The sequence below is a fragment of the Coriobacteriia bacterium genome (assembly GCA_013334745.1).
Lineage (GTDB): Bacteria > Actinomycetota > Coriobacteriia > Anaerosomatales > JAAXUF01 > JAAXWY01.
Window position 1 is genome coordinate 1 of the sequence record JAAXWY010000003.1, and the last position, 108186, is coordinate 108186.

The window sequence follows — 108186 nt, forward strand, 5'->3', positions numbered from 1 at the left end:
CCGCAGCCCGCATACCAGACGCCGCCTGCGCCTGCCCGGCCCCCCGCGCCACCGGTACCACCGCTCGCGCCACCCGCCCCGCCGTACGCGAGCGAGCAGGCCGAGCCGTTCGGCGAGCAGCCGCTCCCGGTGTGCGACTACACCACCGAGAGCGACGAGCCGTGTGAGGAACCGGCGCAGGAAAAGCGCTGGGCGGGTGCGTCCGTCGTCATCGCGGCAGCGCTTGGCGCGATCGTGGGCGGCGTGTTCGTCGCGGGCACGCTCGTGTGGGTCGTCGGCATGCTGCCGGGGATGCGTTCCCCGCTGGCAGCGCGTACGACCTCCGCTTCGACGGTGCAGTCGGTCACGATCTCGCCCTCGGCAATCGGCACAGGCACCGCCGAGGTGGTTGCAACCAAGGTCGTGCCATCGGTCGTCAACATCAAGCTGCGCCAGCAGGTCACGAACCCGTACACAGGCGCCGTCTCCACCCGCAGTGCCGGCAACGGGTCGGGCGTGATCATCCGTTCCGACGGTTACGTGCTCACCAACAACCACGTCATCGAGGGCGCGGATGATGTGCTCGTAACGGTTGGTCTCGAAGACAAGCCGGCGAAGGTCATCGGCATCGATCCTTCGACCGACCTCGCCGTGCTCAAGATCGAGGGCACCGACTACCCCGCGATTGAGATGGGCTCATCGAAAGACCTGCGCGTGGGGCAGTTCGTGATGGCGGTCGGCAGCCCCTTCGGGCTGGAAAAGACCGTGACCAGCGGCATCATCTCGGCACTTCAGCGTTCCGAGCAGGTCCAGGCCGGCTACAACGACCTGACCACCTACACCAATCTCATCCAGACCGACGCCGCGATCAACCCCGGCAACTCCGGCGGCGCGCTCGTCGACGAGCTCGGCCGGCTGGTGGGCGTCAACACGCTTATCCAGTCGCCATCGGGTGGTGTCGGCGCGGCGCAGTCCGCCGGTATCGGCTTCGCGATCCCGGCCGATTTCGCCGCAAGCATCGCCGAGCAGCTCATCTCGACCGGCAAGGCGAGTCATCCCTACATGGGCGTGACGACGCAGACCATCGACGAGCGGATCGCCGAGCAGTACCAGCTCCCGGTGAAGAACGGAGCGATCGTTGCGTTCGTGCAGCCCGATGGCCCCGCCGATAAGGCCGGCGTCGCGGCGGGGGATATCATCACGAGCATCGGCGACACACAGATTGGCAGCGTCGCCGACACCTTCGCGGCGATCCGTGCGCATAAGATCGGGGACACGGTCACCGTCGAAGCGATGCGAGACGAGACCGCACGCACGTTCCAGGTGACGCTTGGCTCCGACGCGGCCCCGCAGTGAAGATCACACTCGTCGCCGTCGGGCGTCTCAAGGAGCGGTTCTGGAAGGATGCCGCCGATGAGTATCTCAAGCGGCTGACACCCTATGCGTCGGTCAACGTCGTCGAGATCGCGGACCGCGACTCCGGCCGTGACGCTTCGCGCGCGCTGTCCGAGGAGGGCGCCGATATCCTGCGTGCGATTCCCGAGAGCGCCCACGTGATCGCGCTGGATGTGAGCGGAGCGTCGATTTCGAGCGAGGGGTTCTCGGCGAAGCTCGACAAGCTCGCACTCGATGGCCGCAGTAGCGTGGCGTTCGTGATCGGAGGTTCTGTGGGACTCGATGCGCCCGTGATCGCTCGCGCTGATGAGCGGCTCTCGCTTGGCGCGATGACGCTGCCACACAACCTCGCGCGCATCGTGCTCCTCGAGCAGATCTACCGCGCATTCCGCATCAGCCGAAACGAGCCGTACCACAAGTAGCGGGGGTCGCGAGCTCTACTCGCGCCACATCTCCGGATGCATCATCGCATCGGCGCACACGACGTTTCCCCGTACCGTTCCGAGCAGACCCGGACGAGTCTCGAGCACCATCCATGCGGCTTCGACCGCAGGGTCGATGGGGTAGGGGGCTCTCAGGCCGAGCTTGAGCGCCGGCGCGAAGCCGAATCGTGGGTAGTAGTCGATGTGCCCGAGCACGAACACGAGCTCGATTCCGCGCTCGGTAGCCGCAGCGATGCCCGCCCGGGCCAACGCACCTCCCACACCGGTGCCTTGCGCCGCCGGGGCGACGGCAAGCGGTGCGAGCACCGTCGCTTCGACGCCCGCACCCGAGCCGTCGATCCGCGCTCGCGTGAACATCACGTGTCCGACGATTTCCCCGTTGTTTTCGGCGACGAGGTTGATGATCGGTGCCGCGCTCGGGTCGCCAAGCAGATCGACGACGAGCTTCGCCTCGGAGTCGCCAGCGAAGGCAGCGCGCTCGACTGCGAGCAGGCCTTCGATGTCGGCGTCTGTCGCATGTCTGATGAGCACGGTTCCTCCGCTCGCTACGCCGGGTGTCATAGGGAGTCTACCCACCTCAGGCGATGCGCGTCGTGTCGCCCTGTGCCGCGGCGTGGTGGCGCTTTGCCCGCGTGCTCGCGCTTCGGGTATCCTTGCTGGTCAAACCGCACCACAGCCGAGAAGGACCTTGCCGCCGTGAAAGCCGCCATCTCCACGCTCGTCGCTTCTGCAGTCCAAGCCGCTATCGCTGCCGGCGAACTTCCGCTCGCCGAGGCACCCGAGCCCGCACTCGAGCGCCCGCGCGACGTCGCCAACGGCGACTGGGCGACCACGGTCGCGATGCGCTGCGCCAAGCAGGCCGGGATGAACCCACGCCAGATCGCCGAGATCGTCGTCGGCCACATGGCAGGCCACCCGGACATCGATGCGCTCGAGATCGCGGGACCCGGCTTCATCAACATCCGACTCTCGCCTCACGCCCTGCAGCGCGTGCTCGTCGAAGCGCGCACGCAGGCGACCGACTTCGGGCGTAGCGACGCCGGCGCGGGCCGCAAGGTCCAGGTCGAGTTCGTCTCGGCGAACCCTGTAGGCCCGATGCACGTGGGTCACGGTCGATGGGCGGCGCTCGGCGACAGCATGGCGCGCGTACTGGAGCATGCGGGATGGAAGGCCGAGCGCGAGTTCTACATCAACGACGCTGGCGTGCAGATGGACATCTTCGCCAAGTCGGTGTCGGCACGCTACCTCGAACTGTGCGGCGATACTGTCGTCTTCGAAGACGACTGGTATCAGGGCGCCTACATCATGGAGATCGCTCGCGAGATCTTCGAGGCCGAGGGCCCGAAGTGGCGCGAGTCCGCCCCCGAGCAGCGCGAGGCGCACTTCAAGGAGCAGGCCTACGTCGCCGTCCTCGAGCACCTCAAACACGTGCTGCACGGCATGGGCGTCGACTTCGACGTGTGGTTCTCGGAGCGCACGCTGCACGAGACGGGCGCCGGCGGAGATACCGCGATCGTTCGCGCGATCGGCGCGCTGCGTACCGCCGGCTACATCTATGACCACGAGGGTGCCGTGTGGTTCCGTTCCACGGACTTCGGTGACGACAAGGACCGCGTGCTCGTGAAGGCGGATGGCGACTACACGTACTTCGCCGCAGACATCGCGTATCACAAGAACAAGTTCGACCGCGGCTTCGACCGTGTCATCAACATCTGGGGTGCGGATCACCACGGCTACGTCGTTCGGATGAAGGCGGCGTGCTCGGCGCTGGGACACGACGGCCAGCTCGACGTGGTCATCGGCCAGCTCGTGAACTTGTACCGCAACGGCGAGGCCGTCCGCATGAGCAAGCGCACCGGCGAGATGGTGACGTTTGAGGAGCTGCTCGAGGAGGTCGGGGCCGACGCTGCGCGCTACTGGTTCCTGCGCCGTTCCACCGACCAGCAGGTCGACTTCGATATCGAGCTTGCGCGCACCCAGTCCGCCGATAACCCGGTCTTCTACGTGCAGTACGCGCACGCGCGCATCTGCTCGATCCTGCGCAAGGCCGCCGGCGACGAGATCGCCGAGCGCCACGCGACCATCGCCGCGCTCGCGGCTGAGTTCGTGCGCGGAGACGCGGATCTGTCGCTGCTCACCGAGGAAGCGGAGCTCTCACTCATGCGCAAGCTCTCGGAGTTCGCAGAGATCGTCGAGGGCGCAGCGCGCGACCTGGCGCCGCATCGCCTCACGCACTATGCCGAGGACCTCGCAGCGGCGTTCCACCAGTTCTACACGCTGTGCCGCGTCATGACCGACGACGCCGAGCTCACAGCCGCGCGTCTGTACGCGATCGATGCACTGCGCAACACGCTTGAGACCGTGCTCGGGTTGCTCGGCGTGAGCGCCCCCGAGCGGATGTAGGGTACGGCTACGCTCAGCGACGCTGTTAGGCGTCCGGCTTGAAGTCGACGATCTGCACGAGCCGGTCGGCTGCAGCGTGCGCGAGGGCGCGGTCTGCGGTCACCAGTCCGGCGTCGAGCCGATGGGCGAGTGCCAGATACGCTGCGTCGTAGACGGTGAGCGAATGGCTACTTGCGAGAGCCACGGCCTCGAATGACAGGGCCTCGTCAATGTCGTGCCACTCCACCGCGAACGCTTCCAGGTCGTGCGCCGCAGTGAGAATCTCAGGCGTTGGCGCTCTACGGGAGACCAGGGCGTTCATGATCTCGAGGCGCATGTGCGAGGGAGCGTGCAGCATGATCTGTCCGGCCCCGTTCAACTCGAGCAGCCGGAGCGCATGTTCGACGTTGTGCTCGTGCTCGGCGAGGAACCACTTCACGCCGATGGATGCGTCGACGACGATGCACTGCGCCGCGCCGATCACGTGAAGTCCTCCGGCCGTTGAAGGCGACCGCGATCCGTATCTCGATCGCGGCGGATGATCTCCTCAACAGGCGGCCCGGGGGGCACCTTCTTCGCGATCTCTCGGGCGGAGGCCATCGCTGTGCGAACGCGTGTCTCTCGCTCACGTGCAGCGCGCTGGGCGTGCGCTTCGGCCACGTAGCGCTCGGTCGCCTCGGCGACGATGCCACTTCGTGAGCGGTTGAATTCGTGCGCCAGAGCATCGACGGCTGCGAGGAGCCCGTCGGGGAGTGAGACGTTCACCTTGCCCATGCGTTTCTCCCTCGGTGGTAGTGCCGCTCGGTAGTGCCTCTCGGGAGCATAGCACGCCAACGACACTATCGGTACCATGCGAGGACACATCACGAGCTTGGGAGAACACGATGGGAAAGCCATCCGCACCGCGCCCGCCTGCGGTAGCCGATATGAAGACCGCCGCCGACCTCGCATCGGTTCTGCCGATCACCGCCGAGGTCAAGGACGGCCACCTGTGGATCGGCGGCGTCGACACCGTCGAGCTCGCCCGTGAGGTCGGGACCGCCGTCTACGTCATGGATGAGGCGACGATCCGCCAGCAGCTGCGCGACTACGTGCAGTGGACGCGTTTCCACTGGAAAGATGTCGACGTCGTCTACGCCGGCAAGGCGTTCATGTCGCTTGCGATGGTCAAGCTCGTCGCCGAGGAGGACTGCTGCCTCGACGTCTCGAGCGGGGGAGAGCTCGCCTTCGCGCGTCGCGCGGGCTTCCCGATGGAGCGCATCTACGTGCACGGCAACAACAAGACCCCGCTCGAGCTCGCCGAGTGTCTCGACGCCGGCGTAGGACGCATCGTCGTCGACAGCTTCGAGGAGATGGATCGCCTCAGCGCGCTCGCAGCCGAGCGCGGCGTCTCGCAGAAGATCCTGCTGCGGGTCACCCCGGGCGTCGAGGCGGACACGCACGACTTCATCATGACCGGCGCCGAGGACTCGAAGTTCGGCTTCGGTCGCAATCAGGGCCTCGCCATGAAGGCGGTCAAGCGCGCCATCGAGCTGCCCGGCATCGACTTCGACGGTCTGCACATGCACATCGGCAGCCAGATCTTCGCGCTGCATAGCTTCTCCAAAGCCATCGAGGTCATCGTCGAGTTCATCGCCGAGATCAAGGCCGAGACGGGCTTCGAGGTCCGTATGCTCGATACGGGCGGTGGACTCGGTATCGCCTACGGTCTTCCCGATGAGCCCTCCACCATCAAGGACTACGGCAAGGTCGTCGTCGATGGCATCAAGGAGGAGTGCGAGAAGCACGGCCTCACGGTGCCGGCGATGGCGGTCGAGCCGGGCCGCAGCATCGTGGCCAACGCCGGCGTGACGCTCTACACCGTGGGCTCCATCAAAGAGATCCCGAACATCCGCACCTACGTCGCGGTCGACGGCGGCATGTCCGACAACATCCGCACGTCGCTGTATGACGCGCACTACGAGGCGTTCATCGCCAACAAGGCCGATGAGCCCCGTGAGATGGTTGCGACGGTGGCCGGCAAGCACTGCGAGAGCGGCGACATCGTCGTCAACGACGCGCCGCTGCAGTGCCCCGAGGTCGGCGATACGCTCGTGGTGTGCGCGACCGGCGCCTACTGCCAGTCGATGAGCAGCAACTACAACAAGCAGGTCCGCCCCGGGCGTCGTCTTCGTGAAGGACGGCGGGTGGCGCTGGGTGGTGAGGCGCGAGAGCTACGACGACCTCATGAAGTGCGAAGTCGGGTAGCGCTCGGCACCGTCACCGCGGGCCACCACGGAAACCGCGAAGCCCCGCCACCGAATCGACGGTGACGGGGCTTCTTCGTTCGAGCAACGATGTGGTGCTACTTGGGGGTGAAGTTCTTCAGCTTCGCCCCGCTACTCGCCCGCACCGCCCATATCTTGTACGCGGTGCCCTTCGTGAGCGTGAACGAGCCGGTCGAGGCGGTGCGGCGCTTCACATTTGCAGCGCCCTTGAAGACCGCCCAGCCCGCCTGACCCTTGCCGCCGGTCACCTTGATCTTGTACGTGACCGTGGTGGTGGTCGACGCGGATCGGGTGAGCGTGATCTTCACTGTCTTGCTCGTGCCATGACAACTGCTACACGCCTTCTTCTTGGCAGGGAACGCGGACGCCGTTGCAGCGAAGCCGACGACTCCCATCACCAAGACAGCAATCAGGCCAATCGTTGTGATCATTCTCTTCACGCGTCACTCCATTCACCGTGGGTCGGTCCGGGCTAGTCGCGCCCGTCGGTCTCGTGGTCGTCGTCGTGGGCCTCGATCACAACCGTGCGCGCGATCGTGCCGTTAAGCACCGTGTACATGCCAAGCGTCTTGCTCCTGTGCCCGCGTGTCTTGGCCGTGAGCTTGTAGTCGCCGTTTGCGACGTTAGCGAAGGTCACAGTCGCGCGACCGTCGCGCACTCGTCCCACCTTGCCGATAACCTTCACGCCGGTGGTCGTGCTCGTGAGCGTCACGAGCGACTTGCGCGCATTCGTCAGCTTTATGCGCATGGTCACCGTGCTGGTCGCAGTGATGGTGCCGGTCGGATTGACGCTCGGCGGGGTGACCGTCGGGTCGACGCTTGGCGGCGGCGTGACGATGGGTGCCGTCGGGCTGATGCTGATCGACTTGGCGCCCGCCATGCTCGCGGCCGTCTTGCTCACGCCCCATACCGTGTAGGTCGAGCCTACGGGCACCTGGAACGTGCCCGTCGCCGACGAGCCGTTGGCGACCATCGTGGAGCCATTCAGGACCGTCCAACCGTTCAGGGTGCCTGAGCCGCCCACGGTCACCGAGTAGGTCGCGGTCGTTCCGTTGTTCGCGGTCTGGACCGCGGTCACGGTCGTGCTCGTGGTCGATGCGTGACAGCCGGTGCACGCCGAGGTCTTGCTCGGGTAGGCCTGTGCTGTGCCGGCAAGTGCCGCAACGAGCGCGACAGCTGCCACGATCACGATTCCGATTCGTCTCTTCACCGGGTACCTCCGTCGTGTGCGGGTCGGGAACGCGGGCCACGTGGCACGGTTCCCCTCGCCCAGAAGCATCGGGCACCGCCGTGAGGCAGGCGTGAGGGTGCGCTGAGGCTTCTCTCATGCGAGCGTCAGAACCTCGGCTACAATGGGGGACGCTGCACGCCGGTGTGCGGCAACACCATTTCGGAGGGACATCACATGCGCACCATTCGCGTCGGCCTCATCGGCCTTGGCACCGTCGGCTCGGGCGTCATCGAGATCCTCAAGCGTCACCGTGCGGACTTCACCCGCCGAGCAGGCGTCGATATCGAGCTCGCCCGTTTCGCTGATCGCGAGACGTCACGCTTCGCCGAGCTGGGTCTCGACCCGGCCGCCTGCACCACCGATGCGTTCGCGCTCATCGACGACCCGTCGCTCGACGTCGTCATCGAGCTGATCGGCGGTACCGGGGTCGCGCGCGACGTGGTTCTGACCGCGCTTGGCTCGGGCAAGAGCGTCGTGACCGCCAATAAGGCGCTCATGGCCAGCTCGGGCGAGGAGGTCATGGAGGCCGCCGAGAAGAACGGCGTCGACATCGCCTTCGAAGCGAGCGTTGGCGGCGGCATCCCCATCATCGGCCCGCTCAAGCACTCGCTCACCGGCAACGAGATCACCGCCGTCATGGGTATCGTGAACGGCACCACCAACTACATGCTCACCCGCATGGCCGAGAACGACCTCGACTACGCCACGGCGCTTGCCGAGGCGCAGGCCAAGGGCTTCGCCGAGGCCGATCCCACGGCCGACGTCGACGGTCACGACGCCGCGGCAAAGATCGCTATCCTCGCGTCCATCGCGTTCAACAGCCGGGTCGTCATCGGGCAGGTCCCCGTCGAGGGCATCCGGTCTCTTGCGCCCGAGGACATCGCGTACGCGCGGGAGATGGGCTACGCGATCAAGCTCCTCGCCGTCGCGCGCCGTATGGACGATGGCATCGACGTCCGTGTGCACCCCACCATGATCCGTGACTCCCATCCGCTCGCGAGCGTCAACGGCGTGTACAACGCCATCTACGTCGTGGGCGACGCGGTGGGGGAGACGATGTTCTTCGGCGAAGGCGCCGGCTCGCTACCTGCCGCGAGTGCCGTCGTCGGCGATCTCGTCGAGGTCGCACGCCGCATCCAGGCCGGATGCGCGCCCATCGTCGGCTGCACCTGCACCGAGGAGCTCCCCGTGCGCGACATGGCGCACCTGTCGACCGAGTACTACGTGCGTCTCAACGTTGCCGATAAGTCCGGCGTGCTCGCAGCCGTTGCGACCGTCTTCGGCCAGCACGACGTGTCGATCGGCTCAGTCATCCAGAAGCGTGCCGAGGGTGGCGTCGCGCAGATCGTCTACGTCACACACCTCGCGCGTGAGGCCGACGTTCGCGCGGCGCTCGCCGAGATCGAGGCGCTCGACGTCGTCGACTCAATCGCGTCGGTCATCCGCGTCGAGGACCTGTAGCGTGGGCGCTGCTGTACTGGTTCCCGCGACCAGCGCCAACCTCGGTCCGGGCTTCGACAGCTTCGGACTCGCGCTCGATCTGCACAACCGCTTCGAGGCTGAGCTGGCCGACGAGTGGAGCGTGCAGGTCGAAGGCGAGGGGGCGGGCCACCTGCGCACCGACGCGGGCAACCGCGTCGCGAGCGCGATGGCGCGTGCGTTCGAGGCGCTCGGGCGGCCGGGCCTTCGCGCGCACATCGGATGCGTGAACAATATCCCTCTCGGCAACGGGCTCGGTTCGTCGTCCTCGGCGATCGTCGGCGGCATTCTGCTCGCCGAGCAACTGCTGGGCGAAGACCTCGGCGAGACGGCGCGGCTCGAACTCGCGGCATCGATCGAGGGCCATCCCGATAATGTCGCCGCTGCGCTACGGGGCGGATTCACCGTGTGCTGGAACGACGCAGCGGGCTCGGTCCGCACAGCGCGCTTCCAGCCGGCGCGCGGGTTGGCGACGGTGGTCGTGGTCGCGAACGGTGAGCTGTCCACCAAGACCGCGCGCGCGATGCTGCCCGAGGCTGTGCCGCACGCCGATGCGGCGTTCAATGTCGCGCACGCTGGCCTGCTCGCGGCTTCGATCGCGACCGGTCGGCCCGAGCTCCTCGGCGCTGCGCTAGCGGATCGCCTCCACGAGCCGTACCGCGCGTCGGCGGTTGCCGATCTGAAGCAGGTGCATGACATCCTGCGTGAAGCGGGCGCCGCCGGCGTCGCGCTCTCCGGGGCCGGCCCCACGATGATCGGCCTCGTGGCGGGCGACACCGACGAGGCGGCGCATGCGCTTGCCGTGGAAGTCGCTGAGCGCGCTGCCGATGGCGTTCGCGCACTCGGTTCGCGTCGCGCGCCCGCTGCACTGAGAATCGACCGGGCGGGAGCCCGACTGCTCTGACCCGCGCCACTCCTACGGAGGACCAGATGTCCGACCCCACCGCACCGCAGCAGCCCGAATACCAGCAGCCCCCTGCACGGCCCGCATACGAGCAGGCCGCACCGCAGTACGCGCCCGCGTACGCGGCGCCGTACATGCCGCAGCCGCAGCCGGAGCGCAAGCGCCACGGCTGGATATGGGCGCTTGTCGTGCTGGCCATCGTGGCGATGATTCTCGGTAGCTGCGTATGGTCGATCGTGTATTTCGGGGGCACCTCGGACACAAAGCTCACCACGGGCGAAACCGTAGCCGTCATTCCGATCGACAGCGTGATCGCAGGTGGCGGGGCCGCAGGCTACATCACGCCGGAGTACTTCCTCGAGCAGATCGAGAAGGCCGAGGACGATGACAACGTCAAAGCGATCGTGCTGCGCGTCGATTCGCCCGGTGGCACCGTCGCCGCAAGCGAGGAGATCGCAACGTACGTGAAGGAATGTCCCAAGCCCGTCGTGGTCTCGATCGGAGACGTGGGAGCGTCGGGTGCCTACATGATCTCCTCGCAGGCCAAGCGAATCTTCGCGCTGCCGGGCTCGGCGGTAGGGAGCATCGGCGTCATCACGGAGATCCCCAACGTCTCGGGTCTGCTCGACAAGGTAGGCGTCGACTTCACGGTCGTTACCGCAGGCAAGAACAAGGACACCGGCAGCCCCTATCGGCCGCTGACGAAAGAAGAGAAGGCGCTCATCCAAGGTTCGGTCAACCAGGTCTACGAGCAGTTCATCGACATCGTCGCCGAGGGGCGCGGCCTGGAGCGCTCGAAGGTCGAAGTTCTCGCCACGGGATGGGCGTGGAACGGGGACGAGGCGCTCAAGCTCGGGCTGGTCGACGAGATCGGGACCTATCGCGACGCGCTCGATGCGGCAGCGAAGCTCGGTGGCATCGAAGGCGACTACGATACGGTCACGTACGGCGCGAGCGAGATCGAGGACCTGCTCAACACGCTAACCGGCATCTCCGAGCAGCTAGGCCCCATCGGTGCGCTCGGATCGGCCGCGACCCAACGCCAGAGTCCCGCACTTGCCAAGTAGGGTCGACCGCTTGCACCCGAGCGTGGTGACTCTGGTATAGTGTCCACATCTGGCGTTTCTCGCCACACTCCTTTCACTTCCGTCACAGCCCTACCGCAGGACTCTGTGGGCGGAGTGTGCCCTTACTCACGAGGAGAGATGAACCTTGAAGTTCTTTCTGGACACGGCGGACATCGCCGAGATCGAAGAGGCTGCTAGCTGGGGCGTGCTGGCAGGCGTTACCACCAACCCCACGCTCTACGCTCGTACCGGCGGCAAGCTCGCCGACTTCCACGCGCACCTCAAGCGCATCTGTGACATCTGCGATGGTCCGGTCAGCGGCGAGAGCGTCGGCCTGACCCGCGATGAGATCGTCCGAGAGGGCGAGGAGCTCGCTGCGATCGCTCCCAACCTCATCGTCAAGGTCCCCACGATGCCCGAGGGCCTCGCTGCGACCAAGACCCTTTCGGATCGCGGCATCAAGGTGAACATGACGCTGTGCTTCACCGTCCCGCAGGCGATTCTCGCCGCCCGCTCGGGCGCCAGCTACGTCTCGCCGTTCGTCGGCCGCTTCGATGACATCTCCGAGGATGGCATCGCCCAGCTCAACGACGTGGTCGTTGCGCTGAACAACTACGACTTCGGTCACGACGTCGAGGTCATCGCAGCCTCGATCCGCTCGGCAAACCACGTTACACAGGCGGCACTCATGGGCGCGGACATCGCGACTGTGCCGTTCTCGGTACTCAAGAACCTGGTGAAGCATCCGCTCACCGACCGCGGCCTGGAATCGTTCCTCGCCGACTGGGAGAAAGTGAAGAACGCATGAGTGCTCGTCCCCGTAAGCGCGGCCGCAGAGGCGGCGGACAGCCCGGTGGTGGCCAGGAGGCCCCCAAGCCGTCGATCAAGCGCGAAGACCTTGAGGCGCTGAAGGTAGCCGACCTCAAGACGATGGCCACTGAACTGGGCATCGACATCAAGGATCTCAAGAAGAAGGACCAGCTCATCGATGCGGTCCTTGAAGCGAAGGTCAAGTCCGAGGGCTTCATCGAGATCAGCGGCATCCTCGACGTGTTGCCCGAAGGGTATGGTTTCGTCCGCACCAGTGGCTACCTGCCCGGCGATCACGACGTCTATGTTTCGATGTCGGCCGTTCGTCGCAACGAGCTTCGCCGAGGCGACCTCATCAAGGGTCAGGTGCGCCCGCCCAAGGACAACGAGAAGTATCCGGCGCTGCAGCGCCTTGATGCGGTCAACGACCTTGACCCGCTCACTGCGAAGGGCCGCAAGAAGTTCGCCGACCTCACGCCGGTGTACCCGGATGAGCGACTCCGTATGGAGCACGGCAAGGAGTTCATGACGGCGCGAACCATCGACATGGTCGCTCCCATCGGCAAAGGTCAGCGCGGGCTCATCGTCTCGCCGCCGAAGGCCGGCAAGACGACCGTCCTGAAGGATATCGCCGCAGCAATCAGCGCCAACAATCCTGAAGTCCACCTCATGTGCCTGCTCGTCGACGAGCGGCCTGAGGAAGTAACGGACATGGAGCGTTCGATCCACGGCGAAGTCGTGAGCTCGACGTTCGACATGCCCTCCGAGCAGCACATCGCCGTCGCCGAGCTCGTGATGGAGCGCGCGAAGCGCCTCGTCGAGAGCGGCAACGACGTCGTCATTCTGCTCGACTCGATCACGCGTCTCGCGCGTGCGTACAACCTCGCCACCCCGGCGAGCGGCCGAATCCTGTCCGGTGGTGTCGACTCGCAGGCGCTCTACCCGCCCAAGAAGTTCTTCGGCGCGGCGCGCAACATCGAGTTCGGTGGCTCACTCACCATCCTCGCGACCGCGCTCGTCGATACCGGATCCAAGATGGACGAGGTCATCTTCGAGGAGTTCAAGGGCACCGGCAACATGGAGCTCCGCCTCGATCGCGGTCTTGCAGACCGCCGCATCTTCCCGGCCATCGACGTCATCACGTCGGGCACCCGCAAGGAAGAGCTGCTGCTCGATCCTGCCGAGGCGCCGTTCGTGTGGGGCGTCCGTCGCATCCTTCACGGCATCGACAGCGCCGAGCGGGCGATGGACATGCTCATCAAGGGCCTCAAGCAGACCACGAGCAATCAGGAGTTTCTGGTGCGGATGGCCAAGCAGGCACAGGGCAAGAACGGCATCGAGGTCTAACGCGCACGATCACCCAAGATTCTCGTTGCCCACGGCTCCGGGCGGTGCTACACTACGCGGGCTGTCCTCAGGCTTGGTCGGAAACCAAGCCGCTATCGGAGGTGTCTTGTAATGAAGCAGGGAATCCATCCGGAGTACGTGGAGTGCAAGGTCCACTGCTCGTGCGGTAACACGTTCATGACTCACTCGACCAAGCCGGAGCTGCACGTCGAACTGTGCTCCGAGTGCCACCCGTTCTACACGGGCAAGCAGAAGTTCGTCGACACCGGTGGACGCGTGCAGCGCTTCGCCGACAAGTTCGGTAACGCCGCCGCCGCCGCTCTCGAGCGCGAGGCCGCCGACAAGGCCGCTCGTCAGAAGGCCGCCGAAGAGGCCGCCTACGCCGCGAAGGCCGAGCGCGAGGCCAAGGAGGCCGTCAAGGCTGAGAAGGCTGCTCGCTTCGAGACCCGCGCCGACAAGTTCGAGGCTGAGGCTGCCGCAGAGGCCGCCGCCGCTGAGGCTGCTGTCGCCGAGGTCGTCGTCGAGGCTGTAGCCGAGACGGTCGAGGAGCCGGCTGCTGTCGAGCCTGCCGCCGAAGAGGCCGCCGAGTAGGTTCGCACACGCACACGAACGTCACGAGAGGCGGCTCCGCTGAGGGGCCGCCTCTCTGCATGCAGACCGCTTCGGGAATCGCGCTAGAATACGCAGTGGCCGATTCCGGGCCGAGTATCCACTGAAAGGACGAGCGCCTCGTGGACGTCCGCCTGCTCTCCCATACGCCAGACCCCGAGCGCTCCGTCGCGGCCGCCGCGCGGCTGTGCTATGCGCCCGTCGGCGCTGCTCAGCTGCTCGAGACGATGACCGATGAAGCTGTCCGCAAGGTGCTCAAGATCATCATCACGAGTGGCCACACCTCGGCGCTCGAGCATGCGAGCTACTCGTTCGCGGTCGATGGCGTGTCCCGAGCGCTGACGCATCAGCTGGTGCGGCACCGCCTTGCGAGCTACAACCAGCAGTCGCAGCGCTACGTCTCCTACACCGAGGAGCCGCACTTCGTCTGCCCGCCGGCGATCGCGGCCGAGCCCGAAGCCCACAAGCGGTTCAAGGCGGCCAACGCGGCCGCGTTCGAGGCGTATCGAGCGCTCATCGAATCCGGCGTGGCCCCTGAGGATGCTCGCTATCTGCTTCCCAACGCCATGGAGACCAAGATCGTCATCACCATGAACATCCGAGAACTCCTCCACTTCTTCGACGTGCGCTGCTGCAAGCGTGCGCAGTGGGAGATCCGGGACCTTGCTCTTGCCATGCTCGAACTTATCGAGCCGACCGCGCCCTACATCTTCATGGACGCGGGAGCCTCGTGCCGTCGTGGCCCATGCCGCGAAGGAACGATGACGTGTGGCGACCCCTACCCGAAAGCACCCAAACGTGACTGATTCCGCAAGCACGCCGCAGCTCGACGGCCCGATACGCCACACGCACATCGGTGGGCAGGCCGTCATCGAGGGCATCATGATGCGCGGCCGATACAACTGGGCCGTCGCCGTGCGCACACCCGCTGGCGAGATTCACTCCGAAGAGCACGACCTGGCCTCCGGCAAGGACAAAGCCGACTGGATGCGTTGGCCGATCGTTCGTGGCGTGGTGGCGATGGTCGAGACGCTCGCGCTCGCGCTCAAGGCATTCGAGGTCTCGGCGGGTCTCATGGGCGAGACCGAGGAAGAGAAGCTCACGGCCAAAGAGATCAGCATCACCATGCTCATCGGTGTGGGAATGGCCATCCTGTTCTTCATCGTGCTCCCGGCGGTCGTCACCAACTTCATGGTCGACCAGTCGACCAAGCCGTTCCTGTGGAACATCGTCGACGGGGTGCTGCGCGTCGTCGCGTTCTTCGCCTACATCTGGGGCATCGGACGCATGTCAGACATCCAGCGGGTGTTCGCGTATCACGGAGCCGAGCACAAAACGATCCACGCCTACGAGCACGACCTGCCCCTCGAGACCGACCTCATTCAGCGTTACGGCACGTTGCACGTGCGCTGCGGAACGTCGTTCCTGCTCATGGTCATGGTCATCGCCATCATCGTGTTCTCCATCGTGCCGGTGAAGGCGATCGCGCTCGGCCTGGGCTTCGACAGCCGCATGGGTCAGCTCGTGATCGCCATCCTCGCCCGGCTGCTGCTCATGCCGCTCGTTGCCGGAATCGCCTACGAAGTCACCGTGAAGTGGGCGGGCAGTCACTCCGAGAACCCGTTCGTGAAGGTGCTTCTGTGGCCCGGCATGCAGATGCAGCGCATGACCACCCGTGAGCCGGATGACGGCATGATCGAGGTCGCCGTCGCCGCGATGGCGCCGATCATCGCGCGTGAAGAGCTCGAGCGGCGTCGCGCCGCCGGCGAGCCGATCGACGACGAGCGGGGTGAAGAGGAAGCACTTGAGACCTCGAGCGAGGTCGGCGAGGAGCTGTCCGAAGAGGCCGCGGAGGCGATGATCGAAGTGCTGCCGGAGATCCTCTAGCGCGTCTCGGCGAGTCCGATTGAACGTACGTCGCGTGCTACGATTGCGCCGCGATTCGACCCAGACCGAAGGAAGTCCGTTTCATGCGCGAGAAGCTCCAGAAGATACTCACAGCGTTCGACGATCTGACCGCCAAGCTCGGCGACCCTGCCGTTCTCGGCGACCAGAAGGAGTACGCACGCCTGGCGAAGGCGCAGAGTGCGCAGTCTCAGCTCGCCGAGAAGGCTCGGGAGTACCTGTCTGCCGCCAATCAGCTCGACGAAGCCAGGGAAGTCCTTCGCACCGAGTCCGATCACGAGATGAAGGAGTTCGCCGCCGAGGAGATCAAGGACCTCGAGACGAAGCTTCCTGTTCTCGAGGATGAGCTCAAGGTGATGCTGCTCCCGAGCGACCCCAACGACGACAAAGACATCATCGTCGAGATCCGCGCAGGCGCCGGTGGTGACGAGGCCGCCATTTTCGCTGGCGATCTGTATCGCATGTACACCCGCTACGCCGACCTTCAGAAGTGGAAGGTCGAGGAGATCGACTCCAACGAGTCGGAGTCCGGCGGCTTCAAGGAAGTGTCATTCCGGGTCAAGGGCGACAAGGTCTACTCGAAGATGAAGTTCGAGTCCGGCGTTCACCGCGTGCAGCGCGTGCCCGCCACCGAATCGCAGGGCCGTATCCACACGTCGACCGCGACGGTGGCCGTGCTTCCCGAGGTCGAGGACGTCGAGGTAGAGGTCAAGATGTCCGATCTGCGCATCGACGTGTACCGCGCATCCGGTCCCGGCGGGCAGTCCGTCAACACCACCGACTCGGCGGTTCGTATCACGCACCTGCCCACAGGCACGGTCGTGCAATCGCAGAATCAGAAGTCGCAGCTCCAGAACAAGGAGGCGGCTATGCGAGTACTTCGCGCCCGTATCTACGAAGCTGAGATCGAGCGTCAGCAGGCCGAGCTGGGAGCCGAGCGTCGCAGTCAGATCGGCTCGGGCGACCGCTCCGAGAAGATCCGCACCTACAACTACCCACAGGATCGCGTCACCGATCACCGCATCGGCCTGACCGTGCACAACATCCCGGGCTTGATGTCGGGCGAGATCGACGCGCTCGTCGAGGGGCTGGTCGCCGCCGACCGCGCCGAGCGCCTCGCGGCCGCGGTCTAGCCGCAGCGAGACGACGCGAATGTCGCCCGCCGAGCAGGTCTGGACCGTCAAGGCGGCGCTCGACTGGACGAGTGCCTACCTCACCGAGAAGGCCGATGAACACCCGCGCCGCAGTGCCGAGTGGCTGCTCTCCGCTGCGACGGGCCTCTCGCGCGTCGAGATCTACGCGCATCACGACCGCCCGCTGACCGAGCCTGAGCGCTCGCTTCTGCGCGAGGGCGTACGTCGGCGCGCCGCTGGCGAGCCGCTGCAGTATGTGACCGGCGAGGTCGCGTTTCGCCACATCGTCGTCAAGGTGCGTCCGGGTGTACTGATACCGCGGCCCGAGACCGAGGTACTCGTCGACGAGGTTCTGCCTGCTGTGGATGTTGCACTCGCTGCGCGAGGCGAGGCCCTCATCGCAGACGTGTGCACCGGTTCGGGCTGCATCGCGCTCGCCATCGCACAGGAGCGCCCTGGTGCGCGAGTCATCGCCACCGACATCTCGCCGATAGCCGTCGAGGTCGCAACCGCCAACGCCGAGCGCCTCTCGCTGGCCGACCGCATCGACGTGGTCGAGTGCGATCTGCTCGGCGGATTGGCGTCTGAGCTGCGGGGCCGTCTCGATGTCATCGTGAGCAACCCGCCCTACATCCCCACGGCCGACGTGCCCGAACTGCCGACCGAAGTCGCAGGTTTCGAGCCGCATCTTGCGCTCGACGGAGGCGCCGACGGCCTGGTCGTCTACCGTCGATTGCTCGTCGACGCGCGGCAGTGGCTGCGCCCCGGCGGGATTCTCAGTGTGGAATTAGACGAAAGAATGGCTCGGAGTGCTGCGGTCGAGGCCGAAGAGTGGTATCAACAAGTCAGGGTTGTTTCGGATCTCGCGGGGCGCGACAGAATCGTTGTCGCGACAGCACCCGAAACCACCTGAGTCCTTCCAGGGCAGGGTGAATTAGGAGGCGGTTCAGATGTCCAAGACCTACCACATCGATTCGGAGAACCCCAACGCAGAAGTGATAAATCTCGCCGCCACGGTACTCCGTGACGGCGGGCTCGTCGTCTTCCCCACGGAGACGGTGTACGGCATCGGCGCGCTTGCCGATTCCAAGTTCGGTGCGCAGGAGATCTTCGAGGTCAAGGTCCGTCCGCTCGACATGCCTCTGCCCTGGCTCGTCGAGAACGAGGACGCGCTCGACACGTACGGCATCGACATCCCCGAGTACGCGCACAAGCTCGCCCACGCCTACTGGCCCGGCCCGCTGTCCCTCGTGGTCACCGCCTCAGACCGCGTCGGCAAGGACTTCCGCGCTCCGGATGGTACGGTCGCACTCCGCTCACCCAATCACGAGGTCATCATCGAGCTCATCCAGGCCGCCGGTGGCCCGATCATCGCGACGAGCGCCAACACGCACGGGAACACGCCTCCCGGCTCGTTCGCCGAGGTCGAGAACCGCATCGTGCAGGCCGCCGACCTTTCGCTCGACTGTGGCGAGACAGAGCATCAGCAGGCATCCACCGTCGTGATGTGCACGGGCGCCGAGCCGGTCGTACTGCGAGAGGGTGCCATCGCCACCGACGAGATCATGGCGACGGCGTCTGCGTAGACTGCTCCACGCGAGATGCTTCCACCGAACGCCCGGTCACCGAATGGCCGGGCGTTCGAGCGCCCGAGGTGGCGCTTCAATTCAACGCTTACGCTCCGGCGGTTGCGGTACAATCACCTCCCCGACACCCGTCCCGACAGAGAGGCTCTCAATGCGCGTCGTCATCGGCAGTGATCACGCCGGATTCGACCAGAAGGAGCGCATCAAGGCGCATCTCGAGGGTGAGGGGCACGACGTCGTCGACGTCGGAACCGCTAACGCCGACGATTCGGTCGACTATCCCGACTTCGCTATCGCCGCATCTCGGATTGTCGCGTCCGGTGACGCAGAGTTCGGGGTGCTTGTGTGCGGCACCGGCATCGGAATGTCGATCGCGGCGAACAAGGTGCGTGGTGTGCGCGCGGCCAACGTCACGGACCCTGAGTTCGCGAAACTGGCGCGTGAGCACAACAACGCGAACGTGGTGACGGTCTCGGCGCGATTCGTGCCGCTTCAGATCAACGAGGAGATCGTCGACGCGTTCTTGGCCACGCCGTTTGCGGCGGGGCGCCACGCGGACAGAGTAGGCAAGATCACGGCCGTAGAACGCACGGAGCGCGGCTGACGACATCGGAATCACGCGCCGCGAGGTGCATCGCTTTGGACATGGTCGTCTCGCGCTCGCCGGCGTGAGGCGCAGATAGGGAAGGAACCCGGCGCATGGCTCTAACGTACATCCCCGCCCAAGACCCCGAGGTGGCCGCCGCCATCGATGCGGAACTCGCGCGTCAGCGCAGCACCATCGAGCTCATCGCCTCCGAGAACTTCGTGTCGCCTGCCGTGCTCGAGGCCGCCGGCACAGTGCTGACGAACAAGTACGCCGAGGGCTTGCCCGGCAAGCGCTACTACGGTGGTTGCGAGCAGGTCGACGTCGTCGAGAACATCGCCCGCGACCGTGCGAAGGCGCTGTTCGGCGCCGACCACGTCAACGTCCAGCCACACGCCGGCGCACAGGCGAACATGGCCGTCTACTACGCGGTCTGCAACCCCGGTGACACGGTCATGGGCATGAACCTCGCCATGGGCGGGCACCTCACCCATGGCTCGACCGTCAACTTCTCGGGTAAGTGGTTCAACGTGGTCCCGTACGGCCTCGACATGGAGACCGAGACGATCGACTACGACGAGATGGAGCGCCTCGCGCACGAGCACAAGCCGCGCATGATCATCGCCGGTGCCAGTGCGTACCCGCGCGTCATCGACTTCGCCCGCTTCTCGGCGGTCGCCAAGGCGGTCGGCGCCGTCTTCGTCGTCGACATGGCGCACATCGCAGGACTGGTCGCGACCGGTGCGCACCCGTCACCGGTGCCGCACGCCGACTTCGTGACCTCGACATCGCACAAGACGCTGCGCGGTCCGCGTTCCGGCTTCGTTCTGTGTACCGAGGAGTGGGCGTCTGCGCTGGACAAGGCGGTCTTCCCGGGCCTGCAGGGCGGCCCGCTCGAGCACGCGATCGCGGGCAAGGCGGTTGCGTTCGGCGAGGCCATGCGACCGGAGTTCACCACCTACATCGACAACGTCGTCGCCAACGCCCGCGTGATGGGGGAGGCGATGGTCGCCCGTGGCCTGCGCTTGGTCTCCGGCGGAACCGACAACCATCTGGTGCTCGTGGACCTGCGGCCGGCCGGCATCACCGGCAAGGACGCTCAGATACTGCTCGAAGAGGTCGGGATCACCACCAACAAGAACGCCATCCCCAACGACCCCGAGAGCCCGTTCGTCACGAGCGGCATCCGCGTCGGTTCGCCCGCGATGACGACGCGCGGATTCACCCAGGACGAGGCTGCCGAGGTCGGTCGCCTCGTGGCCGAGACGGTCTTCAGCCGTGACGACGCTGCGGCGCTGGACCGGATCCGGGCCGAGGTTTCCGAACTGCTCGCCAAGCATCCGCTCTATCCCGAACTCTAGAGTCCGTCCGCAACGGTACGAGGAGCCCACATGCCCGCCGCAAGCGCCTATCCCAATGTCCACGTGGTCGACCATCCGCTCGTGCAGCACAAGCTCACGATCCTGCGGTCGACCTCGACGGGTTCAAAGCAGTTCCGTGAGCTCGTCAAGGAGCTTGCGATGCTCGAGGCGTACGAGGCGACTCGACGCTTCCAGCTCGCCGAGACCACCGTCACGACACCGATCACCGAGACGGTCTCCTACGTCTTGGCCGGCAAGAAGGTCGCGGTCATCCCGATCCTGCGAGCCGGGCTGGGAATGGTCGACGGCATCCTCGAGCTCATCCCCGCTGCCCGAGTCGGGCACGTCGGCCTCTATCGCGACCCCGAGACGCTCAAGCCGGTCGAGTACTACTGCAAACTGCCGGATGACATCGCCGAGCGCGACGTCCTCATCGTCGATCCGATGCTCGCAACGGGTGGCTCGGCGGCGGCGGCCATCGAACTGCTCCGTGAGAAGGGCGCCAAGCACATCGATCTGCTCGTGCTGATCGCCGCGCCCGAGGGCATCGAAGAGGTGGTCAAGCACTGTGACGACGTGACGATCTACACCTGCGCCATCGACTCGCACTTGAACGACCACGGCTACATCGTCCCGGGCCTCGGCGACGCTGGCGACCGGATCTTCGGCACCAAGTAGCGCTTACGCGCAGGGGGAGGGTCACATGCCGCGTCCGTCCTGGGACGAGTACTTCATGGCAATCGCCGAGCAGGTCTCCGGTCGGTCGACGTGCCTGCGTCGCGCGACGGGGGCCGTTCTCGTCAAGGACAAGCGCATCCTCGCCACCGGCTACAACGGAGTCCCGCAGGGGCTTGCCCACTGTGAAGCGGTCGGCTGCCTGCGCGAGCGGCGCAACATACCCTCGGGCAGCCATCACGAGTTGTGCCGGGGAATCCACGCCGAGCAGAATGCGGTGATCCAGGCTGCGAAGCACGGGATAGCCATGGACGGCGCGACCGCGTACTGCACCCACCAACCGTGCGTGCTCTGCGCCAAGATACTGCTCAACTCCGGCGTCGTGGACATCGTGTTCCGCGACCCGTACCCGGATCCGCTGTCGGAGGAGTTGCTGGCCGAGGCCGGTCTCGTTCCGCGCAGGTTCGTCCCCGCACCCGAGGCGGATGGCGGCGCTTCTTCGTGAGCGTCGAGCACTACCTCGTCATCGCACTCGTCGGGGCTGTCGTGACCTTCCTTGTGACCCCGATCGTGCGTCGATTCGCGCTCGCGGCCGACTACGTTCACCACCCCGGACACCGCGACGTGCATACGAGGCCTGTCGTTCGCCTGGGAGGCATCGCCATATTCGCGGGCGTGATGGCTGCCATCGCCACGGAGGCCGCGGGCGAGCGCTTCTTCGGCTGGAGTGCGACGTTACTCGACGCCGGGACGTCGAGGACACGCGCGCTCGGCGTGATAATCGGCCTCATCCTGATCTTCCTCACGGGGCTGCTCGACGACTTCCGACCCCTCTCACCGGGGTGGAAGCTTGCGGGCGAACTGCTCGCCGCCGGGGTTGTGGTGGCCTCAGGGCTTCGCATCGAGTACATCGGTAATCCGATGGGAGGCGGTCTCGTTCAGCTCGGCTTGCTCTCGATTCCCATCACGCTGGTCTACATCGTGGCGTTCACCAACGTCATCAACCTCATTGACGGCTTGGATGGATTAGCGGCGGGAGTCTCGGCGATCGCGGCGGTGACGCTGCTCGTGCTCGCCGCGCAGGGCAATCGATTCGATGCGGCAGTGCTCGCCGCCGCTCTCATCGGGGCGTGCGTTGCGTTCCTGCGCTACAACTTCCACCCGGCGTCGATCATCATGGGCGATTCGGGTGCGCTGTTCTTGGGCTTCGCCCTATCGACGATCTCGCTCATGGGCGTCATGAAGTCGACCGCTGCGATCGCCCTGGCCGTCCCGCTGTTCATCGTCGGCGTGCCCATCTTTGACACGGCATCTGCGATTATTCGGCGCGCGCTGCAGGGCAAGCCGATCCAGGAGGCCGACCGCGGCCACATCCATCATCGGCTGCTCGGGCGTGGTTTCACTCAGACGCAGACGGTGCTGATCATCTACGCGTGGTGTATCGCGCTCGCGTTCGGCGGCTACACGGTGAGATGGTCGCAGGGGCCTGTGAAGTGGATTGCGTTCGTGTCGCTGTTCGCCGTCACAGGGGTCATGGCGTACTGGCTCGGCTTGTTCGAGGCTGTGCATCACGTCGAGGAGGAAGACGTTTTGCCTGCCCAGAGGCCTCGCAGCAAGCGTCAGCGAAATCGAACCTGAACGAAGGTTGTTCCGGCAGGGGGGTTCGGGTACTATGTGCCTGCTCTGTGAGCCGGCACGCACGGAGTCGCCCCGCTCGCGAGGCGCAAGGGGTACTGAGGGTAAGGACAGGTCACCAGGACTTTGACGGCCCTACGGGAACTGCTTTCGACACCGGGACTCGCTGTCCTGCTAGGACTCATCCTCGGCGTCGGTCTCGTGGCACCGCTGTTCTGGGTTTCCCGACTACTCACTGCTCAGAACGCTGACATGGGCACGCTCGTGATCATGGTCGTGGTGTTCGGTGGCCTGGTCGTGAGTCTGGGCCTGATGATGGGATACCGGCTCGTTACGTCAGAGGGGTTCATGTGGTTCGGACCCTCTGTGGTTGTGGGATTCGTGGTCACGCTCGGCGTGTTCGCCACGATTACGGCTCTGAAGCTGTTGAAGCCCGGCGAAACGATTGCCGGACCGACGTCGAACGACGAGACGAGGAGATAGCGTGGAGGGCACAGCAGAGGCGGCAGGACATGCAGCAGGCGCCGCGGTCGATGCCACGGGGCACGCGGTAGCAGGGGCCGCCGAAGCGGCAGGGCACGCGGTCGAGGGTGGCGGCGGTCCGCTCAGCCACCTCCCGGCGGCTGTCGAGGAGCTTCTCCACTTCCTCGGGACCCAGAACGTCAACGGTCACCCCTACGGGGCTACCGAGTTCGTGATGACGAACTACATCTTCTTCCTGCTCATTTCGATAGTGATGCTCTCGGTGGTGCTCTTCATCGCCGTCAAGAAGCTCGCTCTCGTTCCCAAGAACAAGCTCTCCAACGCAGTCGAGGCGCTCGCGCAGTTCGTGCGCGACGACATCGCGGTCGCGATGATCGGTCACGACGGGACGAAGTACTTCCCGTTCCTGGCGACGATCTTCTTCTTCATCCTCATGAACAACATCCTCGGCCTCATCCCGGGCGCTAAGCCGGGTACCGGCACGATGGGCGTCACCGTCGCGCTGTCGACCACCGTCTTCATCTTCTTCAACGCGGTCGGCTTCAAGAACCAGGGCGCATGGGGCTACATCAAGAGCTTCTCACCGAAGGGCGTGCCGTTCCCGATCAACCTCATCGTGTGGTTCATCGAGGTCTTCTCGGCGTTCCTTCGCATCTTCACGCTGGCCGTTCGTCTCTTTGCGAACATGTACGCCGGCCACATCATCCTTGGGATCTTCGCCATCCTGACCGCGCTCTTCACCGAGCCGCTCATCGAGGCGATCCAGACGGGGCACAACATCGGCGGAGCCGCACTTGGCGCACTTCCGGCGATCGGGTGGCTCATGCTCATGACGGCGTTGTACGCGCTGGAGGTCCTCGTGGCCTTCGTTCAGGCGTACGTCTTCACCATCTTGAGCGCGGTCTACATCGGCGCTGCGGCGCACGAGCACTAGGTTCGGAACGACCGTCGGCACCGATGCCGGCGTCGGGATAGTTGGCTACTGGAGTTCGGACCAAGAAGGGTCCGGGCCCGACAACAAGGAGGAATCGTGAACTTCATCGGTTTCGGTCTGCTTTACGGTCTTGCCGTCACTGCGCCGGCTCTGACCATCGGTATGGTCGGTGGCAAGGCTGCCGAGTCGACCGCGCGTCAGCCTGAGATGGCCGGCCGCATCTTCACCGTCTTCATCCTGTCCGCGGCCTTCGTCGAGGCGCTTGCGCTGCTCGGCTTCGTCCTCGGCATCATGGTTCAGGGCAAGCTCTAATCCGGCACGCTCCCTTCGTGCACTGGAGGTAGTGCCGTGAAAGCGATCATCCCGAACCTAGCGGAGCTCATCCCCGCGCTTATATCGTTCGCGATCGTGTTCTTCGTGCTGGCCAAGTTCGCCTGGCCGGCGATCTCGCAGATGCTCGATCAGCGCGCGGATAACATCCGCGAGTCGCTGGAGCGCGCCGAGAACGCCAAGGTCGAGGCGGAGCGGTTGCTCGAGGAGTACAAGCAGACGATGGCCGAGGCTCGCAAGGAGGCCGGCACGATTCTGCAGCAGGCCAAGCAGGCTGCCGAGTCGACTCGTTCCGAGGCGTACGCCAAGGCTCAGAGCGAGTACGACGAGATGCTCGCGAAGGCCCGTGAGGCCATCGAGGGCGAGAAGCGTGCCGCCATCGCCGAGCTTCAGCGCTCGGTCGCGGATCTCTCCGTGGCCGTGGCCGGCAAGCTCATCGGTGCCGAGCTCTCAAAGGAAGACCACATCAAGGTCATCGAGAAGTACGTAGGCGAGGCGGGCAGCCTTAATGCGAACTAGCAGGGCACTCGCGAAGCAGATCGTTGTCACCTACGCCAGCGTGCTCTTCGACGCTGCGGTAGCCGACAACGCCGTCGACGAGGTGTTCTCTCAGATGGAAGCGGTGCAGCGGGTGGTTCGCAGCAGCGCTCCGCTGCGTGACTCCTTGCGCGACGATGCGGCCTCCACCGGCGCCTCGCGCGCCAAGGCCGCGACCGAGGTGTTCGCTGGTCTCAACCCGGCGCTCGTGAGCACGCTTGCTGTGCTCGCCGAGCGCGGCAACTTCGACCTGCTCTCGGGCGTGGTCGAGGAGTACGGCCGCGTTGCCGAGGAGAGGCGTGGCGTCATCGCCGTCAATGTCACGACGGCCGTTGAACTCACCGAGTCACTCCGTGAGTCCATCACAAAGAAGCTTGCCGCCGATATGGGCAAGGATGTCGTCCTTCGCGAGAAGGTCGATCCGTCCATCATCGGGGGCATCGTCTTCAGCACACACGGGCAGCGTATCGACGCGAGCATCGCGTCACAGCTCGAGAATGCCCGTGGGGTGCTCTCGACCGCACACTCTGGAGGTGAAGCATAAATGGCGGAGATCACCGCCAGTAACATCGATGCGGTCCTGCGGTCACAGCTGGACGCAATCAGCACGAGCGTCGAATCTCGTGAGGTCGGCACCGTTGCGCAGGTTGGCGACGGTATCGCTCGCGTCGAGGGACTTCGTGGCGCGATGGCCGGCGAACTGCTCGAGTTCGAGTGCTCAGACGGTGCCATCATCATGGGCATGGCTCTGAACCTCGACGAGCGCGAAGTCGGCGCCGTTCTTCTCGGCGACTACATCAAGGTCAAGGAGAACGACTCGGTCAAGACGACCGGCAAGATCGTGCAGATCCCTGCGGGCGAGGCTTTCCTCGGCCGTATCGTGGGTCCGCTCGGCAATCCGCTCGATGGTAAGGGTCCGATCAAGGCCGACGGTTTCCGCAACGTCGAGCACAAGGCTGTCGGTGTCGTCGAGCGTCAGCACGTTCACGAGCCGATGCAGACGGGCATCATGGCCGTCGACTCGATGGTTCCCATCGGTCGTGGTCAGCGTGAGCTGATCATCGGCGACCGCCAGACGGGCAAGACCGCCGTCGCCATCGACGCGATCATCAACCAGAAGGGCAAGGGCGTCATCTGCGTGTACGTGGCTATCGGCCAGAAGGCCTCCACGGTCGCAGGCGTCGTCGAGATGCTGCAGGCCCACGGCGCCATGGAGTACACGATCATCGTGTCCGCCACCGCCTCGGACTCCGCACCTCTTCAGTACCTCGCTCCGATGTCCGGTGCCGCTATCGCCGAGTACTTCATGTACACGGGTGCCGATGGCAAGCCGGCCAACAAGGACAACCCGGGTCGCGCGACCCTGTGCGTCTACGACGACCTCTCCAAGCAGGCCGTCGCCTACCGCCAGATGTCGCTGACGCTTCGTCGTCCTCCCGGACGTGAGGCTTACCCGGGTGACGTCTTCTACCTGCACAGCCGCCTGCTCGAGCGCGCTGTCAAGATGAACGACGAGCTCGGCGCCGGGTCCATGACCGCTCTGCCGGTCATCGAGACGCAGGCCGGTGACGTGTCGGCCTACATCCCGACCAACGTCATCTCCATCACCGACGGCCAGATCTTCTTGCAGAGCGACCTGTTCTTCAAGGGCGTTCGCCCCGCCATCAACGTCGGCATCTCGGTGTCGCGAGTCGGCGGAGACGCGCAGATCAAGGCCATGAAGCAGGTCGCCGGTACCCTCCGTCTCGACCTCGCGTCCTTCCGCTCGCTGGAAGCGTTCGCGCAGTTCGGCTCGGATCTGGACAAAGCCACGCAGGCGCAGCTCAACCGTGGTGCTCGCATGGTCGAGCTCCTCAAGCAGGGCCGCCTCGTTCCGATGCCCGTCCAGAACCAGGTGCTCGCGGTCTTCGCGGGAACCAAGGGCTTCCTCGACGACATCGAAGTCGCCGACGTCCAGCCGTTCCGTGACGGATTCATCGAGTACGCCAACGGCTCCTACGCCGCGGTCGTCAACTCCATCGTCGATGAAGGCAAGATCACCGACGAGACCGAGGCCAAGCTCAAGGAGATGCTCGCCGAGTACAAGGGCATCTTCATGGCTGACCGCGAAGACACCTCCGCGGTTGTCTCGAAGTCTTCGGACTCGGGCGAGTAGGGGTAGCTGATGGCGACTCTGCGCGACATCAAGAACCGCATCGGCAGCGTCCAATCGACGCGGCAGATCACGCGCACCATGGAAATGGTCGCTACTGCCAAGCTGAAGAAGGCGCAGAACCGCATCGAGAACGCGCGGCCGTACGCTCTGGCGATGGCCGAGGTGCTCGGCAACGTCGTCCGCTACGTCGGCGACATCAAGCACCCGCTGCTCGAGGTCCGCGATGAGCGTCGCCGCGTCTGCATCATCTCGATCGTCTCCGACAGGGGTTTCGCCGGAGCGTTCAACAGCAACATCATCCGCATGACCGAGACTACGCTGGCCGACTTTGCCGAGCAGGGCATCGAGGTCGAGTTCATCACCGCAGGCAAGAAGCTCCTGAGCTACTTCCGCTATCGCGGTGTCGAGCCCGCCGTTTCGCTGGTTGGCAGTTCCGACAAGCCCACCTATGCGGACGCGCGCTCGGTCGCGGCGCACGTCATGCGCGAGTACGAAGCCGGCGCCATCGATGCCGTCTACGTGCTCTTCAACCGCTTCAAGAACGTCGCCGACCAGGTTCCCGAGACGCACCAGCTTCTCCCCATCGAGCGCACGATGCTCGAGCAGGCCGAGGCCGATGTCGAGGCGAGTGGTCGCAACCTCGAGTACCTCTTCGAGCCTTCGAGCTCCGAGGTGCTCTCCAACCTGCTTCCGACCTACGTCGAGGCGCTGATCTACCGCTCCATGCTCGAGTCGGCCGCGGCCGAGCAGGGTGCGCGCCGTACGGCAATGAAGTCCGCGACTGACAACGCCTCCGACATGATCACGACCCTGACCCGCAGCTACAACCGTGCGCGTCAGGACGCGATTTCCACCGAGATCGCTGAGATCGTCGGTGGCGCAGCAGCGCAGGAGGACCAGGGTTAGATGGCAGCTACAGAGAAGGATTCCGCTATGAACGTTGGACGCATCATCCGCGTCGTGGGCCCGGTCATCGACGTCGAGTTTCCGGCGGACAGCATGCCCGCGATCTACAACGCGCTGACGATCGACGGCACGACGGAGATGGGCGAGATCCATCTCCTGCTCGAGGCCGAGCAGCACCTCGAAGGCGGCGTGGTCCGCGCGGTCGCCATGGACTCCACCGACGGCGTCACGCGTGGCATGGAGGTCGTCGACACCGGCGCTCCCATGCAGATGCCCGTCGGCCCTGAGACCCTGGGCCACATCTGGTCGGTGACCGGCAAGTGCATCGACGGCGAGACTGTCGAGGTCAAGCAGACCTATCCGATCCACCGCAAGGCGCCGGCCTACGAGGAGCTCGAGTCCAAGACCGAGATCTTCGAGACCGGCATCAAGGTCGTCGACCTGCTCGAGCCCTACATCAAGGGTGGTAAGACCGGCCTCTTCGGCGGCGCAGGCGTCGGCAAGACCGTCATCATCATGGAGCTCATCAACAACCTCGCTATGGCGCACGGTGGTACCTCCGTGTTCACCGGCGTGGGGGAGCGCACCCGTGAGGGCACCGACCTCTGGAACGAGATGAAGGAGTCGGGCGTCATCGAGAAGACCGTTCTCGTCTACGGTCAGATGAACGAGCCTCCCGGAGCGCGTCTGCGCGTCGGTCTCGCCGGCCTGACCGCCTGCGAGTACTTCCGCGACCAGGGTCAGGACGTTCTGCTCTTCGTCGACAACATCTTCCGCTTCACCCAGGCGGGCTCTGAGGTCTCCGCACTTCTCGGCCGTATGCCGTCGGCGGCGGGCTACCAGCCCACGCTGGCCACCGAGATGGGCGACCTGCAGGAGCGCATCACGTCGACCAAGACCGGTTCGATCACGTCGGTCCAGGCCATCTACGTCCCGGCCGACGACATCACCGACCCGGCGCCTGCAACGGCGTTCACCCACCTCGACGCCACCACGGTTCTCTCGCGTGGCATCTCCGAGATGGGTATCTACCCCGCTGTCGACCCGCTCGAGTCCACCTCCCGCGCACTCGACCCGGCCGTCGTCGGTGAGGAGCACTACCGTGTGGCCCGTGAAGTCCAGCGCGTTCTACAGCGCAACAAGGACCTCCAGGACATCATCGCCATCCTCGGCATGGACGAGCTCTCCGAGGAGGACAAGCTGACCGTCTCGCGTGCCCGCAAGATGCAGCAGTTCCTCTCGCAGCCGTTCTTCGTCGCCGAGCAGTTCACCGGCATGGCCGGCAAGTACGTGAAGCTCGAGGACACCATCCGCGGCTTCGACATGATCGCTTCGGGCGAGCTCGACCACCTGCCCGAGCAGGCGTTCCGATATGTCGGCGGTATCGAGGAAGCGCTCGAGAAGGCCACCGCCCTGGCGGAGGCGTAAGGAGCAACCATGGCACGCACGCTCCTTTGCGAGATAGTCACACCCGAGAGCATCCTCTACACCAACGAGGTGCAGATGGTGGTTGCCTCCACGCCCGCGGGCGAGGTCGGTATCCTGCCGCTGCACACCCCGATCGTGACCACGCTCGCCCCCGGCGAGGTGCGGCTGCGGTTCGGTGACAGCGCTGCTGACTGGGAGTTCTTCTCGATCTCCGGCGGCTACCTGCAGGTTCACGAGGACAAGGTCATCATCCTCGCGGACGCCGCAGTCTCCGTGTCGCAGATCGACTCCTCACGGTCCAAGGAGTCCAAGGAGCTCATCGAGGCACGCCTCGCCGAGCTGCCCGAGGACGCCGCGGACGAGCGCGCCGAGATGATCCGCGACCTGAGCTGGCATGAGATTCAGCTCAAGGCCGTCGAGAAGCGAGGCGGTAAGCGCTAGTCGCACTACGAGTGCACTTCCGGGGGCGGGCTCGCGACAACGCGGGTCCGCCCCCGACGTTTGCGGTGGCCGGTTCGTCATGGTTCAGGAACGTCGGTCGAGGCAAGGGGGGTCGGTACGGTATGCTTCCACGCATGGAATCCATCATCGTCCGTGGCGGACGGCCCCTTTCCGGTGAAGTCCGGGTCGAAGGCGCTAAGAACTCCGCCCTCAAACTCATGGCCGCGTCGCTACTTGCCCCAGGCGTGTCGCGTATCACCAACGTGCCCGATATCGCAGACGTCGAGGTGATGTCGCAGGTGCTCGCCGGGTTGGGGGCGGTGGTCGAGCGCTCGGACCACTCGCTGACCGTGGACGCCACCGAGCTGACCAGCTTCGAGGCGCCGTACGAGATGGTCGCCCGCATGAGGGCATCCATCGCGGTTCTCGGCCCGCTTGTCGCGCGGCATGGTGCAGCGCGCGTCGCGATGCCCGGCGGCTGCAACATCGGCTCCCGCAAGATCGACATGCACATCAGCGGCCTTGCCGAGCTCGGCGTCGAGATCCGTATGGGACACGGCTACATCGACGCGATCGCCCCGGATGATGGCCTGCACGCGGCCAACGTCACGCTCGACTTCCCGAGTGTGGGCGCGACCGAGAATCTGCTCATGGCGGCGGTCGTCGCCAGCGGTACGACAACGATCGAGAACGCGGCCCGAGAACCCGAGATCGTCGACCTTGTGAACTTCCTCAATGGGATGGGCGCGCGCATCTCGGGCGGTGGGTCGTCCTCGCTGTCGGTCGAGGGTGTCGCGTCGCTGCACCCCGTCGAGCATCGAGTCGTGGGCGATCGCATCGAGGCCGGCACCTTCGTCGTCGCCGGGGCGCTGGTCGGCGGACCCATCACCGTGCGCGGATTCGATCCCGCGCATCTCGACCTGGTGCTCGTCAAGCTACAGGCGGCGGGGTGCGTCGTGCATCTCCACTCCGACGGCGTCACGATCGAGCGGCACCAGCCGGCCCGGGCCATCGACATCCAGACGCTGCCGTATCCGGGCTTCCCGACCGACATGCAGGCACAGTTCATGGCGCTCATGGCAATCGCCGACGGCAATAGCATCATCACCGAGAACGTCTTCGAGAACCGCTTCATGTTCGCCGATGAGATAGGCCGGATGGGTGCGGACATCCGCATCGAGAGCCATCACGCACTCGTGCGCGGCATACCGCAGCTCTCAGGCGCCCCCGTGCGCTGTACCGACCTGCGTGGAGGTGCCGCGCTCGCGATAGCGGCGCTCGTTGCGGATGGCGAGACCCGAATCGACGACGTCTACCACATCGAGCGTGGCTACGAGCGCTTCGTAGAGAAGCTTGCTGCGCTCGGCGCCGACATAGAGCGGGTGCCGTCGGAAGCCGCATGCAGCTGAACCAGCGTACGAGAGGGGACTCACATGCTCGACCGAGCCGCCATTGAGGCAATCATCCCGCACCGCCATCCATTCCTGCTCGTCGACCGCGTGCTCGAGCACGTGCCTGGTGTCAGCGCGATCGGCGAGCTCGATGTCACCGAGGACGCGTTCTGGGTGCCGGGTCACTTCCCGGAGTACGCCGTGATGCCCGGGGTGCTCATCGTCGAAGCACTCGCGCAGGTGGGTGCCGTCGCTTTGCTCGCGTTGCCCGAGAACCAGGGCAAGCTCGCGTTCTTCGCCGGCATCGACAAGGTGCGCTTCAAGCGCCAGGTCGTTCCCGGGGACACGCTTACGCTGTCGTGTGCGATCACCAAGACCCGTGGACCGATCGGTTTCGGTGAGGCGAAGGCGACGGTCGATGGGGAGGTCGTCTGCTCAGGCGAGCTCATGTTCGCGATAAAATAGCGCAAATTCGTCGGCGGCTGTGCCGATGCCTGGTAGCGGTTCACTCGTGGCACTGACTCGTCAATCAGTTCGTCTCAATCCGATTGGATTCACACATGGGACTCGTTGAACGTCTTGGAGACGGTAGCGCCGTGTTCGGTGTCGTCGGCCTTGGCTACGTCGGTCTACCCCTGGCCGTCGAGATGGCCCGGTCGGGCCACCGAGTCATCGGCTTTGAAGTCTCATCGGAGAAGTCCGCCGAGATCAACTCCGGTCGCAGCTACATCCCCGACGTCCCTGCCGAGGACGTGACACGGCTCGTCGGCGAGCACCTGCTGGAGGCGACGTGTGACTTCTCGCGTGCCGCCGAATGCGATGCCGTGGTCATCTGCGTCCCTACGCCGCTTGACGATATGAAGGAGCCGGACACCTCCCATATCGAGGCGGCCTCTGCCGCGATCGCGCCGTACCTGCGTGAGGGCATGCTGGTGACGCTTGAGTCCACGACCTACCCGGGCACGACAGAGGAGATCGTTCAGCCGATCCTCGAGACGAGTGGCCTGAAGGTCGGCAAGGGGCTGTCGCTCGCGTTCTCGCCGGAGCGCGTCGACCCCGGCAACCCCACGTATCAAACGCGCAACACGCCCAAGATTGTGGGAGGCGTGACGCCGCGCTGCACAGAGCACGCCGTGGCGTTCTACTCGCGCTTCATCGACACAGTGGTGCCGGTCTCCTCCACTCGCGCGGCCGAGATGACCAAGTTGCTGGAGAACATCTTCCGCTGCGTCAACATCGCGCTGATGAACGAGCTTCTCCAGGTCTCCGAGCGCATGGGGATCAACATCTGGGAGGTCGTCGATGCGGCAAAGACAAAGCCGTTCGGCTTCATGCCGTTCCAGCCAGGCCCCGGACTCGGCGGGCATTGCATCCCCATCGATCCGTTCTATCTCTCCTGGAAGGCCCGCGAGTTCGACATGCACACCGAGTTCATCGAGCTTGCGGGCAAGACCAACGAGGCGATGCCGTACTACGTGGTGCAGCGGCTCATGAACGCTCTCAACGATCATCACAAGTCGCTTGCCGGATCGCGAGTCCTCGTACTCGGAGTCGCGTACAAGGCAAACATCGACGACATGCGCGAGTCACCCGCGATCAAGATCGCATCCTTGCTCCGTGCGCGACAGGCCAACGTCGTCTACCACGATCCGTTCGTGGAGCGATTCGACGTCGACGGCACCTCGGTGCCGTCGGTCAGACTCTCCGCACAGGAAGTCGCTCACGCCGATGCGGTGCTCATCGTCACCGACCACACCGGAGTGGACTACGACCTCGTTGTAGAGGCCGCTCCGCTCGTTCTGGACACACGCAACGCCTTGAAGGCGTTTGCGAGCGACAAGGTGGTGCGTCTCTGATGGCGGCATACGTTCATCCCACGGCGGTCGTCGGCGAGAACTACAAGCCTGCGCCCTTCACGATCATCGATGCCGAGGTAGTGATCGGTGCACACGTGATCACGGGTTCGTTCCTGCACGTCCGCTATGCAGCCGGCATTGGGGACAACGTGCTGATCGGCGATCACGTCACGGTGCACGACGGGGCAGCCATCGGCGCCGGGTCCGTCATCGGCGATGGTGCGATCGTGGGCCGTCGGCCGGTCACCGGCTTGCGTGACTCGGCGGGTGCGTCGACGGTTGCCCCCGCGGTGCTCGGCGAGCGCTGTATCCTCGGAGCGAACGTGGTCGTGGCGTCGTCAGCTCGGCTCGGCAACGGCGTCCGCCTCGGCGACGGCTCGGTTGTCGGCGAGGACTGCGTCATCGGCGAGGGGGCCTCGGTAGGCCGCAATGTGACGATCGAGCGAAACTCGACACTCGCGGCGGGCGTGACGATCGGCTCGGGGGCGTTCATCGGGGCGGGGCTGGGTATCGACGGAGACGTCCCCGAGGCTGCCGTCGCTCTGCCGGACGCCGAGTAACCGTCGCATTGCGCTGCGGCTCGGTGTGTAACGGGTCGGTCACGGACGGTGTGCCAACAGGGTCTGGCGGGCGACAATGGGCGCCGCCTTCAAGGCGGTTGGACGGCTGATCTGAGCGTCGGATCGTTCACGGAGTTCACGAAACACGCGCGGCTGGGGTATTCTGCTCCATCGGGCACAACCCCGGATTCGTTGGAAATCGCGGCACGCACGCAGGAAGGCACGGCAGGACGGTATGGGCAAGCACTCTCAGAGAAGGACTCTTGGCAGCGGCGGGGAGCGTCCCCGGCGCGAGCGTCCCGACGCGCGGCGCGTTCCTGCCGAGCGCAGGCGCACGCCGGGCGAGTCGTCGACCGCCGACGGAATGCACGCTGACGCCGAGACATACCGCCTGTCGGACCCGAAGTCGCGTCGTCGCGGGTCGCTCGAGTCTGCACCGGCCCGTCTGCGCGTTGAGCGTGACAGGCGCCGTTCAAGAGCGAAGAAGATTGCGGTCGGCGTGTTCGCCGGCGCACTGGTGTTGCTCCTACTCGGCGCGGTCGGCGTGTTCGCCTATGCGAAGCACCTCGAACGCACGATGCAGACGACCGTCGTCAACAAGCAGCAGCTCGACACGGTACTCACCGAGGCTAAGCCCATGGAGCCGTTCAACCTGCTGATCCTGGGTGCCGACTACCGCAAGGGCGACACGGCCTATCGCACCGACTCCATGATCGTCGCGCACGTCGATCCCAAGGAGCAGAAGGTCTGGCTGCTCTCGATTCCGCGTGACACACGCGTCGAGATCCCCGGTTACGGTGGTCAGAAGATCAATGCCGCGCACGCTTACGGCGGACCCGAGGGCGCCATCAAGGCGACTGAGCGGCTCACCGGACTCAAGATCAATCACTACCTTGAGGCCAACTTCCAGGGCTTCACCAAGGCGGTCGATGCGCTTGGCGGCGTGTGGGTCAACGTCCCGGTCGCCATCAACGACACCGAAGCCGACGCCACGAAGGGCGACAAGGCATCTCATATCGACAAGGGCTACCAGCTGCTCGACGGTCCCCACGCGCTGACGTTCGTGCGTGCGCGGCACCAGTTCGCCGATCAGGACTTCGCCCGCATGCGCAACCAGCAGTTGTTCTTCAAGGCCCTCGCCGATCAGGTCGCCAAGATCGACAACATCGCCAAGCTGCCGAGCGTCGTGTCCGCCGTGGCGCCGTACATCTCCACCGACATGACGCTCGTCGACATGATCCGGCTTGCGCAGGCGCTCAAGGGCGCCGGCAGCAAGAATCTGTACGCCACTACGGTGAAGGGCACGTGGCGTTCGCCGTTCGTGTGGACCGATGAGGCGTATCTGAAGAAGGCCATCACCGCCATCAAGAATGGTGAGCCGTTCGTCAAGCCGAAGGTCAAGAAGGCCGCGACTGTCGCCAAGAAACCAGCCGACGTGACCGTGACCGTTCGCAACGGATCGGGCATCTCAGGGGTCGCGAATCAGGCGGCGAGCATCCTGAAGGCCAAGGACTTCAAGATCAAGGACGTGGGCAACGCCGGTCAGAACGTCTACAAGAAGACGCTCATCATCTACAAGACCGACAAGGCCGCCGCGACGCTCGTCTCGCAGTATCTGCCACCCGGCACGACAATCGTGCAGAGCCGAGGCATGTACTCCTACACGGGGCAGATACTCGTCGTCGTTGGCAAGGACTGGGACGTCAGCAAAGTACCTGCTGCGACAGTGATCACTCAGTAGCGTAGCGTCACTGACGAAATCGCAGGTCATTGCCTATACTAGGGCGAAGTACCTCGCTGCCGTCCGTAAGGAGCCGCCTGTGAGCCGGCGCGATTCTCGCCTCGTCTTCTTGATCGTGCTTGGTTTCGCGCTCGCGCTCTCATCGGCTCCCGCCGCGCTGGGCGCTTGGCCGGGCGGCGTGCAGCAGGTGGCAGTCCCAACCGAGCGAATCGTGGGTGCGGACGTGTTCGACTCGGCTGTGCTCGTCGGGGCGCGGCAGTATCCCGGTTGGGCCGGCGTCGAGCACGTCGTCGTCGCATCCGGCGAACCCGCCGCGCTCGCCGACGCTGCGATTGCGCAGAGCCTGTGTTGGGCCTACGACGCGCCGCTACTGCTCGTGAAGTCCACGAGTGTGCCGGCGGCCACGCGCGTGGCGCTGCAGCAGATCGCCTCGGTCAACCCCGGCCTCACCGTTCACGTCGTCGGTTCCTCCTCGACGATTCGCGCCGCCAGCCTCGCGCAGGTTCAGTCCGCGGCAAGCACGGCGACTGTCGAGCAGCCATGGAAGACAGTCACGAGATCCTCGCTCGCCGCGGCCGTAGCCGGTCGCACGCGCGAAGTGGCGGCTGCGACTTCTCGTAGCATCCCTGCGGTCGCGCTGGTCGCGAACACGGGGGACAATCCCGAGCTGGTGTGGGATGCGATAGTCGCCTCTGCGATCTCACGGCACACCGGCATACCGCTTCTCGTGACCGGTTCGCGCACAGTCCCGCTTGCGACCTCAAGCGCTCTCTCGGCCGCCGGCTTCCCGAGAGTGGTGGTCATCGGCGGGACCCGATCGATCAGCTCGGGGGCGTACGGCCAGCTTCACGCGAGCGAGCGATGGGGTGGGGCCAACCTGAGTTCGACGGCGGCCATCGTGGGCTCCAAGTCCACGTCCCTCGGTTACAGCAGCATCGCGACGGTCGGCGTGGCCGCGGTTCAGGGTCATGCGGCCGTGGGGGCCGGACTCGTCGGTTCGCAGGGTGGCGTGATGCTGTTCAGTGGTAAGGCGCGTGTCGCGCGGCCAACGTGGTCGCTGCTTGCTGCGAACTCGGGGGCGCTTTCGCAGGCTTACGTATTCGGTGGTGGTTCGATCGACGAAGCCCAGGTCCGTGAGCTGCGGGGAGACGCCGCGCGCCCGTGGCTTGCGAGCGATGCGCCGGGCCGCTACGTCGCCAAGCGCTTCAGGGTCACCGGCTGGGTGGGCGGAAATACCACGAGCATCTCGATCAAGGTCGACGGCAAGCGGGTCGCGGGCGCGACACTCGCACCGTGGCAGCGGTTCAACTTCACTGCGATCCCGATGTCGGGTTCATCGGCCAGAGTCGAGGTCGTCGCCGAGAATCCCGACGGGCGAGACACGGCATCGGGACGCACGGTCAAGCGTCTCCGATACCCAGCGGCTACGTGCATCGTGATCGATAAGTCGGACTTCAAGTTGTACTGGGTCAAGGACAACCGGCTCGTGAAGGCGTATCCGATCGCCATCGGGCGGGCTGGCATGGAGACCCCTGCCCCGGCCACCTGGAAGATCCTCGCGAAGTACCACACGAGCCCGGGAAGCGTGTACGGGCCGCGCAAGATGCGGCTGTTTCGTCAGCGCGGCGGGCACTACTCGTTCACCGCTTACGGAATCCACGGAACGAACCAAGAGTGGGTGATCGGAACCAAGGCGAGCCACGGCTGCATTCGCATGTACAACCGCGACGTGCTCAAGCTGTTCCCGCAGGTGCCGATGGGCACGCTCGTCTTCACGAGGCAGTAGGCGTCGCGCACGCCCCGCTGGGGCATAATCCAACTCAATCGCACACCCATTCGGGAGGAGTTCCCATGACTGACGATTTCGTCGTGCCCGTACCCGCGGCACTGGCCGAGATAGAGCCCGTCGACGTCGCAATGATCCTCGGCTCGGGTCTGGCGGGCCTGGCCGACGTCGTTGAGGATCCGCACGTCGTGCCGTACGCCGATATCGATGGGTTCCCCACGCCCGAGCATCACGTCGTGGGGCACGCCGGGCAGCTTGTGCTCGGCACATTGGCAGGGGTGCGCGCTGCGGTGTTCCAGGGGCGCGTACACCGCTATCAGGGCTTCTCGGCGCGCGATGTCGCCTACCCGGTCCGGCTTGCGCATGCCATCGGCGCGAAGACGCTCATCGTCACCAACGCCGCCGGCGGGATCTCGCCGTCACTTCGGGTGGGCGACGTGGTGCTCATCAGCGATCACATCAACCTCACCGGCGACAGCCCGCTAGTCGGCTGGCCCGGGCCGCAGGGCGGCACACCGTTCGTGCCGATGCGAGACGCATACGACCCCGAGCTGCGCGAGATCGCGCTCATCGCCGCAGCCGAGTCCGGCATGCCGCTCGTGCCTCAAGGCCGCTACGCCGGTCTGCTCGGCCCCGCGTACGAGACACCGGCGGAAGTAGCCTATCTGCGCGCGATCGGCGCCGACATCGTGGGTATGTCGACGGTGCCGGAGGTCATCGCGGCACGCGCCCTTGGGATGCGGGTTCTCGGCATGTCGCTGGTCACGAACGTGGCGGCCGGGGTGGGCCTCGATCACCAGGAGGTCCTCGAGGCCGGCAAGGCCGCCGCGCTTCGTATGCAGTCGCTTGCACTTGCTATACTTGCGCGGTTGCCGTAACGCAGGCGAGCGCATCCCGCGCCCCTGCTTGAACGACTCGTAAGGAGCCTCCACCATGGATCATCACGTCAAGGACCTGGCCCTCGCAGCTGCCGGTAAGGCGCGCATCGAATGGGCCGACGCCGACATGCCGGTGCTCGCCACCATTCGCGAGCGTTTCGAGGCCGAGAAGCCGCTCGACGGCATCCGCATCAGCGCGTGTCTGCACGTCACCACCGAGACCGCGAACCTGATGCGCACGCTCAAGGCCGGCGGCGCCGACATCGTGCTGTGCGCGAGCAATCCGCTCTCGACGCAAGACGATGTGGCCGCTGCGCTCGTCGCCGAGTACGGCATCCGCACCTACGCCATCAAGGGCGAGGACACCGAGACCTACTACTCGCACATCGACTCCGCCATCGCGCACAAGCCGCAGATGACGATGGATGACGGCGCCGACGTCGTGGGACGCATTCATGCCGAGCAGCCCGAGATGCTCGAGTACATCATCGGCGGCACGGAAGAGACCACCACCGGTGTCATCCGACTTGCGGCGATGGCCGCTGACGGCATGCTCAAGTACCCGATCATGGCGGTCAACGAGGCCAAGACCAAGCACCTCTTCGACAACCGCTACGGCACGGGCCAGTCCACTCTGGACGGCATCATCCGCGCCACGAACCGCCTGCTCGCCGGCCGCACTCTGGTCGTGTCGGGCTACGGCTGGTGCGGTCGCGGAATCGCCATGCGTGCTGCGGGTATGGGCTCCAACGTCATCGTGCTGGAGATCGATCCGCTCAAGGCGCTCGAGGCTGTCATGGACGGCTATCGTGTCATGCCGGCAGTCGAGGCCGCCAAGGTCGCTGATGTCTGGGTGACCGTCACCGGTGACCTCAACGTCATCGACGGCGACTCGTTCGCTGCGATGAAGGACGGCGCAATCATCTGCAACTCGGGCCACTTCAACGCCGAGATCAACATCCCCACGCTGCGCGAGATGTCAGTCTCCGAGCGCGAGGTTCGCCCGCTGGTCGAGGAGTTCACGATGGCCGACGGCCGTCACATCTACCTGCTCGCCGACGGTCGCCTCGTGAACCTGTCGTGCGCCGAAGGCCATCCGGCCAACGTCATGGACATGAGCTTCGCCAACCAGGCGCTGGCCGCTGAGTACATGGTCGAGAACTGCAAGGACCTCAAGCCGGGCGTCTACGACGTTCCGGAGGATATCGACGCCGGCATCGCCAAGCTCAAGCTCGAAACGATGGGCGTCAAGATCGACACGCTCACCCCCGAGCAGGCCAAGTACCTCGCGAGCTGGCAGGAAGGCACGGTCTAGCACGATGAGCGACGAGACCAAGCCCACTTCAGGTATCGACAACATCCCGCGCACCATCTGGTGGGGCGAGGACGAGACCACCGGACGCCCTGTCGTCTACATGGTCGACCAGACCCGTCTCCCGCTGCAGGGTGACATCCTTGCGTGCAACATCGCCGACGGCGTCTGCCTTGCGATCAAGACGCTCGCGGTTCGCGGCGCGCCCGCTCTCGGCGTTGCCGGAGCATTGGCGCTCGCGCTGTGGACCGAGAACGAGTCCGAGGAGTTCGAGACTGTCGGCGAGTACCTCGAGGCGCTCGATGCGGTTTCTGAGACCGTCTCCACCGCCCGGCCCACAGCCATCAATCTCATGTGGGGCGTCCAGCGCATCCGGCTGCTCGCGCATGAGAACGCGGACATGCCGCTCGGCGAGCTGAAGGAGCTCGTCGTCCAAGAGGCGCTCAACATGCAGGCCGAGGACGAGGAGCGCAATCGCACGCTCGGGCGCTTCGGTGCCGACCTGCTTCCCGACAAGGCCAAGGTGCTGACTCACTGCAACGCCGGCTCGCTCGCGACCGCGTATTTCGGCACAGCACTCGGCGTGATCTTCACCGCCCATGAGGACGGGAAGATCGAACACGTGTGGGTCGATGAGACGCGTCCGGTGAATCAGGGTGGACGGCTTACCGCGTGGGAGCTGCGTCTGGCCGGCGTTCCCTCTGCGCTCATCGCCGACAACATGGCCGCCAGCGTCATGAAGAGCGGGTGGGTTGATGCCGTCATCGTCGGCGCCGACCGCATCTGCGCAAACGGCGACACCGCGAACAAGATCGGCACCTACGGGTTGGCGATTCTCGCGGCCGAGCACGACATCCCGTTCTACGTCGCCGCCCCGAGTTCGACGATCGATTTGACGCTGTCTTCGGGCGATCAGATTCCCATCGAGGAGCGCGATCCGCGCGAACTGACCGGCTTCACCGTCGCCGGCACATTCGAGCCCGACAGCCCCGAGGCCTCTCGCGCATTCGATGCGCTGACCAAGGACGGCGCGTACGAGATGCCCATGGCTCGAGGGCATCAGATGACACTGCACCGCAAGGGCGGCGGCTACAGCTTCGACGCCTGGTTCAAGGTCACGCCGCCGGGCATCGAGGTCTACAACCCGGCTTTCGACGTTACCCCGTCCAACTACATCACCGCCATCATCACCGAGCGTGGCGTGATTCGCCCCGAGCCGGACTTTGAGACCGCGATCTCGCTCGCCACGATGGGCAGCGGCGCTATCCACGAGATCGGTATGCGCCGCGAAGTGCGCGAGCTTCTCGAGGACGACCCGATCTTCGGGGCTGACGTCGACCTCCTGTAGAGAGCTGCCATGACCTCTTCCGCCCTCACGACGACGATCCTCACGTTCACGGTGATCGTCGCTGTGGGGGCGGTTCTGCGTTGGGCGAAGGTACTCAGGCGCGAAGACGCCAAGCCGATCAATGCCGTCATCATCTACGCCGGGCTGCCCGCGTTCATTTTCCGTGCAGTTCACGGCGCACAGATCGGAGCCGGGCTCTGGCGCGTAGTGCTCGTCGCATGGACCGTGTTCGCGGTCATGGCGGTCGTCTCGTGGGCGATCACGCGGGCTTTCAGAATGCCGCCGCGCACCGCCGGAGCCTTCATTATCGCGACCGCTCTGGGTAACACCGGCTACATCGGCTATCCGGTGACGCAAGCGTTGTTGGGTGCCGAGGCACTGCCCGTCGCGATCTTCTACGACGTGTTCGGTACTGTGGTCGCGCTGGTGTTCGTGGGGCTTGCAGTGGCGCAGCACTTCGGCGAGCACGATGAGTCTCGGGTCAACCCACTTCGCGAGTTGCTGACGTTTCCCGCAGTCGCGGCGTTGCTGCTGGCTCTCGCGCTTCGGCCGTTCCCGATTCCGGAAGCGGTCAACTCCGGGTTAGGACTGCTTGCGAGCATGGTCGCGCCGCTCATCATGCTGTCAGTCGGGCTGTCGTTGCGGGTCGGCGAGATCGGAAGGTCAGCCGTTCCTTTGGCTGTACTCAGCGGGCTTCGATTGGTTGTCGCGCCTGCCCTCGCATTCGGCCTCGGGATGCTGCTGCTCGGGCCCGGTGTGCCGCTGAGGGTCACCGTCCTTGAGGCAGGTATGCCAACGATGATGCTCACGCTGATGGTGGGGGAACGTTTCGGGCTCGACACGGACTTCATCGCGTCGGCGATCTTCGTCACGACGGCTCTCTCGGCGGTCGCCCTGCCGCTGGTGCAGCTGGCCGCGTTCTCGTAGCGAGGCAGCCGACGCGCGCGGAGGTGCGCGTGGGACTGTTCGACGACATCGCGGAACTGCTCTTCCCGACGCGTTGCGCCGGCTGCGAGCTGCCGGGTGCACTGCTGTGTGACCGCTGCATCGCTGCGTTGCCTCGCGTGGAGCTTTCGGGCGCCTGTCCACGGTGTGGCGCGCCGTACGGGCTGTTCGTGTGCACCGAATGCTGGGACCGAGAGTGGGCGTTCTCGGCTGGCGTCGCGTTCGGTGAGTTCGAGCCTCCGCTGGCGCGGGCGGTTGTGCTGCACAAGGATGCGGGGGAACGAAGGCTCGCCCAGGTACTCGGGAGCATGCTCGCCACGCAGATCGCGGCCGCGTGGCCGGACTGGCCGAACGGCGTCGCCTTCGTGCCCGCGACCCGAGCCGCGCTTCGCCGCCGAGGCTTCGACCACGGCCGGGCAATCGCTGATGCCGTCGCCCACGAGCTCGGAGTGCCGATGCTCGAGTGCCTGACGCGGTCTCGCGCCCGTGACCAGCGCACGCTTGGTCGCGAGGCGCGTGCGGCGAACGTCGCAGGAACTGTAACAGCGACTGCGGACGTCTCGGGTCGCATCCTGCTTACCGACGATGTCTTCACGACCGGTGCCACGCTCGATGCGGCTGCCGCAGTGCTGTTGGCTGCCGGCGCACAGGAGGTACGGGTCGCCGCGGTGGCCAGGACGTGGTGAGCGGCGGCTCCGGCCGAGGGTCGCGTGCTAGAATCGTCCACGTTCCCGCCCGGGTCTGTGGTTGCGGGCGCGCGAGTGCCTTAGTCCATGGTAGATGCGGCCGAAAGGATCCACGTAAGCCGGCGGTTTTCCGTCGCGCGAGCATGGCGCATCTTAGGGGTAAGTCGTACCGCCCGATGAAAGCCGCATACCGCGGCTTCGGGCGAGAGGGCCGGTAGTGAGATCACATCAAGCGGAAGCTCCAGTATGCGAGTGTGGGGCCAAAGACCAGGTCAGCCGGGCGGGAGCATTGATTTCACATTTGGAAGGGGCGTCATGGCGCAAGTGAGACGTGCAGGGGTCGTATCGGCGGCGGTGGTGGCACTTGCCGCCTTGCTCGTCGTGGCCGGATGCAGCAAGCCCAAGGAAGTCGAGCTGCAGCCTAAGGTTGCTCCGCCTGTGGTCAAGGAAGCCGGCGTTCTTCGCGCAGGCGTGGACATCGACTACCCGCCGTTCGGCGGCACCGATCAGGGCCAGCAGGCCGGCCTGGACATCGACGTCGCCGCAGCGCTCGCAGAGCGGCTCGGCCTGAAGCTCGTGGTCGTTCCCGTGGTTGCCTCAGAGGCCGCCACTGCACTCGCCGCCGGTACCGTGGACATCGTGATGTCGGTTCCGTTCACAGCCGAGTCACTGTCAAACGTCACGCTCGCGGGCTCCTACCTCTCAAACGCCCCCGGGTTCTTCGTGGCCACCGAATCGACGGCGCCGGTCGAGCCTACGCTTACCATGGCCACGCTCCCGCCCGCGCCCGAGAAGGTCGGCGCTCAGCGTTCCTCGGACGCGTACTGGAAGTTGCTGCGCGAGCTGGGAGAAGAGGGCGTGTCGGCATACCCGACTCTGCGAGAGGCTTTCGACGCACTATCTCGCGGCGAGGTCACGGTCATCGCGGGCGACACCCTGGTCGGCGCGTACATCGGACGAGACTATCCGCTCGTGCACTTCGCGGGCCAACTTGAGTCGGCCACTCTTCTCGGCGTGGGGGTCGTGCCCGAGAACGAGGAGCTCACGACGGCCACACGAGAGGCGCTCGATGGACTGGCCGCCGATGGCGTGCTGGCTACCCTGCGCACCAAGTGGGTCGGGGATCTGGCGAAGCTCGAGGTTGCCGAGACCGCGGGGTCCGGCGCGACCACCGCGACAGCGGCACCGTAGGCGGCGTCAACTGCACTGCTCGTGTATCGCCCCGGTACGCACCTGTGCGTGTATCGAACGGCTGCTGCATACAATCGACCCTTGCATGGATACGCACGAGCGCGCGTTTGCGCTCGCAGAAACGGTGTAGGATTATGCAGCGTAAGTCAGGAGGGGGCGTTCGCCATCAAGCATGGCGTTCGTCACCTTGTCAGGTTCGACAAGGAGGAAAGATGCAGAAGGCTCGCAAGATTACTGGGCTCCTGCTCGTACTCGTGATGGTGGCCGCACTTGTGGCACTCGCGGGATGCGGCTCGAGCGCGCCCAGCACCCCCGCCACGACGCCGGAAGCGACGAGCACCGAGCCCGCCGCTCCCACGTACAAGCTTGTGGCCCCGGGTAAGCTGACCATCGGTTCGGACCTCGACTACCCGCCGTTCGAGCAGCTCAACGGTGATCAGCCGGAGGGCTTTGATGTCGACCTCATGACCGCCATCGCTCGTGAGATGGGTCTTGAGATCAGCTACCTGCCGCCGCAGGACTTCGACGCGCTGCTTGCCCTGGTCAACGCCGGCAAGTTTGACGTCATCGCCTCCTCGCTCACCATCAACGATGAGCGCAAGAAGGAGATCGTCTTCACCGACCCGTACTTCGAGTCGAACCAGTCGATCGCAATGAAGGAGGGCTCGACCTACTCCGCTCCTGAGGATCTCAAGGGCAAGAAGGTCGGCGTCCAGTCCGGCACCACCGGTGAGCAGTGGGCCACCGAGAACCTCAAGCCCGCCGGCGTCACCATCGTGCCGTTCAAGAAGACCAGCCAGGCGTTCGCCGCACTTCAGGCCAACACCGTCGCAGCTGTCGTCAACGATCTCCCCGTCACCAACGAGATCGTGAAGGACCCGGCCAAGAAGCTTGCCATCGTCAAGCAGATTCCGACCGGTGAGATGTACGGCTTCGGTGTCGCCATGGAGAACCCCGATCTTGCTGTCGCCATCAATGAGGCGCTCGCCAAGATCAAGGAGTCGGGCGAGTACAAGACGATCTACGAGAAGTGGATCGGCCCGTACGAGCAGTAGTCACTGCTCGGTGGTTCCTGCTTTGATTCGAATCGGGGAGGGCCTCCGGCTTCGCGCCGGGGGCCCTCGCTTCGAAGGGTTGGCTGCGTGATGAACAGAGTCCTATCAGCTAGACGAACCTCGTGGATGAGGCTACTCGCTGTTGTGCTGCTTGCCGTGCTCGCGTTCAGCGCGGTCGGCGTGGCCTTTGCCGATGACGTCCTCAAGGGCACGAACCTCACGCTGAGCCAGACGAGCGGCGGCAAGTCCACTCGCTTCACCTTCACCACGCTGCCCAAGCAGCCGATCGAGATGCTTTCCCTCACATACCCCGAGGGATTCGATGTGAGTGCGGTAAAGGTCGACGCTGTGACGCTCGACGGTCTCAAGCGAATCCCGGTCGAGGTCAAGACCGACGTCGCGGGACAGAAGATCAATCTGGCGTTCACTCCGCCCGTCTCGGCCGGATTCGACATGCGCGTGCAGATCTTCGATGTGGTCCTGCCGAAGTCCGGTGGGCAGTTCAACGTCGTCGTCGACTACACGTCGAACGGGGTGACGGGGCAGACCTCGACGCCACCGTTCAAGACTGAGACCTTCACCACCGTTCAGGCGGTGACGCAATGGCTTGATGAGAAGCCGTTCGTGCAGAAGTGGAACTCGCTTCAGTTCCTGAACATCTTCTTCAAGCCGCAGATGATCGTCTCATCGGTGCCGCTCCTGTTCACCGGATGGCTCATGTCGATCGCGCTTGTCGTGGTCGCCTTCCCCTTCGCAATCGCCGGCGGACTGCTCCTTGCGTTCATGAAGATGTCGAAGGTGTGGCCGGTTCGCTTCTTCTCGAACATCTACATCAACGTGATTCGAGGTACGCCGCTCTTCCTGCAGATATTCATCGCATTCGTCGGTCTTCCGATCGCCGGGTTCCAGGCGCCGCTGTTCCCGACCGGCGTCTTCGTGCTGGCCCTCAACAGCTCGGCCTACCTTGCCGAGATCTTCCGTGCCGGCATCCAGTCGATCAATCGCGGACAGTTCGAGGCCGCCAGTTCTCTCGGCATGAGCTACCCGCAGGCGATGGCGTTCGTCATCATTCCGCAGACAGTCAAGCGCGTTCTGCCGACCATGACATCCGAGTTCATCCTGCTCTTCAAGGACACAGCGCTCCTGTCCGCAGTCGGCGTGTTCGAGCTGATGCTCTACAGCAACAGTCTCGCTACCCGGAGCGGTAGCCTCACGCCCTTCGTGGTCGCTGCCGTCTACTACCTGCTGGTCACGATTCCGCTCATCAACTGGGTCGCCAACCTCGAGCATCGCCTCGCGATCGCGGAGGGCGGAGCGGCCGCCTCGTCTAACGACACGACCGGCCGTCGTCGTCGGTGGGGATGGCGCCCCGCGAGTGCGGGTCCAGAAGCTGAGCTGCAAGCGTCCGTCGCAGAGCACGAGTCGAGGTAAGTGATGAGCCAGCCGATCGTACGCATACAGAATCTCGTCAAGTCCTTCGGAACGCTCGATGTCCTCAAGGGCGTCGATCTCGAAGTGGACAAGGGCGAAGTGGTCGTCGTTCTTGGGCCTTCCGGCTCCGGCAAGTCGACGATGCTTCGCTGCATCAATCGGCTCGAGGAGCCGACCGGAGGCAAGATCTACTTCGAGGACACCGAGATCACAGCGCCCGACACCAATGTGAACAAGATGCGCGAGCATATCGGGATGGTGTTCCAGAGCTTCAACCTGTTCCCGCACCTCACTGCCAAGGGCAACGTCATGCTGGCCCAACAGCGCGTTCTCAAGCGCTCGAAGGCAGAGGCGGAGAAGTCGGCGGTGTCGCAACTCGAGCGAGTTGGCCTGGGCGACAAGGTCGACTACTACCCGGCGCAGCTCTCCGGCGGTCAGCAGCAGCGCGTCGCCATCGCCCGTGCGCTCGCGATGGATCCGCACGTGATGCTCTTCGATGAGGCGACGTCGGCGCTCGACCCCGAGTTGGTTCGTGGCGTTCTCGACGTCATGAAGGAGCTCGCGAAGGGCGGCATGACCATGATTGTCGTCACGCATGAGATGGGCTTCGCGCGCGACGTCGCAGATCGCGTCGTGTTCATGGACGAGGGAATCGTGCACGAACAGGGCACGCCGGAAGAGGTATTTGACCATCCCAAGAGCGATCGCACCAAGGATTTCCTCGGGCATATCGCCTAGCAGGCGCAATAAGTTCGTTTCGATACCCCATGCAGCGTCAGCGCGACGCTGCGAGGGGTATCTTCCTTCTAGAGACCTGAACGCAAGGGAGGCCATCGATGCAAGTCAAAGTGGTTGGGCGGCACATGACCGTCACGGATCCCACCCGCGCGTATGCAGAGGAGAAGTTCGGCAGGCTTGCCAAGATCTACGACGCCGAGCCGGTCGTCGCGGAGGTAGTGCTCGACGTGCGCAAGAACCGTTCGCACCCCGATCGGTTCACCGCCGAGGTCACGGTTCGGCTGAAGGGTCACGTGGTTCGAGCCGAGGAGACCTCGACTGACATGCATGCGGCAATCGACCTTGCAGCTGCCAAGGCCGAGAAGCAGATGCGTAAGTACAAGACGAAGGTCATCGATCGACGCAACCACGGCGTGGCCGTGACGAAGACGGCTGCCGGTGACACTGAGATTGCTGATGACACTGAAGCCTCGGCTGAGGTCGTGCGCATCAAGACCATCGAGACCAAGCCCATGACCGAGGAAGAAGCGGTGCTTCAGCTCGAACTTCTGGGCCACGACTTCTTTGTGTTCCGTCACGCCGATACGGAGCGAGTCAATGTTCTGTATCGCCGAAACGACGGCGACTACGGGCTGATTCAGCCGAACGCGTAGAACTCGGCCAAGTCGTTCGCAACCGCGCAGTGAGAAGGGCGCCTCCGGGCGCTCTTCTTGTCGTTGTTGACATGCGTTCGCGGCTGTCCGTACAGTAAGCCGTGATTCGCGCACGCGCGAACGCACTTGGTTGACTCAGTCGTAGCAGTAATCGTCGTAGCAGGGAGCTCCCCAAGTGGATCAGAGCGCATCCCGCATCAAGGTCGAGGATATCGAAGCCGCGCTCGCGGAGGTCGGAGAGATTAAGGCTGCCCGCATCGTGCCGGACGCCGACGGATCCATCGCCGAGATACACATCCTCGCACTTCCCACCAAGGCCCCAAAGCAGCTCGTGCGCGACATTGAGTCGACGCTGATGGCTCGTTTCGGTATACCCGTTGACCACAAGAAGATCTCGATCGCGCTTCTCGGACGCGACGCGCTCAAGGACGAGGCGCCTGTTGATGCACGTTCGACCGTTGCTCGGCCGCGTATCTGTTCGATCAATGCCACAGTGAGTGGTGTGCAGGCATCCGCTTCGGTGGTACTGGAGATCGGTGATGCTGAGTACGTAGGCAACGCCAGCGGCCCTGCCAGCAAGACGGGGCGCGCGCGGCTCGTCGCACTGGCGGCGCTTGACGCTGTCAGCCAGTACACTGACGCCACCATTTCCTTCGCTCTCGAGGACGTAGCCATCGTGCAGCTTGGCCGCGAGAAGGTCGCGGTTTCCTGCATCGCCCTCGTTAGCGGATTTGGAGAGCAACACCTGTCCGGCTCCGCGCTCGTACGGCAGAACGACAACGATTCCATCGTGCGTGCCACGCTCGATGCGATCAACCGCCGTATGGGCTTCCTGACAACCGTATAACCCACAAGTTTGGACCGGCGCCGTGAACCAACGCACGAACACTGTCAGCACTGAAATGAGCGGAGCGGACAGAGTTCTTCCATCGCTAGCGGGATGGGAGAAGACCACACCAGTTCCACGAAGGGGGTCTTCTCACCATGAAGCGTATGATGCTGGTTCTCGCGTCTCTCGCCGCCGTTGTTCTTTCCGGTGGCGCTTACTGGAAGATGTAGTATCCGGGCGGAGTCGGTCCACTTTGAGTTGGGGGCGGGTGGGGCATAGTGACTGAATCACAGCGCCCCAACCGCCCCTTCCTCACTTATGTCGGCTTAGTAGTATTGAGCGCCGTCCTGATAGTGATCACAGCATGGCGCCTATTCCCGCCGATGGCTTCGTTCCAGCTGATTCTGCTCCTGGTTGCGGTCATTCTTTCCGAGAACTTCCGGTTCTCTATTGAGCCCTATAGTGTCTCATTGGCGTTTCCGTTGGGTGTTGCCAGCGCGATTCTGTGTGGCCCGGCAGCATCTTGTGTGGTGGCCGCGGTCTCCTCGATCAACATTGATGAGCTTAGGCAGCGCAAGCCTGCGCCAATCGTGCTCTTTAATCTGGGCCAGATGGTTCTGAGCACCGGGCTCTCTGCTTGCCTATACATGTGGCTTGGCGGGCGGGTGTTGCAGGTCGGGGTTTCCTCATTCCGGCCGCTCGGGGTTGGTGACTTTCCGCAGATCCTAGTCCCCGCGCTGGCGATGTCTGTCACCTGTGTTCTTGGCAACATGTTGCTGACCGCTGTGGGTATGGCACTGTTTACCCGCCAGCCACTCTCCTCGACCGCATCCACGATGATCACCTTTGTCCCGACCCAATTCACCCTGGCGGGGCTAGGATTCCTGGTGGCGCAAGTGCTTGCCATTTCTGCGCTTGCCCTACCGCTGGTTCTCGCACCGCTTGCGGTTGCGCGACAATTGTTCCTTCGTTACGCCGGGCTCAAGGTGGCCTATGTCGACACAATACGTTCGCTGGTAGGTGCGCTTGAGGCCAAGGACCCGTACACCCGAGGCCATTCTGAGCGCGTGTCAACATATGCCGTCGCGCTCGGCCGCTCTTGTGGCATGGACTCAAGGGACCTGGAGCGTCTCGAGTATGCTGCCTTGCTTCACGATATCGGCAAGCTGGCTGTGCCAAGCATGGTCCTTACCAAGCCCGGGAGACTCGAGCCTGAGGAGATGCTACAGATACGGGAGCATCCTGCGCGCGGGGCAGACATGATTCGCAGGATTCCTCCGCTTCGGGACTTGGCGCAAGCGGTCTTTCAGCATCATGAGTGGTTCGATGGAACCGGTTATCCGCTGCGGCAGGGCAGCGACGAATTGTCGCTTTCGGCAAGAGTCCTGAGCATTGCTGACAGTTACGACGCCATGACTACCACCAGAGCATATCGCCCTGCCTTGAGCAGGGAAGACGCTATCGCCGAGTTGATTCGTGGCGCTGGAAGCCAGTTCGATGCGGAGATCGTTCGACTCTTCGTAGAGTGCAGGTTCGACGCGGAGGACGGCGCGCAAAGTGTGCTCGTTGAGCAAGCGATATCCACGCGGACAGAACCCGTTCGGAGTTCCTAGACATGCCTACTTCCATCATCCCGTTCTTTGGCCAAGCACCCCCATATGCGCTCGAACCAACCTTATGGGCGTCCATTTGGTTCTTGGCGGGACTAGTTGTTCTAGACCTGTTCGATATCTCGCTCCCAAGGGGCGACAGCGTAGGTGTTGCGGGTGCGCTTGCGGCTGCGTCCTTGGTTGTTCTGGGACCCGCCCAGGGCGCGGTGTTGGTCGGAATCTCAGCTGTAGGAGTCCACCTACTTCGGCGGGGGCTAAGCCAGCCTCTGCGGCTCGTTGGCGTACTAATCTCCAGAATCGCTGGAATAGTGGCGGCTGCATCTGTTCTCGCAGTTGGCGCGAGTGTTCTACCCCCCTTGGCACTCTATGGAATTGTGCCGGCGGCTTTCCTGATGGTTGAAATCATCACGGCCCAAGCGGTGACCGGGGTCGTTTCTTCCAGATCATTCTTGAGGCTTGTTCGTGGCAACATCCGCTCTCAGGCTCCATTGTTGGCGGCACAGTGGTCAGCATCGGTGCTTCTGTTGCTGACCTATAACGGCATGGGTGGCTGGAGTCTCATTCCCGTTGTCGCGCTGCTCCTCTTGATGCGGCAGTCGTATGCGCTCTTCTTGGATATTCGAGAGACGTATCGGACTACTGTGGAGGTTCTAGTGGAGGCCGCCGAGAACCAAGACGCCCGGCGTGTCGGGCACGCGGACCGAACCGCCATGATGGCGCGCGCAATCGCGGGTAGGCTCGGGCTGGGCGCCGCCATGGTGGAGCGCATTTCTTACGCGGCCCTGTTGCATGATCTGGGCACCCTCTCGGATCGTCCGCAGGACGGCCCTGACCCTGTCTCGCGATCGATGAGCTCGGCAGATGTGGTGCACGGTGTGGAGTTCTTTCGAGATGTCGAGCCTATCCTGCGTGCCTGCGATGGGCCTGAGGGGGCGGCGAACGCGGTCGAGTCGGACTTGACGGCGGCGATGATCGTCGCTCTTGCTAGCGATATTGACATGGCGTTTCACCCGGAGGTTGCGGCTGCTCACAAGACGACAGTGCTCGACGACTTGGCTCCGATGGTCTCGCCAACCGTGAAGGCGCGAGTGGTTGGTGCGGCTCTTGAGCTGGGCTACCGGACGCCTGCGGTCAGATAGTGCTCGCGCTTCTCTCGATCGGCGTCGGTTTGGCTGTGGCCTGGGCGAGTGGCGGTTCACTGCGACGCTTGGCGGAGCTGAGCATCCCGTGGTCACCCTGGATCTTGGTCGCCTTCCTCGTTCAGGGAGTCGCTAGAGGGCGGCTGTTCGGCTTCGCTACGTCGGAGTTCGGGTTTGCCCTCTGGTGCATATCAAGCACCTTCTTGGTCGTACTGCTGATCACTTCATGGCGACTACCCGGGCTCTGGATTGCTGCTGTGGGGCTGGGGCTGAATCTTGTAGTGGTGCTCGCTAACGGTGGCATGCCGGTATCTGTCCCTGAAACGGCAGTGTTGTCTCAGGCGGAACAGGTTGCCCAATCCATGGGGCTATACCAGTTTGTCGGAGTGGGCACTATATGGGGGTTTCTGGGCGATGCGATCACCTTCCGTGTGATGTCTGGCACGTTTCTGCTCAGCGCGGGGGATGTTCTCTTGATTGTTGGCGTGGCTGTTCAGATCGTGTCGGCCACTGCAGGCGCCGTGACCAGTCCGGAGCACCTGTCTGACACGAGCTGACGCAGCCCTTCTGGAGTTGGCACGGTAGATCGCAGATGGTCTTGTCTAGAGCTTGGAAGTGGTCTATACAATTCTCAACTGAAACGGCGGCACCCCTCGTCGCACGAACGCTGGAGGCAAGCATGAGATCCTCGCTTGGTTCTTGGGGTGCGCCCGATTTCGGCGTTGTGACTGAACGCGAACGGCTGCTCCGTCTGCTCGAGAGTGCAGGGACTCGGCCAGTCGTACTTGCTGGAGCGTCTGGCTGCGGCAAGTCAACCGTTGCGTCTCAGTATTCGCGACGGTCTGGGCAAGAGGTGGTATGGCTAGACGCAGGCGGCGACTTTGTATCTGCGGCTCGTCTCGCAACACTTCTTGGTTCGATCACTCGCTCACAGGTGGCCGGTCAGGCATCTGACTCCGACTCCGATGGATCCCGCCTGGCGGACCTTACCGAAGCAGCTATTGAATCTGTTGAGGTCTACTCCGGGGGCAAAGGGCTTGTGGTTGTCTTGGATGACCTCGGTAGCCCCCACGGGCCAGTATCTGCGCAAGAACTCACGCGTCTCGCCAGGGCGCTGAGAAGGAGTTCGTCCCGACTTGTTGTTACTACGCGAGCATTGAACGAGTGGCCACTTGAGACCCTGTATGAATGGGAGGTCATCGAACAGGCCGGACTCGCGGTCACCCTCAGTGAGGCCGAGCGGTACTTCGCCTATCTGGGCATCGAGGTGTCTCCTGCGGATGCCGATGCGATTCACGAGGCCAGCGGTGGTCACGCGGCCCTGCTTGCGATTCTTGCAACGCAGGTGGCCACCTACGGTGTCGGGCAGTTGGGCGTTCGGACCACGTCTCTAGAGGCCTGGCTAGAGCGGCACTTGGCGTCTTGCGAGCAGGAGGGTGACATCGCGGTCTTGGCGCTCGTTGCCCTTCTTGGCAAGGGGACGACTGCGGAAATCAAGGCGCTCGGTGAGACGGCCGCAGGTGCGGCTCTCGACCGGTTAACTGCAGTCATGCCGCTTCTTTCAGTCTCAAGCAATGGTTTTGGTAGCACGACATTCAGAGTGCATGACCTTCTATCGAGTTTCGTGCTGGAGCGTTTCGGATTCGACCTGCCCTCGGGTTCACGTACAACCATGACAAGGGTCATTGACCATCTTTCGGCCCGGGGTGACGCCATTAGGGCCGCTGACCTGATGGTCAGAGGAGGCAGGACTGATGGGCTGACAGCGTGGCTTGAAGAACATGGCTCCGCACTCCTGTCATCTGGTGCGTACGAGCAACTCAGAACCATGGTTGAGTTGGCGCCAGTACATGAACTGATGGCAAACCCGCGGGTCTTGCTCTTGTGGGCGGAGTTGTGTGCAGAGCTGGGCGAGTCAGATGAGTCGCTTGCCCGATGCAACGCCGTGCGATCACTCTCGGATCATGAGGGAGACGCAGTGACTTCTGCGAAGGCCGTTTCGCTGAGCCTGCAGTGCTATTGCAGGTTGCAGCGTTTCGAAGATGCGGAGCGGGTTGCGAACGAGGTTCTCTCTAGCAGATCCGCCGGCATTCCCGCGGAGCTTCGGGGCGAGGCGCTGATTGCGACGGCCCGCGCAAGACTCACGCGTGGTGGGACCCCAGAGGAGGTCCGGGCTGTGCTTGAGGAGGCGTGTGTGCTTACCGCGCAAGTGCCGGAGGGCGCTCACATCAGATACACAGCCGCAACGTTGCTTGCCCTGGTGCCGATACTCTCGGATGGTGACTGGATGGCAGGGACGCGTGTTCTGTCGCCACTAGTCGGCACACCACAGCAGCTCATCAGTTCACGAGTCATCGTGATGGGCAATTTGGGGCTCATGCTGCTGGAGGCGGGGAGACTCCACAGGTCCCTCTCCTTGCTGCGGGCGGCGCTGGACGAGGCTCGGCGATTTGGCCTGTATACGTATACGGGCGCGTACGCTCCTCCGCTCGGCTGCGCAGAGGTTGCCGCCGGTCACGTGGAGGAGGGAATCAGGCGCGTCTACGAGGGCATTGATACGGCGGAAGCGAACGGTGAATCCAATGACTCTGCCATCGACAGGGTCTACCTTGCAGTCATACTTCGCGCATCCGGGCAACTCGAAGAAGCGCTCGAGCAGGCCGAGGTCGCGTTCGAGCAACTCTCTGTCGCCGACAATCTCCTCTTTCGCCGACTCGCGGCCCTCGAAGTCGCCGCATCGTTACTGGCGCTCGGCGATGAGTCCGCAGCGAGGGCATGGACCGAGTCTGTGGCGGCCGAGGGCGCCAGGCCGAACAGCTACCATCGCCTGCGGTCCGACATGATCCTGGCCGAGGTGGACCGTCGCGAAGGGGACTTCGAGGGTGCCCTGGCTCGCCTACGCCGCAACGAGGAGTACATCCTGTCCGAGAATCCCAACTGGCAGGTCGCGATGTACTGCCGCGCGTTCCCCGAGCTGCTCGGACTGTTCACGGCTGCGCTCGGTCCCGATCGGCTGCCGGTACACATGCTGCGAATGATCCTGCCCGAGCAGGCGGAGGTCATTCTCGGCAGAGTGAAGCCCCTGCTCGATACCCCGACGTGGCGAGCACTCGGCGCGCGGCTGCTCGGCGACGATGAATTCGCGAAGTATCTCGAGCGTGGCGGGTTGCCGCTGTGCCACGTCCGGATGTTCGGCGGACTCGAGGTCAGTATCGGTGGGCGCTCGGTGCGTGAGCGCGACTGGCGCAAGCGCAAGGCCCGCGTGCTGTTCGCCATGCTCATGCTTCGGCGCGGCCAGGACGTTGCGCGGGAGCAGATATTCGAGCACCTGTGGCCCGAAATGGACGAGGAGCGCGCGAAGAGCAACCTCTACGTGGTGTGGAGCACGATGAAGTCAGTGCTCATGGGACCCGATGCCGAGAAGGGCGCGAAGTGCCCGTACGTCGAGAGCGTTGGGGGTGTCTGCCGGTCCATTCGTTCGACGGTTCGCACGGACGTCGACGCATTCGAGTCCGCCTGCGCAACTGCACATGCCGCCGAGGCGGACGGAGATCGCAAGACGGCACTGGCGTCGTATCGGCAGATCGCGGACCTGTATCGGGGCGACCTGCTGCCCGGAGACTGCTACGAGGATTGGTTCGGCAATCTTAGGGATCACTATCGTCACGAGTTCATGGACGCGATGCTGCGTGCGACCGACATCCACCTCGAAGACGGCGACCCTCACACGGCCCTCATCTTCGCGCGTAAGGCGCTCCAGCATGATCAGTTCCGAGAGGATCTGTACCAGGCCGCAGTGCGGTGCCAGATTGCAGCCGGACAGCGGTCGTCGGCCATCGACACGTATCTGCTCTGCCGAGACCGACTGTGCGAGGAGCTCGGTTTGGATCCATCGCCCGAGATGCGCGCCCTCTACGACCAGATTCTGGCCATGGAGGACCGTCCGACCGGTGTGGACTTCGACCCCCTGGCGGACTGACTCGCGGGACCTTACCGCGAAGTGGTAACTGACTGGTAAGGAATCGGTAAGGTCCGTCCGATACGCTCCTTCCCGTCGGCCCGCCGAAGTGGCCCGCCGACACGGACGAGGCTCGTCGGGCTCCCTGACAGACAGGGCGTTGCACGCGGCGGGGCAGGCTCACGACTGGTGAGGAGCGGGTCTCCTGAGGGGCATCGGAAACGAGCCGGTGCACCGTCGGCTGGGCCCGATGGGTTTCGTCCCAACGAGCGGAGCGAGCGCGCAGAGCAGCTCCCCATTGGAGGGCGCGGGCGGCCGGTCTGGTGGCTGGCCGCCCGCAGCCCGACCGCACCCCTGTGATAGAATCGGGGCTGCTTTTCACCCACAAATCCCACCATTCGAAGGTGTCGTTACACATGGCTAACTTCCTCCAGAAGCTCCTCACGCTCGGTGAGGGCAAGCAGGTTCGCGTCTACGAAGGGCGCGTTGCGCGCATCAATGAGATCGAACCCCAGATCCAAGCGCTCTCGGACGTGGATCTCGCCGCGAAGACCATCGAGTTTCGTGAGCGGCTTGAGCGGGGAGAGTCGCTTGACGACATCCAGATCGAGGCGTTCGCGGTCACGCGAGAGGCGAGCGTGCGTGCCCTCGGGATGCGTCACTTTGACGTTCAGCTCATCGGCGGCATGGTGCTCAACGATGGCCAAATCGCTGAGATGAAGACCGGCGAAGGCAAGACCCTGGTCTCGACACTCGCGGGCTACATGAACGCGCTGCCCGGCAAGGGAGTTCACGTCGTCACGGTTAACGACTATCTCGCAAAGCGCGACTCCGAGTGGATGGGCCGCATCTATCGTTTCCTCGGCATGGATGTGGGTTGGATTCAGTCACAGATGGACCCCGCCGAGCGTATCCCGGCATATCAGGCCGACGTGACCTACGGCACCAACTCCGAGTTCGGTTTCGATTACCTGCGCGACAACATGGTCACGCGTGCCGAAGACCGCGTTCAGCGCGGACACGCCTACGCGATCGTCGACGAAGTCGACTCCATCCTCATCGACGAGGCCCGTACCCCGCTGATCATCTCGGGCGCCGGCACCAAGTCGGCGGACACCTACAAGCAGTTCGCTCGCGCAGTTCCCCGTCTGCAGCCCGAGGTCGACTTCGAGCTCGATGAGGCCAAGCGCACGATCTTCGCCACGGAAGACGGGCTGCGCAGAATCGAGCAGGCTGTCGGAATCGAGAACATCTACGGCGACCCCTCCGGTCAGTTGGTCAACCACCTCCAGCAGTCGCTGCGCGCGGAGTTCCTCTTCAAGCGCGACGTCGACTACGTGGTCAAAGACGGTGAGGTTCTCATCGTCGACGAGTTCACGGGTCGCCTCATGGAGGGCCGTCGCTACTCGGAGGGCCTACACCAGGCGCTTGAAGCCAAGGAGCGCGTGCACGTTCGCGAGGAGAACCAGACGCTTGCGACCATCACCCTCCAGAACTACTTCCGCCTCTACGAGAAGCTCTCCGGCATGACCGGAACGGCCATCACCGAGGACGCTGAGTTCCGCGACATCTACAAGCTGCCGGTCACCGTGGTTCCCACGAACCGACCGATGGTCCGAAACGACGAGAACGACCTCATCTACCGCACGGTCGACGCGAAGTTCAATGCCGTCGCCGATGAGATCGTCGAGCGCAACACCGATGGCCAGCCCTGCCTCGTCGGCACCATCTCCATCGAGAACTCCGAGAAGCTCGCGCGCCTACTCAACAAGCGCGGTATCAAGCACGAGGTCCTCAACGCGAAGTTCCACGAGAAGGAAGCACACATCGTTGCGCAGGCGGGTCGCGCCGGTGCTGTGACGATTGCGACAAACATGGCCGGTCGAGGAACCGACATCATATTGGGTGGCAACGCCGAGTTCATGTGGGAGGACATCCTGCGTCAGCGCGGTATCGATCCGGACGCGGCCGATGACGAGCAGAAGGCCTCGGCACTCGAAGAAGCCAAGCGCGTCTGCGGCGAGGAGCACGTGCGGGTCGTTGACGCCGGTGGCCTCGTGATTCTCGGCACCGAGCGCCACGAGTCTCGGCGTATCGACAACCAGCTGCGTGGTCGCGCCGGACGCCAGGGCGACCCGGGAGCATCGCAGTTCTACCTCTCGCTCGAGGACGACCTGATGCGCCTGTTCGGAGGCGACCGGATGGATCGCATCAGCGACATGATGCAAAAGACCCAGGTCCCCGACGACATGCCCATTCAGGCCGGGCTTGTCAGCAAGGCGATCGAAGGCGCCCAGCGCCAGGTCGAGTCGATGAACTTCGCAGCCAGAAAGCACGTTCTCGAATACGACGACGTGATGAACAAGCAGCGCGAGGTCATCTACGGTGAGCGCAACAACATCCTTGATGGTAAGAACATCCACGATCGCGTCGAGACGATGCTTGCAGACACGCTCCTCTCGGCGGTGCTCGAGTTCTGCCCGGAGAAGACCTACTCGGAGGAGTGGGACTGGGACGGCGTCTCGAAGTACTACCGCGACCTCACTGGCATCGAGGGCTTCGTCGAGTCGCAGCGCGGTGAGGTGGAGAACCCGCACGAACTCGCGGACCTGCTGGTGACCCACGCTGGCGAAGTCTACTCGCGCAAGGCAGAGGACCTCACTGAAGATGGGCTGCTCGAGCTCGAGCGCATGGTGATGCTCCGCATCATCGATACGCGTTGGATGGACCACCTTCAGGAGATGGACTACCTCAAGGATGGTATCGGCCTTCGTTCGGTCGGTCAGCGTGACCCGCTCGTCGAGTACAAGACCGAGGCGTACGACATGTTCGGCGGGCTCGTGGGCGGCATCAACGAGGACTTCCTGCGCACCATGATGCATATCGAGGTCGTCATCGAGCCGCAGGCCGAGGCGGTCTCGCTTTCCGGAGCGAGCTACTCGGCGCCTACGGAGTCGTCGATCTTCGGTGGCGCGGCCGCCGCAGCCGATGCATTCGGAGTCGGCGGCCCGAGCCCTGACCAGATCGCCGCGGCGTCAGCTGCAGCGGGCGGCGGGAAGGCCGCCCAGGTCATCCACGACAAGGACGACCCCTGGGACAATATCGGCCGCAACGACCCGTGCCCGTGCGGTAGCGGCAAGAAGTTCAAGAAGTGCGACTGCGCCGAGGCCACCAAGAGACGGCAGGCGTAGAGAGCAGATGGTCGAGAACCGCATTCAGGAGATCACTGCGCTGCGCGAACGCGTGACGCAGATGTCGGAGTACCTGCACATCGATTCGCGCAAAGCCGAACTCGCGAAACTCGAGGCCAAGGCCGCTGAGCCGGGCTTCTGGGACGACCAGTCAATCGCGCAGTCGGTCATGGCGCAGTCCTCCGGCATCCGTGAGGAGATCGGCGCGTATGACGACATCGTCTCGGCGCTCGACGACGCTGACGTGGCCAACGAATTCGCCGTCTCGGGCGACGACGAAGAGCTGGCGGTCGAAGTCGAGAACGCGCTGAAGCAGGCGAACTCGCTCATCAACGCGCTCGAGGTGAACTCGTGGTTCACTGGCGAGTTCGATCACGGCGACGCGATCGTCACCATCACACCGGGTCAAGGCGGACTGGAGGCTCAGGACTGGGCTGACATGCTCCTCAAGATGCTCATGAAGTACTGCGAGTCCAAGAAGTGGAAGACCGACCTCAACGACTACACTCCTGGGGTCGAGATCGGCATTGACCGAGCGGTGTTCACCGTGCACGGTCGCAACGCCTACGGCATGCTCCAGTCCGAGATGGGCGTTCACCGATTGGTCCGTATAAGCCCCACCGACGAGAAGAAGCGCCGACAGACCACCTTCGCTGGCGTCGAGATACTCCCGTTGTTGCCCGATGAGGTCGAGGTCGAGATCCGCGACGAGGATCTGCGCATCGACGTGTACCGATCAAGCGGGCCCGGTGGCCAGAGCGTCAACACGACCGACTCGGCGGTTCGGATCACGCACATGCCTTCGGGACTGGTGGTCACATGCCAGAACGAGAAGTCGCAGCACAAGAACAAGGATGCGGCGATGAAGATCCTTCGCGCGCGCCTCTACGAGATCGAGAAGGCGAAGCGAAACGCTGAGATCGACGAACTGCGCGGCCCCAAGCGAGAGATCACGTTCGGCAGCCAGATCCGCAGCTATGTCCTGTACCCGTATCAGATGGTCAAAGACCTGCGAAGCGGCGAGGAGACGGGCAACGTGAACGCGGTTCTCGGCGGCGAGATCGATCAGTTCGTGATCGGATTCCACCGGTGGCGTGTGAAGGGCGAGGGCGCCGCGGTCGCCGCAGCGGCCCTCGAAGAAGAGGAGTAGCCAATGCGCCTACTCGCCGACCTCCACACCCATACGGTCGCATCCGGTCACGCATTCTCGACACTCACCGAGAACGCTCAGGTCGCCCGTGCGCGCGGACTTGAGCTCATCGCCATCACGGACCACGCCCCGAGCGTCCCGCAAGGTGCGCACCCGTGGTACTTCTGGAACCTCAAGATCATTCCGAGCGTGCTCGACGGCGTTCGACTGCTCAAAGGCTGTGAGGCGAATCTCTCGCCTGACTCGGAGAACGGGCTCGACCTGCCCGACATGATTCTGGGATGGCTCGACTTCGTGGCGGTGGGGTTCCACCCGCACACGGGCTGGGACAAACCGGACCGCGTCCGAAATACCGAGGCCCTGCTGCGGGTCATGGAGCATCCGCTCGTCGACCAGATCACGCACCCTGGTAACGAAGAGGAGTTTCCTCTCGATCTCGATGCGATCGTCGAAGCGGCCGTGCGTCACAGCGTCATCCTCGAGCTCAACGACCACAGCTTCGACCCCACCAGCTCGCGAGCCGGGTCGGGTGCACGCGAGCGGCAGTTCGCGGAGGCCGCGCTCGCGGCGGGTGCGCCCGTATCGATCGGCTCGGACGCGCACTACGCGCTCTACGTTGGGCGCTTCGATTCAGCTCTCGCTATCGCCGAGGAGATCGGCCTGACCGAGGAGCGTATCGTGAACCGCAACGCCGAGTCGGTGCTCGCGCACCTGCTGGCTAAACGAGAGCGGCCTCGCCTCGATATCGGTGGCGAGTGGGAGTGGCCGACGGCACCACACGGCGCAGCGCCGCATGACCTGCGCGATGAAGCGGCGGGGGAGCGTCAGTGGTAGTCGAGCGCGTCCTCAAGAGTCGTCGCGTGCGAGACTACGGCCTCATGACCCTCGGCATCGTGATGACCGCATGGGCCCTTGATGCGTTCCTCATCCCGAATCAGATTGCTGCCGGCGGCGTATCGGGTCTGGCGACGGTCATCTACTACTGGGCGCAGGCCAACTTCGGGGTGGCCATTCCTGTCGGTATCCAGATGCTTGCGTTCAATGCGATTCTGCTCGTGATCGCTTGGCAAAGGCGGGGTCTCAGCTATCTGGCGAAGACCGTCTACGGAGCCGTTACGCTTTCCGTGCTCGTCGACGTCATTGCCCCGTTCACGCCGCACCTCGCATCAGATGACCTCCTGCTTGCCGCCTTGTACGGTGGTGCCATTACCGGAATCGGGCTCGGCTTCGTGTTCAAGGCCGGCGGCAACACAGGCGGTACCGACATCGTCGCCCAGTTGCTTTCAAGACGATTCCCGTTCGGCGTCGGGCAGATCATGCTCGTGGTCGATGCCGCGGTCACGGTGCTCGCCGCCATACAGTTCGGGCCTCGGCTGGCCATGTATGGTGTCGTGGCGATATTCGTTGCGACGGCCGCCATCGACCTCGTGCTGGAGGGTGTGAGCGTCGAGAAGGCTGTGTGGATCATCAGTGACCACGCAGACCGTATCGGACAGGCGATCAATGTTGAGCTCGGTCGGGGCGCCACGCGCATCGAAGCGAGCGGGGTCTTCACGGGGGAGAAGCGCGGCACGCTTATGGTGGTGCTCTCCCGAAACGAACTCGACGAGCTCAAGGCCATCGTGGCTGCGATCGACGAGCGAGCGCTCGTCATCATCAGCAACGTGCATGAGGCGATCGGCGAAGGCTTCAAGGAGATGGCTCCCTAGAAGGCGCGGCTGTCGTACGCCCAGTTCATGAGGGCTTGACGCTGCTTGCGCCTGCACGTGATGTCGCCCGGAGAGCAGTGCTTTCGCACTTGCGCGATGTGCCGCGTCATCGCGCGCCAACGGCGAATCTGCCGCTCATCTTCGGCTGGGATTCGTCGTCCCATCCAATAGCGGCAGTACCACTGGAACCAGCCGCGCGGGTCATCGGGATGGATCCAGCCGCGTTCGCGCCACTCGTGGAGCGGCAGCGATGCGTTGACCTCGAAGAAGTTGAGATCGGGGTCGTGATGGCTCGGACACAAACGCGCGTTTGCGAACCACTCATCGGGGAACTCGTCGGCGCAATCGGTGAGGTACTTTCCGCCGAACACGCCTAGACTCAGCATCTGGGCAGGTGACAGCTGTGGCGCGAACTCCTCGGGGAACTGCTCACCTGCCTGAGCGGTGAGCACATACCCGTAGTCGCGCTGCATGATATCGCGCACCTGAATCGGCTTGGGGCGCACACCATCGTCGTGCATAGGCATAGCCACTCTCCGCAATCGCGACAACCCTTCGCGAGGGTTGTACCCATCATCGGGCTCCGCACGATTCCTGCTATTCTACGAGGGCTGTGCGCCGAGTGGGTCCGGCGTGCCGAATTCCGAACGAACTACTCGTCTGATTGGGGCACCGCCATGTGGGACCGAGCGACTGTCGAGGCCAAGGCTTCGCGGATGAGAGGCGACATCGTCGAGATGATCGGCGCTGCGGGGAGCGGGCACCCCGGCGGCTCACTCTCCGCTGCAGACATCGTGGCAACGCTCTATTTCGGAGGCGTTCTGCGCCACGATCCCACGCGACCCGAGTGGCCGGAGCGCGACCGCTTCATCCTCTCGAAAGGTCATGCCGGGCCGGTGCTGTACGCTGCGCTGGCAGAGGCCGGCTACTTCGGCCGAGATCACCTCAGCACGCTCCGCAAGCTCGGCTCGATGCTCCAGGGACACCCCGACTCGCGCAAGACGCCCGGCGTTGAAGTCTCTACCGGTTCGCTCGGCCAGGGGCTTTCGATCGCCTCCGGGCTCGCCGCAGGGCTTCGCGGGGGCGAGCATCCCCAGAATGTCACGGACGACAGAACCGTGTTTTGCCTGCTAGGGGACGGTGAGATTCAGGAAGGTCAGGTCTGGGAGGCTGCCATGTTCGCGGCCCACGAGCGGCTCGGCAACCTGGTCGCGATCATCGACCACAACGGGCTTCAGATCGACGGTGCGTGCAGCGAGGTCATGTGCCTTGGAACGGTCGCGAACAAGTTCGCTGCATTCGACTGGGCCGTCACGGAAGTGGACGGGCACGATGTCGAGCAGCTTCACGCCGCGCTCGAGGCCGGGCGGGCGCACTCTGATGGGCCGTTCGCCATCATCGCGCATACCGTGAAGGGCAAGGGCGTCTCCTTCATGGAGGGTGATGCCGGCTGGCACGGCAAGGCGCCGTCCCCCGAGCAGGTCGCCGCCGCACTCGCTGAACTGGGCTTGTCCGAAGGGAGTGCATCGTGAGCAAGAAGGCGACTCGAGAGGCACTAGGAACGACCTTGGTTGAATTGGCGGGGGAGGGCTACGACGTCGTCGCCGTTGAGGCCGACCTCTCAAAATCAACGACGACCGCAAAGCTGGGCGACGCGTACCCGGACCGCTTCTTCAACGTCGGTATCGCCGAGGCGAACATGATCGGTGTCGCAGCCGGCCTCGCCGTAGCTGGAAAGACGCCGTTCACAGGCTCATTTGCGGTGTTCGCGACCGGGCGTGCCTATGATCAGATTCGCAACACGGTGTGCTATGCAAGCCTCAACGTCAAGTTGACCCCGACACATGCCGGGATCACCGTAGGGCCTGATGGCGGCAGCCATCAGATGATCGAGGACTTGGCGCTCATGAGGGTACTTCCCGGCATGCGTGTACTCGTTCCGGCTGACTTCAACGCGGCTAGGGCGGCCATCCGTTGCGCGGCGCAGACACCGGGCCCGTTCTATGTTCGGCTCGGCCGAGCGACCCTGCCGGAGGTCTATCCGGAGGGCATCGAGTGGGATCTTGAACGGGCCACCGTCCTTCGCGAGGGCACGGACGTCACGCTCGTGGCCTGTGGCGTCATGGTGGCCGCCGCCGTGTCTGCGGCCGAGCTTCTCGGTGAGCTCGGGGTGTCTGCTGAGGTAATCGATGCCGCCACGATCAAGCCGCTCGATGCGGCAACGATCCTGTCGAGCGCGGCCAAGACCGGTGCGGTGGTGACATGTGAGGAGCACAGCGTCATCGGTGGACTGGGATCGGCGGTTGCTGAGGCGCTTGGGGAGGGCCGTCCCACGCCGCTCAAGCGCGTCGGAGTGAACGATGTGTTCGGAACCTCAGGGGATCCGGATGAACTCATGGAGCACTACGGGCTGACGGCAGAGGGAATCGCAGCGGCGGCGAAGATGCTCATCGGGCGCTAAGACCCGGCTTCACTCCAACGGTGGGCAGTTCTCCCGCCTCCACACAAATCACATGCGAAACCGCACTGTTCGCACCCATTTGCGCTGGTCATTGGCACCGTTTCAGGCTACGATAATGAAGCTGGATCGCGGCCGGCCAACGCGGTGTCCTCTTCTTCGTGCCGTTCGGTTGCTCGCGCTGGCCCGTTGGGGATCGGGCGATGAGTGTCGTGTGATTCCCTGCGGTCGTCGTAAACGCTTATTCGGTGTCCGGATGTTGGGGCATCGGGTTCGCAGAGCGAGAGGACTCGGGCTGGATATCAGACGCGCAATCCGCCTCCCGATCGCTATTCGAGTCAGGGTTCTTGCCGCCCCTGACCTGCTGCTTCTCATGCCTGCACCTCTGAGTATCCCGCAACTCCCCTTCGCGTACGCGCGCGCGTAGCCCGCGTATACGCGAGTCCTTTCCGATTGTCCGCCGCGATTCAGACAAGGAGCCGATGAGAGAGGTAGACCAACCCGAGCGATGACAACCCCGGGTTCAGAGCCGTGCCGCACTGATGTCGGTGTGGGTGACTCGCGCAACGGCGCGTTGGCGCAGCACGCCCTGATTCGGAGAGTCTTGGCCATCGTCGCCATCTTCGCTCTGGTACTGCCGCTCCAGGCTTCAGGATTCATCTCGACGGGACCGACGGGCGACCGAGCGTGGTTCTGGCACAACCCCCAGCCGCAAGGCAACGACCTGCGTGCCAGCGCATGGCTCGATGCTTCGACCGGCTGGGCGGTAGGGGTCGTAGGCACTGCTCTCAAGACGACCGACGGGGGTGCGACGTGGGTCGCACAGGACCCGGGCACCGTGCGCGATCTGACGGGCGTGTCGTTCGTTGATGCCAACAACGGCTGGGCGTGCGGGGTTTCCGCAACCGTGGTCAGGACGACCAACGGCGGCACCACCTGGACGCCGCAGACGGCGCCGACCACACCGGCTGCACGTAACCTCAGGGCCATTTCGTTCTTCAACAGCAGCGTCGGTGTTGCGGTTGGGGACCTTGGAACGACGACGTCGACCATCGTCTATACCGGAGATGGCGGCACGACCTGGCGAACCGCGACCACCACCGCGACGGTAGGGCTGACCGGCGTTCAGATGGTCTCAGCGACCACCGGTTGGGCGGTCGGCGGCGCCGGCGCCATCCTGAAGACCACCGATGGTGGCGCGACGTGGACTCCGGTCTCGTCTCCCACCGTCGCCGGACTCTCCGCGGTGTCGTTCGAGCCATCGGGGCAGGTCGGATACGTGGTCGGCAACGCCGCGCTGCCCAGCTGGACCATCTACAAGACCACTGATGCTGGTGTCACGTGGACGGCGGTAGACGGTCTGGGTGCCACCGGCGCGATCAACCTGACTGCGGTCGACTGTCTCGATGCGAACAACGCGATCACAGTCGGTACCAACGGTCAGGTGCGGCACACGACCGACGGCGGCGCGACTTGGCTCAACCAGTCGTTGAACAACCTCGGTGGGCAGGCACTTCGCGACGTCGAGCTTGTCGATGCCGATGTCATCAAGGCGACCGGTGACTTCGGTCAGCTGTTCTTCACACGTAACGGGGGAGACTCGTGGTTCACGCCCGCGATCGGTGCCGGAGCAACTTACCTTGCCGGCCACTTCGCTGACGTCAACAACGGCTGGATCGTGGGCGCTAGCGGCACCATCATGCGTACCGCAGACGCTGGGCAGACCTGGGAGATCCAGTCGAGCGGGATCACGAACTGGCGGGCTATCCATGCGCGCAGCGCAACCGCAGCGTGGGTGGTTGGCGACGATGGCCTGGTGAAGCGCACCACGGACGGCATCAACTGGACCAGCCAGCCATCGGGAACCACGCAGGTGCTCAATGGCGTGTGGTTCACCTCTACCAGTACCGGGTTCGCTGTCGGCGCCAACGGGACGATTCTGCGAACGACCGACGGGGGCGTCACCTGGAATGCGATGACATCCGGTACCACCGCCGCGCTGAATTCCGTGTGGTTCGCCAGCCCTTCCGTCGGGTGGGCGGTCGGCAACAACGGCGTCATCCGTCGAACGACCAACGGTGGTTCGACATGGTCGGCGCAGGCTTCTACGACGACGCAGAACCTTCTGACGGTGCGGGGTGTCAGCGCTAGCAACGTCTGGGCGGCGGGTAATGCCGGCACGATGGTGCGCACCACGGACGGAAGCGCATGGTCGAGTGCGGGCATCACGACCGGTGCGGCATCCAATGCGATTCGCAACGTGTTCTTCGCGACTGCGACCGACGGCTGGTATGTCGGCAACTACGGGCTTGTCCGGCGTACCACTGACGGCGGACTGACGTGGACTTCGCTGGATGTCGGTGTTCCCACGAGCGCGCTGGATCCGCAGGTCCGAATGAACGCGTGCTGGTTCACCTCAGCAGCGCCCTACACGGGTTATGTAATCGGCGACTACGGTGTCATCCGCCGTACCGTCGACAGCGGTTCCACGTGGACTTCGCTCCATTTCGGCACCCTGAGCAACCTCAACGCCATCGACTTCGCCGATGCCCAGACGGGATGGATCGGCGGGGCCAGCGGAACCATGATGGTCACCGAAGACGGCGGCCACGTGTGGAGGGGACAGAAGACGGGCAATAACGCAGCCTTCGCCGCCGTCTCGGTCGTCAGCTCCCAGACGGTCTGGGCCACCGGTGACAACGGCGCCATTCGTAAGACGCTTGACGGTGGCCGCACGTGGACCGGCCAAACCTCGGGTACCACGGTCAACCTGAAGGGGATCTCGGCGGTAGACTCATCGCATGCGGTCGTGGTGGGGCAGGTCGGCTTGGTGAAGTACACCACTGACGGCGGAAGCACGTGGACCACCGGCTCGGTCGATACGACGCAGCAGCTGAGTAGCGTGAGCATGGTGGATACCTCCACCGGCTGGGCTGTCGGGCCGCGGCTCGCGGGCAACAACGTTGTGTTCCACACCACAGACGGGGGAGCCACGTGGTCACCGCAGGCGACCACCGCCAACGCGAACCTGTGGGCGGTGCACTTCCGTTCGGCCTCGCTTGGATTCGCCGCGGGTGACTCGGGTGTGATTCTCAGGACCACCGACGGGGGCGCCACGTGGGTACGTCGACCGACCCCCACGACGCTGCCCTTCTACGGCATCAGGTTCGCGGACGACAACAACGGCACGGCTGTTGGCGGTGGCGGCGTGCTGGCCCGTACCGCGGACGGCGGGACGACGTGGGCGCTGCAATCATCAGGCGGCGGCAAGTCGTTGACCTCGGTGTACCCGCTCGACGCCAGCAGGTCCTTCATCGTGGGCAGTGGCGGCACGATCATGCGACTGGGCGACACTGCACCGCCGTTCACCTCCCGTTCCGTGACGCCGGCCGACCCTGACGGCGCAGGCGGTTGGTACCGCACCGACCCGCAGGTCACGCTTTCGTCCAGTGCCCCCGGGAACACGTACTACGGATGGAACTCAGCGGCTGGGCCGTTCACGCTCTACACGGGGCCGACCTCGGTTCCCGAGGGCCTGCAAACCATGTACTACTACTCCGTCGATGCGTCGGGCAACGCCGAGTCGGCGAACGAGGCGACGTTCTCTGTCGACTTCACACCACCTGATGCAGCGACTCTCTTGACTGCGACGGCTGTCACGACCACCACCGCGGACATCCAGTGGGCCGAGTCCGCTGACGCGCTATCGGGCGTTCATCATTACCTCGTCACCGTCAGCAACGGCGCGACTCTCAGCGTCGTGGCCACCTCGGCCACGATTGCAGGTCTCAGCCCTGGCACGCTCTACTCGGCAGTGGTCAACGCGGTCGACGTGGCGGGGAACGTCTCGGCGACAAGCACCCCCGCAGCCTTCAGCACCGCCGGCGTTGACTCATCGCCGATGAGCACGGTTCTCGGCGTGACCCCGGCCGCGTCTGACGGTCTCGCCGGTTGGTACGTGACGACGCCGACTGTGACCATGGCAGCGCTGCCGATGGATGCGGTCGCTGAGATCTTCTATACATGGGGCAGCATCGACGGCACCTACGATACGTACGCCACGACGATCACGCCGCCCGCGGGATCGTCGACGCTGCGCTACTCGAGTCATGACACAGCAGATCCGGGTCATGCCGCCGAGATGACACAGGCAGCCGTGTTCAACCTCGACACACAGACCCCCACAGCTCCGTCGGTCACGGCGAGTGTCACGAGCTACGCGAGTGTCGACCTGTCGTGGCCGGACGTGACGCCCACGCCAAGCGGCATCGATCGCTACGACGTGTATCGCGACGGCGCCTTCTTCGCGTCGACCGACACCACGACCTTCGGGGTCGCAGGTCTGACTGCGGAGACCGGCTACACATTCGCGGTCGTCGCCGTGAATGTGGCGGGCTCGTCTTCCTCGACGGCGTCCGTGAGCGCTACGACGCCCATGGCGCCGCTTCCCGCAGCGCCGGCGTACGTTGCGGCCCGGTCGCCGTCCGGCTACTTCGCCTTCGTGAACTGGGACTACAGTCGAGACACGCTCGGGACGGCGAACTACCGAATCTGGCGTTCGACCGATGGCTCGAGCTACTCTGCGATCGCAACGACGACCGGCGGACTCTACGGTGCGACCTATCTCGACACGACGCTCAGCGCTTCGACCAAGTACTGGTACGCCATCTCCACGGTGGACTCGCGCGGAGAGAGCGCCTTGTCCAGCACTGCAACAGCGGTATGGCCGAGCATCTCGACCACCACCACCGGTCCTGAGCGTGTCCAAGGGCTCTCCGCGGTGGATACCTCGGGGTCGATTTACCTGAGCTGGGCGCCATCCGATAATCCCGCGACGATCGGCTACAACGTCCTTCGTGCCGACTCGAGCCTGGCCACTGCCAGCGTGCTCAACACCCTCCCGATCAGCGGCACGGGCTTCTTCGACCTTTCGGTTGAGAACGGCGCACCCTACTACTACTCCGTCGTTGCGATCGACTCGAACAACAACACCGGCACCGTCTCGCTTGAGCTGGCGGCCAAGGCGCACGGTACCTACCGGGGTCTGTCTCCGCACGATCTCGATGCCGACAACTCAGGCTGCGGTTGCCACTCGGCGCATACCGCTACGGCCGACGACAAACTCATCCGGTACCCGTATGCCACCAAGGACACTGCGTGCGACGCGTGTCATCCACCGGCGGCGGCGCGTGGTGAATTCCTCGATCCGCTCGCGAAGTCCCGTCATGCCCTGGCGGCGACCTCCGCGGTCAATGCGCAGTTCACCTGCAACACGTGTCATCGGCCGCTCAAGGGTTCCACCGAGGCGACGGCGTCACTCATGCGTACCAACAGCGAGTCGCCCTGTGTGGTCGTGACCGACACGCCGGCCGGCAATGCGTTCTGCTACTCCTGCCACGGCGGTGGCTCGACATTGCCGATGGGCGACCTGAGCGGTTTCGAGAACTCAGCGCACAACAATGTGCCGGCGCCCACGACCGCCGGGATCGTCTGCGATACCTGTCACGAGTCGCACTCATCGCGCAATGAAGGTCTCAACCGTTACAGCGGCTACATGATGTGCGTTGAGTGTCACAACTCGACGCAGTCAGACCCGCTGTCCCCCGACATCTTGAGTCAGCTGACGCTCAACTCAGATGCGAACGCCAAGCACCCACTGCTGCCAAAGGATCAGCTCAATGGCGCTCAGATGCGGTGCCAGAACTGCCACAACACGCATTCGAGCACGACACAGTACCCGCTGGTTGACCCGCACGACCCGAGCCCCACGGGTACGTGGACCACGACGCGCGGCGACGAGAAGTCCTTCTGCTTCCAGTGTCACGACGGGCAGCCGCTGCCGACAAGCGCCGAAGCGTCGCCGTGGGCACCCGCTGTGCTCGGATCGAACGGCGCCACGACTGTGCCTGATATCGAGAACTCGTATCAGACGAACGTGCATGGGTTCGGCTCACGCAGTGATGGAACGACGACGACTGCTTACCTGCGTCAGGACATGGGCTACCAGTATGGCGACGTGCTCGAGTGCCGCGCATGTCACGACCCGCATGGCACGGTGAACAACTACGCGCTGCAGCAGAACATCAAGTCGGCAAGCGGGCTGAAGACGGTCAACGGTGTCATGGTCGTCAAGGCGCCCACCGGCTACGACGTCCGCTTCTTCTGCAACTCGTGTCACCTGTTCGATTCTCAGACTCACGACGCGATTGCCGGGACGAGCACGGTCACCTTCCCGATGAACTGCACGACCTGCCACCGTCACATCAAGGCCGGTGTCCCGTCACCGAACCTTTAGGAGAGTGCTGAGTGAACGGGTCACTCGCTTTCACCCTTTCTCCACACGCGCATGGCAGGGTGGAGATGTACGCCTTTGGTACACTGCCCCTCGGGGTTTGTCGCACAGAAACGGAGCTACCCTGTGACTGATTTGACCAGCATTCCCGATCCGGCTGCGCCGCGAGCGGCTGAGGCGCCACCCGCGCTTCCGCGCACCGGTCCCGTCATGATCTCGATGCGAGGCATCTCGAAGTCCTACGTTGCCGATAAGCCGGCACTGTACGACGTCGACGTTGAGATCGGCTCGGGTGAGTTCGTCTTCATCGTCGGGCACTCGGGTTCCGGCAAGTCCACCTTCATCCGTCTCCTGCTGCGCGAACTCCTGCCCAGCCGCGGGCAGATCATCGTTGCCGGTCAGGACCTCGGCAAGATGAAGAACTGGAAGGTGCCCTACCTGCGCCGCAACATCGGCTGCGTCTTCCAGGATTTCAAGCTTCTGCCCAACAAGACCTCATTTGAGAACGTCGCGTTCGCGCTCGAGGTCATCGGCAAGAGCAAGCACGTCATCCGAACTCAGGTGCCCGAGGTGCTGCGCCTTGTCGGCCTTGAGGACAAGGTCAATAGCTACCCCGACGAGCTCTCCGGTGGTGAGCAGCAGCGCGTCTCCATCGCGCGCGCGTTCGTCAACCGACCGCCGCTGCTCCTGTGCGACGAGCCGACCGGAAACCTCGACCCGCAGACGTCGCTGGGCATCATGAAGTTGCTTGAGCGCATCAACAACACCGGCACGACGGTGCTTGTCGCCACTCACGATCGTGAGATGGTCGACAACATGCGCCGTCGCGTCATCGCCCTCGAGGGCGGCCGCATCATCCGCGACCAGGACCGAGGGGTGTACGGCTATGTCGATTAATGTCGGGTACTTCGTACGAGAGTCTATTCAGAACTTCCGTCGCAACTGGGTCATGACTCTGGGTGCGGTCATCACGATCTATCTTTCGCTGCTGCTTGTGGGCGTGTTCCTCGTCACGGGCGCCATCGTCAACAATGTGGTCAAGTCCGTCGAGGACAAGGTCACGATTGAGATTTTCCTCAAGGACGGCGCAGCCACGGCGGATGTGACCGCTTTGCAGAACAAGCTGCTTGCCGACCCGCTGGTCGGCGTGCAAAGCCCGGATGCCAAGAACCGCGGGACGGTGAGTTACACGTCCAAGGAGCAGGCGATGGACAAGTTCAAGAAGAGCATGTCCTCGTCGCCCGAGATCCTCGATCAACTCGAGAACAACCCGCTGCCAGCGTCTCTGGACGTCAAGCTCGCGGATTCACACAATGTTGAGGCACTGGCCGCGCAGATCAAGGCCGACCCCCTCTTCCTCAAGGTCGCCGAGAACCCTGCCAAGCCTGAAGAGTCGATCAAGTACGGTCAGCAGATCGTGAAGAAGCTGTTCGCGTTCACCCGCGTCGTCCGCATCATGGGGTACGCCATCATCGCGATGCTCGCGGTCGTCTCGCTGATTTTCATCAACAACACTATCCGCCTCGCCATCTACGCGCGTCGCAAGGAGATCGGCATCATGCGTCTCGTGGGCGCGAGCAACTGGTTCATCCGGACCCCGTTCCTGCTGGAAGGCGTCCTCCAAGCGCTCATCGGGGCCACGCTCGCGATTCTCTCGGTGACGGGTCTTCAGGCGCTCATCATGCCGAGACTCCGTGACGTGATCTCGTTCTTGCCGGTCGCTACCGGTGCGGCAACGACGGTCCAGATATCGCTGACTCTCGTGCTGGCAGGCGTTGTGATCGGCCTTGCCGGTTCCAGCGTCGCGCTGAGGCGCTACCTCAAGGTGTAGCCCTGGATTCAAGCGCGGGTACGCCACTACATTCACTCTGAGAGCGGTAGGTTCACATGAACAAGGCCACCAAGGCCATACTGGCTGTTTCCCTTACGATCATCGTCGGGAGTCTCGGGTTCATCGGCGGGTTCGCGACATCGCGTATCCTGCCCGCTGACTCGCCGCTGACAACCGTCGTCACCGATCACGTCAAGGCGCCCACCACGGTCTCGGGTCGCGTCGACGAAGTCTACGAATTGATGAAGAAGCGTGCGCTGGTGGTTCCGGCTGAGACCTCGGCCACCGCCGGGGCGGTCGAAGGCCTGCTCCAATCCAACGGCGATAAGTACGCCACCTACTTCGACGACACGCACTTCAAGGCGTTCAACGAAGACAGCATGGGCTCTTTTGGCGGAATCGGCGTGGTGCTCGGTGAGAAGGACGGCACCACGTACATCACCGAGGTCTACAAGGGTACGCCTGCAGGCCGCGCAGGTCTGTTGCCCGGTGACGAGTTCAGGGTGATTGACGGCACGCGTCGCACGAACTGGCAGACCACGGACGTGGTCAAGAAGGTGCGCGGCGAAGTGGGCACCAAGGTGACTATCACGCTGTACCGCCCCAAGAAGGGCACAGCTCACTCGGGCACCGAGAAGGAGTTCACCCTCACCCGCGCGACGATCAACTACCCCAACCTGAAGTCCGAGATGATCGACGGCGTCGGCTACATGCGCCTCGGGCAGTTCAATGCGAATGCCGAAAGTGATGTCGCCAAGGCGATTGCGAGTCTGACGAAGAAGGGCGCGAAGTCGCTCATCCTCGACCTCCGAAGCGATCCCGGCGGACTGCTTGATGAGGCTGTGAGTGTCTCATCACTCTTCATCAAGGACGGCGTCATAGTCCGCGTTGATGAGCGCGGCAAGCCGGAGGACGAGATCAAGGCGACGGGCCGCAAGATGACCGATTTGCCGCTTGTGGTACTCATCGACGGCGACTCGGCATCGGCGAGCGAGATTACCGCCGGCGCGCTGCAGGACTATGGCCGAGCCACGCTCGTCGGCGAGAAGTCGTATGGCAAGGGCAGCGTTCAGACTGTCGAGGCCGTGTCGTGGGGTGGAGGCGTGAAGTTCACGATCGCGCATTACCTCACGCCCAAGAAGCGCGTGATCAACGGTAAGGGACTGACACCGGACGTGGTCGTCAAGATGGACCGCATGGACCAGGTGAAGCGCTCGACCGATATCCAGCTCAAGAAGGCCGTTGAGATAGCCCGGCAGAAGACGCGCTAGTCCTCGTCGTCCTCGTCGTCGAGCGCGATAAGCGCGTCGAAGTCGCCAACCGTCTCCTCGGAGAGCAGGTGCGGGCGCTTCTCGGCGTCCCCATCGACCTCGGGCTCGGGGATCGACAGCAGTTCCAGCATTGAACTGTCGCCATGCAGCACGAACCGCCAGCGCTCCTCGGCGGCCTGCTCGAAGTCGAGGTAGCGGAATGAGGAGACGTTGAGGAAGAGGCAGCCGTTGACCACCAGCGTCGCTGACTCCGGGTCCGCCATCAGCTTGACGAGGGCGGCACGCCCCTCATCGATGAGCTCGCCGTCGACGACGTAGCGGTAGTCGAGATTCTCGAGGGTCTCGAGTGCGCGAAGCATGTCGCGCGGGTGCGAGACCGTGCCCTTCGATATGAGACATGGGGCGAGAGGCTGGCGATGATCCATTCGGCGGCTCCGTCGGTGCGTGAACTGAACTGTGATGAGGCATTCTAGCACCGCTCGTGCCGTCGTCACGAAGAGGCTGGCCAGTGCGGTAGTATCACCCTGAAGGGCTACGAAGTTTCGACGGGGGAGGTAGCTCGTGAGCAAGCCCAAGCGCAGCGCCAACTCGAGGCGCAGCGGCACCGTCGTGGGGCGCATCACGATGACCAGACGCGGCTATGGGTTCGTGTCTGCGCCCGAGGGCGACTACTTCGTTCCGGCACGGGACACGGCGGGCGCGATGCACGGTGACGTCGTCGCCATTCGTCCGAGCGCCAGCAGGGGCCGCGAAGGTCGCTCCGGTGCTGTCACTCGGATCATGGAGCGTGCGAACACTACGGTGGTAGGGCGCTTTGAGCGGGCCGGCGCGATCGGCATCGTCACCCCCGCCGATCGCCGCATGCGACACGACGTCTTCATCGCGCCTAACGCCTTTGGGGACGCCGTGAGTGGCGACATCGTCGTTGCTCGACTGACCGGCTATCCATCCCGCAACCACTCAGCGCAGGGGTACGTCGAGGAGATCGTTGGCCACGAGGGCGATGCCGGTATCGAGATCGAGATCACGATTCGCGAACACGGGCTGCGAACCGAGTTCCCGTCCCAGGTCGCCGAGGAGGCTTCGCGCCTGCGCATCGACGTCGAGGACGCACTCGGTCGAGAGCGGGATCGGCGAGACATCCGAGAGCGCTACACGTTCACGATCGACCCCATCGATGCGCGGGATTTCGACGACGCGATCAGCATCGGCCACACAGAAGATGGCAGGGTGGTTCTCGGCGTACACATCGCCGACGTGAGCCACTACGTGCCGTGGGACTCATCCATCGACAACGAGGCCCGGCTTCGGGCGACGAGCGTGTATCTCGTCGATCGGGTTCTTCCAATGCTGCCCGAGGAGCTCTCCAACGGGATCTGCTCGCTCAATCCAGCGGAAGACCGCGTCGCCTTCTCGGTCGACCTCACGCTGTCGAAGGACGGGGCGGTCGAGGGGGCGGAGTTCTACCCGAGCGTGATTCGAAGCGACAGGCGCTGCAACTACGACGAGGTCGACCGATGGGTTTCAGGCGAAGAACCGTTCCCTGACCGAGAATCTGAGCTCGCTATACATGAGTTCGCGCGCGTAGCGAAGAAGATAGGGGAGCGGCGCGTCGCCAGAGGCGGGCTCGACTTCGAGACCGTCGAGGCGAAAGTGAAGCTCGATGCGCAGGGGAAGCCCGTTGAGGTGGTGCTCCGTGAGCGCACGGTCGCCACGAACATGATCGAGGAGGCGATGATCGCCGCCAATGAGGCTGTCGCGCGCCACATGCGTGACGCCAAGGCACCGATGGTCTATCGCATTCACGAGAACCCCGACGCCGATGCGCTCGGTCAGATCGCGCTGGTCCTCAAGGAGTTCAACTACCCGGTGAAGGACCTGCACGGTGCTTCACCTGCCACATTCCAGCGAATCATCGCTTTCGCTCACGGTCGCCCGGAGAAGTTCCTGATCAACTCCCTGCTCGTGCGCTCACTCGAGCGCGCGCGGTACGTCGACTTCCTCTCGCCGCACTTCGGGCTCGCAAGCGACGCCTACTGCCACTTCACATCTCCCATCAGGCGCTACCCCGACCTCGTCGTCCATCGCCTGCTCAAGGCGCAGCTGCGAGGCGCACTCGACAAGGATCCCGAGGCTGTCCACATGACGCCGGAGTTGGGGTGGCTCGCAGAGCACTCCTCGCAGATGGAGCGCGAGGCCTCGATGGCCGAGATGGACTCGGTGCGTTTCAAGCTCTGCGAGTTGATGGCTGAGCACATCGATGAGGTCTTCAGCGGGCTGGTGACAGGCGTCGCGAACTACGGTCTGTTCATCCAGCTCGACAACATGGCCGAGGGTCTCGTCCATTCCGATTCGATGCCGGGCGATCACTATCGCTACGAGCCCACCCGCCACATGCTTGTGGGTGAGAAGCGAGGCGATTCCTACCGGCTCGGACAGCGCGTCGACGTGCGGATCGTCAACGTCTCGACCGGAGATGCGCGCATCGACATGGAACTCGCCTAGCGGGCGTCGTCGTCCTCGGGTGGCTCTGTGTCGCCCCACTCGTCACGCGGGGTGGCTCCGAGAAGCCCGGTCACCGTAGGGGTGAGATCTCTGGGTATCGGCGCCTGCCAACCGCGCTTGACCGCGAGCACCCTCAACGCGATCACCAGCAGTACGCACGCGGTCATTGCCATCGGCTTGACCACGTGCAGCCATGTCACCAGGGTCACGTAGGTCGTTGCACCAAGCACTGCGGCAGCGCCGTTGAGCGTGCCCGGCTTGAGGACGCGCGGCACCTCATTGCGCAGCATGTCGCGCACGATGCCCCCGCCCACTGACGTGATCGTGCCGAGCATCACCGCTGGCACGAACGTGAGGCCCACCAGCAACGCCTTGTCGGCTCCGGCGACCGCGAAGAGACCGAGTGCGAGCGCATCGATCAGGAAGAGGTTATCGCGCACGTTCTCGACAGCCGACTGAAAGAAGAATGCCAGCAGCGCACCCGCCATCACGACAAGCAGGAGTAGGGGGTGCTCGAGTGCGTAGATCCCCTGGGTCTGGAGCATCAGGTCACGAATGATGCCGCCCGACAAACCCGCTGCTAGCGCAATCGTCATGACGCCAACGATGTCGAACTTGGCTGCAACTCCCGCAAGTCCGCCCGAGAGTGCGCCCGTGAAGGCGGCGGTCATCTCCAGCGAGGCAGGGACTGACACGGCGGAGGTAGTGACGGGCGCTGTCGTCGTCACGGAGGATGGAAGGATGCTGGCGATGACGCTGGGCACGGTCGACGCCACAGTGCTCGCGACTGCGGCGGCCAAGCCACCCGAGTCTGTCGTCAGGGCGGCTGCCGTCGCTTCCACCGCGGAAGTCGCGGCGGTCGACACCTGCGATGCGAGTATCAGCGATGCGCTCATCGGTACCTTTCCTTCGCCCTGCAACATGAGTATGCACGCCTGTATGGGAAGGTACCCGATAGCGCTATGGTCGGCGCGGCCTTGTTGCTGCACCGTCGCATGGCGCGCTTCGCGGGCAAGAAGGTAGACTGACCGGACTCGTGCAACCGATTCGGAGGCAGTTGTATGCACAAGAAGGATATGGAATTCCTCTCGGCGCTCATCGATGCGCCGTCACCATCCGGCTTCGAGCAGCCCGCAGCGAAGGTCTTTCGCGAGCGCATGATCAAGTCGGCCGATAAGGTCGAGACCAACGTCATGGGCTCAGTGCATGCCGTACTCGAAGGGGCAAAACCCAACGGCGTTTCGGTGATGCTCGCCGGTCACATCGACGAGATCGGGCTGATGGTCAACTACATCACGCCGGACGGGTTCATCGCGTTCGCCTCCATCGGCGGCGTCGACGCTGCGGTGCTTCCCGGCATGCGTGTGATCGTCCACACCGCGAAGGGCCCGCTGCTCGGCATCATGGGGCGAAAGCCGATCCACCTGATCGAGGATGAGGAGCGCAAGAGCATCACCAAGCTGGAGAAGCTCTTCATCGACGTCGGATTGAAGGGCGAGAAGGTCAAGAAGCGCGTACGCGTGGGCGACCCGATCACCTTCGACGTCGGGCTCGAAACGTTTGGAGATGGGCTGGCGGTATCGCGCGCGTTCGACGACAAGATGGGCGCGTGGATCGCGGCGCGCGTTCTTGAAGATGTGAAGAAGGCCGGGGGCGCAGCGGGCGACTTGATTGCTGCCGCCACCGTGCAAGAAGAGGTCGGTCTGCGTGGTGGCGTCACGAGCGCCTACGGCGTGAACCCGCAGGTCGGCATCGCAGTCGAGGTCGGTCACGCGACGGACTACCCGGACATCGACAAGCGCAAGCACGGGGAGGCCAACTGTGGCGATGGCCCGATCATCGCCCGTGGACCCAACATCAACCCGGTCCTGTTCGAGTTGCTCATCAAGGCCGCCGACAAGGCGAAGGTTCCCTATCAGATCGGCGCGGAGCCGCGGGGTACAGGCACGGATGCGAACGCCATTCAGTTGTCGCGCGGCGGCAAAGCGGCCGGCCTCGTGTCGATTCCGTTGCGCTACATGCACACGCCTACCGAGGTCCTCTCACTCGAAGACCTCGACGCTGCCGTGAAGCTGCTCACGCGCTTCATCCTCGACCTGAAGCCGGGGACCGACTTCACGCCGTAGGCGTGAACTCACTGACATGGCAGACGAACAGAGACTCATAGCAAACAACAAGAAGGCGTATCACGACTTCTTCGTCGAGGAGACCTACGAGTGCGGCATCGAGTTGTCGGGCACCGAGGTCAAGTCGCTGCGCGAGAATCATGCGTCGCTGCGCGACACCTACGCGAGTATACGGAAGGGCGAGGTGTGGCTTCATGGCGTGCACGTCGCGCCGTACAGCCACGGGAACCGCTCGAATCTCGACCCCAACCGGCCTCGCAAGTTGCTGCTGCACAAGAAGCAGATTCGGCACCTGTTCTCTAAGATCCGGGAGAAGGGCTTCACGCTCGTTCCGCTCAAGATGTACTTCTCGCCGAGCAATCTGGTGAAGGTCGAGATCGGCCTGGTGCGTGGCAAGAAGCTCTACGACAAGCGCGCCGACATCGCTTCCAAGGATCAGAAGCGTGATGTCGAACGCGCACTCAGGGAGCGGCAGAAGGGCCAGTAGGCCCGCGCCACAACGCCCGAAGGCACGGAGTTCGCTCCCACAGGCACGCATGTCAGAGCGCGGGTATACTCTGTAGACGGCTCTTCCGGCGACGCTCTTGTACGCCGAGTACCTTGATACGCCGAACCACCCCACATGGGGGCGACTGGATTCGACACGATAGTTCTGAGGGAGGAAGCAGGCCGCGGTCTCCTCGCCGCGTTAAACAGGGGAAAACGCCAATTAACTGGCACCAATAACTACGCTCTCGCTGCCTAAATAGCCAGCGACGCCGACCCGGTGCACGTCCCCGACACCGGTAAGGCGCAACAGAGGGGAATGCCGCCAAGGACGTTGTCAGTATGCCGAGGCGAAAGACAGAACTGACTGGGAAAGGGCGCGCCTGTCACGGTGTGCTGCCCCGACCGAGACTCAATCCGTGACTGAGCCTGGAGATGCCTCCTAGGGTGCTACCGTGGACCGGAGTTCGATTCTCCGCGCCTCCACCAGTCATCGAATCGGTGTCGCATTCAGCGGCGCCGTCACAAGCGATCCGCCGGCATCCGCCGGCGGGTCGCTTGCCGCGTTCAGGGCGTACAATCCTGCCACCGAGGAAGCAGACGTGAGAGGGGGTCGCCGTGGTTCGCCGCACCTGGGGCTACTCGCCCGGCGAGTGGGCTGCGCTCGCGGTCGACCTCGAGGCGCTGCTTGCCGAGGCCGCCGCCGCCCGATCCACTGTGACCTACGGTGAGGTTGCGCGACGGGTGTTCCGCGGCCGCATGAGCGCTCGCTCCGGCGCGCTCATGGACCTGCTGGGCGAGGTCGACACTGCTGCCGACGCGAGGCTCGGTGTCATGACCGCCTCGCTGGTGGTTCGGGCCGACACCGGTATGCCAGGAGACGGCTACTTCGCCTTTGCCGAGCGCGACCTCGGCCGCACGATCGGTGATCGCCGCGCGTTCTGGGAGGCCGAGGTCGCCCGCGTCTGGGATGCGTACGCGCGCAGTGATGGGAGCGGTTCATGACCCGCGAGACCGCCACGCGAGCCCTCGCGGGTGAGCTGTCCGCGCGCGCCTTCGGGCTTGCGTGGCTGCCGGGCGCGCTGCTCGACGCGGTAGCGCGCGACACGGGCGCGCCGGGGCGCGCCGACTCGCTCGCGGCGTTCGCGGCGTCGGTGCCGGTCGATCTCGCCTTCGTAGCCGCGGGTGAGTCGTACGCGAGTGACGCCGTCGCCGCGCTGCAGGCTGCAGACGTGGCCGCGGTCTGGGCGGTCGACGGCGTGCTCTCGCGTGTGTCGCGCGCGGTGGGCTGGGTCGAGGCGCTCCGCATGACGGTCGCCGAGCCGGAGCACCTGACGGCGCGCCTCGACACGGCTCGCGCGGAGGTGCTGGTCGATGTGGGTCGCGGCATCGCGTGCGGCGCCGATGCCGTGCTGGTCGCTGACGAGCTCGCTGGCGCGAGCGGGCCGCTCGTGGCGCCGGACTTCGTGCTCGCGACGCTGATGCCGCACTACCACCGCGTGTCGAACACCGTCCGCCAGGAGGGTTTGCCGCTGATCTTCCACTCCGACGGCGACACAAGGGCGTTCATGCCGGCGCTCGCCGCAGGCGGATTCACCGGCGTACACCTCGCGAGTCTCGATGCCGAGCGGTTCGTGGAGTGCGCGACCACCGCCAGATCTGCGGGTCTCGTTGTACTCGGCGGGATCGGTGTGCAGGACCTCGCGGCTATCGGTAGTCGCAGGGCTGGCGAGCGTGGTGCGCGCGCAGCGCTCGCCGTAGGCGGCGTCATCGTCAGTGATGACGGCGGTGCGAGCGCCGAGCGCGAGCTGCCAGCGCTCGCCGCCGCCATCGAAGCCGCGCGCTCGGTCATCGTTCGGGACGCAGGTCCGCGAGCCTGAGATGGTAACCTCGACCCACCCGATCCGCAGGAGGCAGATGTGACGCACGAGCTACGCCGACAAGACCGCGAGATCACCGACCCGGCCGAGATCGATCGGCTCCTGACCGGCGCACGGTACGCGACCATCGCGCTGGCCGACGGAGATTCCCCGTACGTCGTCACGCTCTCGTGCGGCTACGATCGCGTGGGCTCCAGGCTGTGCTTCCACGTCGCGCCAGCAGGTCGCAAACTCGATATCATCGCCCGAAACGCACATGGCTGCGCCACCGTGATCGAGGACTGCGGCTACAAGCACGGTCAGTGCGCACACCCGTTTCGCTCGGTTGTCCTTGCGGGGTCGCTTCGGGTCATCGACAATCCCGCCGAGACCCGCGATGCCATGCGCGTACTCATCGGCCAGCTTGAGTCAGCGCAAGACGCAGAGACGATCTTCGAGCGCAACAGTCTCGATGACGATGCGGCGCTCGCACGGTTCCGGATGCTCGTCTTCGACATCGAGTCCATGACGGCTAAAGAAGGGGAGTAACACGCGTCTCGCATCGGGACGGCGCGCGGCTCCGGTTGGTACCATGTAGGCACGGCGTGATCAGTCAGCGCGGCATAGGAGGACTCCATGGCCTCAAGTGCGAACACCACCGATCGTCAGCACTACGCACTTCAGACGATCTTCTCGTTCTTCCTCGGGCTGATGGTCGTCGCCTTCATCGGCGTCGGGGTCAACACCTTCTATCCGTCGCCCACCGAGACCTACCAGCAGGAGCAGCAGGAACTGAGCCGCCAGATGGAGGCGCTCAACTTCAAGCAGCCAACCAACGGGTCGAGTGTCGATGCGACCGTCCAGGCGCAGATCGCTGCGCTTCAGGTCAAACAGAATGCCTTGCAGGACAAGGTCGACGCGCTCATGAAGGGCTGGGCTCGCAACACGAGCATCATCCTCGTCATCTTTGCCACCCTCGTCATGGGCGTCTCGCTCATACGCAGCGAGCAGCTTCGTGTCATCTCCAACGGCCTGCTGCTTGGTGGGCTGTTCTCGATGATCTACGGCGCGGGATGGGTCATCTTCTCGGGCAACTCGGTGGCTCGGTTCGCCGTCATCCTCTTCGCATTGGTCGTCGCCATCGGTTTGGGCTACCTGAAGTTCGTGCGGAATCGGGAGACGCAGACTGTGCCGGTCGCATCTGGGGGCAGCACCGCGGGCGTGGCTTTCGATGACGCCGCGCTCGCCGGGCTGGCCGAGCGTGTGACCGCCTTGGAAGATCGCGCCGCAGCGGCGGCGGCCGCGCTTTCGGGAGGCGACGACGAGCGCCGGGACTGACCCCGCCCCCGTTGTCGATTTTCGGTGAGTTGCGTTTTGTTCGCGTTTTGTCGCGGGGCGTGGTACGCTGCGCACGTTGGGTCCGATGGGGACCCAGATTTTGCGGCGTGAAATCCGCGAAGCGGAGATTGCGTCGCTTGTTTTTTGCCCTGCGGGGCAGGAGAGTGAGTTTCAGATGGCTGAAGGTACAGTTAAGTGGTTCAACGCTGACAAGGGCTACGGCTTCATCTCGCGCGAGGATGGCGACGACCTGTTCGTCCACTTCTCCGAGATCCAGACCGATGGCTTCAAGACCCTCGACGAGGGCCAGGCCGTGACTTTCGAGGTCACCACCGGTCAGAACGGCAAGCTGCAGGCCACCAAGGTCTTCGCCCGCTAAGTCGTTCTTCCAGAACAACTGCGTGAACCTGATAGGCCGGTCCCGAAAGGGGCCGGCCTTCTTGTTTGCGTGGAAGGGGAATACTCACTAGAGCCTTCGAGACCGGATGTCTGCCACAGTCCCCGCACACCGAGAGGACCTGAGATGAGCGAGTTTCTGGAAGTCGGCAACGTGAGCGAGTTCGATGAGGGCGAGATGCGCCAGCTTGCCGTGGATGGGCACGAGCTACTCGTCGCCCGAGTTGGCGGTGAGTACTACGTGTCCGACGCCCGCTGCCCACACCTTCATGCGCACCTCGCCAAAGGGACGCTCGAGGGCACTGTGCTGACGTGCCCGCTTCACCATTCTCGGTTCGACCTCACCGACGGTCGGTGCGTGCAGTGGACCGACTTCAGCGGTCCCATCAAAACCATGGCCGAGTTCGCGCGCCACCCGCGCCCGCTGCGGGTGTATGAGACCACTGTCACCGACGGCGTCCTCTTCGTTGGGCCGGAGAAGCCTCCGGTCAGCTCGGATCAAGCGTGACCTTAGGCCAATCCACTCACGAGCCCTCGCTTATCAGCCGATAGTACGGGTGCTAGGATGATTCGCGGCTCCCGTGCGGCGCACTCGCCACCGGTTTCGGGCCGCGCTCGTGTACGTGGGAACTCTTACTTGGAGGATGCGCGTGGCACTCGAGGGAAACCTCAAGGACTTCTCACTTTCCGACATGTTCCGTCTGCTCGCATCTGGTGCGAAGACGGGGACTCTGCATGTCGACGGGCCTGATGGCGAAGGCATCGTGTGCTTCCGGGCAGGCGAGATCTCCTACGCTGAGTCGGGCGGCAACTCCGAGAGCGCCGGCAAGCGCCTCGCTCGCGCTGGGATCATCACCGAGAAGCAGCTTCGTCAGGCGCAAGGGCTGATGAAGATACAGAAGAAGGACAAGGCCGACCGCAAGCTCGGACAGATTCTTGCCGATGAGGGCTATGTGGACTCAGCGGTCCTCGAGGGCTTCGTCCGGGATCAGATATCCGACGAGCTCTTCGACCTGCTGCGCTGGGAAGAGGGCACGCTGCGTTTCGAGTCCGATGAGCCGTGTTCGGGCTCCGACCTCGGACTCACTGTGCCGGTCGATGCCGTACTCACCGATGCGACCCGGCGCCTCGACATGTGGCAGAAGATTCGCGAGAAGATCCCATCCATGGACACGCGGTTCGCGATGGCATCGACTCCTGGCCAGAAGCCGGCCGATATCCACCTCAAGCCCCGTGAGTGGATGCTCCTGTGCTACCTGCACGGCGGTCGCAGCGTTCGCGAGCTTGTCGAGATGACCGGCTACAACGACTTCGAGACCGCGAAGGTCCTTTACGGCATGTACGCTGGCGGGCTGATCCACAAGGTGGGTCCCGCCGGGGAATCGCTGGCGGATTAACAGGTGGCCAATCCGGTCGATAGCCTCAGGAAGGATCTGACTCCCGAGGAGTTCGAGCGCTTCCGGGATTGGATTCATCATCACTCCGGCATCTATCTGGAAGAGAGCAAGGTCGACTCCTTGCGTATCTCGCTTGTGACTCGTGCGACGAGACTCGGCTTTCTGGAGTACGACGGCTACTTCCAGGTACTGAGTACCGATGAGGATGAGTTCAAGGAGCTCATGAACCTCGTCACCATCAACGAGACGTCATTCTTCCGCTTTCCCGCACAGTTCGATGCACTGCGTGATCTCGTGATTCCCGAGATTCTCGAGACAAAGGCGCGTCAAAGTCATGCGTTTCGAGTCTGGTCTGCCGGGTGTTCGACCGGTGAAGAGCCGTACTCGATTGCGATGACGTTGCTCGATTCCGCAATCACCTCAAAGGAGATGCGGGCCGAGGTGACGGGGACCGATGTGTCCACGCAAGCGCTCGATAGAGCCAAGGCCGCCGTCTACCCTGCCAAGGCGCTCGCCAGTCTGCCTCAGAACGTCGTGCAGCGCTGGTTCGAACCTGTGAAGGGCGGACACCGTCCGCGTGCCCGGGCCCGCGACCTCGTCTCGTTCGCCTATCACAACCTCATCAAGGAACCGTATCCGGTCGTATTCGCATCCAACTGGGACCTGATCTTCTGCCGCAACGTCACCATCTACTTCCGACCGGAGTCCACACGGCGCGTCGTCAACAACTTCTACGAGGCGCTCAATCCCGGCGGCTATCTCTTCATCGGGCACTCCGAGACGCTCACATCCATCTCCGACCGCTTTGAACCACTTGAGGTCGGTGGAGTGTTCCTGTACCGCAAGCCGCTTCCGGGGCCGAGCGTCTTCGCTCCCGGCCTCGGCGTTCACCCGGTGCGGACCGAGCGGCCGCGTACCGTCGATCTTCCGCGAGGTGCGGCGAAGGGTGCGAGCGCACCTTCGACGCGTCCCAGAGTGCCGGTCCCGCAGCGCACACCGCGGACCACCATCGCTCCGGTCCCTGTTACCGCCGACACGCCGCACACACCGGATTCTCCTGATGCCGCAGACGGCGGTGGCACAGAGGCGCTCGTTGTCGAGGCGCACGCTCTACTCGAGGGCGGCGACCCGGCACGTGCGCGTTCGGTTGCCGATCTCGCATTGGCACGCGACCCGCGTGACATCGGAGCGTTGCTCGCGCGTGCACATGCGAACGCTGACGTAGGCGACATGGATGCGGCGGTCGCCGATGCCACCGAGGCGCTGAGCATTAACCCGCTTCTCGCATCGGCGCGCTACGTACTCGGGATCATTCGTATGCAGCAGGATGATGCGGCCGGGGCACTGACCGAATTCAAGCGCACGCTCTACATCGACCCGGACTTCGTGCTTGCCCACTTCAACCTGGCGAACATTCATCGGGCGTCCGGAGCGATGGATGACGCGTGCCGCGGATATGAGAACGCACTGAGTGCTCTGCGAGCGGCACCGCACGGCGAGTGGACCGCGTTTCTAGGCGGGTTTAATCCCGAACTGCTCGCCAAGACGTGCGAGCGCAGTCTGATAGAGTGTCGGAAAGGGTCGAGCCGCCGCTAAAGTGCGTGGTCGCAAAGGGCGATACATGCACAGTAAGCGGAACTGGGACGAGGGGAGCTCTCTGCATGGCCAACGCGCGAATCCTCGCGGTCGATGACAGCCCGACCATCCTTGAGATGATCAAGGCGATTCTGCTGTCGGGTGGCTACGACGTGCTGACGGCTGCCGACGGTGCCGAGGCGCTCGAGACCGCCCGTGCCGAGATGCCCGACCTCATCTTGCTCGACGTGATGCTGCCCAAGCTCGATGGCTATCGAGTGTGCAGGCTGCTCAAGTTCGACCAGAAGTACAAGAGCATCCCCATCATCATGCTCACGGCAAAGACCGAGGAGCAGTCGATGGCAACCGGCATCCGTACTGGCGCGAACCAGTACCTCACCAAGCCGATCGAGCCCGAGAAGCTGCTATCGGCAGTCGCCGAGGAACTCTCCAAGGCTCAGGGATAGGCGGACGTGGGAATGGGGGAATCCGCGACCATCGCCGGACGGGTCCTTGAGGCGGTTTCAGCCTCGGGCCTTGTCACCTACGACCAACTCGAGGCGGCACGCTCAGCCACGTCATCTGACGGCACCTGTGGCCGCAGCCTCATCGAGCGCGGCCTTGTCACGCCCGATCAACTCGAGAAGGTCCTCGAGGAGTCGATGGGGATTCCGCGCGTCGACCTTGCAAGCTACGCACCCGAGGATGAGGCGCTTGCTCTCGTTCCTGCGGCCGTCGCCAGGTTCCGCGGCGTGCTTCCACTCTTCGAGATCGAAGGCATGCTGACGGTCGCCATGAGCGACCCCGTCGACATCTTCGCTCTCGATGAACTCTCGGCCGATCTCGGCCTCGAGGTCGAGCCGGTGCTCTCGGACGGCGTCGACGTGCACGCTGCGATTCGGCAGTACTACGGGGAAGGCGCAGTCGTCGAGGCGACCGCAGAAGACACCATCGTGGTAGGTATCCCGCCACGGGAGGATATCGAGATATCGGCCGCTGACTTCTTCGAGGTAGAGGACGAGCCTGAGACGATCGCCGTCGTTCCCACGGCCGCCGAGGTCGAAGCCGAGCCCGAGTTGCAGTCCCAGACGGTGCTCGAGGTCGTCGAGGCCGAAGCGCCGCAGGGCCCGGCCGGTATCGACCTGGACGTTCTCGCCGTTGCCGACGATCGCAAGCTCGCGCTTCTCGTCGCAGACGTGCTCGAACAGGCCGTTTCTCGCGGTGCGAGTCGTATTCACGTCTTCCCGTACAAGAGCGACTTCTTCCTCGTGTACCGGGTCAAGGGTCGCCTCGAGAAGGTGGCGAGCGCTCCGCTGTCCTTGCAGGGACCGCTGATCGAGGGTTTCAAGGCATGGGCCAAACTCGGCCAGGTGCCCGCCGACGTGCCGGCGCTCGGCCGACTCAACGCCGAGATCGCAGGTCACTCGCTCGTCGTCACCGTGTCGTCTGTGCCGACCGTCGCAGGGCAGCGCCTTGTCGTCACGCTCTCGCAATCGCGCCCCGAGCCTCGCGGGCTGGTCGACCTCGGCACCACTGATGCGGAGTCGCGTGCACTCGAAGCGATGATCGAGCGCGGCCGTGGCATCCTGCTCGTCGCCTCGCCTGTAGCGGGCGGACGCTCAAGCACCTACTACTCGCTTCTCCAGCATGCCGCGTCGTCGGGCCGCACTGTGTACTCGGTCGAGCGTTCGATCGAGTACGAGATCCCCGCCGTCGCGCAGGTCCTCGTGAACCCGGGTTCACCCGTGGGCGCAGCATCGTACTTCGCAGCAGGCATGCGGCAGGACACCGACGTCATGGCGATAGACTCGATGCAGTCGGTCGAGGACGTTCACCTCGCCATCGAGGCTGCAGGGATGGGCAAGCTCGTGATCGCGACCTTCGCGGGCGCCGACATCGCGAGTGCGGTCAGTCGTATGCTCGCGCTTGGTGCCGAGCCCGTGTCGCTCGGCAGCGCACTCACGCTCGCCGTCGCGCAGCGCATCGTGCGCACGAACTGCCCCAACTGTAGTTCCGACGAGAAGACCTCACTGTCTGACCTCATCCCGGGAGCGGAGCGCGGCATGACCACGCGGCGCGGTACCGGCTGTCCCAACTGCGGCAAGACCGGCTTCTCGGGCGCTACCGGCATCTTCGAGGTGCTTCCCTTCACGGAGCCGGTGCGCGCTCAGGTCGCGCGCGGAGCCGGCGCTGAGCAGATCAGCGCTGCGGCAACGGCTGCGGGCATGCGCCCGATGGTGGCGTCAGGACTCGCCAAGGTCCGCGACGGGCTCGTCAGTGCCGAGGAGCTCGACCGCGTCCTCAGGTTCTCGGGGTAGTGCGATGACGAGCGAGACGCCGGACATCGAGACCCTGCCCGACGAGCCGCTCGACGAGGTCGTCGCGACCGTCGGCGATGTGCGACTCGTTGTCGCCTTTCACCTCGCTGGGCAGCGTTACGCCTTGCCACTTGAGCGGGTCAACGAGATTCAGCAGATCGTCGCATTCGCCGAGACACCTGTCGGGCGGTGCGGCGTCGTGGGGATGGTCAACCTGCGCGGCGCCGTGATCCCTGCACTCGACATGCGCCTGCTCGTCGGACTCGATCCGCAGGAGTACACACTGCAGACGCCGATGATCATCACGCAGGGTCGTGGCCAGACCATCGCCCTGATCGTGGACGAGGTGGAGGACGTCATAGGCCTGCCTCCCAACTGCGTGCAGGCGGCCCCACCGCTGCACGCACTCGCAGCCAAGATGATCGGGGTGTGCAGCCTTACCGACGGGCTCCTCAACCTTCTCGACGTTGATTCCCTGCTTGACGAGGGACTGACGGGCGGTGATGTGCAGTGAGCGCCTCGGAAAGGGCAGGCCACATGCTCGGTGAAACCGCCGAGGAGGTTCTTGCCCGCAGGGCGGACTCGCTTGCGCTCGAAACGTTTGAGGAGGAGGTCGCTGACCGCCTCTCGTTGCTGCTGTTCCGCATCGGCGAGGAGTGGTACGCGGTACGAGTCGGCGACGTCCGCGAGATATTCCAGGAATACGAGATCACGCCTGTGCCTGGCGTACCCGACTTCATCCTCGGCGTGGTAAACGTCCGAGGAGAGATCCTCTCGGTGACCGACTCGGCTGCGATCATGGGCCTCGGGGTCGTGGACCAGGGTGTGGACGGCGTACCGCCTGCGATCGTCATCACCAATGGACCGGTCGCGAGTGCGCTCGTCGTCGATGCGATCGGTGACATCGCCGAGATCACGAACCAGCAGCTCGAGCCGCCGATCACCATCATCGACCGCCAGCAGGCGGAGTACATATCAGGGTCGGTTTACCTCGACGGCACGATGGTCGGGATCATCAACATAGACAGGGTTCTGGAACCGGTCGTCACGGGACGACACTAGAATACGGAGGACGTCGGGAATGAAACTCTGGAAGAAGATCAACTCCAGGCTGCTGAGTCGGTTCACCTTCTTCATGGTGGCCGCACAGGTCGTCTTCCTCGGCAGTCAGTTCGTCATCATGCTGATACTCCTCACAACCGTCGATGCCGACACGAGGCTGCGAACGGGCGTGATGCTGGTCTTCGGCGTTTCGATTGCGCTGGCCGCGTTGTGGGCGATCGCGAACTACACGCTGGTCAAGCGCTCGCTGCTGCCGCTGACCCACGTGGTCGACTCCGTCCAGGCCGCTTGCCAGGGCGAGATAGGTCGCAAGGTCGTCGTGAACAGCGCCGATGAGATCGGTGACCTCGCCTCGAGCTACAACCAGATGGTCGATCTGATCGTCTATCTCATCCGCCAGACACAGGAGTCGTCAGACAGACTCGCCGGCTCGGCGAACGATATCCTGTCCGCCACCGAGCAGCAGGCCTCCGGTGCCGCCGAGCAGGCCGCATCGATCAGCCAGACAACGGCGACGATGGAGGAGCTCGCAAGCACCTATCGGCAGATCGCCGAGAACGCCGATCAGGTCGTGACGATGGCCGAAGCGTCGCTCGGCTCGGCCGAGAACGGCCAGCAGGCCGTGAGCAACACGCTTTCGTCGATGGAGCAGATCAAGGCCCGCACGCAGGCGAGCGCGAACAAGATCCTCGCGCTCGGCGAGCGCAGCCAGCAGATCGGGCAGGTTCTCTCGATCATCAACTCGATCGCCGACCAGACCAAGATCCTCGCACTCAACGCCGCCATCGAGGCTGCGCGTGCCGGTGAGGCCGGCAAGGGCTTCTCGGTTGTCGCCATCGAGATCCGCAAGCTCGCCGAGTCGGTAGTTGATTCGACCGGCGAGATCAGCGGCATCATGACCGAGATCCAGAGCTCGGCCAACGACCTCGTCATCTCCACCGAGCAAGAGCTCAAGCAGGTCGAAGCCGGCGTTGACCTCGCGCATGCCACCGGTGAGAGCCTCGACCGCATCCTGGACCTCGTCGAGCAGACGACCATCGCCGCCAAGGAGATCTCGGCGGCCACACAGCAGCAGAAGAGCGCGACGGACCAGGTCGTCAAGGCGATGCGCGAGGTTGCCGCAGTCGCGCAGCAGACGGCCGCAGGGTCCCGGCAGGTCGCGGGTTCGGCCGAGGCGCTCTCGGGTATGGCACGTGAGTCGAGCCAGATCGGCTCGGCGTTCCAGATCGTCGACCACTAACGCACGCGGACACGGGGTAGCCAACTCATGGTCGAGTTCGATCGCAGTGCGTTCATAGGGAAGTTCCAAGAGGAGGCCGCGGAGCTGCTTCAGCGGCTCAACGAGGGCGTCATCATGCTCGAGAGCACGCCGGACGACCGCGAGCTCATCGACCGCATGATGCGTGATGCGCACACGATCAAAGGCTCTTCTCGGATGGTCGGGCTCATTGAGATCTCGGACGTCGCCCACTGGCTCGAGAACATCATGGTCCGCGTGCGCGACAAGGAGATGGCGTACACACCCGACATGAGCGACTCGTTCTTCGAGGCGCTCGATGCGATCGTCTACCTGACCGACCACAGCGGGGTGAACACCGACGGCGTCGTCGATCTCGACGGCCTCAAGGCCCGCTTGGCGGTCATCGCCGCGACAGGCATCGAGGATGACGAGGCTGAAGCCGAGGAGCAGACTGCGGCTGCCGACAAGAAGGCGCTGAAGAAGCGCACCAAGAAGTCGAAGGACGAACCGGATGCGGCCGCAACCGCGGTGGCGGCCGACGGCGAGCAGCCGGTGGCAGACGACGCGTCGGGGGCGGACCGGACACCCTCGCACGAGGAGCTCGAGCACGACGACCTCTCCGGGACCCCGTCAGACGCTGACGACCAGCCGCATCGGCTCGACCGCGAGGCCGAGCTACGCACCAAGGTCCAAGCGACTATTCGCATACGCACGAATCAGCTCGACAACCTGCTCAACCTCATCAGCGAGGTCGTCATCGCGCAGATCAAGTCAGAGCAGCACCTGACCGAGGTGCGCTCGATGCAAGTGCACGCGCATGAGACGTCGCAGACGTGGGCACGCATCAAGTCCATGCTTGCGGCACTCGGTCGGACCGAGCTGCTCGAAGCGCTCGGCGATGACATGAACGAGATCGACCGGCTCCTCGGCGACTCGAGGCGTGACCTCGCCGAGTTCGCGAAGGACTACGCCGAGGACACCTCGCGGGCATCGGTCGTCATCAACGACCTGCAGGAACAGGGCATGCGTCTGCGCATGCTGCCTGCCAATACCATCTTCCAGACGTTCCCCCGTGCGGTGCGCGATCTTGCGAAGCAGTTCCGCAAGGACATCGAGCTCATCATCGAGGGCGGCGAGACGGAGCTGGACAAGAAGGTTCTCGAGGAGATCAACGACCCGCTCGTGCACATCATGCGAAACGCGGTCGATCACGGGATCGAAGACCCCGAGACGCGTCTGGCGCTCGGCAAGCCGGCTCAGGGGACCGTGAGGCTCGCTGCACGGCAAGAGGGCGACCGCATCGTCATCGAGGTCAGCGACGACGGTGCCGGCATCGACCCCGAGAAGGTACGTCAGAGCGCCGTTCGCAAGGGCTACATCACCGCGGCGGAGGCCAAGTCGGTCTCCGATCGCGAGGCGCAGTACATGATCTTCGAAGCCGGCTTCTCCACGGCCGCCATCATCACCGAGATATCGGGGCGCGGGGTGGGCATGGACGTGGTACGCGAGTTCGTCGTCGAGAAGCTGAAGGGCTCGCTCGACTTGGACTCGGTACCGGGGCAGGGCACGACGTTCAAGTTGACCATCCCGCTCACTCTGGCGATCATCCGTGCCCTGATGCTGCGCGTTGGGGACCACATCTTCGCGCTGCCCACCAGCTCGGTTGATGAGACGCTGCGTATCGACCCGAGCGAGATACTCAAGGTCGAGGGGCGCGAGGTCGTTCGTCGTCAGCGGCGCACCATTCCCATCGTGCGACTCTCCGACATCCTTGGCGTCGCCGCCGAGACCGTTCAGGGCGGCAAGGTACCCATCGCGACGATCAGCTACTCGGGCCAGCGGATGGGATTCATCGTCGATGCGTTCGTCGGCGAGCAGCAGATCGTAATCAAGCCGCTCGGCACACACCTCGCCAAGGTCGAGAACGTGGCGGGCGTGACCATCCTGGGCGCGGGTCAGGTCGTACCGATACTCAACGTTCCCGACCTGATGGCAAACGCCCGGTCGCGGTCCGGCCAAAAGGGGCGCCATGCCGAGCAACGCGCCGAGCGGGAAGGGCCGCGGACGATCCTCATCTGCGAAGACTCGTTTACAACGCGCGAACTCGAGCGGTCGATCTTCGAAGCTGCAGGCTACGAGGTCGAGACTGCGGTCGACGGCGCGAACGGCCTGTCCAAGCTGCGCGATGGACTTGCGCCCGATGCCGTCGTCACGGACGTGCAGATGCCCAACATGACCGGATTCGAACTCACCCGGGCGATAAAGAACGACGCAAACCTCAAGGACATCCCGGTCGTCATCGTCACCTCTCTCGAGCGCGAGGAAGAGAAGGCCGAGGGCATCGAGGCCGGTGCGGACGCCTACATCACGAAGTCCGTATTCAACCAGGACACGCTCCTCGACACCGTCGAGCGCCTGATCCGCTAGAACGAATCGAGCCCGATGCCCGCCATCGCCCGCAAGATCATCCGTGTGCTCATCGCCGATGACTCGCTCGTCGCGCGTGAGATGCTCGCCACCATCCTCTCGTCCGATCCGGGCATCGAGGTCGTTGGACAGGCGGCGGACGGGCGCGAAGCGGTGGAGATGGTCGCGAACCTGAGACCCGATCTTGTCACCATGGACATCCACATGCCGCTCATGGATGGCTTGCGCGCGACTGAGGCGATCATGGCCTACACGCCGACGCCGATTCTGGTCGTCTCGTCCTCGGTTCGTGGCGAGGGTCTCGGGAGTGCGTTCGATGCGCTTGCGCTCGGCGCACTCGAGGTCATCAAGAAGCCGGAGCCGCGGGACTGGGCCGACCTTGAGCACATCGGCAAGGAGGTCATTCGCAAGGTGAAGGTGCTTGCGAACGTGCGTGTGATCACCCACATCGGCGGTAGGAGAGAGCGCCGAGAGGCACACGCCGCACACGCCGCAGCTCTCACGGGCGGTCGCACCGCGGTTGCGATCGGCTCTTCCACCGGCGGGCCTTCGGCACTGCTGTCTGTGCTCGGACGGCTTCCCAAGTCCCTCGCAGCGCCGGTGCTTGTCGCTCAGCACATCGCAGATGGGTTTGTGCCGGGCCTCGTCAGCTGGTTGAACTCCGGCTGTCAGGTGCAGGTGGTGGTGGGTGAGGAGGGCGTACAGCCCGAACCCGGAGTCGTCTACTTCGCCTCGACGGGTGCGAACATGGTCGTCGAGCGCGGCCGAATCGGCTTCAGCCCGCCCGGTAAGGGCCAGCTCTACATCCCCAGTGCCGACAGCCTCTTCGAATCGGTCGCGCGATCCTACGGCAAGAGCTCCGTCGCCGTGCTGCTCACCGGCATGGGGGCTGACGGTGCCGAAGGCATGCGGTTGCTCCATGACCTCGGTGCCGAGACGATCGCGCAAGACGAGGAGACGTGCACCGTCTTCGGCATGCCCAAAGCTGCCATCGATCTGGGTGCCGTCGATGCCGTGCTGCCCATCAGTGAGATCGCCGATGCGATTGTCGAGGCGGTCGGCTAGCCCTCCGCCGCTCGCCGCTCTGAGCCGCCGTCCGCCGTTTGTGCCGCGCGCCACTCGGCAATTCGTCACAATATCCCTAAGGTCGCGGTCCGCAATCTCCGATGACTTGTGCAGACACTCTCGTGCGTTCTCGGCCGGCAATCCGAGACGGGACGTGTCACAAAGAGAACCTGCAAGAAGGGGTGTGGGGTACACATGGCTCTCGGAGTCTATCTTTCGCGCTGCGGCGGTTTGGTCGATGCCGCCATCGACGTCGATGAGGCGCTTGCGAACGTTCGAGAAGTTGCAGCGGTCGCGTGCGTCGTCGACGACGTCTTCGACCCCATCGTGGTCGCCGCCATTGAGTCCGACATTCGAGAGGGCGGTGTCGACGCGGTCGTCTTGGCCGGTAACTCGGCCGAGCACCTCTCCAAGTCGCTCTCAGCGGGGCACCTGACGCGCAGACTCGTATCTGCCGGCGTGAACCCCAACCGCATCGTTGTGGCCAATCTGCTCGAGCAGGTCGCGCTCGCACACCCGGGCGACCGGATTGGCGCGACCCGCAAGGCCGCAGGCATCATCGATGTGGCCGCGCTCTTCGCAACGATGTCGCCCGAAGTCGAATCGATCGATCTCGAGCCCAAGCGCTCTGTCCTCGTGCTGGGAGTGACGACCGAGGCGATGATCGCGGCGCAGCGGCTGCTTCAGCTTGGCTACGAGGTGGTGATCGCTGACCGCGGCAACGGCAGCGCCACCGCAGCATCGGCAACGGTGCTCAAGTCGACGTCGGCCTTCGTACGAGGGCATGCTCGCTGCAAGTTCATCGATGGCGCACGCCTCGTAGATGGCGACGGGTGGCTGGGCGACTATCACATCCAGATCCAGTCCAACGAGGGGTCGCGCAGGATCGTTGTCGGCGGAATCCTCATCGCCCGTCCCGATAGCGCCGAGTGGGTCGCCGAGCTGCGGGAGCACTTCCGGGTGGACGTCGACGACGATGGATTCGCGCGCCCGCTCGATCCGCACAACCACCCCGCCGAGACCATCGATCCCGGCATCATGGTCGTCCCGGTCCGAGTGGATGGGACCGCGCATCGCGACAAAGTCGCGGCTGCCGACTCGGTCGCGATGGCGCTCGTGCTGCGGCTCTCGCAGACGACGGTGTCGCACTACGGAGACACCTCTGCCGTCGATGAGGCGCTGTGCGGCGGCTGCGCGACCTGCGTGCGGACGTGTGCCTTCGGTGCGTGCACGCTTGATGAGAACGGTCGCAGCCACGTGGACGTACGACGATGCCGTGGGTGTGGCAAGTGCGTCGTGAGCTGCCCGGTCGGCGCTCGTGACATCGTGTCATCACCGCATGACTACCTCATCGAGGCTGTGCGTTCGCTCTCGCGCGTCCCGGTCGACGTCGGCCACGCCCGAGTCATCGGCTTTCTGTGCGGCGGGTGCGGGTACCCGGCCGCAGATGCTGCTTCTGAGTTTGTCGCCCAGCGCGGTCAGGGCTACCCCGTCACGTTCATGCCGCTGCGCATCCCGTGCGGCGGCCGGCTCGACACGCTCTACGTCCTTGAGGCGTTCAAGGTCGGCTTCGATGCGGTGTGTGTCTATCGCTGTCGCCAGGGCCACTGTCACAACCTGATCGGCAACCTCGACATGGATCGCCGCATCAACCTTCTGCGTGCGGTGCTTCGCTCGCGCAACATCGATGACGCACGTCTGCGCATCGTCGACATCTCGCCGACTGAGGGCGAGCGCTTCGTCGAGTCGGTCGAGGAGATCTACGTCAGCATCGCCTCCCTTACGAACGGAAAGGGGGCGGCGGTATGAGCAAGCCAACACTTGCCACCGTTTCGCTCGGCGGCTGCGAGGGGTGCCACGTCGCGCTCCTCGACGCCCACGAGGGATTGCTCGACATCCTCGGAATGGCCGATCTGGTGCACTCGCCGTTCAACGGCACCGAGACGATTCCCGATCGCGTTGACGTGGTGATGGTCGAGGGCGCGGTGACTACCGAGGAGGACCTGCGTCGCCTGCGCGCCTGCCGTGCCGCCGCCGGCACGCTCGTAGCGATCGGCTCGTGCGCGGTACTCGGCGGGATCGGTGGCCTGCGCAACCTCAGTCCGCTTTCGCAGGTGACCCACGTAGCGTTCGGGGATACGACGAAGTCGCCCCTCCTGCCCCGACTCCTTCCCAACGTCCACGCCGTGACCGACTACGTCGCCGTCGACATCAGCGTCGCGGGATGCGCGCCGGAGACCGAGCTTGTTGTGGCGGCGCTCGTGGCCGCGATCACCGGGCAACCGCACGAACTGCCGCGGCGCAATCTGTGCGACGAGTGCCATCGAACCAAGAATACGCTGCTCATGCATTCGCGGGAGTTCGTCTCCGACGCCGTGTACGCGCTCATGGAGCTTGACCACATCGATGAGGACAGTTGCCTGCTCGAGCAGGGACTCATGTGTATGGGGCCGATGACGCGTGAGGGTTGCGGCGCGAAATGCACCGCGATGAACGTGCCGTGCCGCGGGTGCTCGGGTCCGAGCCGACTGGACTTCGAGTCAGGCGGCAAGGCCGTCGACGCGTTGGCCGCGATACTGCCCGCAGGGGCGCTGATGTACCTCGAGGACCTCATTGGGACCGGTTACCGCTTCACGATGCCCGTCTCGGTCTTTCCCGCAATCGTAGACACCGAGGAGTCCGACAATGGCTGACACGATCACACTCCCTGCGGTGAAGCGAATCGAGGGGCACGGCAGAGTCTCGCTGTTCCTTGACGATCGAGACAGGGTCTCAGGCGCTCACTTCGATGTCATCGAGTTCCGCGGGTTCGAGAAGATGCTCGAGGGTCGCATGGTGTGGGAGGCTCCGCTCATCACGAGCCGGGTGTGCGGCGTGTGCCCGGTGAGCCATCATCTCGCCGCCGTGCGCGCGGTGGACGCGCTGTACGGGGTGACCATCCCGCCGGCAGCCGCTCTGCTTCGCGAGCTGCTGCACCTGGGCGGATTCGCCCAAGACCACGCGCTGCACTTCTTCTTCCTGGCCGGTCCGGACTTCCTGACCGGGGATGGCACCGGGAGCCGCGATCTGCTCGGCGTCATCGCAGCACAGCCCGAATTGGCGCGTCGCGCCATCGCACTTCGCCGGGCGGGTCAGCGCATCGTCGAGATGGTCGGGGGTCGTACGAGCCATCCTGTTGCGGCGATTCCCGGCGGCATGAGCAAGGCGATCACAGCCGAGCAGCGCATCGAGCTGACAGGGCTCGTCGAGAGCATGCGGGAGACCGCGTCGATCGCCGCCGACACATCGCGTGAGGCGACTCTGCGGCTGCTGGATCGCTATCCGGAGTTTTCGGCCGAGCCCGTGCCGTATGTGGCGCAGACCCGCGGCCACGAGTTCGCGCTTCTCGATGGCGAGATCACCGTGCTCAACCCCGATGGGACCATCACCGAACGGTTCGCCGCCGCCGACTACGAGTCGCACATCGGCGAGCGCGTTCTCGACGGCAGCTACGCGAACTCGCCGTACCTGCGCTCGCTGGGTCCCGATGCCGGCAGCTACCGCGTCGGCCCGCTGGCCCGCATCAACATCGTCGAACGCATGCCCGGCGAGCGGTCTCAGGCACTGCGCGACGACTTCCGGGCGACGCTCGGCCGCCCGGTGCACGCGGTACTCGCCTACCACTGGGCCCGCATGATCGAGCTGGTCGCAGCGGTCGAGCGCATGTCGGCGATCCTCGCCGACGACGAGGTCATCTCGCCAGACGTGCGCGTGCCGGTTCAGCGCGGTGTGGCGGGTGTCGGCACGGCCGCCATCGAGGCGCCGCGCGGCACGCTCATTCACTCGTACGAGGCCGATGAGGTCGGGCGCATCGTCAAGGCCAACCTCATCGTCGCCACCACGCATAACGTTGCCAGTCTCGACCGCGCAGTGCTCGATGCGGTCGCCGGTACGGCTCGTGAAGAGGCGCTTTCGGACGATAGCGTTCTCATGATGGAGCTCGGGATACGGGCGCACGATCCCTGCCTGTCGTGTGCGACTCACGAGATCGGCCGCATGCCACTCGTCGTCGAGCTGATCGGTGCCGACGGGAGCGTCATCGCAGAGAAGGGGGTCGCGCAGCATGGATAGCGCGTCCGCCGTCGAGCAGTTGCGCTCGAAACTGGAGTCGAGCTTCGGCAAGTCGCTCGCGATGATGATCATCATCGCCGCATCGAGCAAGGTGGGAGTGTCGACGATCGGCATGGATCGGGAGCAGTTCACCCGGTTGGCCGAAGCCGTCGCCAATGACCAGCGAGTGCGCGACATGTGGGGCGCCGCCGGCGCTGCTGAAGCCGCAGCCGAGTGGCGACGGCTGGTCGCTTAGCGGCCTGCCTGCTGCTCGAGTAGCGAGCGCACCGTGTCCGCCGCTTCGCTGGCGGCGGCGCTTGCGATCGCCGAGAGCTCCTCGGTGTGCCCCATTTCGGGAGCCGCGACCGCCACGAGCACGGCTTCGGGCGCCGCGCCGTACAGCGCCGAGGCGACCGCGAGCAGGCCGGGTGCGTCGATGGCATGGCCGGAGTGCGCCGCTGTGCCCGGTGCGAGCGGGCTCACCTCGACGGCTGGCGTTGCTCGGCGTACCGCGTCAACGACCACGAGCAGGTCGGCGCTCGCTACCTCTGCGGCGTGGGCTACGTCGAGGCCTGTCGCGGCGAGCACGCGCGCGCCATCGGCCGGGTGCTCGCCGAGGATCGCGGCCACGGCATGCGCGACGCCATCGTCGCCCCGGGCGACGTTGCCGATGCAGATGATGAGGGCGGTGTTCGCTGACATACGGGCAGTATAGTCGGCTGCTACACCGTTTTCGGCGACTCGTGCCAAGGCGGCTGGCGCGGGAGTCGGCTGCCGCTCGGGCTATACTCTCGGTATGGACCGAATGCCCATAGGAATCTTCGATTCGGGCCTCGGGGGGCTGACCGTCGCGCGCGAGATCGCGCGCGCGTTGCCTCACGAGTCGCTCGTCTACTTCGGTGACACCGCGCGCTGCCCGTACGGCCCGCGCGACCTGTCCGAGGTGCGCCGTTTCGTGCTCGAGATCGGCACGTGGCTTGAGACGCACCGGGTCAAGCTGATGGTCATCGCGTGCAACACGGCGACGGCGGCCGGACTGGAGCTCGCGCAGCGCGCTTTCGACGTCCCGGTCATTGGCGTGGTCGAGCCTGGCGCCCGGGCGGCCGTCATGGCAACGCGCAATCGCCGGGTCGGCGTCATCGGCACGGTCGGCACCATCGAATCCGGCGCGTACAGCCGGGCGGTCCGAGCGCTCGACGCGGGTGTGACCGTCTTCTCATCGGCCACACCGCGCTTCGTCGAGATCGTCGAGGAGGGGCTGCGCCTCGACGGCGGCCCGATGGAGGGGCTGCTCGCCGACTCGGCCGACGTGTTCGTGCGCCCGTCCTTCCATCAGATCGCGCGCGACTACCTCGATCCGCTCAAGCGCTCCGGCATCGACACGCTGGTGCTCGGCTGCACGCATTACCCACTTCTTTCGGCATCGATTCAGCAGGTAGTGGGCGTGCAGGTACGACTCATCTCCTCTGCCGAGGAGACCGCCGCCGAGGTCGCGGAAACGCTTGCGCGCAGGGACCACCTTGCGCCTGAGGGCGCACCCGCGCGGCGCACATTCGCCACGACCGGAGACCCGGCCGAGTTCGCACGCCTTGGGGGCAAGGTGTTCGGCGACGCGCTCGGCGACGTCACGGCGGTCGACCTGTCTGTGCTTGCACAGATCCCACCTGCTAGATTGGAACTGGCGGACAACTTCGCGGGGGAGGGTGTGTCGTGCGCCTGACGGTATTGGGGTCGTCGGCAAGTTGTGCGGGAGCCGGACAGGCATGCGCTGGTCACTTCCTTGAGGCTGGTGGCGCGCGAATCCTGTTCGACTGCGGCAATGGGGTGCTGTCGAACCTCGGAAGCCTCGAAGACCCCACCGCGCTCGACGCGGTCTTCATCACGCACAACCATCCCGACCACTACGCCGACATCTACTGCCTCCAGGCGATGTTGCGGTATGCGCCGACGGGCCCTGCGGCACCCATCCCGCTCTATCTGCCCGAGGGGCTGTTCGACCGGCTGCAGGTGCTGCTCTCGGATCGGGGCGGTCACGAGATGGCCGAGGCGTTCGTGCCCATCTCGCTGATGGACGGTGAGACCGTCCGCGTCGGCGATGTGATCATCACGCCGTACGAGGTTCCGCACACGCCGCCCACGTTCGCGCTGCGAGCCGAGGTGGATGGCACGAGCCTGTGCTACTCCTCCGACACGCTGTATGGCGATGAGATTCTGCGTGCCGCGACCGGTGTCGACCTGCTTCTCGCCGAGGCGACCCTGCCCGAGGAGTACGCAGGCAAGGCCCCGCACATGACGGCGAGTGAGGCCGGGCGGCTCGGCCGCGAGGCGGGGGTACGCGCACTCGCGCTTACACACGTGTGGTACACGAACGACCGTGAGACGATGGCGACGCTCGCTACAGAGGAGTTCGGACACCAGGTGTTCGTTGCGCAGGAGTTCGACAGCTTCGATCTCACCCCAGTCAATGGAAGGGACGACTAGATGCCCGTACGTTCCGGCGGACGCGAGCCCGGTGCACTGCGCCCGGTACGCGTCACACGCCGCTATCTCAAGCACGCCATGGGAAGCTGCATCTTCGAGTTGGGCGACACGCGGGTACTGTGCGCTGCAAGTATCCAGGAGGGTGTCTCGGGCTGGCGCCGAGGAAGTGGCCTGGGCTGGGTCACCGCGGAGTACGCGATGCTGCCCGCCGCGACACACACCCGCTCGCGACGCGAGGTAGGAGCGTCCGGTCCTAAGGGGCGCACGCACGAGATCCAGCGGTTGATCGGTCGATCGCTTCGTAGCATCGTCGACATGAGTGGGCTCGGCGGGGAAGTGACCGTCTCAATCGATTGCGACGTCATCCAGGCCGACGGCGGCACGCGCACAGCGGCGATCACCGGTGCGTGGATCGCGCTATACGATGCTCTCGCCATGTGGAAGGAAGCGGGCAAGATCGACTCCATTCCGCTCATGGGCCAGCTCGCGGCGACGAGCGTGGGCATGGTCGACGGCGAGTTGCTGCTCGACCTCGAGTACTCCGAGGACTCCATCGCCGAGGTCGACATGAACGTCGTCATGGACGACAAGGGCCGCTTCATCGAGGTCCAGGGGACGGGCGAGCAGACACCGTTCGATCGCGCTCGGCTCGATGCGATGCTCGATCTCGCCGCGGGCGGCATCGGCAGGCTTCTTGAGATCCAGCGCGACGTCACCACGGGCGACGTCGCCGTCTACGAGGGCTGAGCCATGGCTTTCGATGCGTCCCCCGAGCCGGGGGATACCGGCAGGCTCGTGGTCGTGGCGAGCGGCAATCACGGCAAACTCGCCGAGATCCGCAGCACGCTCGACTTTCCCGGCTGGCGGTTTGCCTCCGCTGGCGAGCTCGATGGCGAGTGGCCAAGTCCGGAGGAAGACGGCGAGACGTTTACCGACAACGCTCGCATCAAGGCGTTCGCAGCGCGCGAGCGGTTCGCATTCGCGGCACTGGCCGACGACTCGGGACTTGAGGTCGACGCGCTCGATGGTGCTCCCGGTGTGTACAGCAGCCGGTTCGCCGGTCCCTGTGCCACCGACGCCGAGAACAACTCGCGGCTCCTGCTCGCACTCCAAGACGTGCCGCAGCTCGAGCGAACGGCGCGGTTCCGCTGCACGATCGTGTTGCTCGCAGAGGACGGCACCGAGACTGTCGCGACCGGCACCTGCGAGGGGAGCATCGGATTCGAGGGCCGAGGGGAGCACGGTTTCGGCTACGATCCGCTGTTCCTGCCCGACGCCGCGCCTGGGCGCACGATGGCCCAGCTCACACTCTCCGAGAAGAACGCGATCAGCCATCGGGGTGCGGCTCTGCGCGATCTGCGCGCGCAGTTGGTGCGGGACTAGCGAAATCGGTTGCCCGCTGAAGTACCCCTCGCTACACTGTCCCTTGCTCCTTGCGCCTGGATGGCGGGCGGGGTCACATGTGTCGGGCCGTAGCGCAGCTTGGTAGCGCATCTGCTTTGGGAGCAGAGGGTCGCAGGTTCGAATCCTGTCGGCCCGACCACTTGTGCGGCCGTAGTTCAATTGGTAGAGCATCAGCCTTCCAAGCTGACTGTTGCGGGTTCGAGTCCCGTCGGCCGCTCCATTGACAACCTACGTCGTCGCAGGTACCGTACCGCTTCGCGGCACAACCTGTTGAAGCGACGTCTCACGCGCCCGTAGCTCAGTTGGATAGAGCGGGAGACTTCTAATCTCTAGGTCGGGGGTTCGAATCCCTCCGGGCGTGCCAAGCCACTCATGGTGGGTGTAGCTCAGTTGGTTAGAGCGTCGGACTGTGGCTCCGAAGGTCGCGGGTTCGAGCCCCGTTACCCACCCCATGTGTTGAAAACGCGCAGCTAGACGATGAACTGTCGAGGCGCTTAGATATGGGCCGTTAGCTCAGCTGGCAGAGCAGGGGACTCTTAATCCCAAGGTCCGGGGTTCGATCCCCCGACGGCCCACCATCAACACTTCAAAGGCTCTCGACTCCGGTCGGGGGCCTTTTGTGTTCTCGGTACTAGTAGCGGCCGGTCAGATAGTTGATGTCGTACGCCAGCGTCGGATACGACCAGATGACCGCCTTGAGGTCTTCGACGGTGATGCCGAAGCGGATGGCGAGTGCGAAGACGTTGATGATCTCCTCGACCTCAACACCCAGAAGATGAGCGCCCTTGATCGTGTCGGATTCGCGGTCGATCACGAGCCGTGCACCCGAAGCCGTGTTGCCCACTCGGGTCTGCGTGAACCAGCTGCTCATGTCGAAGGCACGGACCTCCAGCCGCTCGTCGGCCACCACTTCCGCGGTGTCCACGCCCACGCGAGCCAGAGGGGGATCGCTGAACACCACGCTGGGCGTTGAGCTGTCGTCAAAGATGGCCCGCCTCCCGAGTATGCCAGCGGCAACGACCTCTCCCTGCGCGCCGGCTACGGGGGTGAGTGGCGCCCCGATGGCGGCGGCGTCTCCTGCCGACCACACCCTTGGATTGCTGGTACTCCGAAGGCTGGCGTCGACGGTGACACCGCGATGCGTGTAATCGACACCGGCGACATCAAGGTCAAGGTCATCGAGGTCCGGCATGCGGCCGGCTCCATGGAACGCCCCATCGACTTCGATGGCTGCGCCTGCTGTGACGGCTGCGATTCGTCCACTTGCGGTGCGCTCCACGCGCTCGACCGGCGAATCGAGTACGAGGTCTATCCCAAGCGCGCGGTATCGGTTCGCAAGCATGTCGGCCAGGTTGGGGTCGAATCCCTTGAGCACCTGACTCGAGCGGTGCACGATCGTGACTTTGGCCCCCGCAAGCTGGGCGAGCCGAGCGAACTCGAAGGAGATGTACCCTCCTCCGATGAAGGCCACTTCGGCTGGCATACGCTCCAGCGACAGGAAGTCGGTGCTCGTCTTCACCAGCTCCTGACCTGCGAACCCAAGCTCGATCGGACGCGCTCCTGCTGCGACCACGATGGACGTCGCGTGGATTGATTCACCATCCACGTCGACGGTCTCGGGCGAAGTGAAGCGAGCGGTGCCCGACAAGGTGACGATGCCCATTGCCTTCATCCACGACAACGTCTTCTCGGGCGTCGCGTCGATGTAGTCCCGCTTACGCCGCATGAGTGCGGGCCAGTCCACAGTCGAGGAACCGCTGACTCCGCTGCCGCCGAGCCCGTCAACACGGGAGATGGCCTCCACGGCAGCCAACAGGACCTTCTTCGGCTGACATCCTCGCAGGGCGCAGGTTCCCCCGAATGGAAGCCTGTCGATGACGGTCACGGTCTTGCCGGCCTTGGCGCACTCGGCTGCGACGGTCTGTCCTGCCGCGCCGCTGCCAATGATCAGGACGTCATAACGGCGCATATCTCATGCCTCTCTGGGGGGCCGGGAGTTCGTGCATCACGCTAGGGGTATGTACCCCGTTGATCCGACAGCCAGGAGCATCATTGGCGAGCCGGGTCGTGTGCAACGCGGGTGCGTTTGCGCCGCCACCTGCGCTGCGGCTAGGCTGTGGCGATTCGCAACGGCCATCCGCATCCGCTCGCCCGAAAGGCGTCTCGTGGCATCTCGGCTCAACGACCTCTCTGTTTCGGCTATAGTCGCTGGCTTCGTCGCAGTACTCGTAGCGTTCACCGGCTCGGCGGTCATAGTATTCCAAGCCGCCCAAGCGCTCGGTGCGACCGACGCGCAGATCGGTTCGTGGATGCTCGCGCTGGGGCTCGCGATCGGAGCGACATCGATCACGCTGTCGCTACGCTATCGGATCCCGGTTCTCACCGCGTGGTCGACGCCCGGCGCCGCGATGCTCGTCACGAGCGTCAAGGGCGTCACGATGTCTCAAGCGATCGGTGCGTTCATGGTGTGCGCGGCTCTCATCGTCATCGTGGGCGCCACCGGTTGGTTCGAGAAGGCGATGGCGCGCGTGCCGCACACCCTGGGGGCGGCCATGCTCGCCGGCGTTCTTCTGCGCTTCGGGCTCGAGGCGTTCGCCTCGCTTGAAACGCAGCTCCTCCTGGTGGGCGTCATGATCGCCACCTATCTCGTCGTGCGTCGGTTCGCGTCGCGCTGGGCAGTACCGCTCGTGCTCGTTGCGGGCATGGTGACGGTCGCTGCGCAGGGTCACCTTCGCGTAGCCGAGATGCACTTCGCCCTTGCGCGCCCGGTGTTCGTGATGCCGGAGTTCTCACTCGCCTCGATCGTAAGTGTGGCGATTCCACTCTTCATCGTGACGATGGCCTCGCAGAATGTGCCGGGCGTCGCGGTCATCCGGGCCGCTGGGTACGAGCCGCGTATCTCGCCGCTCATCATGTGGACCGGCATGACGTCTCTGGCGCTCGCCCCGTTCGGCGGATTCTCGCTCAACCTCGCCGCGATCGTCGCGGCGATCGGCATGGGCCCCGATGCGCACCCCGACCCTGCGAAACGCTACTGGTCGGGCGTGAGCTTCGGCGGGTTCTTCGTGCTGCTCGGGCTACTCGGGGCCACGGTCACGTCGATCTTCTCGATGTTTCCGACGGAGATGGTGGTCGCGTTGGCCGGTCTCGCGCTGATCGGAACGATAGGCAGCAGTCTCGCCTCGGCGATTCGCGACGAGGGCCGCAGGGAGCCCGCGCTGATCACCTTCTTGGTGACGGCGAGTGGGCTGCAGCTGCTTGGGATCGGGGCCGCGTTCTGGGGGATCGTCGCGGGGCTGGTGGCGTCGATCGTGCTGCACGCGCCGCTTCGGGGTGTGAGCGCGGGAGCGTAGGCCGGCCGGCGGTGGCCGGATTCATGGCTCATGACAGTGCCATGGAGTACGCTTCACGTGTGCATTCGGAAGTCATCTGGAGGGAACGATCATGCGTACTCGTACCATGCGAATCGCAGCGTGTGTGCTTGCTGTTGCAGTCGCGATTTCACTCGCCGGGTGTTCGTCCGGTGCGAAGGACGGCGCTCCGGCCAATCTCGGTGACGCAGTGGGCACCGCAAAGGACAACGCGAGTATCGCAACCTGCCGCACCAACCGCGCGACGCTCGGGCAGCTGCTTTCGACCTCGGCCAGCACTGCCGAGGGCACGCCGCCCACACTGGCGCAGCTTGTCGCCGAGAACAAGGTCATCTGTCCGTCGGGCGGCGCGTATTCGCTGAATGCCGCGACCGGCAAGGTGGCCTGTTCGGTTCACGGGGAGTAGCCAGAGACTGCACGCCGTCTTAGTTCGCCGTCTCGACCGGGCGTGCTGAGGTGCGTACCTTTTCGCGTACGTCATGCCGATTGCGTGAACGCTGCACGGCGTTTGCTATGATATTCAACCGTTTGAAAGGCGGGCGTGGCGGAACTGGCAGACGCGCCGGATTTAGGTTCCGGTGAGGAAACTCATGGAGGTTCGAGTCCTCTCGCCCGCACCACGACTAACAGCACCGGCCGGCACCGGTCATCACCGTACTCATGGAAAGGATCTTTCGTGCTGACAACCAAGGTTGAGCCGCTCGAGGGCAACCACATCAAACTGACCGTCACCGTCCCCGTCGACCAGGTCGACGAGGCCGTAAAGAAGGCGTACGACAAAGTCACCAAGCAGGTTCGGATCCCCGGGTTTCGCAAGGGTCATGCCCCGCGCCCGGTCGTAGACAACTACCTTGGCAAGGAGTACGTCCTCACGGAGGCCACCGAGGTCCTCGTCGAGAGCACCTACGCCCTTGCCATCGCCGCCGAGTCGATCAGCCCTATCGAGTCGCCCGAGATCTCGGAACTCGATGTGATCGTGCCCGGAGAGGAGTTCACCTACTCGGCCGATGTGGAGGTCCGTCCGGAGCTCACGTTGACCCACACGGACGGTATCTCGGTCACGGTGCCGCCCAAGCTCGTGAGCGACTCCATGATCGAGGAGCAGGTCGAAAGTGCCCGCGAGCACTTCGCGACGCTCGCTCCCGTCGAGGGCCGACCGGTCCAGGCAAACGATTTCGCGCTCATCTCCTTCGTCGGCGACATCGAGGGCGAGCCCTTCGAGGGCAACGTCGTCGACCAGTACCTGTACCAGCTCAACCAAGGCGCCATGCCCACGGAGTTTGACGACGGGCTGCTGGGTATCGAGGTCGGGGAAACGAAGCGCATCGAGTTCGCGCTGCCCGAGAACACCTCCAGCGTCGAGTACATCGGCAAGATCGCCGGTTTCGAGGTCACTGTGCACGAGATCAAGGAGAAGGCGCTGCCCGAGGTCGACGACGAGTTCGCCGAGCAGGTCGGCGGCTACGACAACGTGGCGGCCATGTACGACGACTTGCGTGTCCGCCTGCAGGCTTCGCAGACACTTCAGAACGCCCGTGCCACCGAAGAGGCGTTGCGTGCCGCGATGGCCGAGCGGCTTGAGGGAGAAGTCCCGCAGTCGATGATTGACTCCAAGACGAAGGACCTGATGCGCGAGCTGTCCGCTTCGCTTGAGCAGCAGGGGATGACCGTGCAGGCCTACATCGCGGCGCTCAAGATGCCCATCGAGGCGCTCGAGGCGGACCTCAACCGTCAGGGTGAGCAGTCGGTGCGCGAGGAGCTCGCACTCGAGGCACTATTCCGCGCCGAGGGCATGGAGGTCACCGACGAGGATGTCGTGACCGAGATGAAGACGATGATCAGCGGCGGCGAGTCGGTCGATGAGGCAATCAAGAGCTGGACCGAGCGCGGTCTCATGTCAATCGTTCGCGAGCAGATCGTCCGACAGAAGGCGATCAAGTGGCTCGTTGCTAACGGTGAGATCACCGAGGATCCTGAGTACAACAAGAAGGCAGAAGCCGCCGCCAAGGCAGCCGCCGAGGCGTCAAACGAGGCCGCGCCGGCGACTGACGAGCCGGTCGACGTCGACACGGCCGACACCACCGAGGAGTGATTTCGATGCTGCCTGACATCAAGGCGCTCGTGCCTATCGTCGTCGAACAGACCAGCCGAGGCGAACGCAGCTTCGACATCTACTCGCGTCTGCTCAACGACCGCGTCATCTTTCTGGGTACGGAGATCGATGACCACATCGCCAACCTGATCATCGCTCAGATGCTTCACCTGGAGAGCGCGGATCCGGACAAGGACATCTCGCTGTACATCAACTCGCCGGGTGGCTCGGTCACGAGCGGCCTGGCCATCTACGACACCATGCAGTACATCAAGTCCGACGTTTCGACCATCTGCGTTGGTCAGTGTGCTTCCATGGCCGCCGTGCTGCTGGCGGCCGGCGCCCCCAAGAAGCGCTTCGCTCTGCCGCATTCCCGCGTACTCATCCACCAGCCGTGGGGCGGTACGCAGGGTCAGGTCACCGACATCGAGATCCAGGCCAAGGAGATGCTCCGGATGCGCGACGAGCTCGATGGCATCCTGGCGCTCCACACCGGTCAGAAGAAGGCGACAATCCATGCGGACACCGAGCGCGACAACATCATGTGCGCCGATGATGCGAAGTCGTATGGCCTGATCGACGGCATCTTCATCCATCGCGGAGAAGAGGCGAAGTAGCGCATGCCAACGCGCACCCCTGACGGCCCCGAGTCGCTGAAGTGCAGCTTCTGCGGCAAGAGCCAACGCCACGTCAAGAAGCTCATCGCCGGCCCCGGCGTCTACATCTGCGACGAGTGCATCGACCTGTGCAACGACATCGTTGAAGACGAGCTCGCCGAGGAGACCGCCGCTGAGCCGATCCTCGAGGACCTGCCGGTTCCTGCAGCCATCCACGAGATGCTCGGCAACTACGTGGTTGGGCAGGAGCGCGCCAAGAAGGTGCTCTCCGTCGCGGTCTACAACCACTACAAGCGCGTCCACCTCACCCCCGAGGAAGGTGTCGAGGAGGTTGAGCTCGCCAAGAGCAACATCCTGATGCTCGGTCCCACGGGCTGCGGCAAGACGCTGCTCGCCCAGACGCTTGCGCGTGTGCTCAAGGTGCCGTTCGCGATCGCCGATGCCACCGCGCTCACTGAGGCCGGTTACGTGGGCGAGGATGTCGAGAACATCCTGCTCAAGCTCATCACCGCGGCGGACTTCGACATTCCGCGTGCGGAGGTCGGCATCATCTACATCGATGAGATCGACAAGGTCGCACGCAAGGCCGAGAACCTCTCGATTACCCGTGACGTCTCGGGTGAGGGTGTTCAGCAGGCGCTCCTCAAGATACTTGAGGGTACCGAGGCGTCCGTGCCACCGCAGGGCGGGCGCAAGCATCCGCAACAGGAGCTCCTGCGCATCGACACGACCAACATCCTGTTCATCCTCGGCGGTGCGTTCGTGGGGCTTGAGAAGATCATCGCGGATCGTATCGGCAAGAAGGGCGTCGGCTTTGCAGCCGATCTCACTGATGCGAGCAAGCACGAGACAGGCGTGCTCTTCTCGCAGGTGCTCCCGGAGGACCTTAACAAGTTCGGCATGATCCCGGAGTTCGTGGGACGCTTGCCGGTCATCACGCACGTCGAGGAGCTCTCAGAGGACGACCTGGTTCACATCCTCACGGAGCCGAAGAACGCGCTCGTGAAGCAGTACCAGCGCCTCTTCCACCTCGAAAGCGTCGAACTCGAGTTCACCGATGGCGCGCTACGCGGCATCGCCGAGCAGGCGATCGAGCACGGTACCGGTGCTCGCGGACTGCGCTCGATCATGGAAGGGCTGTTGCTCGACCTGATGTACGAGCTGCCCAGCGCGACCGACATCTCCAAGGTTGTCGTCACCGAGGCTGCGGTGCGAGATGGCGCTGAGCCCACGGTGGTTCGGGAGGGTTCGAACGAGACCGAGGCGGCCGGCGCGTAGAGTTCGACTCGGCCACAAACCCGCATAGCAGGCAAAGACGAAG

The 108186-nt window shown here is 64.4% G+C and carries 100 protein-coding genes, 6 tRNA genes, 1 other RNA gene and 1 pseudogene; 98 read left to right on the forward strand and 10 right to left on the reverse strand.

Translation table 11 applies throughout. From position 1 onward, the window contains the following. The coding region (locus HGB10_01685; protein ID NTU70526.1) for a PDZ domain-containing protein at positions 1 to 1335 on the forward strand (1335 nt) is incomplete at its 5' end. After that, positions 1332 to 1796: a 23S rRNA (pseudouridine(1915)-N(3))-methyltransferase RlmH gene (gene rlmH, locus HGB10_01690; GenBank protein ID NTU70527.1), complete on the forward strand. Its 465-nt coding sequence runs from the start codon at positions 1332 to 1334 to the stop codon at positions 1794 to 1796. The genes HGB10_01685 and rlmH, both read left to right, overlap by 4 nt. 15 nt (positions 1797 to 1811) lie before the next feature. On the opposite strand, the gene HGB10_01695 is transcribed toward rlmH, so the two are convergent. Next, positions 1812 to 2378: an N-acetyltransferase gene (locus HGB10_01695; GenBank protein NTU70528.1), complete on the reverse strand. Its 567-nt coding sequence runs from the start codon at positions 2376 to 2378 to the stop codon at positions 1812 to 1814. On the opposite strand from HGB10_01695, the gene HGB10_01700 reads away from it, so the two are divergent. Next, positions 2334 to 4220 carry an arginine--tRNA ligase gene (locus HGB10_01700; protein ID NTU70529.1) on the forward strand — a complete coding sequence of 629 codons (1887 nt, stop codon included), beginning with the start codon at positions 2334 to 2336 and terminating at the stop codon, positions 4218 to 4220. The two genes, HGB10_01695 and HGB10_01700, sit on opposite strands and share 45 nt — an antisense overlap. Before the next feature lie 25 nt (positions 4221 to 4245). Here HGB10_01700 and HGB10_01705 read toward each other — a convergent pair whose 3' ends face one another. Both HGB10_01705 and HGB10_01710 read right to left on the reverse strand, forming a co-directional pair. Then, the gene (locus HGB10_01705; protein NTU70530.1) at positions 4246 to 4683 is read right to left on the reverse strand and encodes a type II toxin-antitoxin system VapC family toxin; all 438 of its coding nucleotides are present in this window, start codon (positions 4681 to 4683) and stop codon (positions 4246 to 4248) included. Continuing rightward, positions 4680 to 4973, reverse strand: coding sequence for a hypothetical protein (locus tag HGB10_01710; GenBank protein NTU70531.1), 294 nt, complete (start codon positions 4971 to 4973; stop codon positions 4680 to 4682). Before HGB10_01710 ends, HGB10_01705 begins: the two co-directional genes overlap by 4 nt. A gap of 110 nt (positions 4974 to 5083) precedes the next feature. Here HGB10_01710 and lysA point away from each other — a divergent pair. After that, positions 5084 to 6446: pseudogene (lysA, locus tag HGB10_01715) on the forward strand (diaminopimelate decarboxylase). 97 nt (positions 6447 to 6543) lie between these two features. On the opposite strand, the gene HGB10_01720 reads toward lysA, so the two are convergent. Together HGB10_01720 and HGB10_01725 are read right to left on the reverse strand one after the other, a co-directional pair. Further along, positions 6544 to 6906, reverse strand: coding sequence for a hypothetical protein (locus HGB10_01720; GenBank protein NTU70532.1), 363 nt, complete (start codon positions 6904 to 6906; stop codon positions 6544 to 6546). A gap of 32 nt (positions 6907 to 6938) precedes the next feature. Then, positions 6939 to 7676 (reverse strand): hypothetical protein, encoded by a 738-nt coding sequence (locus HGB10_01725; protein NTU70533.1) that lies wholly within the window; start codon positions 7674 to 7676, stop codon positions 6939 to 6941. Positions 7677 to 7871: 195 nt separating this feature from the next. On the opposite strand from HGB10_01725, the gene HGB10_01730 reads away from it, so the two are divergent. From HGB10_01730 to HGB10_01975, 50 genes are all read left to right on the forward strand, one after another. Next, positions 7872 to 9158, forward strand: coding sequence for a homoserine dehydrogenase (locus tag HGB10_01730; protein NTU70534.1), 1287 nt, complete (start codon positions 7872 to 7874; stop codon positions 9156 to 9158). 1 nt (position 9159) lies between these two features. Continuing rightward, positions 9160 to 10080, forward strand: a complete 921-nt coding sequence (gene thrB / locus HGB10_01735) for a homoserine kinase (protein NTU70535.1) — start codon at positions 9160 to 9162, stop codon at positions 10078 to 10080. A 26-nt stretch (positions 10081 to 10106) separates the two neighbouring features. Next, positions 10107 to 11147: a signal peptide peptidase SppA gene (sppA, locus tag HGB10_01740; protein NTU70536.1), complete on the forward strand. Its 1041-nt coding sequence runs from the start codon at positions 10107 to 10109 to the stop codon at positions 11145 to 11147. A 145-nt stretch (positions 11148 to 11292) separates the two neighbouring features. Continuing rightward, entirely contained in the window at positions 11293 to 11955 is a 663-nt protein-coding gene (gene fsa, locus HGB10_01745) for a fructose-6-phosphate aldolase (protein ID NTU70537.1), read from the forward strand. Continuing rightward, the gene (locus HGB10_01750; GenBank protein NTU70538.1) at positions 11952 to 13304 is read left to right on the forward strand and encodes a transcription termination factor Rho; all 1353 of its coding nucleotides are present in this window, start codon (positions 11952 to 11954) and stop codon (positions 13302 to 13304) included. Before fsa ends, HGB10_01750 begins: the two co-directional genes overlap by 4 nt. Before the next feature lie 111 nt (positions 13305 to 13415). Then, entirely contained in the window at positions 13416 to 13895 is a 480-nt protein-coding gene (rpmE, locus tag HGB10_01755; protein ID NTU70539.1) for a 50S ribosomal protein L31, read from the forward strand. A gap of 140 nt (positions 13896 to 14035) precedes the next feature. Then, positions 14036 to 14719 carry an FAD-dependent thymidylate synthase gene (locus HGB10_01760; protein NTU70540.1) on the forward strand — a complete coding sequence of 228 codons (684 nt, stop codon included), beginning with the start codon at positions 14036 to 14038 and terminating at the stop codon, positions 14717 to 14719. Positions 14720 to 14795: 76 nt separating this feature from the next. Further along, a complete protein-coding gene (locus HGB10_01765; protein NTU70541.1) occupies positions 14796 to 15800 on the forward strand; it encodes a DUF1385 domain-containing protein in 1005 nt (334 codons plus the stop codon). An 83-nt stretch (positions 15801 to 15883) separates the two neighbouring features. Further along, positions 15884 to 16951, forward strand: a complete 1068-nt coding sequence (prfA, locus tag HGB10_01770) for a peptide chain release factor 1 (GenBank protein ID NTU70542.1) — start codon at positions 15884 to 15886, stop codon at positions 16949 to 16951. Positions 16952 to 16970: 19 nt separating this feature from the next. Further along, positions 16971 to 17864 (forward strand): peptide chain release factor N(5)-glutamine methyltransferase, encoded by an 894-nt coding sequence (gene prmC, locus HGB10_01775; GenBank protein NTU70543.1) that lies wholly within the window; start codon positions 16971 to 16973, stop codon positions 17862 to 17864. A gap of 37 nt (positions 17865 to 17901) precedes the next feature. Next, on the forward strand, positions 17902 to 18537 hold the full coding sequence (locus tag HGB10_01780) for a threonylcarbamoyl-AMP synthase (GenBank protein ID NTU70544.1): 636 nt from the start codon (positions 17902 to 17904) through the stop codon (positions 18535 to 18537). Positions 18538 to 18688: 151 nt separating this feature from the next. Then, positions 18689 to 19141, forward strand: coding sequence for a ribose 5-phosphate isomerase B (gene rpiB / locus HGB10_01785; protein NTU70545.1), 453 nt, complete (start codon positions 18689 to 18691; stop codon positions 19139 to 19141). A gap of 95 nt (positions 19142 to 19236) precedes the next feature. Further along, positions 19237 to 20484 (forward strand): serine hydroxymethyltransferase, encoded by a 1248-nt coding sequence (locus HGB10_01790; GenBank protein ID NTU70546.1) that lies wholly within the window; start codon positions 19237 to 19239, stop codon positions 20482 to 20484. 30 nt (positions 20485 to 20514) lie between these two features. Next, entirely contained in the window at positions 20515 to 21162 is a 648-nt protein-coding gene (gene upp, locus HGB10_01795; GenBank protein NTU70547.1) for a uracil phosphoribosyltransferase, read from the forward strand. A 25-nt stretch (positions 21163 to 21187) separates the two neighbouring features. Next, positions 21188 to 21664, forward strand: a complete 477-nt coding sequence (locus tag HGB10_01800) for a cytidine deaminase (GenBank protein ID NTU70548.1) — start codon at positions 21188 to 21190, stop codon at positions 21662 to 21664. Further along, entirely contained in the window at positions 21661 to 22797 is a 1137-nt protein-coding gene (locus HGB10_01805; protein NTU70549.1) for an undecaprenyl/decaprenyl-phosphate alpha-N-acetylglucosaminyl 1-phosphate transferase, read from the forward strand. The genes HGB10_01800 and HGB10_01805 overlap by 4 nt, the downstream gene beginning before the upstream one ends. Before the next feature lie 123 nt (positions 22798 to 22920). Further along, positions 22921 to 23277, forward strand: coding sequence for a hypothetical protein (locus tag HGB10_01810; protein ID NTU70550.1), 357 nt, complete (start codon positions 22921 to 22923; stop codon positions 23275 to 23277). Between the two features lie 214 nt (positions 23278 to 23491). Next, a complete protein-coding gene (gene atpB / locus HGB10_01815) occupies positions 23492 to 24211 on the forward strand; it encodes a F0F1 ATP synthase subunit A (protein NTU70551.1) in 720 nt (239 codons plus the stop codon). 96 nt (positions 24212 to 24307) lie between these two features. Further along, on the forward strand, positions 24308 to 24523 hold the full coding sequence (atpE, locus tag HGB10_01820; protein NTU70552.1) for an ATP synthase F0 subunit C: 216 nt from the start codon (positions 24308 to 24310) through the stop codon (positions 24521 to 24523). Positions 24524 to 24559: 36 nt separating this feature from the next. Continuing rightward, complete coding sequence (atpF, locus tag HGB10_01825) at positions 24560 to 25060, forward strand: F0F1 ATP synthase subunit B (GenBank protein ID NTU70553.1); 501 nt, start codon at positions 24560 to 24562, stop codon at positions 25058 to 25060. Continuing rightward, complete coding sequence (gene atpH, locus HGB10_01830) at positions 25050 to 25622, forward strand: ATP synthase F1 subunit delta (protein ID NTU70554.1); 573 nt, start codon at positions 25050 to 25052, stop codon at positions 25620 to 25622. Before atpF ends, atpH begins: the two co-directional genes overlap by 11 nt. Beyond that, complete coding sequence (locus HGB10_01835) at positions 25623 to 27233, forward strand: F0F1 ATP synthase subunit alpha (protein NTU70555.1); 1611 nt, start codon at positions 25623 to 25625, stop codon at positions 27231 to 27233. It abuts the gene before it with no gap. 9 nt (positions 27234 to 27242) lie between these two features. Further along, positions 27243 to 28139, forward strand: coding sequence for an ATP synthase F1 subunit gamma (gene atpG / locus HGB10_01840; protein ID NTU70556.1), 897 nt, complete (start codon positions 27243 to 27245; stop codon positions 28137 to 28139). Then, positions 28140 to 29567 (forward strand): F0F1 ATP synthase subunit beta, encoded by a 1428-nt coding sequence (gene atpD / locus HGB10_01845; GenBank protein ID NTU70557.1) that lies wholly within the window; start codon positions 28140 to 28142, stop codon positions 29565 to 29567. 9 nt (positions 29568 to 29576) lie between these two features. After that, positions 29577 to 30008 (forward strand): ATP synthase F1 subunit epsilon, encoded by a 432-nt coding sequence (gene atpC, locus HGB10_01850; protein NTU70558.1) that lies wholly within the window; start codon positions 29577 to 29579, stop codon positions 30006 to 30008. A gap of 134 nt (positions 30009 to 30142) precedes the next feature. Continuing rightward, on the forward strand, positions 30143 to 31417 hold the full coding sequence (gene murA, locus HGB10_01855; GenBank protein ID NTU70559.1) for a UDP-N-acetylglucosamine 1-carboxyvinyltransferase: 1275 nt from the start codon (positions 30143 to 30145) through the stop codon (positions 31415 to 31417). A 24-nt stretch (positions 31418 to 31441) separates the two neighbouring features. Then, positions 31442 to 31864 (forward strand): 3-hydroxyacyl-ACP dehydratase FabZ, encoded by a 423-nt coding sequence (fabZ, locus tag HGB10_01860; protein ID NTU70560.1) that lies wholly within the window; start codon positions 31442 to 31444, stop codon positions 31862 to 31864. Between the two features lie 95 nt (positions 31865 to 31959). After that, positions 31960 to 33255, forward strand: a complete 1296-nt coding sequence (locus HGB10_01865; GenBank protein ID NTU70561.1) for a nucleotide sugar dehydrogenase — start codon at positions 31960 to 31962, stop codon at positions 33253 to 33255. Beyond that, positions 33255 to 33815, forward strand: a complete 561-nt coding sequence (locus tag HGB10_01870) for a hypothetical protein (GenBank protein ID NTU70562.1) — start codon at positions 33255 to 33257, stop codon at positions 33813 to 33815. The genes HGB10_01865 and HGB10_01870 overlap by 1 nt, the downstream gene beginning before the upstream one ends. Before the next feature lie 235 nt (positions 33816 to 34050). Next, positions 34051 to 35556, forward strand: coding sequence for an LCP family protein (locus tag HGB10_01875; protein ID NTU70563.1), 1506 nt, complete (start codon positions 34051 to 34053; stop codon positions 35554 to 35556). A gap of 79 nt (positions 35557 to 35635) precedes the next feature. After that, entirely contained in the window at positions 35636 to 37342 is a 1707-nt protein-coding gene (locus HGB10_01880) for a L,D-transpeptidase family protein (protein NTU70564.1), read from the forward strand. Positions 37343 to 37407: 65 nt separating this feature from the next. Next, positions 37408 to 38220: a purine-nucleoside phosphorylase gene (locus tag HGB10_01885; GenBank protein NTU70565.1), complete on the forward strand. Its 813-nt coding sequence runs from the start codon at positions 37408 to 37410 to the stop codon at positions 38218 to 38220. Between the two features lie 55 nt (positions 38221 to 38275). Continuing rightward, on the forward strand, positions 38276 to 39535 hold the full coding sequence (locus tag HGB10_01890; protein ID NTU70566.1) for an adenosylhomocysteinase: 1260 nt from the start codon (positions 38276 to 38278) through the stop codon (positions 39533 to 39535). A 4-nt stretch (positions 39536 to 39539) separates the two neighbouring features. Further along, complete coding sequence (gene mtnA / locus HGB10_01895) at positions 39540 to 40880, forward strand: S-methyl-5-thioribose-1-phosphate isomerase (GenBank protein ID NTU70567.1); 1341 nt, start codon at positions 39540 to 39542, stop codon at positions 40878 to 40880. 9 nt (positions 40881 to 40889) lie between these two features. Further along, on the forward strand, positions 40890 to 41807 hold the full coding sequence (locus HGB10_01900) for an AEC family transporter (GenBank protein NTU70568.1): 918 nt from the start codon (positions 40890 to 40892) through the stop codon (positions 41805 to 41807). A gap of 29 nt (positions 41808 to 41836) precedes the next feature. Beyond that, on the forward strand, positions 41837 to 42511 hold the full coding sequence (locus tag HGB10_01905) for a ComF family protein (GenBank protein NTU70569.1): 675 nt from the start codon (positions 41837 to 41839) through the stop codon (positions 42509 to 42511). 315 nt (positions 42512 to 42826) lie between these two features. Then, complete coding sequence (locus tag HGB10_01910; protein NTU70570.1) at positions 42827 to 43702, forward strand: amino acid ABC transporter substrate-binding protein; 876 nt, start codon at positions 42827 to 42829, stop codon at positions 43700 to 43702. Positions 43703 to 43914: 212 nt separating this feature from the next. Further along, complete coding sequence (locus HGB10_01915; protein NTU70571.1) at positions 43915 to 44757, forward strand: basic amino acid ABC transporter substrate-binding protein; 843 nt, start codon at positions 43915 to 43917, stop codon at positions 44755 to 44757. A gap of 126 nt (positions 44758 to 44883) precedes the next feature. After that, positions 44884 to 46188, forward strand: a complete 1305-nt coding sequence (locus tag HGB10_01920; GenBank protein NTU70572.1) for an ABC transporter permease subunit — start codon at positions 44884 to 44886, stop codon at positions 46186 to 46188. Between the two features lie 3 nt (positions 46189 to 46191). Continuing rightward, complete coding sequence (locus HGB10_01925; GenBank protein ID NTU70573.1) at positions 46192 to 46926, forward strand: amino acid ABC transporter ATP-binding protein; 735 nt, start codon at positions 46192 to 46194, stop codon at positions 46924 to 46926. Between the two features lie 98 nt (positions 46927 to 47024). Continuing rightward, complete coding sequence (gene raiA, locus HGB10_01930; GenBank protein ID NTU70574.1) at positions 47025 to 47579, forward strand: ribosome-associated translation inhibitor RaiA; 555 nt, start codon at positions 47025 to 47027, stop codon at positions 47577 to 47579. Between the two features lie 175 nt (positions 47580 to 47754). Continuing rightward, positions 47755 to 48426: a hypothetical protein gene (locus tag HGB10_01935; GenBank protein ID NTU70575.1), complete on the forward strand. Its 672-nt coding sequence runs from the start codon at positions 47755 to 47757 to the stop codon at positions 48424 to 48426. 260 nt (positions 48427 to 48686) lie between these two features. Then, the gene (locus HGB10_01940; GenBank protein NTU70576.1) at positions 48687 to 50021 is read left to right on the forward strand and encodes an HD-GYP domain-containing protein; all 1335 of its coding nucleotides are present in this window, start codon (positions 48687 to 48689) and stop codon (positions 50019 to 50021) included. 2 nt (positions 50022 to 50023) lie between these two features. Further along, positions 50024 to 51157 (forward strand): HD domain-containing protein, encoded by a 1134-nt coding sequence (locus HGB10_01945; protein ID NTU70577.1) that lies wholly within the window; start codon positions 50024 to 50026, stop codon positions 51155 to 51157. Further along, on the forward strand, positions 51157 to 51714 hold the full coding sequence (locus HGB10_01950; GenBank protein ID NTU70578.1) for a DUF5317 domain-containing protein: 558 nt from the start codon (positions 51157 to 51159) through the stop codon (positions 51712 to 51714). The genes HGB10_01945 and HGB10_01950 overlap by 1 nt, the downstream gene beginning before the upstream one ends. Before the next feature lie 599 nt (positions 51715 to 52313). Next, positions 52314 to 55136, forward strand: a complete 2823-nt coding sequence (locus HGB10_01955) for a hypothetical protein (GenBank protein ID NTU70579.1) — start codon at positions 52314 to 52316, stop codon at positions 55134 to 55136. A 395-nt stretch (positions 55137 to 55531) separates the two neighbouring features. After that, the gene (gene secA, locus HGB10_01960; protein NTU70580.1) at positions 55532 to 58306 is read left to right on the forward strand and encodes a preprotein translocase subunit SecA; all 2775 of its coding nucleotides are present in this window, start codon (positions 55532 to 55534) and stop codon (positions 58304 to 58306) included. A 7-nt stretch (positions 58307 to 58313) separates the two neighbouring features. Next, positions 58314 to 59456 carry a peptide chain release factor 2 gene (locus tag HGB10_01965; protein ID NTU70581.1) on the forward strand — a complete coding sequence of 381 codons (1143 nt, stop codon included), beginning with the start codon at positions 58314 to 58316 and terminating at the stop codon, positions 59454 to 59456. A 3-nt stretch (positions 59457 to 59459) separates the two neighbouring features. Then, positions 59460 to 60290 (forward strand): phosphatase, encoded by an 831-nt coding sequence (locus tag HGB10_01970; GenBank protein ID NTU70582.1) that lies wholly within the window; start codon positions 59460 to 59462, stop codon positions 60288 to 60290. Beyond that, a complete protein-coding gene (locus HGB10_01975) occupies positions 60284 to 61165 on the forward strand; it encodes a YitT family protein (GenBank protein NTU70583.1) in 882 nt (293 codons plus the stop codon). Before HGB10_01970 ends, HGB10_01975 begins: the two co-directional genes overlap by 7 nt. Here HGB10_01975 and HGB10_01980 read toward each other — a convergent pair. Beyond that, positions 61162 to 61686 carry a hypothetical protein gene (locus tag HGB10_01980; protein ID NTU70584.1) on the reverse strand — a complete coding sequence of 175 codons (525 nt, stop codon included), beginning with the start codon at positions 61684 to 61686 and terminating at the stop codon, positions 61162 to 61164. The genes HGB10_01975 and HGB10_01980 overlap by 4 nt on opposite strands. Before the next feature lie 156 nt (positions 61687 to 61842). On the opposite strand from HGB10_01980, the gene HGB10_01985 reads away from it, so the two are divergent. The 6 genes from HGB10_01985 (at position 61843) to HGB10_02010 (ending at position 73017) form a co-directional block, all read left to right on the forward strand. Further along, positions 61843 to 62697, forward strand: a complete 855-nt coding sequence (locus HGB10_01985; protein ID NTU70585.1) for a transketolase — start codon at positions 61843 to 61845, stop codon at positions 62695 to 62697. Continuing rightward, positions 62691 to 63626, forward strand: coding sequence for a transketolase family protein (locus HGB10_01990; protein NTU70586.1), 936 nt, complete (start codon positions 62691 to 62693; stop codon positions 63624 to 63626). The genes HGB10_01985 and HGB10_01990 overlap by 7 nt, the downstream gene beginning before the upstream one ends. A 601-nt stretch (positions 63627 to 64227) precedes the next feature. Beyond that, positions 64228 to 69918: a hypothetical protein gene (locus HGB10_01995; GenBank protein ID NTU70587.1), complete on the forward strand. Its 5691-nt coding sequence runs from the start codon at positions 64228 to 64230 to the stop codon at positions 69916 to 69918. A gap of 51 nt (positions 69919 to 69969) precedes the next feature. Then, positions 69970 to 70812 carry a cell division ATP-binding protein FtsE gene (ftsE, locus tag HGB10_02000; protein NTU70588.1) on the forward strand — a complete coding sequence of 281 codons (843 nt, stop codon included), beginning with the start codon at positions 69970 to 69972 and terminating at the stop codon, positions 70810 to 70812. Further along, positions 70802 to 71746, forward strand: a complete 945-nt coding sequence (locus HGB10_02005; GenBank protein ID NTU70589.1) for an ABC transporter permease — start codon at positions 70802 to 70804, stop codon at positions 71744 to 71746. Before ftsE ends, HGB10_02005 begins: the two co-directional genes overlap by 11 nt. Positions 71747 to 71802: 56 nt before the next feature. Further along, positions 71803 to 73017, forward strand: a complete 1215-nt coding sequence (locus tag HGB10_02010; protein ID NTU70590.1) for a PDZ domain-containing protein — start codon at positions 71803 to 71805, stop codon at positions 73015 to 73017. On the opposite strand, the gene HGB10_02015 is transcribed toward HGB10_02010, so the two are convergent. Further along, a complete protein-coding gene (locus tag HGB10_02015; protein NTU70591.1) occupies positions 73014 to 73442 on the reverse strand; it encodes a hypothetical protein in 429 nt (142 codons plus the stop codon). The genes HGB10_02010 and HGB10_02015 overlap by 4 nt on opposite strands. A gap of 136 nt (positions 73443 to 73578) precedes the next feature. Here HGB10_02015 and rnr point away from each other — a divergent pair, with 136 nt between their 5' ends. Beyond that, entirely contained in the window at positions 73579 to 75522 is a 1944-nt protein-coding gene (gene rnr, locus HGB10_02020) for a ribonuclease R (protein NTU70592.1), read from the forward strand. On the opposite strand, the gene HGB10_02025 is transcribed toward rnr, so the two are convergent. After that, the gene (locus HGB10_02025) at positions 75519 to 76418 is read right to left on the reverse strand and encodes a hypothetical protein (GenBank protein ID NTU70593.1); all 900 of its coding nucleotides are present in this window, start codon (positions 76416 to 76418) and stop codon (positions 75519 to 75521) included. The genes rnr and HGB10_02025 overlap by 4 nt on opposite strands. Positions 76419 to 76583: 165 nt before the next feature. Between HGB10_02025 and HGB10_02030 the strand changes: the two genes are divergently transcribed. The 22 genes from HGB10_02030 to HGB10_02135 all read left to right on the forward strand — a co-directional run bounded on the left by HGB10_02030 (position 76584) and on the right by HGB10_02135 (position 97156). Then, positions 76584 to 77648 carry a M42 family metallopeptidase gene (locus tag HGB10_02030; protein ID NTU70594.1) on the forward strand — a complete coding sequence of 355 codons (1065 nt, stop codon included), beginning with the start codon at positions 76584 to 76586 and terminating at the stop codon, positions 77646 to 77648. A gap of 16 nt (positions 77649 to 77664) precedes the next feature. Then, positions 77665 to 78135, forward strand: a complete 471-nt coding sequence (gene smpB / locus HGB10_02035; GenBank protein NTU70595.1) for an SsrA-binding protein SmpB — start codon at positions 77665 to 77667, stop codon at positions 78133 to 78135. Between the two features lie 137 nt (positions 78136 to 78272). After that, positions 78273 to 78623, forward strand: a transfer-messenger RNA (tmRNA) gene (gene ssrA / locus HGB10_02040). Positions 78624 to 78752: 129 nt separating this feature from the next. Further along, positions 78753 to 79139 (forward strand): hypothetical protein, encoded by a 387-nt coding sequence (locus HGB10_02045; GenBank protein NTU70596.1) that lies wholly within the window; start codon positions 78753 to 78755, stop codon positions 79137 to 79139. Further along, the gene (locus tag HGB10_02050; GenBank protein ID NTU70597.1) at positions 79136 to 80014 is read left to right on the forward strand and encodes a hypothetical protein; all 879 of its coding nucleotides are present in this window, start codon (positions 79136 to 79138) and stop codon (positions 80012 to 80014) included. The genes HGB10_02045 and HGB10_02050 overlap by 4 nt, the downstream gene beginning before the upstream one ends. A gap of 39 nt (positions 80015 to 80053) precedes the next feature. After that, entirely contained in the window at positions 80054 to 80542 is a 489-nt protein-coding gene (locus tag HGB10_02055) for a hypothetical protein (protein ID NTU70598.1), read from the forward strand. An 87-nt stretch (positions 80543 to 80629) separates the two neighbouring features. Next, positions 80630 to 81331 (forward strand): hypothetical protein, encoded by a 702-nt coding sequence (locus HGB10_02060; protein ID NTU70599.1) that lies wholly within the window; start codon positions 80630 to 80632, stop codon positions 81329 to 81331. Positions 81332 to 81506: 175 nt separating this feature from the next. Further along, positions 81507 to 81710 (forward strand): cold-shock protein, encoded by a 204-nt coding sequence (locus HGB10_02065; GenBank protein ID NTU70600.1) that lies wholly within the window; start codon positions 81507 to 81509, stop codon positions 81708 to 81710. 144 nt (positions 81711 to 81854) lie between these two features. Further along, positions 81855 to 82235: a Rieske 2Fe-2S domain-containing protein gene (locus HGB10_02070; GenBank protein ID NTU70601.1), complete on the forward strand. Its 381-nt coding sequence runs from the start codon at positions 81855 to 81857 to the stop codon at positions 82233 to 82235. Positions 82236 to 82377: 142 nt separating this feature from the next. Next, positions 82378 to 83124 carry a DUF4388 domain-containing protein gene (locus tag HGB10_02075; GenBank protein NTU70602.1) on the forward strand — a complete coding sequence of 249 codons (747 nt, stop codon included), beginning with the start codon at positions 82378 to 82380 and terminating at the stop codon, positions 83122 to 83124. 3 nt (positions 83125 to 83127) lie between these two features. Next, a complete protein-coding gene (locus HGB10_02080; protein NTU70603.1) occupies positions 83128 to 84720 on the forward strand; it encodes a tetratricopeptide repeat protein in 1593 nt (530 codons plus the stop codon). A 65-nt stretch (positions 84721 to 84785) separates the two neighbouring features. After that, positions 84786 to 85166: a response regulator gene (locus HGB10_02085; protein ID NTU70604.1), complete on the forward strand. Its 381-nt coding sequence runs from the start codon at positions 84786 to 84788 to the stop codon at positions 85164 to 85166. Positions 85167 to 85178: 12 nt separating this feature from the next. Then, positions 85179 to 87017: a Flp pilus assembly complex ATPase component TadA gene (gene tadA / locus HGB10_02090; protein ID NTU70605.1), complete on the forward strand. Its 1839-nt coding sequence runs from the start codon at positions 85179 to 85181 to the stop codon at positions 87015 to 87017. 4 nt (positions 87018 to 87021) lie between these two features. Further along, on the forward strand, positions 87022 to 87531 hold the full coding sequence (locus tag HGB10_02095) for a chemotaxis protein CheW (GenBank protein ID NTU70606.1): 510 nt from the start codon (positions 87022 to 87024) through the stop codon (positions 87529 to 87531). A gap of 23 nt (positions 87532 to 87554) precedes the next feature. Further along, positions 87555 to 88079: a purine-binding chemotaxis protein CheW gene (locus HGB10_02100; GenBank protein NTU70607.1), complete on the forward strand. Its 525-nt coding sequence runs from the start codon at positions 87555 to 87557 to the stop codon at positions 88077 to 88079. A 19-nt stretch (positions 88080 to 88098) separates the two neighbouring features. After that, the gene (locus HGB10_02105) at positions 88099 to 89319 is read left to right on the forward strand and encodes a methyl-accepting chemotaxis protein (GenBank protein NTU70608.1); all 1221 of its coding nucleotides are present in this window, start codon (positions 88099 to 88101) and stop codon (positions 89317 to 89319) included. Between the two features lie 27 nt (positions 89320 to 89346). Then, the gene (locus HGB10_02110) at positions 89347 to 91746 is read left to right on the forward strand and encodes a hybrid sensor histidine kinase/response regulator (GenBank protein ID NTU70609.1); all 2400 of its coding nucleotides are present in this window, start codon (positions 89347 to 89349) and stop codon (positions 91744 to 91746) included. A gap of 15 nt (positions 91747 to 91761) precedes the next feature. After that, positions 91762 to 92811, forward strand: a complete 1050-nt coding sequence (gene cheB / locus HGB10_02115) for a chemotaxis-specific protein-glutamate methyltransferase CheB (protein ID NTU70610.1) — start codon at positions 91762 to 91764, stop codon at positions 92809 to 92811. 195 nt (positions 92812 to 93006) lie between these two features. Then, the gene (locus tag HGB10_02120) at positions 93007 to 94620 is read left to right on the forward strand and encodes a hydrogenase iron-sulfur subunit (GenBank protein ID NTU70611.1); all 1614 of its coding nucleotides are present in this window, start codon (positions 93007 to 93009) and stop codon (positions 94618 to 94620) included. Further along, entirely contained in the window at positions 94617 to 95504 is an 888-nt protein-coding gene (locus HGB10_02125) for a hypothetical protein (GenBank protein ID NTU70612.1), read from the forward strand. Before HGB10_02120 ends, HGB10_02125 begins: the two co-directional genes overlap by 4 nt. Continuing rightward, the gene (locus HGB10_02130) at positions 95497 to 96921 is read left to right on the forward strand and encodes a Ni/Fe hydrogenase subunit alpha (protein NTU70613.1); all 1425 of its coding nucleotides are present in this window, start codon (positions 95497 to 95499) and stop codon (positions 96919 to 96921) included. Before HGB10_02125 ends, HGB10_02130 begins: the two co-directional genes overlap by 8 nt. Continuing rightward, positions 96914 to 97156, forward strand: coding sequence for a hypothetical protein (locus tag HGB10_02135; protein ID NTU70614.1), 243 nt, complete (start codon positions 96914 to 96916; stop codon positions 97154 to 97156). The genes HGB10_02130 and HGB10_02135 overlap by 8 nt, the downstream gene beginning before the upstream one ends. Here HGB10_02135 and HGB10_02140 read toward each other — a convergent pair. After that, positions 97153 to 97602 carry a hydrogenase maturation protease gene (locus HGB10_02140; GenBank protein NTU70615.1) on the reverse strand — a complete coding sequence of 150 codons (450 nt, stop codon included), beginning with the start codon at positions 97600 to 97602 and terminating at the stop codon, positions 97153 to 97155. The genes HGB10_02135 and HGB10_02140 overlap by 4 nt on opposite strands. A gap of 94 nt (positions 97603 to 97696) precedes the next feature. Here HGB10_02140 and HGB10_02145 point away from each other — a divergent pair, with 94 nt between their 5' ends. The 9 genes from HGB10_02145 (at position 97697) to HGB10_02185 (ending at position 101363) form a co-directional block, all read left to right on the forward strand. Then, a complete protein-coding gene (locus HGB10_02145; GenBank protein NTU70616.1) occupies positions 97697 to 98620 on the forward strand; it encodes a glutamate racemase in 924 nt (307 codons plus the stop codon). Continuing rightward, on the forward strand, positions 98611 to 99381 hold the full coding sequence (locus HGB10_02150; protein ID NTU70617.1) for an MBL fold metallo-hydrolase: 771 nt from the start codon (positions 98611 to 98613) through the stop codon (positions 99379 to 99381). Before HGB10_02145 ends, HGB10_02150 begins: the two co-directional genes overlap by 10 nt. Next, positions 99382 to 100128 carry a ribonuclease PH gene (rph, locus tag HGB10_02155; protein ID NTU70618.1) on the forward strand — a complete coding sequence of 249 codons (747 nt, stop codon included), beginning with the start codon at positions 99382 to 99384 and terminating at the stop codon, positions 100126 to 100128. It abuts the gene before it with no gap. A 3-nt stretch (positions 100129 to 100131) separates the two neighbouring features. Beyond that, positions 100132 to 100764: an RdgB/HAM1 family non-canonical purine NTP pyrophosphatase gene (gene rdgB / locus HGB10_02160; protein NTU70619.1), complete on the forward strand. Its 633-nt coding sequence runs from the start codon at positions 100132 to 100134 to the stop codon at positions 100762 to 100764. An 83-nt stretch (positions 100765 to 100847) separates the two neighbouring features. Then, positions 100848 to 100924, forward strand: a tRNA-Pro gene (locus tag HGB10_02165). Positions 100925 to 100929: 5 nt separating this feature from the next. Beyond that, positions 100930 to 101005, forward strand: a tRNA-Gly gene (locus tag HGB10_02170). A gap of 67 nt (positions 101006 to 101072) precedes the next feature. After that, positions 101073 to 101149: transfer RNA gene (locus HGB10_02175), tRNA-Arg, on the forward strand. Between the two features lie 11 nt (positions 101150 to 101160). Continuing rightward, a tRNA-His gene (locus tag HGB10_02180) sits at positions 101161 to 101237 on the forward strand. Between the two features lie 50 nt (positions 101238 to 101287). Then, positions 101288 to 101363, forward strand: a tRNA-Lys gene (locus tag HGB10_02185). Positions 101364 to 101416: 53 nt separating this feature from the next. On the opposite strand, the gene HGB10_02190 is transcribed toward HGB10_02185, so the two are convergent. Next, complete coding sequence (locus HGB10_02190) at positions 101417 to 102754, reverse strand: NAD(P)/FAD-dependent oxidoreductase (GenBank protein NTU70620.1); 1338 nt, start codon at positions 102752 to 102754, stop codon at positions 101417 to 101419. A 49-nt stretch (positions 102755 to 102803) separates the two neighbouring features. On the opposite strand from HGB10_02190, the gene HGB10_02195 reads away from it, so the two are divergent. From HGB10_02195 to clpX, 6 genes are all read left to right on the forward strand, one after another. Continuing rightward, positions 102804 to 104138 carry a benzoate/H(+) symporter BenE family transporter gene (locus HGB10_02195; GenBank protein ID NTU70621.1) on the forward strand — a complete coding sequence of 445 codons (1335 nt, stop codon included), beginning with the start codon at positions 102804 to 102806 and terminating at the stop codon, positions 104136 to 104138. A 91-nt stretch (positions 104139 to 104229) separates the two neighbouring features. After that, positions 104230 to 104562 (forward strand): hypothetical protein, encoded by a 333-nt coding sequence (locus HGB10_02200; GenBank protein NTU70622.1) that lies wholly within the window; start codon positions 104230 to 104232, stop codon positions 104560 to 104562. A gap of 129 nt (positions 104563 to 104691) precedes the next feature. After that, positions 104692 to 104776: transfer RNA gene (locus tag HGB10_02205), tRNA-Leu, on the forward strand. Positions 104777 to 104832: 56 nt separating this feature from the next. Further along, positions 104833 to 106248, forward strand: a complete 1416-nt coding sequence (gene tig / locus HGB10_02210) for a trigger factor (GenBank protein ID NTU70623.1) — start codon at positions 104833 to 104835, stop codon at positions 106246 to 106248. Positions 106249 to 106253: 5 nt separating this feature from the next. Then, entirely contained in the window at positions 106254 to 106865 is a 612-nt protein-coding gene (locus tag HGB10_02215; GenBank protein NTU70624.1) for an ATP-dependent Clp protease proteolytic subunit, read from the forward strand. A 3-nt stretch (positions 106866 to 106868) separates the two neighbouring features. Beyond that, on the forward strand, positions 106869 to 108143 hold the full coding sequence (gene clpX, locus HGB10_02220; protein NTU70625.1) for an ATP-dependent Clp protease ATP-binding subunit ClpX: 1275 nt from the start codon (positions 106869 to 106871) through the stop codon (positions 108141 to 108143). Positions 108144 to 108186: the final 43 nt, after the last annotated feature.

Bases quoted from the DNA above. Each gene is read 5' to 3' on its own strand.
- HGB10_02110 (NTU70609.1), top strand. From the start codon at position 89,347: ATGGTCGAGTTCGATCGCAGTGCGTTCATAGGGAAGTTCCAAGAGGAG.
- HGB10_01780 (NTU70544.1), top strand. From the start codon at position 17,902: ATGTCCAAGACCTACCACATCGATTCGGAGAACCCCAACGCAGAAGTG.
- HGB10_01695 (NTU70528.1), bottom strand. From the start codon at position 2,378: ATGACACCCGGCGTAGCGAGCGGAGGAACCGTGCTCATCAGACATGCG.
- raiA (NTU70574.1), top strand. From the start codon at position 47,025: ATGCAAGTCAAAGTGGTTGGGCGGCACATGACCGTCACGGATCCCACC.
- HGB10_01900 (NTU70568.1), top strand. From the start codon at position 40,890: ATGACCTCTTCCGCCCTCACGACGACGATCCTCACGTTCACGGTGATC.
- HGB10_02195 (NTU70621.1), top strand. From the start codon at position 102,804: ATGTACCCCGTTGATCCGACAGCCAGGAGCATCATTGGCGAGCCGGGT.
- HGB10_02190 (NTU70620.1), bottom strand. From the start codon at position 102,754: ATGCGCCGTTATGACGTCCTGATCATTGGCAGCGGCGCGGCAGGACAG.
- HGB10_01730 (NTU70534.1), top strand. From the start codon at position 7,872: ATGCGCACCATTCGCGTCGGCCTCATCGGCCTTGGCACCGTCGGCTCG.
- HGB10_02050 (NTU70597.1), top strand. From the start codon at position 79,136: ATGACCCGCGAGACCGCCACGCGAGCCCTCGCGGGTGAGCTGTCCGCG.
- HGB10_02105 (NTU70608.1), top strand. From the start codon at position 88,099: ATGAAACTCTGGAAGAAGATCAACTCCAGGCTGCTGAGTCGGTTCACC.
- atpB (NTU70551.1), top strand. From the start codon at position 23,492: ATGACGAACTACATCTTCTTCCTGCTCATTTCGATAGTGATGCTCTCG.
- upp (NTU70547.1), top strand. From the start codon at position 20,515: ATGCCCGCCGCAAGCGCCTATCCCAATGTCCACGTGGTCGACCATCCG.
- fabZ (NTU70560.1), top strand. From the start codon at position 31,442: ATGCTCGACCGAGCCGCCATTGAGGCAATCATCCCGCACCGCCATCCA.
- HGB10_02140 (NTU70615.1), bottom strand. From the start codon at position 97,602: ATGTCAGCGAACACCGCCCTCATCATCTGCATCGGCAACGTCGCCCGG.
- HGB10_01875 (NTU70563.1), top strand. From the start codon at position 34,051: ATGGGCAAGCACTCTCAGAGAAGGACTCTTGGCAGCGGCGGGGAGCGT.
- HGB10_01945 (NTU70577.1), top strand. From the start codon at position 50,024: ATGCCTACTTCCATCATCCCGTTCTTTGGCCAAGCACCCCCATATGCG.
- murA (NTU70559.1), top strand. From the start codon at position 30,143: ATGGAATCCATCATCGTCCGTGGCGGACGGCCCCTTTCCGGTGAAGTC.
- HGB10_01890 (NTU70566.1), top strand. From the start codon at position 38,276: ATGGATCATCACGTCAAGGACCTGGCCCTCGCAGCTGCCGGTAAGGCG.
- HGB10_01965 (NTU70581.1), top strand. From the start codon at position 58,314: ATGGTCGAGAACCGCATTCAGGAGATCACTGCGCTGCGCGAACGCGTG.
- mtnA (NTU70567.1), top strand. From the start codon at position 39,540: ATGAGCGACGAGACCAAGCCCACTTCAGGTATCGACAACATCCCGCGC.
- HGB10_02125 (NTU70612.1), top strand. From the start codon at position 94,617: ATGAGCAAGCCAACACTTGCCACCGTTTCGCTCGGCGGCTGCGAGGGG.
- HGB10_01765 (NTU70541.1), top strand. From the start codon at position 14,796: ATGATGCGCGGCCGATACAACTGGGCCGTCGCCGTGCGCACACCCGCT.
- HGB10_02095 (NTU70606.1), top strand. From the start codon at position 87,022: ATGACGAGCGAGACGCCGGACATCGAGACCCTGCCCGACGAGCCGCTC.
- HGB10_02065 (NTU70600.1), top strand. From the start codon at position 81,507: ATGGCTGAAGGTACAGTTAAGTGGTTCAACGCTGACAAGGGCTACGGC.
- atpG (NTU70556.1), top strand. From the start codon at position 27,243: ATGGCGACTCTGCGCGACATCAAGAACCGCATCGGCAGCGTCCAATCG.
- HGB10_01920 (NTU70572.1), top strand. From the start codon at position 44,884: ATGAGGCTACTCGCTGTTGTGCTGCTTGCCGTGCTCGCGTTCAGCGCG.
- HGB10_02145 (NTU70616.1), top strand. From the start codon at position 97,697: ATGGACCGAATGCCCATAGGAATCTTCGATTCGGGCCTCGGGGGGCTG.
- HGB10_02030 (NTU70594.1), top strand. From the start codon at position 76,584: ATGCACAAGAAGGATATGGAATTCCTCTCGGCGCTCATCGATGCGCCG.
- HGB10_02015 (NTU70591.1), bottom strand. From the start codon at position 73,442: ATGGATCATCGCCAGCCTCTCGCCCCATGTCTCATATCGAAGGGCACG.
- HGB10_02215 (NTU70624.1), top strand. From the start codon at position 106,254: ATGCTGCCTGACATCAAGGCGCTCGTGCCTATCGTCGTCGAACAGACC.
- HGB10_01800 (NTU70548.1), top strand. From the start codon at position 21,188: ATGCCGCGTCCGTCCTGGGACGAGTACTTCATGGCAATCGCCGAGCAG.
- HGB10_02025 (NTU70593.1), bottom strand. From the start codon at position 76,418: ATGAGCGCATCGCTGATACTCGCATCGCAGGTGTCGACCGCCGCGACT.
- HGB10_01925 (NTU70573.1), top strand. From the start codon at position 46,192: ATGAGCCAGCCGATCGTACGCATACAGAATCTCGTCAAGTCCTTCGGA.
- atpD (NTU70557.1), top strand. From the start codon at position 28,140: ATGGCAGCTACAGAGAAGGATTCCGCTATGAACGTTGGACGCATCATC.
- clpX (NTU70625.1), top strand. From the start codon at position 106,869: ATGCCAACGCGCACCCCTGACGGCCCCGAGTCGCTGAAGTGCAGCTTC.
- HGB10_02130 (NTU70613.1), top strand. From the start codon at position 95,497: ATGGCTGACACGATCACACTCCCTGCGGTGAAGCGAATCGAGGGGCAC.
- rpmE (NTU70539.1), top strand. From the start codon at position 13,416: ATGAAGCAGGGAATCCATCCGGAGTACGTGGAGTGCAAGGTCCACTGC.
- HGB10_01750 (NTU70538.1), top strand. From the start codon at position 11,952: ATGAGTGCTCGTCCCCGTAAGCGCGGCCGCAGAGGCGGCGGACAGCCC.
- HGB10_01980 (NTU70584.1), bottom strand. From the start codon at position 61,686: ATGCACGACGATGGTGTGCGCCCCAAGCCGATTCAGGTGCGCGATATC.
- secA (NTU70580.1), top strand. From the start codon at position 55,532: ATGGCTAACTTCCTCCAGAAGCTCCTCACGCTCGGTGAGGGCAAGCAG.
- HGB10_01970 (NTU70582.1), top strand. From the start codon at position 59,460: ATGCGCCTACTCGCCGACCTCCACACCCATACGGTCGCATCCGGTCAC.
- HGB10_01710 (NTU70531.1), bottom strand. From the start codon at position 4,973: ATGGGCAAGGTGAACGTCTCACTCCCCGACGGGCTCCTCGCAGCCGTC.
- HGB10_01790 (NTU70546.1), top strand. From the start codon at position 19,237: ATGGCTCTAACGTACATCCCCGCCCAAGACCCCGAGGTGGCCGCCGCC.
- HGB10_01835 (NTU70555.1), top strand. From the start codon at position 25,623: ATGGCGGAGATCACCGCCAGTAACATCGATGCGGTCCTGCGGTCACAG.
- smpB (NTU70595.1), top strand. From the start codon at position 77,665: ATGGCAGACGAACAGAGACTCATAGCAAACAACAAGAAGGCGTATCAC.
- rph (NTU70618.1), top strand. From the start codon at position 99,382: ATGCCCGTACGTTCCGGCGGACGCGAGCCCGGTGCACTGCGCCCGGTA.
- cheB (NTU70610.1), top strand. From the start codon at position 91,762: ATGCCCGCCATCGCCCGCAAGATCATCCGTGTGCTCATCGCCGATGAC.
- HGB10_01910 (NTU70570.1), top strand. From the start codon at position 42,827: ATGGCGCAAGTGAGACGTGCAGGGGTCGTATCGGCGGCGGTGGTGGCA.
- HGB10_02070 (NTU70601.1), top strand. From the start codon at position 81,855: ATGAGCGAGTTTCTGGAAGTCGGCAACGTGAGCGAGTTCGATGAGGGC.
- atpH (NTU70554.1), top strand. From the start codon at position 25,050: ATGCGAACTAGCAGGGCACTCGCGAAGCAGATCGTTGTCACCTACGCC.
- rdgB (NTU70619.1), top strand. From the start codon at position 100,132: ATGGCTTTCGATGCGTCCCCCGAGCCGGGGGATACCGGCAGGCTCGTG.
- HGB10_01700 (NTU70529.1), top strand. From the start codon at position 2,334: ATGTCTGATGAGCACGGTTCCTCCGCTCGCTACGCCGGGTGTCATAGG.
- HGB10_02060 (NTU70599.1), top strand. From the start codon at position 80,630: ATGGCCTCAAGTGCGAACACCACCGATCGTCAGCACTACGCACTTCAG.
- tadA (NTU70605.1), top strand. From the start codon at position 85,179: ATGGGGGAATCCGCGACCATCGCCGGACGGGTCCTTGAGGCGGTTTCA.
- HGB10_02100 (NTU70607.1), top strand. From the start codon at position 87,555: ATGCTCGGTGAAACCGCCGAGGAGGTTCTTGCCCGCAGGGCGGACTCG.
- HGB10_01985 (NTU70585.1), top strand. From the start codon at position 61,843: ATGTGGGACCGAGCGACTGTCGAGGCCAAGGCTTCGCGGATGAGAGGC.
- prmC (NTU70543.1), top strand. From the start codon at position 16,971: ATGTCGCCCGCCGAGCAGGTCTGGACCGTCAAGGCGGCGCTCGACTGG.
- HGB10_02200 (NTU70622.1), top strand. From the start codon at position 104,230: ATGCGTACTCGTACCATGCGAATCGCAGCGTGTGTGCTTGCTGTTGCA.
- HGB10_02005 (NTU70589.1), top strand. From the start codon at position 70,802: ATGTCGATTAATGTCGGGTACTTCGTACGAGAGTCTATTCAGAACTTC.
- HGB10_02010 (NTU70590.1), top strand. From the start codon at position 71,803: ATGAACAAGGCCACCAAGGCCATACTGGCTGTTTCCCTTACGATCATC.
- HGB10_02120 (NTU70611.1), top strand. From the start codon at position 93,007: ATGGCTCTCGGAGTCTATCTTTCGCGCTGCGGCGGTTTGGTCGATGCC.
- HGB10_02085 (NTU70604.1), top strand. From the start codon at position 84,786: ATGGCCAACGCGCGAATCCTCGCGGTCGATGACAGCCCGACCATCCTT.
- ftsE (NTU70588.1), top strand. From the start codon at position 69,970: ATGGCAGGGTGGAGATGTACGCCTTTGGTACACTGCCCCTCGGGGTTT.
- atpC (NTU70558.1), top strand. From the start codon at position 29,577: ATGGCACGCACGCTCCTTTGCGAGATAGTCACACCCGAGAGCATCCTC.
- HGB10_01885 (NTU70565.1), top strand. From the start codon at position 37,408: ATGACTGACGATTTCGTCGTGCCCGTACCCGCGGCACTGGCCGAGATA.
- HGB10_02135 (NTU70614.1), top strand. From the start codon at position 96,914: ATGGATAGCGCGTCCGCCGTCGAGCAGTTGCGCTCGAAACTGGAGTCG.
- rpiB (NTU70545.1), top strand. From the start codon at position 18,689: ATGCGCGTCGTCATCGGCAGTGATCACGCCGGATTCGACCAGAAGGAG.
- HGB10_01865 (NTU70561.1), top strand. From the start codon at position 31,960: ATGGGACTCGTTGAACGTCTTGGAGACGGTAGCGCCGTGTTCGGTGTC.
- prfA (NTU70542.1), top strand. From the start codon at position 15,884: ATGCGCGAGAAGCTCCAGAAGATACTCACAGCGTTCGACGATCTGACC.
- sppA (NTU70536.1), top strand. From the start codon at position 10,107: ATGTCCGACCCCACCGCACCGCAGCAGCCCGAATACCAGCAGCCCCCT.
- HGB10_01915 (NTU70571.1), top strand. From the start codon at position 43,915: ATGCAGAAGGCTCGCAAGATTACTGGGCTCCTGCTCGTACTCGTGATG.
- HGB10_01870 (NTU70562.1), top strand. From the start codon at position 33,255: ATGGCGGCATACGTTCATCCCACGGCGGTCGTCGGCGAGAACTACAAG.